Source organism: Streptomyces sp. NPDC039430, assembly GCF_055639435.1.
In genome coordinates this window covers 525378-640720 of sequence record NZ_JBVKAK010000002.1, presented here as the reverse complement: position 1 = coordinate 640720, position 115343 = coordinate 525378, and the positions used below count along the sequence as shown (strand labels likewise).

99 protein-coding genes and 1 pseudogene (2 of these 100 cut by a window edge) are annotated in these 115343 nt (G+C 71.0%); 36 read left to right on the top strand and 64 right to left on the bottom strand.

The window, feature by feature from the left end:
- Positions 1-2615: the 5' portion of a UPF0182 family membrane protein gene (locus tag ACZ7LS_RS07905; RefSeq protein ID WP_385135588.1), read on the bottom strand. The gene continues 316 nt to the left of window position 1, outside the view; only the first 2615 of its 2931 coding nucleotides appear in the window; it begins with the start codon at positions 2613-2615; its stop codon lies beyond the left edge, outside the window.
- A gap of 142 nt (positions 2616-2757) precedes the next feature.
- Between ACZ7LS_RS07905 and ACZ7LS_RS07900 the strand changes: the two genes are divergently transcribed.
- Positions 2758-3324 (top strand): PPA1309 family protein, encoded by a 567-nt coding sequence (locus tag ACZ7LS_RS07900; protein ID WP_382524989.1) that lies wholly within the window; start codon positions 2758-2760, stop codon positions 3322-3324.
- 52 nt (positions 3325-3376) lie between these two features.
- On the opposite strand, the gene ACZ7LS_RS07895 is transcribed toward ACZ7LS_RS07900, so the two are convergent.
- From ACZ7LS_RS07895 to ACZ7LS_RS07880, 4 genes are all read right to left on the bottom strand, one after another.
- A complete protein-coding gene (locus tag ACZ7LS_RS07895; protein ID WP_385135583.1) occupies positions 3377-4465 on the bottom strand; it encodes a YlbL family protein in 1089 nt (362 codons plus the stop codon).
- Positions 4466-4617: 152 nt separating this feature from the next.
- A complete protein-coding gene (locus tag ACZ7LS_RS07890; protein WP_382524993.1) occupies positions 4618-4803 on the bottom strand; it encodes a hypothetical protein in 186 nt (61 codons plus the stop codon).
- 166 nt (positions 4804-4969) lie between these two features.
- Positions 4970-5428 carry a molybdenum cofactor biosynthesis protein MoaE gene (locus tag ACZ7LS_RS07885; RefSeq protein WP_382524995.1) on the bottom strand — a complete coding sequence of 153 codons (459 nt, stop codon included), beginning with the start codon at positions 5426-5428 and terminating at the stop codon, positions 4970-4972.
- A gap of 79 nt (positions 5429-5507) precedes the next feature.
- Positions 5508-6620, bottom strand: a complete 1113-nt coding sequence (locus ACZ7LS_RS07880) for an SDR family oxidoreductase (RefSeq protein WP_326810701.1) — start codon at positions 6618-6620, stop codon at positions 5508-5510.
- Between the two features lie 308 nt (positions 6621-6928).
- Between ACZ7LS_RS07880 and ACZ7LS_RS07875 the strand changes: the two genes are divergently transcribed.
- Both ACZ7LS_RS07875 and ACZ7LS_RS07870 read left to right on the top strand, forming a co-directional pair.
- Complete coding sequence (locus tag ACZ7LS_RS07875; RefSeq protein WP_382674443.1) at positions 6929-8389, top strand: zinc-dependent metalloprotease; 1461 nt, start codon at positions 6929-6931, stop codon at positions 8387-8389.
- Positions 8386-8931, top strand: coding sequence for an NUDIX hydrolase (locus ACZ7LS_RS07870; RefSeq protein ID WP_385135580.1), 546 nt, complete (start codon positions 8386-8388; stop codon positions 8929-8931). The genes ACZ7LS_RS07875 and ACZ7LS_RS07870 overlap by 4 nt, the downstream gene beginning before the upstream one ends.
- Positions 8932-9030: 99 nt before the next feature.
- Here ACZ7LS_RS07870 and ACZ7LS_RS07865 read toward each other — a convergent pair whose 3' ends face one another.
- From ACZ7LS_RS07865 to ACZ7LS_RS07850, 4 genes are all read right to left on the bottom strand, one after another.
- Positions 9031-9789, bottom strand: coding sequence for an AIM24 family protein (locus tag ACZ7LS_RS07865; RefSeq protein WP_382525001.1), 759 nt, complete (start codon positions 9787-9789; stop codon positions 9031-9033).
- Between the two features lie 15 nt (positions 9790-9804).
- On the bottom strand, positions 9805-10485 hold the full coding sequence (locus ACZ7LS_RS07860; protein ID WP_382525003.1) for an AIM24 family protein: 681 nt from the start codon (positions 10483-10485) through the stop codon (positions 9805-9807).
- 13 nt (positions 10486-10498) lie between these two features.
- The gene (locus tag ACZ7LS_RS07855; protein WP_385135576.1) at positions 10499-12136 is read right to left on the bottom strand and encodes a TerD family protein; all 1638 of its coding nucleotides are present in this window, start codon (positions 12134-12136) and stop codon (positions 10499-10501) included.
- 135 nt (positions 12137-12271) lie between these two features.
- Positions 12272-12895, bottom strand: a complete 624-nt coding sequence (locus ACZ7LS_RS07850) for a M48 metallopeptidase family protein (protein WP_382674455.1) — start codon at positions 12893-12895, stop codon at positions 12272-12274.
- Between the two features lie 295 nt (positions 12896-13190).
- On the opposite strand from ACZ7LS_RS07850, the gene ACZ7LS_RS07845 reads away from it, so the two are divergent.
- Positions 13191-14339 (top strand): TOMM precursor leader peptide-binding protein, encoded by a 1149-nt coding sequence (locus ACZ7LS_RS07845; RefSeq protein ID WP_382525008.1) that lies wholly within the window; start codon positions 13191-13193, stop codon positions 14337-14339.
- Between the two features lie 42 nt (positions 14340-14381).
- On the top strand, positions 14382-15809 hold the full coding sequence (locus tag ACZ7LS_RS07840; RefSeq protein WP_385135572.1) for an ABC1 kinase family protein: 1428 nt from the start codon (positions 14382-14384) through the stop codon (positions 15807-15809).
- Between the two features lie 144 nt (positions 15810-15953).
- On the opposite strand, the gene ACZ7LS_RS07835 is transcribed toward ACZ7LS_RS07840, so the two are convergent.
- From ACZ7LS_RS07835 to ACZ7LS_RS07820, 4 genes are all read right to left on the bottom strand, one after another.
- Positions 15954-16277 (bottom strand): hypothetical protein, encoded by a 324-nt coding sequence (locus ACZ7LS_RS07835; RefSeq protein WP_382525012.1) that lies wholly within the window; start codon positions 16275-16277, stop codon positions 15954-15956.
- Entirely contained in the window at positions 16274-16651 is a 378-nt protein-coding gene (locus ACZ7LS_RS07830) for a WhiB family transcriptional regulator (protein ID WP_385135569.1), read from the bottom strand. Before ACZ7LS_RS07830 ends, ACZ7LS_RS07835 begins: the two co-directional genes overlap by 4 nt.
- A gap of 171 nt (positions 16652-16822) precedes the next feature.
- Complete coding sequence (locus ACZ7LS_RS07825) at positions 16823-17167, bottom strand: hypothetical protein (RefSeq protein WP_382674462.1); 345 nt, start codon at positions 17165-17167, stop codon at positions 16823-16825.
- A gap of 168 nt (positions 17168-17335) precedes the next feature.
- Positions 17336-19543: an ATP-dependent DNA helicase UvrD2 gene (locus ACZ7LS_RS07820; protein WP_382970366.1), complete on the bottom strand. Its 2208-nt coding sequence runs from the start codon at positions 19541-19543 to the stop codon at positions 17336-17338.
- Positions 19544-19793: 250 nt separating this feature from the next.
- Here ACZ7LS_RS07820 and ACZ7LS_RS07815 point away from each other — a divergent pair, with 250 nt between their 5' ends.
- Positions 19794-20036: a mycoredoxin gene (locus ACZ7LS_RS07815; RefSeq protein WP_249954276.1), complete on the top strand. Its 243-nt coding sequence runs from the start codon at positions 19794-19796 to the stop codon at positions 20034-20036.
- A gap of 96 nt (positions 20037-20132) precedes the next feature.
- Here ACZ7LS_RS07815 and nudC read toward each other — a convergent pair whose 3' ends face one another.
- The 5 genes from nudC to ACZ7LS_RS07790 form a co-directional block, all read right to left on the bottom strand.
- Complete coding sequence (nudC, locus tag ACZ7LS_RS07810) at positions 20133-21074, bottom strand: NAD(+) diphosphatase (protein ID WP_382525083.1); 942 nt, start codon at positions 21072-21074, stop codon at positions 20133-20135.
- Between the two features lie 90 nt (positions 21075-21164).
- On the bottom strand, positions 21165-22598 hold the full coding sequence (locus ACZ7LS_RS07805; protein WP_385135564.1) for a dipeptidase: 1434 nt from the start codon (positions 22596-22598) through the stop codon (positions 21165-21167).
- Between the two features lie 19 nt (positions 22599-22617).
- On the bottom strand, positions 22618-26400 hold the full coding sequence (locus ACZ7LS_RS07800) for an ATP-dependent DNA helicase (RefSeq protein ID WP_385135561.1): 3783 nt from the start codon (positions 26398-26400) through the stop codon (positions 22618-22620).
- 49 nt (positions 26401-26449) lie between these two features.
- A complete protein-coding gene (locus tag ACZ7LS_RS07795) occupies positions 26450-29986 on the bottom strand; it encodes an ATP-dependent helicase (protein WP_385135558.1) in 3537 nt (1178 codons plus the stop codon).
- 242 nt (positions 29987-30228) lie between these two features.
- Complete coding sequence (locus ACZ7LS_RS07790) at positions 30229-30627, bottom strand: MGMT family protein (protein WP_385135555.1); 399 nt, start codon at positions 30625-30627, stop codon at positions 30229-30231.
- 248 nt (positions 30628-30875) lie between these two features.
- Between ACZ7LS_RS07790 and ACZ7LS_RS07785 the strand changes: the two genes are divergently transcribed.
- The 3 genes from ACZ7LS_RS07785 to ACZ7LS_RS07775 all read left to right on the top strand — a co-directional run bounded on the left by ACZ7LS_RS07785 (position 30876) and on the right by ACZ7LS_RS07775 (position 37164).
- A complete protein-coding gene (locus ACZ7LS_RS07785) occupies positions 30876-33584 on the top strand; it encodes a lysylphosphatidylglycerol synthase domain-containing protein (RefSeq protein WP_382525028.1) in 2709 nt (902 codons plus the stop codon).
- A gap of 204 nt (positions 33585-33788) precedes the next feature.
- Positions 33789-35426: an alpha/beta hydrolase gene (locus ACZ7LS_RS07780; protein WP_385135552.1), complete on the top strand. Its 1638-nt coding sequence runs from the start codon at positions 33789-33791 to the stop codon at positions 35424-35426.
- A 142-nt stretch (positions 35427-35568) separates the two neighbouring features.
- Positions 35569-37164 carry an alpha/beta hydrolase gene (locus ACZ7LS_RS07775; protein WP_385135549.1) on the top strand — a complete coding sequence of 532 codons (1596 nt, stop codon included), beginning with the start codon at positions 35569-35571 and terminating at the stop codon, positions 37162-37164.
- 137 nt (positions 37165-37301) lie between these two features.
- Here the strand turns inward: ACZ7LS_RS07775 and moeZ are convergent, their stop codons facing one another.
- The 10 genes from moeZ to ACZ7LS_RS07725 form a co-directional block, all read right to left on the bottom strand.
- Positions 37302-38480 (bottom strand): adenylyltransferase/sulfurtransferase MoeZ, encoded by a 1179-nt coding sequence (gene moeZ / locus ACZ7LS_RS07770; protein WP_382525032.1) that lies wholly within the window; start codon positions 38478-38480, stop codon positions 37302-37304.
- Between the two features lie 72 nt (positions 38481-38552).
- The gene (locus ACZ7LS_RS07765) at positions 38553-39419 is read right to left on the bottom strand and encodes a spherulation-specific family 4 protein (RefSeq protein ID WP_385135546.1); all 867 of its coding nucleotides are present in this window, start codon (positions 39417-39419) and stop codon (positions 38553-38555) included.
- Complete coding sequence (locus tag ACZ7LS_RS07760; protein WP_382525036.1) at positions 39407-40381, bottom strand: NAD-dependent epimerase/dehydratase family protein; 975 nt, start codon at positions 40379-40381, stop codon at positions 39407-39409. Before ACZ7LS_RS07760 ends, ACZ7LS_RS07765 begins: the two co-directional genes overlap by 13 nt.
- 1183 nt (positions 40382-41564) lie before the next feature.
- Entirely contained in the window at positions 41565-43319 is a 1755-nt protein-coding gene (locus tag ACZ7LS_RS07755) for a dipeptide ABC transporter ATP-binding protein (protein ID WP_385135543.1), read from the bottom strand.
- The gene (locus tag ACZ7LS_RS07750; RefSeq protein ID WP_382674492.1) at positions 43316-44305 is read right to left on the bottom strand and encodes an ABC transporter permease; all 990 of its coding nucleotides are present in this window, start codon (positions 44303-44305) and stop codon (positions 43316-43318) included. The genes ACZ7LS_RS07755 and ACZ7LS_RS07750 overlap by 4 nt, the downstream gene beginning before the upstream one ends.
- Positions 44302-45297, bottom strand: a complete 996-nt coding sequence (locus tag ACZ7LS_RS07745) for an ABC transporter permease (protein WP_382674533.1) — start codon at positions 45295-45297, stop codon at positions 44302-44304. Before ACZ7LS_RS07745 ends, ACZ7LS_RS07750 begins: the two co-directional genes overlap by 4 nt.
- A gap of 44 nt (positions 45298-45341) precedes the next feature.
- The gene (locus ACZ7LS_RS07740; protein WP_385135540.1) at positions 45342-47066 is read right to left on the bottom strand and encodes an ABC transporter substrate-binding protein; all 1725 of its coding nucleotides are present in this window, start codon (positions 47064-47066) and stop codon (positions 45342-45344) included.
- Between the two features lie 211 nt (positions 47067-47277).
- Complete coding sequence (locus tag ACZ7LS_RS07735) at positions 47278-47376, bottom strand: Ms4533A family Cys-rich leader peptide (RefSeq protein ID WP_382525043.1); 99 nt, start codon at positions 47374-47376, stop codon at positions 47278-47280.
- A 67-nt stretch (positions 47377-47443) separates the two neighbouring features.
- Positions 47444-48856, bottom strand: a complete 1413-nt coding sequence (locus ACZ7LS_RS07730; RefSeq protein ID WP_385135537.1) for a DUF3152 domain-containing protein — start codon at positions 48854-48856, stop codon at positions 47444-47446.
- Positions 48857-48864: 8 nt separating this feature from the next.
- Positions 48865-49824, bottom strand: a complete 960-nt coding sequence (locus tag ACZ7LS_RS07725) for an alpha/beta fold hydrolase (RefSeq protein ID WP_382674499.1) — start codon at positions 49822-49824, stop codon at positions 48865-48867.
- Positions 49825-49945: 121 nt separating this feature from the next.
- Between ACZ7LS_RS07725 and ACZ7LS_RS07720 the strand changes: the two genes are divergently transcribed.
- The 4 genes from ACZ7LS_RS07720 to ACZ7LS_RS07705 all read left to right on the top strand — a co-directional run bounded on the left by ACZ7LS_RS07720 (position 49946) and on the right by ACZ7LS_RS07705 (position 51892).
- A complete protein-coding gene (locus tag ACZ7LS_RS07720; protein WP_382525049.1) occupies positions 49946-50176 on the top strand; it encodes a hypothetical protein in 231 nt (76 codons plus the stop codon).
- Positions 50177-50333: 157 nt separating this feature from the next.
- Positions 50334-50975, top strand: a complete 642-nt coding sequence (locus ACZ7LS_RS07715; protein WP_129770471.1) for a TetR/AcrR family transcriptional regulator — start codon at positions 50334-50336, stop codon at positions 50973-50975.
- Between the two features lie 120 nt (positions 50976-51095).
- Positions 51096-51323, top strand: a complete 228-nt coding sequence (locus tag ACZ7LS_RS07710; protein WP_030352887.1) for a DUF3107 domain-containing protein — start codon at positions 51096-51098, stop codon at positions 51321-51323.
- A 293-nt stretch (positions 51324-51616) separates the two neighbouring features.
- The gene (locus ACZ7LS_RS07705) at positions 51617-51892 is read left to right on the top strand and encodes a hypothetical protein (RefSeq protein WP_382525051.1); all 276 of its coding nucleotides are present in this window, start codon (positions 51617-51619) and stop codon (positions 51890-51892) included.
- 88 nt (positions 51893-51980) lie between these two features.
- On the opposite strand, the gene ACZ7LS_RS07700 is transcribed toward ACZ7LS_RS07705, so the two are convergent.
- Positions 51981-52727 (bottom strand): ferritin-like fold-containing protein, encoded by a 747-nt coding sequence (locus ACZ7LS_RS07700; protein ID WP_030352889.1) that lies wholly within the window; start codon positions 52725-52727, stop codon positions 51981-51983.
- Between the two features lie 516 nt (positions 52728-53243).
- Between ACZ7LS_RS07700 and ACZ7LS_RS07695 the strand changes: the two genes are divergently transcribed.
- Positions 53244-55232: a DEAD/DEAH box helicase gene (locus ACZ7LS_RS07695; RefSeq protein ID WP_385135533.1), complete on the top strand. Its 1989-nt coding sequence runs from the start codon at positions 53244-53246 to the stop codon at positions 55230-55232.
- Between the two features lie 89 nt (positions 55233-55321).
- Positions 55322-56164, top strand: coding sequence for an alpha/beta fold hydrolase (locus tag ACZ7LS_RS07690; protein WP_382525055.1), 843 nt, complete (start codon positions 55322-55324; stop codon positions 56162-56164).
- A 111-nt stretch (positions 56165-56275) separates the two neighbouring features.
- Here ACZ7LS_RS07690 and ACZ7LS_RS07685 read toward each other — a convergent pair whose 3' ends face one another.
- Positions 56276-57187 carry an NYN domain-containing protein gene (locus ACZ7LS_RS07685; RefSeq protein WP_129770475.1) on the bottom strand — a complete coding sequence of 304 codons (912 nt, stop codon included), beginning with the start codon at positions 57185-57187 and terminating at the stop codon, positions 56276-56278.
- Positions 57188-57271: 84 nt separating this feature from the next.
- Here ACZ7LS_RS07685 and ACZ7LS_RS07680 point away from each other — a divergent pair, with 84 nt between their 5' ends.
- Positions 57272-57517 (top strand): hypothetical protein, encoded by a 246-nt coding sequence (locus tag ACZ7LS_RS07680; RefSeq protein ID WP_129770476.1) that lies wholly within the window; start codon positions 57272-57274, stop codon positions 57515-57517.
- 93 nt (positions 57518-57610) lie between these two features.
- On the opposite strand, the gene ACZ7LS_RS07675 is transcribed toward ACZ7LS_RS07680, so the two are convergent.
- The 3 genes from ACZ7LS_RS07675 to ACZ7LS_RS07665 all read right to left on the bottom strand — a co-directional run bounded on the left by ACZ7LS_RS07675 (position 57611) and on the right by ACZ7LS_RS07665 (position 60026).
- Entirely contained in the window at positions 57611-58216 is a 606-nt protein-coding gene (locus ACZ7LS_RS07675) for a MarC family protein (protein WP_382525057.1), read from the bottom strand.
- 185 nt (positions 58217-58401) lie between these two features.
- Complete coding sequence (locus ACZ7LS_RS07670; protein WP_385135528.1) at positions 58402-59271, bottom strand: PHP domain-containing protein; 870 nt, start codon at positions 59269-59271, stop codon at positions 58402-58404.
- A gap of 116 nt (positions 59272-59387) precedes the next feature.
- Positions 59388-60026, bottom strand: a complete 639-nt coding sequence (locus ACZ7LS_RS07665) for a DUF6758 family protein (RefSeq protein WP_385135525.1) — start codon at positions 60024-60026, stop codon at positions 59388-59390.
- A gap of 161 nt (positions 60027-60187) precedes the next feature.
- Between ACZ7LS_RS07665 and ACZ7LS_RS07660 the strand changes: the two genes are divergently transcribed.
- The gene (locus tag ACZ7LS_RS07660) at positions 60188-61429 is read left to right on the top strand and encodes an MFS transporter (protein ID WP_382525062.1); all 1242 of its coding nucleotides are present in this window, start codon (positions 60188-60190) and stop codon (positions 61427-61429) included.
- Between the two features lie 145 nt (positions 61430-61574).
- Here the strand turns inward: ACZ7LS_RS07660 and ACZ7LS_RS07655 are convergent, their stop codons facing one another.
- The gene (locus ACZ7LS_RS07655; RefSeq protein ID WP_382525064.1) at positions 61575-62171 is read right to left on the bottom strand and encodes a suppressor of fused domain protein; all 597 of its coding nucleotides are present in this window, start codon (positions 62169-62171) and stop codon (positions 61575-61577) included.
- A gap of 442 nt (positions 62172-62613) precedes the next feature.
- Between ACZ7LS_RS07655 and ACZ7LS_RS07650 the strand changes: the two genes are divergently transcribed.
- Both ACZ7LS_RS07650 and ACZ7LS_RS07645 read left to right on the top strand, forming a co-directional pair.
- Entirely contained in the window at positions 62614-63738 is a 1125-nt protein-coding gene (locus ACZ7LS_RS07650; protein ID WP_382525066.1) for a magnesium and cobalt transport protein CorA, read from the top strand.
- 86 nt (positions 63739-63824) lie between these two features.
- Positions 63825-64382 carry a hypothetical protein gene (locus ACZ7LS_RS07645; protein WP_382874796.1) on the top strand — a complete coding sequence of 186 codons (558 nt, stop codon included), beginning with the start codon at positions 63825-63827 and terminating at the stop codon, positions 64380-64382.
- On the opposite strand, the gene ACZ7LS_RS07640 is transcribed toward ACZ7LS_RS07645, so the two are convergent.
- On the bottom strand, positions 64379-65170 hold the full coding sequence (locus ACZ7LS_RS07640) for a hypothetical protein (protein WP_382525069.1): 792 nt from the start codon (positions 65168-65170) through the stop codon (positions 64379-64381). The two genes, ACZ7LS_RS07645 and ACZ7LS_RS07640, sit on opposite strands and share 4 nt — an antisense overlap.
- Before the next feature lie 204 nt (positions 65171-65374).
- Here ACZ7LS_RS07640 and ACZ7LS_RS07635 point away from each other — a divergent pair, with 204 nt between their 5' ends.
- The 3 genes from ACZ7LS_RS07635 (at position 65375) to ACZ7LS_RS07625 (ending at position 68438) form a co-directional block, all read left to right on the top strand.
- Entirely contained in the window at positions 65375-66652 is a 1278-nt protein-coding gene (locus ACZ7LS_RS07635; RefSeq protein WP_382525071.1) for a magnesium transporter MgtE N-terminal domain-containing protein, read from the top strand.
- 67 nt (positions 66653-66719) lie between these two features.
- Positions 66720-67235, top strand: coding sequence for a DUF1003 domain-containing protein (locus tag ACZ7LS_RS07630; protein ID WP_382525087.1), 516 nt, complete (start codon positions 66720-66722; stop codon positions 67233-67235).
- 42 nt (positions 67236-67277) lie between these two features.
- Positions 67278-68438: an Mrp/NBP35 family ATP-binding protein gene (locus ACZ7LS_RS07625; RefSeq protein ID WP_382674529.1), complete on the top strand. Its 1161-nt coding sequence runs from the start codon at positions 67278-67280 to the stop codon at positions 68436-68438.
- A gap of 99 nt (positions 68439-68537) precedes the next feature.
- Here ACZ7LS_RS07625 and ACZ7LS_RS07620 read toward each other — a convergent pair whose 3' ends face one another.
- The 5 genes from ACZ7LS_RS07620 to sigE all read right to left on the bottom strand — a co-directional run bounded on the left by ACZ7LS_RS07620 (position 68538) and on the right by sigE (position 73520).
- Positions 68538-69203 (bottom strand): hypothetical protein, encoded by a 666-nt coding sequence (locus ACZ7LS_RS07620; RefSeq protein WP_193564039.1) that lies wholly within the window; start codon positions 69201-69203, stop codon positions 68538-68540.
- Between the two features lie 115 nt (positions 69204-69318).
- Positions 69319-69807 (bottom strand): sec-independent translocase, encoded by a 489-nt coding sequence (locus ACZ7LS_RS07615; protein ID WP_382530781.1) that lies wholly within the window; start codon positions 69805-69807, stop codon positions 69319-69321.
- Between the two features lie 93 nt (positions 69808-69900).
- A complete protein-coding gene (locus tag ACZ7LS_RS07610) occupies positions 69901-71742 on the bottom strand; it encodes a S1C family serine protease (RefSeq protein ID WP_385137299.1) in 1842 nt (613 codons plus the stop codon).
- Between the two features lie 138 nt (positions 71743-71880).
- Positions 71881-72762 (bottom strand): anti-sigma factor family protein, encoded by an 882-nt coding sequence (locus ACZ7LS_RS07605; RefSeq protein ID WP_382530785.1) that lies wholly within the window; start codon positions 72760-72762, stop codon positions 71881-71883.
- Positions 72759-73520, bottom strand: a complete 762-nt coding sequence (sigE, locus tag ACZ7LS_RS07600; protein WP_382676211.1) for an RNA polymerase sigma factor SigE — start codon at positions 73518-73520, stop codon at positions 72759-72761. Before sigE ends, ACZ7LS_RS07605 begins: the two co-directional genes overlap by 4 nt.
- A 141-nt stretch (positions 73521-73661) precedes the next feature.
- On the opposite strand from sigE, the pseudogene ACZ7LS_RS07595 reads away from it, so the two are divergent.
- A pseudogene (locus tag ACZ7LS_RS07595) lies at positions 73662-74328 on the top strand (O-methyltransferase).
- A gap of 124 nt (positions 74329-74452) precedes the next feature.
- On the opposite strand, the gene ACZ7LS_RS07590 reads toward ACZ7LS_RS07595, so the two are convergent.
- On the bottom strand, positions 74453-74620 hold the full coding sequence (locus ACZ7LS_RS07590; protein ID WP_003966491.1) for a DUF3117 domain-containing protein: 168 nt from the start codon (positions 74618-74620) through the stop codon (positions 74453-74455).
- A 313-nt stretch (positions 74621-74933) separates the two neighbouring features.
- Here ACZ7LS_RS07590 and chcB point away from each other — a divergent pair, with 313 nt between their 5' ends.
- Entirely contained in the window at positions 74934-75737 is an 804-nt protein-coding gene (gene chcB / locus ACZ7LS_RS07585) for a 2-cyclohexenylcarbonyl CoA isomerase (protein ID WP_385137297.1), read from the top strand.
- A 106-nt stretch (positions 75738-75843) separates the two neighbouring features.
- Here the strand turns inward: chcB and ACZ7LS_RS07580 are convergent, their stop codons facing one another.
- Positions 75844-76455: a DNA-3-methyladenine glycosylase I gene (locus tag ACZ7LS_RS07580; RefSeq protein ID WP_385137296.1), complete on the bottom strand. Its 612-nt coding sequence runs from the start codon at positions 76453-76455 to the stop codon at positions 75844-75846.
- The gene (locus tag ACZ7LS_RS07575; RefSeq protein WP_382530792.1) at positions 76452-76892 is read right to left on the bottom strand and encodes a DivIVA domain-containing protein; all 441 of its coding nucleotides are present in this window, start codon (positions 76890-76892) and stop codon (positions 76452-76454) included. Before ACZ7LS_RS07575 ends, ACZ7LS_RS07580 begins: the two co-directional genes overlap by 4 nt.
- 265 nt (positions 76893-77157) lie before the next feature.
- Here ACZ7LS_RS07575 and folP point away from each other — a divergent pair, with 265 nt between their 5' ends.
- Together folP and ACZ7LS_RS07565 are read left to right on the top strand one after the other, a co-directional pair.
- Entirely contained in the window at positions 77158-78030 is an 873-nt protein-coding gene (gene folP / locus ACZ7LS_RS07570; RefSeq protein WP_382530794.1) for a dihydropteroate synthase, read from the top strand.
- A gap of 169 nt (positions 78031-78199) precedes the next feature.
- Complete coding sequence (locus ACZ7LS_RS07565; RefSeq protein WP_385137294.1) at positions 78200-79243, top strand: tetratricopeptide repeat protein; 1044 nt, start codon at positions 78200-78202, stop codon at positions 79241-79243.
- Here the strand turns inward: ACZ7LS_RS07565 and ACZ7LS_RS07560 are convergent.
- Positions 79221-79970, bottom strand: coding sequence for an LOG family protein (locus ACZ7LS_RS07560; RefSeq protein ID WP_249947955.1), 750 nt, complete (start codon positions 79968-79970; stop codon positions 79221-79223). The two genes, ACZ7LS_RS07565 and ACZ7LS_RS07560, sit on opposite strands and share 23 nt — an antisense overlap.
- Positions 79971-80160: 190 nt before the next feature.
- Positions 80161-80727 carry a TetR/AcrR family transcriptional regulator gene (locus tag ACZ7LS_RS07555; protein WP_382676197.1) on the bottom strand — a complete coding sequence of 189 codons (567 nt, stop codon included), beginning with the start codon at positions 80725-80727 and terminating at the stop codon, positions 80161-80163.
- 83 nt (positions 80728-80810) lie between these two features.
- Between ACZ7LS_RS07555 and ACZ7LS_RS07550 the strand changes: the two genes are divergently transcribed.
- The 3 genes from ACZ7LS_RS07550 (at position 80811) to ACZ7LS_RS07540 (ending at position 83284) form a co-directional block, all read left to right on the top strand.
- A complete protein-coding gene (locus ACZ7LS_RS07550) occupies positions 80811-81731 on the top strand; it encodes an SDR family oxidoreductase (RefSeq protein WP_382530800.1) in 921 nt (306 codons plus the stop codon).
- A 62-nt stretch (positions 81732-81793) separates the two neighbouring features.
- Positions 81794-82027, top strand: a complete 234-nt coding sequence (locus ACZ7LS_RS07545; protein WP_385137292.1) for a hypothetical protein — start codon at positions 81794-81796, stop codon at positions 82025-82027.
- Between the two features lie 261 nt (positions 82028-82288).
- The gene (locus tag ACZ7LS_RS07540) at positions 82289-83284 is read left to right on the top strand and encodes an NADP-dependent oxidoreductase (protein ID WP_382530808.1); all 996 of its coding nucleotides are present in this window, start codon (positions 82289-82291) and stop codon (positions 83282-83284) included.
- Between the two features lie 154 nt (positions 83285-83438).
- Here the strand turns inward: ACZ7LS_RS07540 and dapE are convergent, their stop codons facing one another.
- The gene (gene dapE / locus ACZ7LS_RS07535) at positions 83439-84518 is read right to left on the bottom strand and encodes a succinyl-diaminopimelate desuccinylase (protein ID WP_385137290.1); all 1080 of its coding nucleotides are present in this window, start codon (positions 84516-84518) and stop codon (positions 83439-83441) included.
- 105 nt (positions 84519-84623) lie between these two features.
- Between dapE and ACZ7LS_RS07530 the strand changes: the two genes are divergently transcribed.
- Both ACZ7LS_RS07530 and ACZ7LS_RS07525 read left to right on the top strand, forming a co-directional pair.
- The gene (locus ACZ7LS_RS07530) at positions 84624-85592 is read left to right on the top strand and encodes a hypothetical protein (protein ID WP_385137288.1); all 969 of its coding nucleotides are present in this window, start codon (positions 84624-84626) and stop codon (positions 85590-85592) included.
- Between the two features lie 299 nt (positions 85593-85891).
- On the top strand, positions 85892-86347 hold the full coding sequence (locus tag ACZ7LS_RS07525) for an ATP-binding protein (RefSeq protein ID WP_382676187.1): 456 nt from the start codon (positions 85892-85894) through the stop codon (positions 86345-86347).
- A gap of 113 nt (positions 86348-86460) precedes the next feature.
- Here the strand turns inward: ACZ7LS_RS07525 and dapC are convergent, their stop codons facing one another.
- Positions 86461-87579, bottom strand: a complete 1119-nt coding sequence (gene dapC / locus ACZ7LS_RS07520; protein ID WP_382528492.1) for a succinyldiaminopimelate transaminase — start codon at positions 87577-87579, stop codon at positions 86461-86463.
- A gap of 134 nt (positions 87580-87713) precedes the next feature.
- Positions 87714-88034, bottom strand: a complete 321-nt coding sequence (gene fdxA, locus ACZ7LS_RS07515; RefSeq protein WP_003985062.1) for a ferredoxin — start codon at positions 88032-88034, stop codon at positions 87714-87716.
- 140 nt (positions 88035-88174) lie between these two features.
- Here fdxA and ACZ7LS_RS07510 point away from each other — a divergent pair, with 140 nt between their 5' ends.
- Positions 88175-89224, top strand: a complete 1050-nt coding sequence (locus tag ACZ7LS_RS07510; RefSeq protein WP_385135119.1) for a GNAT family N-acetyltransferase — start codon at positions 88175-88177, stop codon at positions 89222-89224.
- 17 nt (positions 89225-89241) lie between these two features.
- The gene (locus tag ACZ7LS_RS07505) at positions 89242-90096 is read left to right on the top strand and encodes a transglutaminase family protein (RefSeq protein WP_385135121.1); all 855 of its coding nucleotides are present in this window, start codon (positions 89242-89244) and stop codon (positions 90094-90096) included.
- 137 nt (positions 90097-90233) lie between these two features.
- Here the strand turns inward: ACZ7LS_RS07505 and ACZ7LS_RS07500 are convergent, their stop codons facing one another.
- The 4 genes from ACZ7LS_RS07500 to ACZ7LS_RS07485 form a co-directional block, all read right to left on the bottom strand.
- Positions 90234-92465: a peptidoglycan binding domain-containing protein gene (locus tag ACZ7LS_RS07500; protein ID WP_385135123.1), complete on the bottom strand. Its 2232-nt coding sequence runs from the start codon at positions 92463-92465 to the stop codon at positions 90234-90236.
- Positions 92466-92660: 195 nt separating this feature from the next.
- A complete protein-coding gene (locus ACZ7LS_RS07495) occupies positions 92661-93071 on the bottom strand; it encodes a DUF6113 family protein (RefSeq protein WP_382664462.1) in 411 nt (136 codons plus the stop codon).
- Positions 93068-94045, bottom strand: coding sequence for an N-acetyl-1-D-myo-inositol-2-amino-2-deoxy-alpha-D-glucopyranoside deacetylase (gene mshB / locus ACZ7LS_RS07490; RefSeq protein ID WP_385135125.1), 978 nt, complete (start codon positions 94043-94045; stop codon positions 93068-93070). Before mshB ends, ACZ7LS_RS07495 begins: the two co-directional genes overlap by 4 nt.
- A 141-nt stretch (positions 94046-94186) precedes the next feature.
- Positions 94187-94381 (bottom strand): hypothetical protein, encoded by a 195-nt coding sequence (locus ACZ7LS_RS07485; RefSeq protein ID WP_129770505.1) that lies wholly within the window; start codon positions 94379-94381, stop codon positions 94187-94189.
- 165 nt (positions 94382-94546) lie between these two features.
- Here ACZ7LS_RS07485 and ACZ7LS_RS07480 point away from each other — a divergent pair, with 165 nt between their 5' ends.
- Positions 94547-96790, top strand: a complete 2244-nt coding sequence (locus tag ACZ7LS_RS07480) for a prolyl oligopeptidase family serine peptidase (RefSeq protein ID WP_385135127.1) — start codon at positions 94547-94549, stop codon at positions 96788-96790.
- A gap of 142 nt (positions 96791-96932) precedes the next feature.
- Here the strand turns inward: ACZ7LS_RS07480 and ACZ7LS_RS07475 are convergent, their stop codons facing one another.
- From ACZ7LS_RS07475 to ACZ7LS_RS07420, 12 genes are all read right to left on the bottom strand, one after another.
- Positions 96933-98003: an ABC transporter ATP-binding protein gene (locus ACZ7LS_RS07475; RefSeq protein ID WP_385135128.1), complete on the bottom strand. Its 1071-nt coding sequence runs from the start codon at positions 98001-98003 to the stop codon at positions 96933-96935.
- The gene (locus ACZ7LS_RS07470) at positions 97996-98988 is read right to left on the bottom strand and encodes an ABC transporter ATP-binding protein (protein ID WP_382528469.1); all 993 of its coding nucleotides are present in this window, start codon (positions 98986-98988) and stop codon (positions 97996-97998) included. The genes ACZ7LS_RS07475 and ACZ7LS_RS07470 overlap by 8 nt, the downstream gene beginning before the upstream one ends.
- A gap of 11 nt (positions 98989-98999) precedes the next feature.
- The gene (locus ACZ7LS_RS07465; RefSeq protein WP_382873855.1) at positions 99000-100058 is read right to left on the bottom strand and encodes an ABC transporter permease; all 1059 of its coding nucleotides are present in this window, start codon (positions 100056-100058) and stop codon (positions 99000-99002) included.
- Entirely contained in the window at positions 100051-100974 is a 924-nt protein-coding gene (locus ACZ7LS_RS07460; protein ID WP_382528463.1) for an ABC transporter permease, read from the bottom strand. Before ACZ7LS_RS07460 ends, ACZ7LS_RS07465 begins: the two co-directional genes overlap by 8 nt.
- Positions 100975-101020: 46 nt before the next feature.
- Entirely contained in the window at positions 101021-102646 is a 1626-nt protein-coding gene (locus tag ACZ7LS_RS07455; RefSeq protein ID WP_382528461.1) for a peptide ABC transporter substrate-binding protein, read from the bottom strand.
- 268 nt (positions 102647-102914) lie between these two features.
- On the bottom strand, positions 102915-104063 hold the full coding sequence (locus ACZ7LS_RS07450) for an ABC transporter ATP-binding protein (protein ID WP_382528458.1): 1149 nt from the start codon (positions 104061-104063) through the stop codon (positions 102915-102917).
- Positions 104056-105117: an ABC transporter ATP-binding protein gene (locus tag ACZ7LS_RS07445; protein WP_382528455.1), complete on the bottom strand. Its 1062-nt coding sequence runs from the start codon at positions 105115-105117 to the stop codon at positions 104056-104058. The genes ACZ7LS_RS07450 and ACZ7LS_RS07445 overlap by 8 nt, the downstream gene beginning before the upstream one ends.
- An 11-nt stretch (positions 105118-105128) precedes the next feature.
- Positions 105129-106073, bottom strand: coding sequence for an ABC transporter permease (locus tag ACZ7LS_RS07440; protein WP_382528453.1), 945 nt, complete (start codon positions 106071-106073; stop codon positions 105129-105131).
- Entirely contained in the window at positions 106066-106995 is a 930-nt protein-coding gene (locus ACZ7LS_RS07435; RefSeq protein WP_382528450.1) for an ABC transporter permease, read from the bottom strand. Before ACZ7LS_RS07435 ends, ACZ7LS_RS07440 begins: the two co-directional genes overlap by 8 nt.
- Positions 106996-107121: 126 nt before the next feature.
- Entirely contained in the window at positions 107122-108744 is a 1623-nt protein-coding gene (locus ACZ7LS_RS07430; RefSeq protein ID WP_385135132.1) for a peptide ABC transporter substrate-binding protein, read from the bottom strand.
- Between the two features lie 434 nt (positions 108745-109178).
- Positions 109179-111053 carry a translational GTPase TypA gene (gene typA / locus ACZ7LS_RS07425; protein ID WP_382528444.1) on the bottom strand — a complete coding sequence of 625 codons (1875 nt, stop codon included), beginning with the start codon at positions 111051-111053 and terminating at the stop codon, positions 109179-109181.
- Between the two features lie 396 nt (positions 111054-111449).
- Positions 111450-113960, bottom strand: a complete 2511-nt coding sequence (locus ACZ7LS_RS07420) for an ABC transporter family substrate-binding protein (RefSeq protein ID WP_382664447.1) — start codon at positions 113958-113960, stop codon at positions 111450-111452.
- Positions 113961-114310: 350 nt separating this feature from the next.
- Here ACZ7LS_RS07420 and ACZ7LS_RS07415 point away from each other — a divergent pair, with 350 nt between their 5' ends.
- Both ACZ7LS_RS07415 and ACZ7LS_RS07410 read left to right on the top strand, forming a co-directional pair.
- Complete coding sequence (locus ACZ7LS_RS07415; protein ID WP_129770519.1) at positions 114311-114541, top strand: hypothetical protein; 231 nt, start codon at positions 114311-114313, stop codon at positions 114539-114541.
- 24 nt (positions 114542-114565) lie between these two features.
- A protein-coding gene (locus tag ACZ7LS_RS07410; protein WP_382528440.1) for a hypothetical protein crosses the window boundary here: on the top strand, positions 114566-115343 show its 5' portion. It continues 71 nt past the right edge of the window; 778 of the gene's 849 nt are visible here — the first part of the coding sequence; it begins with the start codon at positions 114566-114568; the stop codon falls past the right edge of the window.

Genomic DNA, 115343 nt, shown 5'->3' with positions numbered 1-115343 from the left:
AGGCTGTCCTTGAAGACGGGCTTGCCGCCGTAGGAGACCGCCACCTTCTTCAGCAGCGGATAGTTCGCGCTGCCACCGCGCGCGTACACCGGCTCGATGTACAGGAAGCCTCCGTCGAGCGGGACCGTCAGGAGGTTGCCGTACTCGATGTCCGAGTCGGTGCCTCTCAGGTTCCTGACGAACTCGGCGACTTCCGGCACACCGTTCAGCTCGCTCTGCACCTGCTGCGGGCCCTGCACGGTGGACGTCACTCTCAGGACTCTGATCTTGCCGAAGTCCGCACTGGTCGCATCGGCGTCCACCGCCATGAACGCCCCCAGGTTGGGACGTCCGTTGGGCGTGAAGGTGGTGGTCAGCGAGAACTTCTGCTGGTCCTCGCCGGGCATCTTCAGGCTCAGGTAGTACGGCGGGACGGAGTTGCTGTCCTTGTTGGTCGGGTCGTCCGGCACCTGCCACGCGTCACTGCCGCTGTAGAACTGCGCGGGGTCCGTGACGTGGTAGCGGGTGAGCAGCTCGCGCTGCACCTTGAACATGTCCTGCGGGTAGCGCAGATGGGACAGCAGGTCGGGCTTGATGTCGGCCTTCGGCTGCACCGTGCCGGGGAAGGCCTTCATCCAGGTCTTGAGCACCGGGTCCTTGGTGTCCCACTCGTACAGCTTGACCGTGCCGTCGTAGGCGTCGACGGTGGCCTTCACCGAGTTCCGGATGTAGTTGACCTGGTTCTGCTGCGCGACCACCGCGCGCTGGCTGTCGGTCAGCGAGTCGGCCGTGGTGTCGCCGAGCGTCGTACGGGACGCGTACGGATAGCCGTTCGTGGTGGTGTACGCGTCGACGATCCACTGGATGCGGCCGCCGACCACGGCGGGATAGGCGTCCCCGTCGATGGTCAGCCAGGGCGCGACGGCCTCGACGCGCTCCTTGGGCGTGCGGTTGTAGAGAATCCGCGAGCCGTCGCCGATGGCGCCGGAGTAGAGCATCTGGGGCTCGCTGAACGCCACGGCGTACGCCGCGCGGTTCAGCGGGTTGGAGAGATCGACTCCGCTCTTGCCCTTGTAGCTCGTCGTCCGCTCGCCGTTCTTCTCGTAGTCCAGCTCCTTCTGGGGGCCGCCCACGATCGAGTACTGCTCGGTCTTCTCGCCGTAGTAGACGCGCTGCTCGTACGTGCCGAGCTGGCCGGTCGTCGGCAGTCCGGACTCGGTGAAGTCCGGGGCGCCGATGGTGCCGTCGTTCTCGTCCGTCACGGTGTTCGTGCCCTTGGACGCGATCACGCCGTACCCATGGGTGTACGTGAAGTGGTCGTTGATCCAGTTGCGCTTGGGGATACCGGTGATGTTCAGCTCGCGCAGACCGACGACCGTGTCCTGCGGCTTTCCGTCGGGGCCGGTGTACCGGTCGACGTCCAGCGTGGCGGGGAACTGGTAGTACTTACGCTCCTGCTGGAGCTGCTGGAACGCGGGCGAGACCACATTGGGGTCGACCAGCCGGTAACTGGCGGCGGTGTCGGCCGCCTTGCGCTGCTCGGCCTTCTTGTCCGGGTCGCCCTTGCCGCCGTAGTCCTGCACATCGGCGCTGTCGATGCCGTACGCCTCACGCGTGGCGTCGATGTTCTTCTTGATGTACGGCGATTCCTTGGCCTGCTCGTTCGGCTGGACCTGGAACTTCTGCACGATCGCGGGGTAGAGGCCGCCGATGAGGATCGCCGACAGCACCATCAGACCGAAACCGATCACCGGCAGCTGCCACGTACGGCGCCAGAGCGTCGCGAAGAACAGCAGGGCGCAGATGACGGCGATGCAGAACAGGATCGTCTTCGCCGGAAGGTAGGCGTTGGCGTCGACGAACCGCAGACCCGTCCAGTTGCCCGCCGCCTTGAAGTCGCTGGACTTCACGGCGAGCCCGTACCGGTCGAGCCAGTACGCCACGGCCTTCAGCGAGACGAAGACACCGAGCAGCACCGACAGGTGTCCGGTGGCCGCGGCGGTGGCCCGCGCGCCGGGGCTGGTGATCCGCAGCCCGCCGTACAGGTAGTGGGTCAGCGCGGCGGCGATCAGCGACAGCACGGTGGCCGCGAAGCCGAAGGCCAGCATGAAGCGGTACCAGGGAAGATCGAACGCGTAGAACGACACGTCCATCTTGAACTGGGGATCCTTCTGGCCGAAGGCCACCCCGTTCACCCACATCAGCCACGTACGCCACTGTCCCGCGGCGGAGGCCCCGGAGATCAGCCCGACGAGCGCGGTGATCGCGAGGAGCACCCACTTCTTGTACGGGGCGATCCCCATCCGGTACCGGTCGAGGTTCTGCTGCTCCATCGACATCGCGCTGAGCGGCGGCCGCAGCCGGTGCGCCAGCCAGATGTTGAGGCCGACGGCGCCGGCCATCAGCAGCCCGAAGACCGCGAACAGGCCGATCTTGGTCCAGAGCGTGGTGGTGAACACCGAGGAGTACTTCACCGAGCGGTACCAGAGCCAGTCGGTCCAGAACCCGGCGAACATGACGAAGAGCATGGCCAGTACGGCCAGCACGCCCAGGGTCATGAGCAGGGTCCGGACCCGCCGAGAGGGCCGGCCCACTCTCATCCGTGGCCCGGCTGGGCCTCCGCCGCGGTCCGGCATCTGGAAAGCCAACGTGCGCACCTCTAAGTTCGCGGTCGTGTGATTCAGCGTGTGAAAAGCGGGGCCCCGCGATCGTAGAGCCCACTCATGCAACTTACTGAGGCTTTACCTAGTTCCCGTACCCGGGTCCCAAGGAGGCAGGATGTTGGTCATGTCCAACGTCTCTCCCTCAGGTACACCCATGGCCGCGAGCCCGCTGACCCGCGCGGTGCTCGAAATCGACGAGTACGCCTCCGGGCTCGGCTGGGACCAGCCGGCCAGGCTTTTCGCGCTCGTCGACACCGCGCGGCTGCGCACCGACGAACCGGAGCTCGCGGCACAGCTGGGTCTCGACGACGCCGGGTCCGTCGCGCCCCTCACCCCTGTCGAGCAGGACGAGATCCCGTCCGGCACCCCGCTCGACGAGTTCCTCGGCACCATCGCCTGGCCCGGGGCGGTGGCGGGCTGCGCGATGACGGTCGAACGGCTGATGCTGCCGCCGTCCGCGGAGGCGTCCGTACCGGAGGGTCTCGACGAGGCGGGGCTCGCCTCGTGGGTCTCCGCCCACCCGGAGCGCCAGGAGGTGCGGATGACCGTGGCCGTGCTGCGTGACGGCGCCAGGGAGTCGGCGCTGCGGCTGCGCGAGAAGGACTCCCCGAACGAGGTCCTCACCGGCTCGGGGCTGGTTCCGGGGCTGGCCGAGGCGCTCGCCGCCACGTTCGAGTCGTAACCGACTCCCGATCGTGACCTCGTGACCTAGCCCTTGACCGGGGCGCGGCCGGTCAGCTCGCCGAACAGCTCGGCAGGCCGGCCGTGTCCCCGGCGCGGATCTTGTCCAGGGACTTCGTGGCGTCCGCGATGGTCTTCACCCTGACCAGCGTCAGGCCGCTGGGGATGTCGGAGACCGCCGCCGCGCAGTTCTGGTCCGGTGTGAGGAAGTACACGGCGCCCGCGGCGCGCGCGCCGACGAGCTTCATCTCGATCCCGCCGATCGGGCCGACCGCGCCCTTGTCGTCGATCGTGCCCGTACCGGCGACGAACTTGCCGCCCGTCAGTGAGCCGGGGGTGAGCTTGTCGACGAGGCCGAGGGAGAACATCAGCCCGGCGCTCGGTCCGCCCACGTCGGCCAGCTTGATGTCCATCGTGAACGGGAACGTGTGGGCGGTCCCGGCCTGGATGCCGACGATCGCCCGGCCGCCGTCGGGAGACTTCGCCGTGGTGATCGTGACCTTCTCGCCGCCCTCGGGCTCCTTGCGCGCCTTCTCGGCCGCCTTCGCCTCGTCGGCGGGGACGATGGTGAAGGAGACGTCCTCGCCCGGCTGATGCTTGGTGACGAGCTTCGCGACGTCCTGCGGCTCGTTGACCGGCGTACCGTCCACGGCCTTGATCACATCACCGGCGTGCAGCGTGCCCTCGGAGGGGCTGCCCTTGATCACGGAGGAGACGATGATCCGCGACGACACCGGGATGTTCAGCCGACGCAGGGCGGCGACCTTGGCGCTCTCCTGGGACTGGCTGAACTCTTCGGCGTTCTCCTGTGTGGACTGCTCTTCCGTCTTGCCGTCCGGATACAGGGTGTCGTGCGGCACCACCACGTTGTCGTGGGCCAGCCAGCCGTAGACCGCTTCGACGATGTTCATGTTGTAATCCGCTCCGGTGACCCTGACCGTCGTCATATTGAGATGACCCGAGGTCGGATACGTCTTGCGGCCGGAGATCTGGAGTACGGGCTCACCGCCCGCGTCGCCGAGTGTGTTCACCGTCGGCCCGGGGCTCATCTCCGAATACGGGACTTTGATCAGCACGCCTGCGCAGAGCAGCGCGATGAGGACGAGGGTGGAGGCGAGCATCGTCGCGGTGCGGCGTGGCATGGAACGACAGTACGGTAAGGGTCTGTCAGTGCACCCCTGGGGCCGGTCCGTCCGGGGCCGGGACCTGGGGCCGGTCCGCGGTCCTGGGGCCGGTCCGTACGGGGCAGCGGGCGGCGGGGCCGCGCGACGACGACGTACGGACCGCGACGACGTCAGACAGCGTCGGACCCGGCGGAAGCCGAGCCGGAGGGTGCCTTCTCCATCGCGTCACGGAACCGGGCGTAGCCGTTCAGCTCGGCTATGTCCCCGATCGTGCGGTCCCTGGAGACCCAGCTTCCCCATATACCCGCGCCTATGGCGGCGAAGAGCGGAATCAAGAGCCAGGCAAGTGCGGCCATTTTCGTTCTCCCGACCTCAAGTGAGCGTCTGTGACTGACCGATCAGCAGATAAGCATCTGCTGAATCAACGCTGCTGGTCGGGGTGCGGTTACGCAAATCGGGCCCTAGGGATACTGACCGGGTTTCAGACGACGGCGGTCGGGCGAAGCGCGCGTGCGGCCTGCCTCAGGCGCCGACCCATTCCTCCGTGCCGTCCGAGAATTTCTGGTGCTTCCAGATCGGGACCTCGTGTTTCAGGTCGTCGATCAGCTTGCGGCAGGCCTCGAACGCCTCCCCCCGGTGCGGGCAGGAGACCGCCACGACGACCGCAAGATCTCCGACCCTCAGATCACCCACACGGTGGACAGCGGCCAGCGCGCGCACGGGATAGTCGGCGACGACCTTCTCCGCGACGCGTCGCAGCTCCGCCTCTGCCGTGGGATGGCTGGAATAGCCGAGGCTGTCCACGTCGGCGCCGCCGTCGTGGTCGCGCACCGTGCCGACGAAGAGCGCGGTGCCGCCGGCCGCGTCGTCGCCGACCGCTCGGAAGACCTCGTCGACGGTCAGCGGGGTGTCGCGTATCGCCAGCAGCCGGATCGGGTCCTGCGCCGCCTGCTCGCCCGGGTGGGAATGCGTGCTCGCCATGAACCCATCGTGCCGTACGGCACTGACAGGCGGAACAGCGCCGGAGCCGCGGACCGGTACTGAAGCCGCGGGACCGGTGCTAGAGCCTGCGCCGCGCCTTGCGCGCCCGTCGTACCAGCGCGGCCGTACCGAGCAGCGCCACCGTCGCGCCCGCCGCGCCCGCCGCGGTGGCGTCCTTGCGGCCGAGCCGGCGGCCCGCCACCGTATGGCGGCCCTCCACCTCCTCCAGGAGCGCGGCGAGGACCTCCTCGTTGGTCCAGCGCGGCCGCCACCCGGCGTCGTGCAGCCTGCTGACGCTCACCACCCAGGGATGCATGGTGTAGGCGAGATCCCCGGCGGGCGAGGGGGTCAGGCCGATCCTGTGCAGCCGGGCCGCGGCCCCCAGGGCGACCGCCGACGGCAGTTCCATCCGGCGGATACCGCTGAGTTCCTCGACCTCCTCCTGCTCCAGCCAGCCGTCACAGCCGACCGCGAACTCGCCGTCGGCCTTCTCCAGCGCGGCGTACTCCAGCGCGCTGACCAGATCGTCGACATGGCAGAACTGCCAGGTGGGGCGGGATCCCGCGACGACGAGCAGCCGAGGCGACTCGAAGTAGCGGGTGAGGGCCGTGTCCGTACCGCCGACCAGGACGGCGGGGCGTACGACCGTCACGTTCAGGCCGGGGTGCGCGCGGGGCGCGCGGCGGCCGAGACGCTCGATCTCCAGCAGATCGCCGACGCCGGTCGCCTCGGCCGTCGCGCGCAGCTCCGCGTCCTCGGAGAGCGGGATGTCGTTGTCGGGCAGCGCGCCGTAGACCATGGCCGACGTGCAGAGCACGACGCGGTGCACCCCCGCCGCGGCGGCCGCCGTGAGCACGGTCTGCGTACCGCGCACGTTGTACGCCGTACGCGCGGTCGCGTCGGTCTCCAGGTCGAGATCGAGCGCGAGATGTACCACCACGTCCGCCCCGCGCAACTTCTCCGCGATGGCCGGGTCACGGACGTCGAGGACGTGCCACTGCGCCTCGGAGACCTCGCCTCTGCGCTCGTCGATGGCGATGACCTGCTTGATCTCCTCGGACGCGGCCAGGCGGCGGGTGAGCAGGTCACCCACCCCGGAGGCGGCGCCCGTGACCGCGACCACGGGGCCTCGGGACGGGGGCGTGGTTGAGCGGTTTCGCGCTGCGCGAACCTGCGGATCTGGGGAACTCACCGGGCGTCTCCAGCGGTTGTCTTCAATACGTACGTGAATGACGCGTACGTACCAGGTGATGTCCATCCTGCCGCAGGCCATGGTCCGGCGGAGCACCGAGCCCGGAAGCCGCCCGGGTGTCGAAATGGTATGGGGCTCTCGGAGGCGGGAGACACAGCAGGTCGAAGGCAGGGTCCGGGGCAGTCGGCCGGGCACGGCCCGCGGCCCGTGAAGCCAGCCTCACCCGCCCGGTGCCGCTTAGGCTGGGTGGTGTAGCCGGGCAGCCGCCGCCGGCAGCAAGCCGGTGGCCCTACGAGCCGAGGAACCCCGTGAGTGACACTCCATTCGGATTCGGCCTTCCGCCGGAGGAGCCGGAGGACGGCGACGGCAAGAAGAAGGACCCCGCCGGAGGTGGTCAGGGTGCCGGTGGCGGTCCCGTGAACCCCTTCGCGGGGTTCGGGCTGCCGGGCGGCGCGGGCGGTGCGGACAATCCGTTCGCCGCGATGTTCGGCTCGCTCAACCCCAACGACCTGGGCGCGGCCTTCCAGCAGCTCGGCCAGATGCTGAGCTACGAGGGCGGTCCCGTGAACTGGGACATGGCCAAGCAGATCGCCCGCCAGACGGTCGCCCAGGGCACGCCGGACGGCACGAAGGACGCGAGTGTCGGGCCCTCCGAGCGCGCCGCGGTCGAGGAGGCCGTACGGCTCGCCGACATCTGGCTGGACGGCGTGACGTCCCTGCCCTCCGGCTCGAACACGGCGGTGGCGTGGAGCCGCGCCGAGTGGGTCGAGGCGACGCTGCCCGCGTGGCAGCAGCTCGTCGATCCGGTGGCGGAGCGGGTCGGTACGGCCATGGGTGAGGTGCTGCCCGAGGAGATGCAGTCCGTGGCCGGTCCGCTGATCGGCATGATGCGCTCCATGGGCGGCGCCATGTTCGGCCAGCAGATCGGGCAGGCCGTGGGCGTGCTGGCGGGCGAGGTGGTCGGCTCCACCGACATCGGGCTCCCGCTCGGCCCGGCGAACAGGGCCGCGCTGCTGCCGCTGAACATCGCGGCGTTCAGCAAGGACCTCGGGGTCCCCAAGGACGAGATCCGGCTGTATCTGGCGCTGCGCGAGGCCGCCCATCAGCGGCTCTTCGCCCACGTGCCGTGGCTGCGTTCGCACATGTTCGGCGCGGTCGAGGGCTACGCCCGCGGGATCAAGGTGGACACGACCAAGCTGGAGGACGTGGTCGGCCAGTTCGACCCGACCCATCCCGAGGAGCTTCAGGAAGCGCTCCAGCAGGGCATGTTCCAGCCCGAGGACACACCCGAGCAGAAGGCCGCGCTGGCCCGTCTCGAAACGGCGCTCGCGCTGGTCGAGGGCTGGGTGGACGCGGTGGTGCACGAGGCCGCGAAGTCCAGGCTCACGGGCGCCGACGCGCTGCGCGAGACGCTGCGCAGGCGGCGCGCCTCCGGTGGTCCCGCGGAGCAGACCTTCGCCACCCTCATCGGTCTCCAGCTGCGCCCGCGCCGGCTGCGGGACGCCTCACGGCTGTGGGCCTCGCTCACGGACGCGCGGGGCGTCGACGGCCGCGACCGTCTCTGGGAGCACCCGGACATGCTGCCGACGGCCTCCGACCTCGATGACCCGGACGGCTTCGTCCACCACGAGCAGCTGGACTTCTCCGAGCTGGACAAGATGCTCGGCGAGGCCGCGGACGGCAAGCCGAACCTCCGCAAGGACGACGGCGGCAAGGCCGGACCGGACGACGGCAGGGGCGACGACGGCAAGGGCGACGGCGACAAGTGAGCCTGCACGACGACGCGGTCCTCGTACTGAAGGGTTACGAGGACCAGCCGGAGCTGGGCGGGCTCTATCTGGATCATCTGGCCGCTCATCCCGACGCGATGTGGAAGTCCTGCGGGGCCGGTCATCTGACGGCCAGCGCGCTGGTGATCGATCCGGAGCGCGGCCGGGTGCTGCTGACCCTGCACAAGAAGCTCGGCATGTGGCTGCAGATGGGCGGCCACTGCGAACCGGGTGACACCTCGCTGGAGCGGGCGGCGCTGCGGGAGGCCGTGGAGGAGTCGGGGATCGAGGGGCTGACGCTGCTGGCGGGCGGCCCCGTACAGCTCGACAGACACGCGATCCCGGCCCCGTGCCACTGGCATCTCGACGTCCAGTACGCGGCGCTGGCGCCTTCCGGCGCGGTCGAGGCGATCAGCGAGGAGTCGCTGGACCTGCGGTGGTTCTCCTACGAGGAGGCCGCGGCGGTGGCCGACGGCTCGGTCGTACGGCTGGTGGAGCGCAGCCGTGCCGCGCTGCGCCGGCGAGAGCGGGACGGCGGCTGAGAAGGGGCGGCCACGCGCGGGCCGCCCCTGTTCCGCCGGTCCGGGGACCGGCGGCCTGGCCCCGTTGTCACCGGCGTCAACGCTTGGCACTTGACGAAGTCAACGGCTCCAGACGTTGTTCTGGTTCTGGCCGTGGGCGCCCTGCTGGCCGACCCCGAACTGAGCCCCGAGGCCCTGCCCGATCACCGCGTGCTGCGGCGGCATGACCTCGCTGGGCTGGACCAGCGCGTAGCCCTGGCCGAGGAAGCTCAGCTCCCAGCCCTCGCCGGTGTTGCCGCGCCGTCGCAGGACCCCCGAGGAGTGCGTCTGCGCCTGCATCTGCACCCGCAGCCCGGAGGACCAGGCGACGACCGCGTCGGCGTCCGCGTTGACGTACTTCTCGGGCGTGACCTGCATCATCAGCGGCTGGCCCGAGGTCATCAGCGCGACCTTGCCCCGGCCGGAGATGTTCAGCTGGTACTTGCCTGAGCCGGAGATCCCGTACTGGCTGTCCACCGCGATGACTTCGGTGTGCAGCGCGGAGTCGAGCGCCAGCACATAGGCGCTGTCCACCGTCATCCCCTCGTGGTCGACGTCCACCACATGGATGTACTGGGCGAGATTGGCCAGATAGACCGTGCCCTGCCCGGAGCAGCGCATCAGCTCCAGTCCCTCGCCGGTGCGCGCGCGGGACTGGCGCCGGCTCCCCGACTGGTACTCACCGTCGAAGTCGATCAGCCCCTGGTAGGCGACCATCGCGCCCTTGCGGGCGAGGACGTCGTCCTGGCCGGTGAGCGCGACCCGCAGCAGCTGCGGGTTCTGTACCGCGTAGCGGTCCTGGGACTGCTGCTCGGTGTGGGCGAAAAGCGGACTCTGCATGGTGTGTTCTCCCCCTCAGCCCTGGATCCGCAGGCGGTCGGTGCTGTCCTCGCTGGGCTGTACGACCACGATTCCCGAGCCGGAGAAGGCCATCTGGTATGCCTCCCCGCTGCCGCGCCCGATCAGCGCCGATGCCTTGAAGCTGCGCTTGCCCTTCACCTTCAGGGCAGGTGACCAGGCGACGAGGGCGTCCGGGTCCACATAGGTCTCGTCCTCGCCACGGCCGCAGTCGACGACGATCGGGGTGCCGCGCGAGGTCAGGGCGACCCAGCCGGTCCCGGAGATCTGTACGTTCCACAGCCCCTGGCCGGCGAACTTGGCGAGCCCCTTCACGCGCTCGACGCCCCAGGTGAGGTGGGCGTCGAAGGCGAGCAGATTGCTGCCGTTGACCGAGAGCGCGTCGTTGTCGAGGTTGATGACGACGATGTCCGCGCCGTAGTCGGCGAGATAGAGCAGACCGTCACCCGCGCACTTCATCAGGGGCGTGCCCTCGCCGGTCGCCCACTGGGAGGCGATCCGGCGGATGGCGGGCGAGTTCGGCTCGTACTGGATGAAGCCCTCGTAGGCGACCATCGAGCCGGTGCGTGCGAACAGGTCCTGGCCCGAGGCCATCGCGACCTTGAGCATGGCGCGGCCGTGGTTCTCCATCCGGGCCGCGACGGGGGTGGGGGCATAGCCCGCGAGCTGCTGGTTCATTGTCCGGGCTCCCTCAGACCTCGTACGGCTGGACGACGATGAAGTTGCCGGGCGCTCCCCGGAACTGGAGGTTCACGGTCTCCCCGCTGTGGCCGGGGTACGCGTTGCGGCGCAGTCTGACCTGGCTGGAGATGATCACCTGGGAGGCGGCCGACCAGGCGACGACGGCGTTGCAGTCGGCGAAGGTGGTGGGCGTGACAGGCAGGACCACCGGGGTGCCATGGGTCTTCACGACCACGGTGCCCGTGCCCTGGAAGAGCATGGTGAACAGCGCGCCGCCGGGAATGCCGTGGCCCTCGATACGGCGGACCTCGTACTGGAGGCTCTCGTCGAAGGCGAGGACGTTCTCGGCGGAGACACAGATGCCGTCGCCCTGGAGCTCCACGGGGTGCAGATGCGCGCCCTCTTCTGCGAGGAAGACCTGTCCCTTGCCGGTGCAGCGCATCAGCTGCATCTCCTGGCCGGTGGCGCTGCCGACGATACGGCCGGCGAAACCGGCGCCCTTGTAGCCGAAGTCGACCTTGCCCTGGTACATCACCATGCTGCCCTGGCGGGCGAGGACCGGACTGCCTCCCTCGCCGAGGTCGACGCGCATCAGCTGGCCGTTCTGCGGGGTCCAGCGCTGGCCCGTGGGCAGTTCCCGGTACGGCTGAAGGGCCGCCTGGAGACCGGCGCCGCCGGGCGGCACGCCCTGCGGGACACCTTGGCCGACGCCCTGGGGCGGCCCCGGCGGCTGCTGGCCGTAGGGCGCGGGAGCGGCCTGGCCATAGGGCGCGGGGGCCGGCTGTCCGTAGGGGGCGGGCGTGGGAGCCGGCTGTCCGTACGGGGCAGGTGCCTGAGCGGGCTGGCCGTACGGGGCGGGCGCGGGTGCGGGCTGTCCGTACGGAGCCGGGGCGGGCGCCGGCGGAGGGACCGTGCCGCCCGGCGGGTTCACCGGCGCCACGATGGTCGCCGCCGTGTGCACGGGCTGCGGCGCCGGGGCGGGCGCGGGCGCCGGAGCGGGCGGTTCCGCCGGAGCGCCGAAAGCGGGAGGCGGGGTGCTCTGGACGGGCGGGGCGAAGGCGGGCGGGGCGAAGGCGGGCGCCGCGCCACCGGCGACCGGCTCCGGCGCGGCCGGCTCCTCCTCGGCGACCTCTCCGCCGAAGTTCTTCAGCAGCGCGTCGAGGCCGCCGTCGAAGCCCTGGCCGACGGCGGCGAACCGCCATACGTCCTTGAGATAGAAGTCGCCGAGCATCACGGCGCGCTCGGTGGTGAACTCCGAGCCGGTGAAGGCGTATCGGACGACTTCCTCGCCGCCCGCGACGATCCGGATGTATCCCGGGCCGACCTGGGACATCTGTCCGGCGCCGTCGAGGGTGGCGGTGAACGAGAGCTTGTGGATATTCGCCGGAATACGGTCCAGGGTCACCCGGAACGACTCCGTGTCGCCCGCCTGCGCGCCCAGCAACTGAAGGGATTCTTCCGGGGACTTCGGCTGATTGAAGAAGATGAAGTAACGGTCGTCCGAGAGCCGCTCGTCGGCGTCGAGGCCGAAGCAGCTGATGTCGAAGCTCAGCCCGGGGCCGGCGATCTGCACGCCTACATACAGATCCGTCCCCGCCGTGAGGTCACTGATCTTGGCCTTGTGGCCGCGCTGGAATTCCCTGGCCATACGTAACGACCGTCCCCCATCCGGAAGGTGATTGCGTCGCGTCAGGCTAACGGCTGGGGGTGACAATCGGCCAAGCCGGTACACACTCGGTACAGGATCGCCGAATGGGACAGAAGTCCCGGCGGCCGATGGCCGTCACTCCCCGCGCGCGACGGGCAGATACGGCAGCCGCTCCGCCGCGACCACGCCTTCGAGATAGCCCCTGGCCCGCTCGGTGCGGGGGTAGGCCTCCAGCAGACGCCAGAAACGCGGGCCGTGTCCCGGCACGAGCAGATGCGCCAGCTCGTGGACGAGTACGTAGTCGACGACGTACTCCGGCATGCCCTGGAGCCGGTGCGACAGCCGGATACTGCCCTCGGCGGGGGTGCAGGAGCCCCACCGGGTGTTCTGGTTGGTGACCCATCGGACCGACGCGGGCCTGGCCCGTCCGCCGAGGTACTGGCCCGACAGCCGCTCGGCCCGCTCCGTCAGCTCGCTGTCGCCGAGGACGCGCTTGCTCTCCTGCGCGGCGAGTTTGTCGAGCATCACCGACACCCAGCGGCGCTCCTCCGCCTCCGACATCCGGGCGGGGATGAGCACGATGGTCCGGTCGCCCTCCCGGTAGGCCGAGACCGTTCTGCTGCGGCGGGTGCTTCTGCGGACCTCGACAGCGCTGGTCCCCGGGGCGCGGAGCGGGCGACCCGGCACGCGCCGCGCGTCACTTCCGGCGCTGTTCGATGGGGTCTCCCCCGCGAGGCGAGGAGAGGGATCGGCGGACACCCCATGACGTTACCCGCTGGGTGTGGAGGAAGTCCCGCCTCCGCGAGCGATCTCCCTTGATCCACTTCCGGCGCGGCGGGATTTGAACGACTAATGCCGGCCGCTGTGGATAACTTTCCGCACCGTCGAGCGGCGTCTTGCATTCTGAGAACACGAATCCGGGGGCCCGGGACATTCCGGAGTGATCACTTTCCGGAGTGATCACAGAGCGGAGCACGAGCAGAGCACGAGAGAAGACCGGGACAGGACCGAGAGAAGACGAACACACCGAGGGAAGACGAACGGGGAGGCCGATATGCATCCGACGGTGAAGCCCGCGCTGCGTCGCGCGTGGCGGGAGCGGCAGACCGTGCAGTTCGGGATCACCCCCGCGCACGCGGTGCTGCTGGGGCCGGTCGACACGGCCACGGGCAGCTTTCTGGAGCTGCTGGACGGGACACGCGGGCTGCCGCTGCTGCGGGAGGAGGCCCGCGCGATGGGGCTGCCCGACGGCCTGGCCGATTCGCTGGTGAAGCGGCTGACCAGGGCGGGGCTGATCGACGATCCGGACGCGGGCGGCGGCGCGGCCGACGCGTTACGGAAGCGGACAGCGGTGCTCGACCGGATGCGGCCCGATCTGGCATCGCTCTCCGTCATCCATCCGGAGCCGGGAGCGGGTGCGCGACGGCTGGCGGCGCGGCGCACGATGCGGGTCCAGGTCCGCGGCGCCGGGCGGGTGGGGGCGGCCGTCGCGGCGGTGCTCTCGGCCTCCGGGATCGGGCGGGTCGATGTGCTGGACGGCGGGTGCGCCCAGGAGTGGGATGTGTCACCCGGCGGGCTGCCCCCGGGGTCGGTGGGTGAGCGCAGGGACACGGCGGCCCGGCAGTTGGTGCGGAAATCCGCGCCCGGACGCGCGCCGCGCGCGGCGGAGTTCGCGGAGTCGGGCGGCGAGGGCGAGCCGGGGCTCTCGCTGGTGATCGTCGCTCCGCGGGACGGGCTCGCGGCCTACGCCCCCGATCCGGTGCCGGCCGAGCCCTGGATCTCCACCGGAACTCCCCATCTCTATACGGGAGTGATCGAGGCCACGGGTGTGGTCGGACCGCTGGTGCTGCCGGGTGGCACGGCCTGCGCGGGCTGTATCGCCGGGCAGCGCGCGGACCGCGATCCGGGATGGCCGAGGATGCTGGCCCAGTGGCGCTCCGGGCGCGGCACCGGCGCCGTCCCGGCCTGTGATCTGGGGCTGGCCACCGCGGTGGCGGGCCTGGCGGCGGCCCATGCCCTGTCGTTCCTGGACGGGGAGCTGCCGGCCAGTACGGGTGCGCGGTGGGAGGCGTCACTGCCGCTGCTCGACTGGCGGTCGGAGCGGATCGCGCCTCATCCGGAGTGCCCCTGCGGCGCGGCGGGCCGAAGAGAGGAAGAGCACATGGCCGGGACGGGGGCGTCGCACGACACAATGGCGGGGTAACCGCCGTACGCGGCATGGCTGTCTGGGATTAGGAGGGGCTCAATGTCTGATCTTCCCCGGAAGGCGGTCACCCGTACCGCGAAGCTGGCCACACTGCCGCTGGGCTTCGCGGGCCGGGCCACATGGGGGCTCGGCAAACGGATCGGCGGGAAGTCCGCGGAGATCGTCGCGCGGGAGCTGCAGCAGCGCACCGCCGACCAGCTCTTCAAGGTGCTCGGGGAGCTGAAGGGCGGGGCGATGAAGTTCGGGCAGGCGCTGTCCGTCTTCGAGTCCGCGCTGCCGGAGGAGATCGCGGGGCCCTACCGGGCGGCGCTCACCAAGCTCCAGGAAGCGGCGCCGCCCATGCCCACCCGTACGGTGCACGCGGTGCTGGCGGAGCGGCTGGGCGAGGAGTGGCGTGAGCTGTTCCTGGAGTTCGAGGACAAGCCGTCGGCCGCCGCCTCGATCGGACAGGTGCACCGTGCGGTGTGGCACGACGGACGCGAGGTCGCGGTCAAGGTGCAGTATCCGGGGGCGGGTGAGGCGCTGCTGTCGGATCTGACGCAGCTGAGCCGGTTCGCCAGGCTGCTGGGACCGCTCGTCCCGGGGATGGACATCAAGCCGCTGATCACCGAGTTGCGCGACCGGGTGTCCGAGGAGCTGGACTACGCCCTGGAGGCCGAGGCACAGCGTGAGCACGCCGCGGAGTTCGCGGACGACCCGGATGTGGTGGTGCCCGATGTGGTGCACCAGGGCGATCAGGTGCTGGTCACGGAGTGGATCGACGGGACACCGCTGGCGCAGGTGATCTCCGACGGCACGCCCGAGGAGCGCGACCGGGCGGGGCAGTTGCTGGCGCGGTTCCTCTTCTCGGGCCCCGCGCGTACGGGCCTGCTGCACGCGGATCCGCACCCGGGGAACTTCCGGCTGCTGCCCGCGGCGGACGCCGGAGAGGGCGACGACGGCTCGGGCGGTGAACCACGCCTCGGGGTGCTGGACTTCGGCACGGTGGACCGGCTGCCCGGCGGACTGCCCGACACGATCGGTGAGGCGCTGCGGATGACGCTGGAGGACGACGCCCAGGGGGTGTACGACCTGCTGCGGGACGAGGGGTTCGTCAAGGAGTCCATCGATCTCGACCCGGACGGGGTGCTGGAGTATCTGCTGCCGATCATCGAGCCCGCGGTCGTGGAGGAGTTCACCTTCACCCGCGCCTGGATGCGCACCCAGGCGGCGCGGATCGCCGACCCGCGCTCGCCCGCCAACCAGTTGGGCAAGCAGCTGAATCTGCCGCCGTCGTATCTGCTGATCCACCGCGTGACGCTGAGCACCATCGGAGTGCTCTGTCAGCTGAGCGCGACGGTACGGCTCCGGGACGAGCTGGAGGCGTGGCTGCCCGGGTTCCTGCTGGAGCCGGATGACGGGGAAGAGGTGCCCTCTCCACCGGTCGGAGCCGAGCCTGTCCTCGATCGCTCCGATGTGGGCGCGTGAGGTCGCCTCGGAAGGAGTGACGGCTGTTGTGCCGGGACGGTGGGCCCGCCCGGTTCCGGGTGGCGGACAACGCACCGCGAGGGCCGGTCCGTCGGGACCGGCCCCCGCTCAGTGCTGGCTACTGGCGCTGGCTGAAGGTATTGCCTACTGCATGACGGCCATGGCGAGCGCGCGGCGCGCGCGCATCGATACGCGCTCGGCGCGGCGCTGCATCCGCCGAGCGGCGACCAGGCGCACGGCCCGGCGTTCCGCGTCGGCTTCCCGCATGCGCTCGTTCATATGCGCGCGTGCCAGGGCTTCTGGAATGAGTTGCATCTCGCGGGTCCTGTTCTGACGCGAGTCGTTCGCGCCCATGGTGGTGACGACTGGGGTGGCGGAGCCACGTGGCTCGCTCGGGGAAGAGGTCATCGGAGCCTGCTTCTGGGGATCGTGCGTGAGGGGGCGGTCGATGGTTCCGGAGACGTTCATGCCGAGACCGGGTTCTTGCGCGGACGGCCACGAGGCCGCTTGCGGGCAACCACGACGCCCTGGACGAAGAGCTCCCCACCCCAGACACCCCACGGCTCGCGCCGCTCCTTGGCGCCGGCGAGGCAGGCCTCGACCAGCGGGCAGGTGCGGCAGAGCGCCTTGGCGTACTCGACATCGGCCGGGGACTCGGCGAAGAAGACCTCCGGGTCGTAGGCACGGCAGGGAACGGGTACGCCGAGGTTCTCGATGGCGTCGTCGAGCGCGGTGAGCGCGGTGAGCGCGGTGAGCGGGGTCAAGGTGGAGTCCTCCGTGGGGCCGGGCGGGGTGATCGATTCGGAAGGCGGTACGGACGGGGCGTGCGCTTCGAGTTGCACGGGAGTCGTTCCTCGTCTGGTCGGTCCGGCCTGTTGGCCGGGTGTCGGCTGGTACCGGGTGTTGCGTGTCCCGAGGCCCCTTCGCTCTGTCTCTCCCGTTCGGGACAAACAGAAGGGCCGCGGATCCCGGGTGGGGTTCCGCGGCCCTGAAGGCGCCGGCCTGATGGTGGATCAGGCTGGATCACTCCAGGGTTCGAGCCCACGGAAGGCCCACATCGTGTGGTGCTGCGTCTGCTGCTTCGTTTCGGCACCGGTCGCCGCAAAGGCATAGGCCTTGGCCTCTGCCGCTGCTACTCCTGCTTCCAGTGCCTCGATCGGTCGCTCATTGCGCTCCAGGACACTGCCGGCGCGATTCCTGACAGGAAGGACCGACAGAGCTGCGGGACGAACGGCGGAGGCGCCGGACAGACCACTGGCGATGAGTTCCGAACGGGAGAAGCCGAGCGAGCAGGCGGAGACGACCGAGAGATCGGTCATTTTGGCGGTGTCGATGAAGCTTGCGTTGATGCTGATCACTGGAATCGCCTCCTCTCGGCGTCTCAAGGGACCGGCCCGAAGGCCCGTCACACGTATGCGGACAAGTAGAGCACGGTAACAGGGCTTCGGAGAAGCCGTTGTTTCCGTGGTTAAGAACCTATGGGGATTCCTGGGGCGTGCGCAAACTATTTTTGGGTCGAGTTTGCCTCAGCTGTCCCGATCGGCTTCCGCGCACTCTTCACCTGCGCAGATGGCCAGTACATCGGCTCCGAACCGGTCCAGCTTGCGACTGCCGACACCCGCGATCCCGGCCAGCTCACCCGCGCTCCCGGGCACGGCCTCGGCGATCGCCATCAGCGTCTTGTCGGTGAACACGCAGTAGGCGGGCTGGCTCAGCCGCTGTGCCTGGCCGGCGCGCCAGTCACGGAGCCGCTCGTAGAGCGCCTCGTCCATGTCCGAGGGGCAGTCCTCGCAGCGCATCAGCTTCATCTCGCCGGCGTCCGTCAGCGTCTTGCCGCACACGCGGCACAGCACCGGGCCGCGCCGCTTGCGCCGGGCCGCGCCCGCGCGCTCCACGGGACCACCCGCCTCCGCCCCCGCGCCCCGGGCACCCGGGGCCACGGAGCCCGGACGAAGCCCGTTGAGGAAGCGGGTGGCCCGGCGGGAGGCCCGGCCGCCGGGAGAGCGGGAGAGCGCCCAGGAGAGGGAGAGATACGACCGCGCGCGGGTGACGCCGACATAGAGCAGCCTGCGCTCCTCCTCGATCTGCTCGTCGGTCTTGGCGTAGGTGATCGGCATCATGCCCTCGGTCAGACCGACCAGGAAGACGGCGTCCCATTCCAGGCCCTTCGCCGCGTGCAGCGAGGCGAGCGTGACGCCCTGCACGGTCGGCGCGTGCTGCGCGGCGGCGCGCTCGTCCAGCTCGGCCACCAGATCGGCGAGCGTCGCGGACGGCCTGGCCCGTACGAAGTCCTCGGCGAGCCGGACGAGGGCGGCCAGCGACTCCCAGCGGTCACGGACGGCGCCCGAGCCCGCCGGGGGTTCGGTGGTCCAGCCCTTCGTGGAGAGCACCGCCCGCACCTGCGACGGCAGCTCGACCACATCGTCGAGCAGGGAGTCATTGCCCCCGAAGCGGGCCGCGCCACGCAGCGCCGCGCCAGCCTCCCGCACCTCCTGGCGCTCGAAGAACCGCTCGGCGCCGCGGAGTTGGTAGGGCACGCCCGCGTCGGCGAGGGCCTGCTCGTAGACCTCCGACTGGGCGTTGATCCGGTACAGCACGGCGATCTCGCCGGCCGGCACGCCCGCGGCGATCAGATCGCGGATACGGCGGGCGGTGCCCTCGGCCTCGGCGGGCTCGTCCGCGTACTCCGTGCGGACCGGCTCGGGGCCCGGCTCGCGCTGCGAGATCAGTTCGAGACGGTGCTCGGCGGCCCGGCCGCGGGCCTGGTTGAGCAGACCGTTGGCGAGATGGACCACCTGCGGGGTGGAGCGGTAGTCACGGACCAGCTTCACGACGGTGGCGCCCGGGTGCCGGGTGCGGAAGTTCAGCAGATGGTCGGGGGTGGCGCCGGTGAAGGAGTAGATGGTCTGGCTTGCGTCACCGACCACGCAGAGGCTCTCCCGGTCCCCCAGCCACAGATCGAGCAAGCGCTGCTGGAGCGGGCTGACGTCCTGGTACTCGTCCACCACGAAGTGCTGGTACTGACGGCGGATCTGGTCGGCGATGTCATGGCGGTCCTGGAGGATGCCGACCGTGAGCAGCAGGACGTCCTCGAAGTCGATCACCGAGCGGTCACGCTTCAGCTGCTCGTACATCCCGTAGATCTGGCCGATCTCCGCCGCGTCGCGCGGGGCTTCGCGGGAGGACTTGGCCACGGCGGCCGGGTAGTCGGCCGGCACGGTCTGGGTGACCTTCGCCCACTCGATCTCGGCGGTGACATCGCGCAGTTCATTGCGGTCGAGCCGGATCCGGCAGCGGGCCGATGCCTCGGCGACCACCTGCACCTTGCGGTCGAGCAGCCGGGGCAGCTCGCCGCCGACCGCTTTGGGCCAGAAGAACTGGAGCTGGCGCAGCGCGGCTGAGTGGAACGTACGCGCCTGCACACCGCCGGCGCCGAGCTGGCGCAGCCGGCCCCGCATCTCACCCGCGGCGCGGTTGGTGAACGTGACGGCCAGCACGCTGCCGGGCTGGAGGATGCCCGCGCGCACGCCGTACGCGATCCGGTGGGTGATCGCGCGCGTCTTGCCCGTGCCGGCCCCGGCCAGCACGCACACCGGACCGTGCAGGGCCGTCGCCACCTCGCGCTGCTCGGGGTCGAGCCCGTCGAGCACCGCGTCGGCGTCGCGCGGCGGGGTCACGATCTGGCCGGCGTCGGATTCCCGCGGGAACAGTGGGGAGTGCGTTGCTGCTGTCACCCCGCCATGCTGCCAGGTCTCCCGGGACGGGTGCGGCGGTTGTCCACAGGGGTGCCGCACCGGTCGTACCGATCCGTTCGTACGACCGGTCCTGTGGACGCCCCCTGCGCCATGCGGAACGGTCGGGGCGTCGGGGCGTCGGAACGGTCGGGGCGTCGGGGAATGGTGGCCGGGTTACGCGCGTTCGAGAGAATGCGGGCGACGCATTCAGCGAGATGTCCGAGATTTCGAGACAGAGGAGCCGAGAGACATGCCGGGCACTGTGACGATGTACAGCACCACGTGGTGCGGATACTGCCGTCGGCTCAAGGGCCAGATGGACCGCGAAGGCATCGCGTACACCGAGATCAACATCGAGCAGGACCCGGAGTCGGCGGCCTTCGTCGAGAAGGCGAACGGCGGCAACCAGACGGTGCCGACCGTGCTGTTCCCCGACGGCTCCACGCTGACGAACCCCTCGCTCGCACAGGTCAAGCAGAAGGTCGGCGTCTGACGACGCGGCCCCGCACGACGCGAGAAGAGCCCCCGCAGGACCGCTGTCCGCGGGGGCTCTGACGTGCGCGCACGCGCCTGTAAGGACAGGCCGCGCTCAGGGCTGGGTCAGCGGCTTCGGCAGGGGCTTGCCGTACCAGAGCTCCACCAGGCGCGCGGCGATCGAGATGCCAGCCGGGGGAAGGATCTCACCCGTCTCGATCGCCGTCCGCAGGTCCTCCCGGGAGAACCAGCGCGCCTCCTCGATCTCCTCGCCGTCCACCGTGATGTCGGAGGACGTGGCACGGGCCATGAAGCCCAGCATCAGGCTCGACGGGAACGGCCACGGCTGGCTGGCGATGTACTCGACCTCGCCGACGGTGACGCCCGCCTCCTCGAAGACCTCGCGGGCCACGGACGTCTCGATCGACTCACCGGGCTCCACGAAACCGGCCAGCGTGGAGAAGCGGCCCTCGGGCCAGTGGACCTGGCGGCCCAGCAGCGCGCGGTCCTCCTCGTCGGTGACGAGCATGATCACCGCGGGGTCGGTACGCGGGTAGTGCTCGGCGCCGCAGGCCTGGCAGCGGCGGATATGGCCGGCCGCGGCGATGACGGTGCGCTCGCCGCAGCGGGAGCAGAAGCGGTGCAGCCGCTGCCAGTTCTCCAGCGCCACGGCGTGCACCATCAGGCCCGCGTCGCGCGCGGAGAGCAGCATCCCGGCCTCGCGCAGCCCCGCGGGCCGCGCCGACTGGTCCATGCGTCCCGGGAGCGAGTCCTTCTGGAGCGCGAAATAGCGGACACCGTCCTCATCCGTACCGAGGAAGTAGCGGTGGGTTTCGGTGAGGGGCGCCTCGAAGGCCGGGGTCATGACCAGTTCGGTACGCCCGTCAGGGGTGTCGTCGATCAGCACCTGGCCGCCCGACACCACGAAGACGCGGGTCGTCGGATGGCTCCAGGCGGCCGCCAGCCATGCCTCGTCGAGACGGTGGTGCGCCGCGCGGTCGATACCGCTGGGGGCGGTGAGGCCGATGGGTCGGTGTGCGGTGGCGTCACCGTTGATGGTGCTCACAGGTACTTCCAACTCCCCCGGATGGATTGGGTTTCTGGTCAGCGGAGTATGTGGCGGGACCGACGGGACCGAGCGGGACGTTCAACACGCGGTCCCTGCCCGAGGCCCAGGGGCAGCGAACTCCGGCCCGGAGGCGGCGAGCTCGCTCCAGAGGTGGGCGGTCGTCTCCACACCTTTGAGGAGCAGGTCGAGTTCGACCTTCTCGTTCGGCGCGTGCCAGCCGTCGGACGGGACGGAGATGCCCAGGAACAGCACCGGGGCGCCGAGCACGTCCTGGAGGTCGGCGGCCGGTCCTGAACCGCCCTCCCTGGTGAAGCGGATCTTCTGCCCGAAGGCCCGGCCCATGGCCCGTACGACGGACTGGAGCGCGGGGTGGTCCAGCGGGGTCAGACAGGGGCGCGTGGCCGCGCCGAAGCTGATCGTGTGCCGGATGCCGGCCGGGATCCTGGCCTCGGTCCAGTCGCGTACGGACCGCTCGATACGGTCCGGGTCCTGGCCCGCGACCAGCCGGAACGAGAGCTTCAGGTGGGCCGAGGACGGGATGATCGTCTTGCCGCCCGGTCCCTGGTAGCCCCCGCCGATGCCGTTGACCTCGGCGGTCGGGCGGGCCCAGACCCGCTCCAGGGTGGAGTGGCCCGCCTCTCCGAGGGTGCCGTGCGACTTCGCCGTACGCAGCCACGCCTCCTCGTCGAAGGGCAGCTCCGCGATCAGGGCGCGCTCGGCCTCGGTGAGTTCGGCCACACCGTCGTAGAAGCCCGGGATCGTGACGCGCTCGTGCTCGTCGTGCAACGCCGCGACGAGCCGGGCGGCGACGGTGGCCGGATTCGGGACCGCGCCGCCGAAGGAACCGGAGTGGATGTCCTGGTCGGGGCCGTACAGCTCGATCTCGCAGTCGGCGAGCCCGCGCATGCCGGTGCAGACGGTCGGGGTGTCCGCCGACCACATGCCCGTGTCGGAGACGATCACGACATCGGCGGCGAGGCGGCCGGCCCGCTCCTCGGCCAGCGCGCGGAAGTGCGGGGAGCCCGATTCCTCCTCGCCCTCGACGAGGAGCTTGAGGTGGACGGCGGGTGTGGTGCGGCCGGTGGCGGCGAGATGCGCCCGTACGCCGAGTGTGTGGAAGAACACCTGGCCCTTGTCGTCGGCGGCGCCGCGCGCGTACATACGGCCGTCCCGTACGACCGGCTCGAAGGGGTCGGTGTGCCAGCCGTCCTCGGGGGCGGCCGGCTGGACGTCGTGGTGCCCGTAGACCAGCACGGTCGGGGCGTCCGGGTCCTCCGAGGGCCACTCCGCGAAGACGGCGGGGGCGCCCGGGGTGTCCCAGATCTCGGTGACCGGAAACCCGGTCTCCTTGAGCTTCGCGGCGAGCCAGTCGGCACTGCGCCGCACGTCAGCGTCGTGGTCGGGGTCGGCGGACACGGAGGGGATGCGCAGCCAGTCGGCGAGGTCGGCGAGGAAGGCGGCGCGGTGGGTCTGGATGTACGTACGGACGACGCTGTCCGGGGTGTCGCTCATGATGTCGAGCCTAACGGGCTCAGAGTGCGGTCCCGTCTGCCGGTTGTGAGGATCGCCCGTCCGTGGGTGTGTCCCGGGTCTCGTGCGTGCTTTCCGTGCTATCCGGGCCGGACCCGCCCGGGGCGCTCGGGGCGCTCGGGGAGGTCTCCTCCACGGCCTCCGGGCCGCCCGGACCGCCCGGACCGCCCGGACCGTCGGGGTCGCCCGGTGCTTCGGCTTCGGCTGCGGCTGCGGCTTCGGTTTCGGTTTCGGTGAGGAGCCGCTCCAGCTCCGGGCGGCCGGGGAGACGGCCGGGACGGACGACCTCCCCGGTCCTCACATACAGGAACGTGGCCGTGACCGCGGTCGGCGGGAGGCCGTGCTGCTCGGCCCAGGCCAGCCGGTAGACGGCGAGCTGGAGGGGGTCCGCCGTCCCGGCACGGCCGGTCTTCCAGTCGACGATCTCGTAGGTGAAGGTCTCCGCGCCGGTCGCGGGGTCGGTGTGGGCCTCGCGGTAGACGGCGTCGATACGGCCCCTGATCACCCGGCCCGCGAGGGTGAACTGGAACGGTGCCTCCACGCGGTACGGCGTGCGCCGGGCGTACGGCGTCAGCTCGAACGCTTCCTTGAGCGCGGCCAGGTCACGTTCGTCCACGATCTCCGGCTCGTCGTCGTCGCCGCCGGGCAGCTCGTCGGGGCCGAGCATCGGGAGAGGCAGTTCCTCGAACCGCGACTCCACCCAGGCGTGGAACCGCGTGCCCCTGCGGGCGGCGGCCCGTGGCGGGCGCGGCATGGGCCGGGCCAGCTCCTGGGCGAAGCCGTCGGGGTCGGCGGCGAGCCGCAGCAGCTGGGAAGCGGAGAGCGACGGCGGTACGGGGACGTCGCGGACGGTGGCGCGGGAGCGGCGCAGCTCACCGGCGAGGGCGTCGAGATCGCGGTCCCAGGAGGCGAGGGTACGGGTCTCTTCGGGGGTCAGTCGGGGGCGGCCCGAGGGAGCCGGCTCGGCCTGCCGGGGACCGGGTACGGCCGCCGTCGCCGACCGAGCAGCGGGGGCAGGGGCGGGCGCGGTCGTCCAGGCGTCCCAGTCGGACAGGTCGGCGTCTGCCAGGTCGGTGTCCCCCGGCAGGTCGGTGTCCCCCGGCAGGTCGGCGTCGAAGGGGGCCTCGTCCTCCTCCGGCGACTCGCTGTCGAACGGCCCGGCAAGATCCGGAACGTACACCTCCGGGGCGTCCGGTTCCGGTTCGTACAGCTCCGCGTCCTCGGGCTCGGCCAGGTCGGCCGCCGCATCGCGCTCCGCCGACTCCGCCGGCCGGCCTCCGTCGCTCCCCAGCTCCTCCAGATACGACAGCACCGTGTCCGCCGCCGCGCGCCTGCGGGTCAGCGACGGCCCGTCCAGAGGCAGCGGCCAGGCGTGGGAGACGCCCTCCGTCCGCAGGGCCGGGTTGTCCTCCGCCTCCTCCGGTTCGTCCGCCCATGCCTCGATCTCGCCGAAGCCCGCCGCGCAGTGGTCGTACAGGGCGTGCAGGAAATCGGACGGGCCCCTCGGCCGCTTCTGGGTGGGCCCCCACCAGTGGCCCGAGCCGAGCAGCAGCGAGCGCGGGCGGGTGAAGGTGACATAGCCGAGGCGCAGTTCCTCGGTGTGCTGGTGCGCCTTCATGGCTTCTTTGAAGGACTTGAGGCCCTTCGCGTCCCAGGACGTGATCTCCGGCAGGGTCGGCGCGTCCCCGCGCAGCGCGTGCGGGAGGACCTTCGGCTGGGACGTCCAGGACTCGCGCGCCTTGCCGTTGGGGAACTGTCCGGCGACCAGCCCCGGCACGGCGACGACATCCCACTCCAGCCCCTTGGACTTGTGGGCGGTGAGCACCTTCACCGTGTTCTCGCCGCCGGGCAGCGCGTTGTCCAGGCCCTTCTCGTACTGCGCGGCCGTACGCAGGAACGCCAGGAAGGCCAGCAGCCCGGCCTCGCCGTCGAGCGCCGCGAACGACGCGGCGATGTCGAGGAAGTTGCCCAGCGTCTCGCGGCGGCGGGCGGCCAGCGCGTGCGGGGAGGCGGACAGCTCGACCTCCAGTCCGGTCGTGGCCAGGACACGGTGCAGGACGTCCATCAGGGGGTCCGCGAGCGACCTGCGCAGCTCGCGCAGTTCGGTGGCGAGCCGGGCGAACCGGATCCGGGCGGCGGCGGAGAAGGGCAGTCCGTCCTCCGGCGCGCCGGCCTGCTCCAGGAAGGTGTCCAGGGCGTCGGCGAGCGAGATCACCTCGGCGGGGTCGGTGCCCTCGACCGCCGCGGCCAGCCGCGCGTCGGGGTCGTCGTCCCCGTCGGCGCCCGTGCCCCGGTGGACCAGCAGCCGGGCCCGGCGGCCGAGCAGCGCCAGATCGCGCGGGCCGATGCGCCAGCGCGGTCCGGTGAGCAGCCGTACGAGGGAGGCGTTGGCGCCGGGATCCTGGAGGACCTCGCACATCGCCACGAGGTCGGCCACCTCGGGGAGATGGAGCAGCCCCGAGAGGCCGACGACCTCGACGGGCACATCGCGGGCCACCAGGGCGCCCTGGATCTCCGGGAAGTCCCCGGCCGTACGGCACAGCACGGCGATCTCGGCGGGCTCCTTGCCCGTGCGCACCAGGTGGGCGATCGAGTCCGCGAGCCAGTCGATCTCCTCCGCGTGCGTACGCAGCAGCGCGCAGCGCACCCCGCCGTCGCGCTCGGCGCCGGGCGCGGGGCGCAGCGCCTCCACGCCCTCGTGCATCGCGCGCAGCGGCCGCGCGAGGCCGTTGGCGAGGTCCAGCAGCCGGCCGCCGCTGCGGCGGTTCTCACTGAGGGAGAAGCGGGCGGCCGGGCGGCCGTCGGCGTACGGGAAGTGGGCGGGGAAGTCGTCCAGATTGGCGACGGAGGCGCCGCGCCAGCCGTAGATCGCCTGGCAGGGGTCACCGACCGCGGTGACCGCGTGGCCCGTGCCGCCGCCGAAGAGCCCGGAGAGCAGCAGCCGCTGCGCGACCGACGTGTCCTGGTACTCGTCGAGCAGGACGACCCGGAACTCGTCCCGGAGCAGCGCCCCGACCTCGGGTCTGGTGGTGGCGAGCTGGGCGGAGAGGGCGATCTGGTCGCCGAAGTCGAGGAGATCGCGGGCGCTCTTGGCGGCGCGGTAGCGTCCGACCAGTTCGAGCAGTTCACCGCGGGCGACGGTGGTCTCCGGGACCTTGCGCAGCTCGGCGTTGCTGAGCCGCGCGGTCGCCAGGGTGTTCAGCAGGTCGGTGTCGTACGCGCCGAGCCGCGCGGGCCCGACCAGATGCTCGGCCAGCTCGGCGTCGAGCGCGAGCAGATCGCTGACCAGCGCGGGAAGTGTCTTGGTCAGCGCCGGATACGGTCCCGGCGCGTCCCGCAGCACCCGCGCGGCGAGCTGGAAACGGGTGGCGTCCGCGAGCAGCCGGGCGGTCGGCTCCAGACCGATCCGCAGGCCGTGGTCGGTGAGCAGCCGGCCCGCGAAGGCGTGGTACGTGGAGATGCTGGGCTCACCGGGAGGGTGCTCGGGGTCGATGGCGTCGGGATCGGTGACTCCGGCCCGTACGAGCGCTTTGCGCACCCGCTCGGCCAGCTCGCCCGCCGCCTTGTTGGTGAACGTCAGCCCGAGGACCTGCTCGGGGGCGACCTGTCCGCTGCCCACCAGCCACACCACCCGGGCGGCCATCACCGTCGTCTTGCCGGAACCGGCTCCGGCCACGATGACCTGCGGGGCGGGCGGCGCGGTGATGCAGGCCGTCTGCTCCGGGGTGAAGGGGATCCCGAGAAGCTCCTTGAGCTGCTCGGGATCGGTGAGATGTACGGACACCTCAGGAGGCTATCCGGCACCACTGACAGCGGGGGCGGTCACCTTGTCCTTATTCCACGACCTGCTGCCCCTCCGGCTGCGCGCTGCACGACGCGCGGAACGCGCAGTGGCCGCAGTGCTGGCCGGTCGTCGGGGTGAAGCGTTCGTCGAGTACGCGGCCCGCCGCCGTGGTCAGCAGCTCACCGACCCACTCCCCTCCCAGCGGCTCCTGGGCCTGGACCTTGGGGAGTTCCTCGCCGCCCTCCTTCTTGGGCGCGGCCTGGCGCAGTTGCACGAGTTCCGCGCCGCCGGGCTCCGGGCGGCGGCCGTCGAAGACCTCGTCCAGCGCGCCTTCGCGTACCGCCAGCTGGTAGACGGCGAGCTGCGGGTGGTGGGCGACCTCGTCCTTGGTCGGGGCCTGTTTGCCGGTCTTGAAGTCGACGACGTAGGCGCGGCCTTCCGCGTCCTTCTCGACGCGGTCCATGGAGCCCCGGATACGTACCTCGTACGCGCCCGCTTCGAGGGTGACGTCGAATCCGTGTTCCGTGGCGGCGGGCGTACGGCCGCGGTCCATGACGTGCCAGCGCAGGAAGCGTTCGAGCGCGACCCTCGCCTGTGCCTTCTCCTGCTGGGACTTCCAGGGGGCGTCGAAGGCGAGCGCGTCCCATACGGAGTCCAGCCGCTCCATCAGGACGTCGAGATCGGCGGGGGTACGGCCGGAGGCCACCTCGTCGGCGAGGACATGGACGACGTTCCCGAACCCCTGGGCGGCCGTGGCGGGCGCGTCGGCCTTCACCTCGCGTCCCAGGAACCACTGGAGTGCGCAGGTGTTCGCCAGTTGGTCGAGGGCGCTGCCGGAGAGCGCGACGGGCTGGTCGCGGTCGCGCAGCGGCACCGTGCTGTGGGTCGGCTCGTACAGCCCCCACCAGCGGTGCGGATGCGCGGCCGGGACGAGCGCCTGGCCGTCCTCGTCGCTGAGCGCGGCGAGCCTGGCGAGCCGGCGGGCGGCGGCGTCACGGAGCACCGGTGACGCCGCCGGGTCGACGGTGGTGGCGCGCAGTTCGGCGACGAGCGCGGCGACGGCGAGCGGGCGGCGGGGTCGCCCGGTGATGTCCCTGGGCTCCACACCGAGTTCGGTGAGGAAACGCGAGGGCTGGTCGCCGTCATCGGCGGGGGCCTTGACGGCGGTCACGACCAGCCGGTCACGGGCGCGGGTCGCGGCCACGTAGAACAGCCTGCGCTCCTCCGTGAGAAGCGCGCCGGGGGACAGCGGCTCGGCCAGTCCGTCGCGGCCGATCCTGTCGGCCTCCAGGAGGGAGCCGCGCCGCCGCAGGTCGGGCCAGAGTCCCTCCTGCACACCGGCGACGACGACAAGGCGCCATTCGAGCCCCTTCGAGCGGTGCGCCGTCATCAGCCGTACGGCGTCGGGGCGTACGGCCCGGCGGCTGAGCGTGTCGGCGGCGATGTCCTGGGCGTCGAGCTCCTCCAGGAAGTTCAGCGCGCCCCTGCCGCCGGTGCGCTCCTCCGCGCGCGCGGCGGCGTCGAAGAGGGCGCATACGGCGTCGAGATCGCGGTCGGCGTTACGGCCGCCCGCGCCGCCGCGCAGCGCGGAGCGTTCGAGCCTGCCCGGCCAGGGGGTGCCGTCCCACAGCTCCCAGAGGGCTTCCTCGGCGGTGCCGCCGCCTTCGAGCAGCTCACGCGCCTTGCGCAGCAGCGCGCCCAGCCGCTGTGCGCCTCGGGCGTACGCCGGGTCGTGTGCCACGAGGCGCTCGGGCTCGGCGAGCGCCCGCGCGAGCAGCGCGTCCGACGCGGCGGGGATCCGGTTCCCGCCTGCCCGCTCCTCGTCGCGCAGCGCCCGTCCGAGCCGGCGCAGATCGGCGGCGTCCATACCGCCGAGGGGCGAGGCGAGGAGAGCGAGAGCGGTCTCGATATCGAGCCAGGAGGTGACGGGAGCGGCGGAATCGGCGGAGACCGGCTCGGCGGATACGGGCGCGGCGGAGACCGGCTCGGCCTCGGTGGGCGCGGCAGAGGCGTACTCGGGCGCGGTGGGCTCGGCACCGGGCGGCTCGGCCCAGGCGTCGCCCCTCGGACCGGGCGCGCCCTCCTCCGCCACGCCCTCCTCCACCCGGCGGCGTGGGGCGGGTGTTGCCGACTCACCCCGTACGTCCTCCCCCCGTACCGCCTCGCCCTCCGCGTCCCCCGACGGCCGGCGGACCGCCGCCTCCGCCACCGCCCGCAGCGCCGTCAGCAGCGGGGCCACCGCCGGTTCATGGCGCAGGGGAAGATCGTCGCCGTCGATCTCCAGAGGGACACCCGCCGAGGTCAGGGCGCGCCTGATCGACGGGATCGTCCGGCCGCCCGCGCGCACCAGCACCGCCATGTCACGCCACGGAACGCCGTCCTCCAGATGCGCGCGGCGCAGGATGTCCGCGATGTTGTCCAGCTCCGTCGACGGCGTCGGGAACGTGTACGCCTCGACGGAGCCGCCCGTACGCACCGCCGCCGGCTCGCGGTGCGTCCGTACCTTCTCCGCGGGCAGCCGGGGAAGCGGCATACGGCGGGTCAGCAGCCGGGTCGCCGCCAGCAGCCGGTCACCGGAGCGCCGCGAGGTGGTGAGGACCTCCACCGGCGCCGGCCGGCCGTCCCGCCGGCGGAAGGCGTACGGGAAGTCGAGGATGCCGTTCACATCGGCGCCACGGAAGGCGTAGATCGACTGGTCCGGATCGCCGAAGGCGACCAGCGTGCGCCCGTGGCCCGCCAGCGCGCGCAACAGCCGGACCTGCGCCGGGTCGGTGTCCTGGTACTCGTCGACGAACACCGCGTCGTACCGCTCCGTCAGCCGTGCCCCGACCTCCGGGCGGCCGGCGAGCAGCACCGCCCGGTGGACCAGCTCCGCGTAGTCGAGCACCCCCTGCATGTCCAGGTTGTCCAGATACTCGGCGAGGAAGGCCGCGGCGGCCGACCAGTCGGGGCGGCCCGTGCGCCGCGCGAACGCGGCCAGCGCGCCGGGGCCGAGGCCCAGTTCCCGGCTGCGGGCGAGCACGGCCCGTACCTCGTCGGCGAAGCCGCGCGTGGTCAGGCATGCCCGCAGCTCGTCGGGCCACCGGACGCGCCCGCGCCCCGACCGCTCCAGATCGAGCTGGCCCGCGAGGAGATCGCGTACGGCGACGTCCTGCTCGGGACCGGAGAGCAGCCGTAGAGGTTCGGTGAAGAGTTCGGCCTCCTGATGGGCGCGGATCAGGGCGTAACAGAAGGAGTGGAAGGTGGTCGCCTGCGGGCCGCGCCCGCCGCCGAGCCTGACCGCCATCCGGTCGCGCAGTTCCACGGCGGCTTTGCGGCTGAAGGTGAGCACCAGGATCCGTTCGGGATCGGCACCCCGGCCGACCCGCGCGGCGACCGACTCCACGAGCGTGGTGGTCTTGCCCGTGCCGGGACCGGCCAGCACAAGCAACGGTCCGGTCTCATGGTCAACCACCCCGCGCTGCGCTGCGTCCAGCCAAGGAGGGTCCACCGGGACCGGCGGGGTACGCACCAGTCGGTACGGGCCCGGGGTCCGCTGCCGTACCCGACGGTGCGGGGTACGTCCGGTGGAAGGGGAGGAGCTCACGTGGTTCGCCGGTCCTGGGGAAGGTGCTGGTGGTGACGGTGCCGGGGGCGCTGACGGTGAGCTGTGCCCCGGCCGGGGCGCGGGTGGCGCGTGCCGGTGACGCTACGCCGTCGGGCGGCCGGGACGCATGCGCTCCGGTCCGCCCGCGGCCACCGGCCCGGCGGCGCGCTCCGCTCCGTCATCCTCATGGGCTGCCGCGGGGGCGGCGCACCACCCGTCGCCCGCCCGAATGGCGGAAGCTGTCATATGTGAGCCCCCTCGCCCTCGTCCGCGCTGCCCGCGCCGTCCCATCGCGCCCGTTTCATATCCAGGCGCCGCATATGCCCTTCCGCGCTCCGCGCGGCCTCGCGCAGGGGCGTGCCTTCCTCGCGGTAGTGGTCCAGCGCCCTCAGCTCGTGTCCCGGCAGCAGCACTCCGTCGGACCTGACCACGCGCCACCACGGCACGGCGCTGCCGTAGAGCGCCATCGCCCGGCCGACCTGGCGCGGTCCGCCCTCGCCGAGCCACTCCGCGACATCGCCGTAGGTCATGACCCGGCCGGGCGGGATCAGCTCGGCCACATCCAGCACGCGCTCCGCGTAATCGGGCAGTCGCGCCGTCTCGTCGGCCGCCCCGCCCACCGCCTCGCCTTCACTCCTCATCCCATCCATCCTGCCGCACCCCACCGACAGCCCCACCCGTCCCGGTGGCCCGGCCGCGGCCTGGCCACGGAGCGTGTACGCACCGTCACCGCGTGTACGTACGCACACAAAAAGACGCATCTCGTGCGCCCGAGGTCCCCGCAATGCACCCTGATGCCCCCGTCTGTCGGCGGCTCGTGCCACCATCATCCGGGCGGTGACTGGTGATACGAGATCAAGAAGAGACGGATTCGACAGAGGAGCGGGACGTGCGGCCTCCGGCGGCGACGCCCACCTCTGGCGCTGAGTCGCGCCCGGACGCGGACGACACCGGCACCACCCCGGGCACCGGCCCCGCCGACGAGCCCTGCGACGGCGGCACCGGCGCCGTGCGCGCCGACCGCGTCTCCGGCGACGAGCCGCTGCTCTCGGCCCGGGTCCACCGCCCCTCCGATCTGCTGCGTCTGCTCATCGGCGTCCTCGCCATCGCGCTCGTCCTCGGGCTCTCCGCCTTCGCCCACGGCACGACCTCCGGTCTGGAACAGGACATCAGCAAGGGCACGGGCCAGGCCCCCGACCTGATGGTCAAGGTGGCCGGTCTGGTGTCGAGCATCGCCGTGCTGCTCGTCCCGGTCGCCTTCGCGATCGAACGGCTGATCAAACGCGACGGACTGCGGATCGCCGACGGGGTGCTCGCCGCCGTCCTGGCCCACGGCGTCACCCTCGCCATCGACCTGTGGGTCGCCAGAGCCGCCCCGGAGTCGATCCAGGACGCGCTGACGCGTCCCCAGGCGGGCACCGGCCTCACCGATCCCGTCCATGGCTATCTGGCGCCCGTCATCGCGTATATGACGGCCGTCGGGATGGCACGCAGACCCCGGTGGCGGGTCGTGCTGTGGGTGGTGCTGCTGCTCGACGCCTTCGCGATGCTGGTCGCGGGCTACACCACACCGTTCTCGATCATCCTGACCGTACTGATCGGCTGGAGCGTGGCGTACGGCACGCTCTACACGGTCGGCTCGCCCAACGTTCGCCCCACCGGGCAGACCCTGATGGCGGGTCTGCGCCATGTCGGTTTCCGTCCGGTCAGCGCGATGCGCGCCGAGGACGCCGCGGACTCCACCGAGCAGGGCGACCGGGGCCGTCGCTATCTGGTCTCCCTGGAGGACGGTCCGCCGCTCGATGTCACCGTCGTCGACCGCGAACAGCAGGCCCAGGGCTTCTTCTACCGGGTCTGGCGCCAGCTGACGCTGCGCTCCATCACCACCCGCAGATCCATCCCCTCCCTGCGCCAGGCGCTCGAACAGGAAGCGCTGCTCGCGTACGCGGCCATCGCCGCCGGGGCCAACGCCCCCAAGCTGATCGCCACCTCCGAGCTGGGTCCCGACGCCGTCATGCTCGTGTACGAGCACCTGGGCGGCCGGTCCCTGGACTCGCTGCCGGACGAGGAGATCACCGACGAGCTGGTACGGGGCGCCTGGCGGCAGGTGAAGGCGCTCCAGTCGCGCCGGATCGCGCACCGCAGGCTCACCGGCGACGCGCTGCTGGTGGACCGCTCGGGCAAGGTGATCCTCACCGAGCTGCGCGGCGGCGAGATCGCCGCGGGCGATCTGGTGCTGCGGATGGACACCGCCCAGCTGCTCACCACGATGGGGCTGCGGGTGGGCGCGGAGCGCTCGGTGGCGGCGGCGGTCGAGGTCCTCGGCCCCGACGCCATCGCCGACTGTCTGCCGCTGCTCCAGCCGATCGCGCTCAGCCGCTCCACGCGCGCGACGCTGCGCCGGCTCGCCCGCGAGCGCTCGCAGCGCGAGCGCGAGGCGGTGCTCCAGGCGTCCGAGGCGAACAAGCGCGCCAAGGTGGCGGAGGCCGCCGCCGTGGACGGTGACCGCAAGGCCGTACGAAGATCCCTGCGCGCGGAGAAGCAGGCGGAGAAACGGGCCATAGACGAGGCTCTCGACGAGGCGCGCGAAGAGGATCTGCTCTCCCAGATGCGCAAGCAGGTGCTGCGGATCAGACCGCAGGCGCCGGTCGAGCCGGTCCGGCTGGAGCGGATCAAGCCCCGTACGCTGCTCAGTTTCATCGCCGGGGCCGTCGCCGCGTACTTCCTGCTCACCACCATCACACAGGTGGACTTCGGCTCGGTGATCAGCCAGGCGCACTGGGGCTGGGTGGCCGCGGCCGTGGCGTTCTCGGCGCTCAGTTATGTCGCGGCGGCGATGAGCCTGCTGGGCTTCGTACCGGAACGGGTGCCCTTCCGGCGTACGGTCGTCGCGCAGGTCGCCGGTTCCTTCGTCAAGATCGTCACGCCCGCCGCGGTCGGTGGTGTGGCGCTGAACACGCGCTTCCTCCAGCGCGCGGGGGTGCGCCCGGGGCTCGCCGTCGCCAGTGTCGGCGCGTCGCAGCTCTTCGGGCTCGGGGCGCACATCCTGCTGCTGCTGTCCTTCGGCTACCTCACCGGTACGGAGAAGTCGGCGTCGCTCACCCCGTCCAGGACGGTGATCGCGGGGCTGCTGACGGTCGCCGTGCTGGTGCTGGTCGTGACCGCGATCCCGTTCCTGCGGAAGTTCCTCGTCACACGGCTGCGCTCGCTGTTCGCCGGGGTGGTGCCCCGCATGCTCGACGTACTCCAGCGGCCGATGAAGCTGCTCACCGGCATCGGCGGGATGCTGCTGCTGACGGGTGTGTTCGTGATGTGCCTGGACGCCTCGATCCGGGCGTTCGACAACGGCAACCAGCAGCTCAGCTACGCGAGCATCGCCGTGGTCTTCCTGGCGGGCAACGCGCTGGGGTCGGCCGCGCCGACACCGGGCGGTGTGGGCGCGGTCGAGGGCGCGCTGACGCTGGGTCTGCTGGCGGTCGGGCTGCCGAAGGAGGTCGCCGCGCCCGCCGTGCTGCTCTACCGGCTGCTGACGCTGTGGCTGCCGGTGCTGCCCGGCTGGCTGAGCTTCAGTCACCTCACGCGCAAGGGAGCGCTCTAGACGCGTAGGCCCGGACGTCCGGCCGAACGGAACGGGCGGCCCGTCACCGCGAAGGGGCGGCCCGTCACCGCGGGAGGCACGGCCGGCCGCCCGGCCGGCCCGGCGCCGCGGGGGGACACCATCGGCCGCCCGGCCCGCCCGCCGCGCCACCCGCATGGACCGCGGCCCCGAGCGGCCCATGCCGCCGGGGCGCACGATGGGTCCATGTCACACTCCCCCGCCCCCGCCGCCTCCCTCCCGTCCGCCGTGTCCGCTTTCTCCGCGCGGCGCGCCCCGGCCCTGGCCGCCGTCACCGCCGCCGCCCTGCTGGCCGCCACGGGATGCTCCGGCTCCGGCGGGACCTCCGCGCCGGGCAGCTCGCACGGCGGGAACACCCGGAGTACGGACAGGCCCAAGGACCTGGCGACCCAGCGGCTGGCGTGGAAGGCGTGCAAGGCCCCATCGGTCGCGGAGGGTGGCGGTCCGGCCCCCTCCCCGCTGCCCGGCGGCGCCCGGTGGGAGTGCTCCTTCATGAAGGCGCCGCTCGACTACGCCAAGCCGGACGGCGACACGATCGAGCTGGCGCTGATCCGGGCCAAGGCCCGCGACACGAAGCGGCGCATCGGCTCGCTGATCTTCAACTTCGGCGGCCCCGGCGGCTCGGGCATCACCGGACTGCCGTCCTTCGCGCAGGACTACGAGAAGCTCCGCGCCCGCTACGACCTGGTCAGCTTCGACCCGCGCGGGGTCGGTGACAGCGACGGCGTGAAGTGCGAGAACGACAGACAGCTCGACGCGTACTTCGCCCAGGACTCCACCCCCGACACCCCGGCCGAGCTGAAGACCTTCACCAACGGGCTCGCCACCTTCGCCGCCGCCTGCGAGAGGAACTCCGGCAGCGCGCTCCCGTATGTCGGTACGACCAACGCCGCCCGCGACATGGAGCTGATGCGCAAGGTCCTCGGCGACAGCAAGCTCCACTACTTCGGCATCTCCTACGGCACCGAACTGGGCGGCGTCTACGCCCATCTCTATCCGAAGTCCGTCGGCCGGGCCGTCTTCGACGCCGTCGTCGACCCGACCCAGAACTCCGAACAGGGCTCCCTCGGCCAGGCGAAGGGCTTCCAGCTCGCCCTGGACAACTTCGCGAAGGACTGCATCGCGCGCGGCGACGCCTGCGTACTGCCCGGCTCCACGCCGAAGGAGATCGAGGGGTTCATCACCAAGCTGCTCGCGCGGCTGGACAAGCGGCCGATCGCCGGGATCGGCGACCGCAAGCTGACCCAGACCCAGGCCACCAACGGCATCGCCCAGGCGCTCTACTCCAAGGACTTCTGGCCGTATCTGGAACAGGGGCTGGACGAGGCCGACGGCGGCAACGGCGCCCTGCTGCTCGCGCTCTCGGACTCGATGAACGGCCGCGACCAGTACGGCAGATACAGCAACCTCCAGGCCGCCAACGTGGCCATCAACTGCGCCGACTCCAAGGAGCGCTACACGGTGGCGCAGACCGAGGCGGCACTGCCGGAATTCCGCAAGGCGTCGCCGGTCTTCGGGGAGTTCCTGGGCTGGGGGATGATGAGCTGCACCAAGTGGCCGGTGCCGGGCCAGTGGTCCACCCCCGACGTCAGCGCGAAGGGCTCGGCGCCGATCCTGATCGTCGGCAACACCGGTGACCCGGCGACCCCGTACGCGGGCGCGAGGGCGATGGCCGACGCGCTGGGCAAGGGCGTCGGCACGGAGATCACGTACCACGGGCAGGGACACGGCTCGTACGACAGCGGCAACCCCTGCGTCCAGGGGGCGGTGAACGGCTATCTGCTGGACGGAAAGGTGCCGGCCGCGGGGACGGTCTGCCGCTGACCCGCCGGCCATCCCCCTTCTCAGCCACCATCCCCCCTCCCCGGCGTCATCCCCCTTCCCAGCCGTCATTCCGCAACCGGGCGCGAGCCGCCCTCTGTTGTCCTCGGTTGTCCTCTCCCCCCGGACCGGATTGAATTGCGCCATGTCTCGCCGTACTCGGATATCCGCCCTGCTCACGGTGTCATTCCTGCTGACCGTCACCGGGTGCGGGAGCGGTACGGAGGACCCACCGCCCGACTCCAAGGCGGCCGCCCGTTCCTCGGCCCCGGTGTCCACCCCCGCCGCCGGATTCGCGCCGGATTCCGCCTCCGTGCCCGCGCTGCCCGCCTCACTCACCGGACAGCGGCTCGACTGGAAGCGCTGCGAGGCACCGCGCGCCGCGCGCGGCAGCGCGGCGAAGGCTCCCGGCTCCCGGTGGAAGTGCGCCACGATGCGGGCGCCGCTCGACTACACCGCGCCCACCGGCGAGACCATCGGGATCGCCCTGATCCGCTCCGAGGCGCAGGACAAGGCCAGCCGGATCGGCTCGCTCCTCTTCAACTTCGGCGGCCCCGGCGGCTCGGGCGTGGCCTCGCTCCCCGCCGCCGCCGACTCGTTCACCACGCTCGGGACCCGGTACGACCTGGTCGGCTTCGACCCGCGCGGAGTGGCGCAGAGCGCCGGTGTGGTGTGCCGGAACGACCGCCAGACGGAGAGGTCGCTCCGTATCGACGCGACCCCCGACACCCCGGCCGAGCAGAGGACCTTCCTCGCGGACTCCGCGTCCTTCGGCGCGGACTGCGCGCGCCGCTCGGGACCGCTGCTGCCCCATGTCGGCACGACCAGCGCGGCCCGTGACATGGATCTGATGCGCCAGGTGCTCGGCGACGACACGCTCAACTATCTGGGCTTCTCGTACGGCACCGAACTGGGCGCTGTCTACGCCCACCTGTTCCCGGCGAAGGTCGGACGGTTCACCCTGGACGCGGTCGTCGATCCGACGGCCGACTATGTGGGGCACTCGCGCAATCAGGCGCTCGGCTTCCAGCGCGCCCTGGAGAACTACTACAAGAGCCGGGGCGTCAGCGCGCAGGTGGGCACCTCGCGGGTGGTGCGGCTGCTCGACCGGCTCGACCGCGAGCCCCTGCCGACCGGTACGGGGCGCAGGCTCACCGAGAGCCTCGCGCTCACCGGCATCATCAGCCCGCTCTACAGCGAGCGCGGCTGGCCGGCTCTGACCGACGCGCTGGACGCGGCCGAGGGCGGGGACGGAAGCGGGCTGCTGCGGCTGGCCGACTCGTACAACGACCGTGACGCACAGGGCCGCTATGGCACGGCGCAGCACGCGCAGCGCGCCATCTCCTGCGCGGACACGAAGGGACGGGTCACCGCCGCGGAGGTCACGTCCCGGCTGCTGTCGGACTTCCGGAGGGTGTCGCCGGTGTTCGGGCCGTATCTGGCCTGGGATCTGGCCGGCTGGTGTGCCGACTGGCCGGTGCCCGGCGAGCACGAGACACCGGAGGTGTCGGCGCCGGGCGCGGCACCGATCCTGGTGGTCGGCGGCAAGGGCGATCCGGCGACGCCGTACGAGGGTGCGCGGCGGATGGTGGAGGAGCTGGGCGAGGGGGTCGGGGTCCTGCTCACCTTCGAGGGCGAGGGCCATGGCGCGTACATCACGGGCAACCGCTGTATCACGGGCGCGGTGGACGAGTACTTCCTGCGCGGCACGGTCCCGGACGCCGGGACCAGCTGCTCGTAGCGGGACCAGCTGCTCGTAGCGGGACCGGCCGCTCGTGGCGCGACCACACCGCGTACGACGAAGGGGCCGACGTGTACACGTCGGCCCCCTCACTCGTACTGCCGCTCGCCTCGCTGTTCCGGTCGGCGCGCCGGGTCTCAGTAGACCGGCTTCTCCGGCTCGATCTGGTTGACCCAGCCGATGACTCCGCCGCCGACGTGCACCGCGTCCGAGAAGCCCGCGGACTTCAGCACCGCGAGGACTTCCGCACTGCGGACACCCGTCTTGCAGTGCAGGACGATCTTCTTGTCCTGCGGCAGGGTCTCCAGGGCGCTGCCCATCAGGAACTCGTTCTTCGGGATCAGCTTGGCGCCGGGGATCGAGACGATCTCGTACTCGTTCGGCTCGCGCACGTCGATGATCTCGATGTTCTCCTTCTCGTCGATCCACTCCTTGAGCTGCTTGGGAGTGATCGTCGAGCCGGCCGCCGCCTCCTGGGCCTCCTCGGACACGACGCCGCAGAAGGCCTCGTAGTCGATCAGCTCGGTGACGGTGGGGTTCTCGCCGCAGACCGCGCAGTCGGGGTCCTTGCGGACCTTGACCTGGCGGTACTGCATCTCCAGGGCGTCGTAGATCATCAGCCGGCCGACCAGCGGCTCGCCGATGCCCGTGAGCACCTTGATCGCTTCGGTGACCTGGATGGAGCCGATGGACGCGCAGAGCACGCCCAGCACGCCGCCCTCGGCGCAGGAGGGAACCATGCCGGGGGGCGGCGGCTCCGGGTAGAGGCAGCGGTAGCAGGGGCCGTGCTCGGACCAGAACACGCTGGCCTGACCGTCGAAACGGTAGATCGAACCCCAGACGTACGGCTTGTTCAGCAGCACGCAGGCGTCATTGACCAGATAGCGGGTGGCGAAGTTGTCCGTGCCGTCCACGATCAGGTCGTACTGCGAGAAGATGTCCATCACGTTCTCGGCCTCAAGCCGCTCTTCGTGAAGGATCACCTCCACATAGGGGTTGATTCCGAGGACGGAGTCACGCGCGGACGCGGCCTTGGACCGGCCGATGTCGGCCTGACTGTGGATGATCTGACGCTGCAGGTTCGACTCGTCGACCTCGTCGAACTCCACGATGCCGAGCGTGCCGACACCGGCCGCGGCCAGGTACATCAGAGCCGGGGAGCCGAGGCCACCGGCCCCCACACACAGCACCTTCGCGTTCTTCAGCCGCTTCTGCCCGTCCATCCCGACGTCCGGGATGATCAGGTGACGGGAGTACCTGCGGACCTCGTCGACGGTGAGCTCGGCAGCGGGCTCGACCAGGGGTGGCAGCGACACAGGGACCTCAACAAGGGGGTTGGTCGGTCAATCAGTACGGTTGTTCTGCCTGTAACACTGCCACGGCCCTTCTCATTCCGAGACACCTGGTCCGACTCGCGAGACGATTTCGTCCCAGAAGCCGGGCAGTGCCTCGAATGACCCGTTACGTGATCGGCTGAGTGACCCGCCGCGGCTGCTCGGGGCGACGCCGTCACCCGTGTCCACGCGACCGGTGCCGCCCGTGCCGCCCGTGCTGCCGGTGGCGTCTGTGCGGTCGGTGCCGTCCGCCCGGTCCGTCCGGTCGGTGAAGAAGATCGTGCCGGCGCCCTGCCAGCGCGCGATCCGCATCGCCTCCTCCAGATGACCGCGCGGCACCCCGTGGACGAGATGGGCGAAGCGCTCCGGCGGGTGGTCTGCCGTCCACGCCGCCGCCTGCGACCAGCGGTAATCCGCCCAGCGGCCGCGGAAGGTCACCAACTGGTCGGCGATCTCCGCGTATCCGGGGTACGGATGGACCCCCTGGCCCAGGACGACGAACCCGCCGTCGAGCACCGCCCGGAGGTCCGCCGTCGTCCGGCGGATCGCCGGCAGGTCGGCGCGGCCCGCCGGGCACCGGTCGAGGAAGAAGCCGTCGACGCGGTACCAGTCGAGGAAGCGCCGGGCATCGGAGACCAGTTCCGCGGCGGGGCGGGTGCCGTGGGCCAGGTCGAGATGGCCGAGCACCCTGGACCCCGCGTTGGTGAGCCGGCCCGCCGCCGCCAGACAGTGCGGGTCGGGCCGGTCGCCGGGGCCGTCCGCGACATTGAGGACGGCCCAGTGCAGCGGGGTTCCCGGGCGGGTCAGTTCGGCCCACTCGACCGGCGCGAGCAGCGGGTGCGCGTATCCGGGAACGCCGATGCCGAGCCGGCCCTCCTCGGTGGCGGAGAGCCGGGCGCCGGGTCTGGTCAGATACGGCACGCCGCCTCCATCCAGATATCGGCGAGTGACTCCTCCAGATTGATCCGGGGGCGCCAGCCGAGCCGGTCACGTGCGGTCCGTACGTCGGCCTGCTGCCAGCTGCCGCAGCCGTCGGGGTACGGGAACGGGCCCGCGCCCAGGTGTTCCGGCGCGGTCTCGCCCCGGGGGGCTCCGACGGTGGCGTGGCCGGCCCGCATCGGCCCGGGGGGCAGGTCCAGTTCGTGCAGGGCGCCCGCGTACCCCGCGACCCTCGCCAGTACGGCGGCGGCGTCCCGCAGCCTGACCGCGCGTCCGGTGCCGATGTTGACGACGCCCTGGGCGGCGGAGAGCGAGGCGGCGTGCACGGCGCGCGCCACGTCGCGTACGTCGACGAAGTCGCGCTGCACCCCCAGGCCGCCGAGCTTCAGCTCACCGTCGCCCGACTGCATGGCGCGGCGCATCGCCTCGGCGAGCCGGCCGAGCGGGGAGCCCGCGGGGGTGCCGGGGCCCACGGGCGAGAACACCCGGAGCACGATCGCGTCGAGCCCGGACCCCAGCACCAGCTCGGACGCGGCGAGCTTGCTCACGCCGTACGGGCCGCCTGGGCGCGGTACGGCGTCCTCGGCGGTGGACGAGCCGTGCTGGGACGGGCCGTACTCGGAGGCGCAGCCCAGCTGGACGAGCCGGGCGCCGCAGCGGCTGCGGCGCAGGGCCTCGCAGACCGTGGCGACGGCGACCGTGTTGTGCCGGGTCAGCTCGCGCGCGCCGCCCCGGGTGGCTCCGGCGCAGTTGATGATGACCCCGGGATGGACGGCGTCCAGGAAGCGGGTGAGCGCTCCCGGGCTGCCGCCCGCGAGATCGAACCGTACGTCGGCGTCGTCACCCCGGCCGAGCGCGGTGAGGTGGACGGCGGGGTCGGCGAGCAGCCGGTCGGCCACGAAGCGGCCGAGAAAACCGTTGGCACCGAGCAGCAGGACCCTCATCGCGCGGCTCCTCTGTGCCGGCGGGCCGGTGCGGGGGCCGCCGCTGCGGCCCGTGGTGCGGATTGCGGAATCATCTCTGGCTTCTCCTTCACGAAGTAGTGCTGAGGGCTCAAGGGGTGCGCCGACGCCCGCGAGGGGGCGCCGGCGGCATGGGCGAGAAGTCCGGACGCGGCGGCGGCTCCGGGGAAACCGTGGGCCGTGAGCGGCAGGGCGCGCGCGACGGCGGGGAAGTCGGGGAGTGCGCGCCGGGCCTGTTGTACGGGGAAGAGGTGCGCGCACCGAGCGGGAAACACAGCGACGACCGGTACGGCGAGCGGCGCGCGCAGCGGTCCCCGGCGCGGACACGCGGAGAACGCGCCGACGAATGCGCCGGCGAGTGCTCCGGCGAGTGCGGGGGCCCCGGCCAGGCCTATCCGCCGTGGGGCGCCTCGCCCGGACGCCGCGCTCCCCCGCTCCGGCGTACGCCCCCAAGGGGACGGGGTGGCCGCCGAGGGCGTACGCGTCGGCCGAGCCGTCCGGGAAGTACCGGGCCCCCGACCACCGCCGGAAGGCACTGGGCAGGGCGCGCACCGGCGCATCGCCCGCGCCCCCCGGTCCGTACACCCGCGGCGCGCCGACGGCCCCGTGGCAGGGCGCGCACTGCCGTGCGCCGTACGTCGTGACCAGCGGCGATACGCCGAAGAAGCGTTTGGCCAACAGCTTGCGCGGCGCGGCCGGGCCGCCGGGCGCGGCACAGCGGGAAGCGGGCACGGCCCCGGTGCGCACACTCCGGCGTGCGCCGGGGGTACGGCAAGCGGCTCACGGGTGCGGGAGAGCCGGCTGCCCGCAGCGGTCGGCTCAGTGCGGCGCGCCGTGGACCGGCGCCGGTCGGACCTACGCCCCGACTCACTCATCGCATACGCGTAAACACCGTACGCAAGCGGTCCGATCCGCACGAGCACACCCCCGATCTCCCCTGTGGGCGGCCGCCGTTGATCCGGCGACTCGCAGCGGGACGACCGTAAGCGGATAAGCCGGTGGTGGGGTGGGGGGGGGGGGGGGGGGGAGGGGGAGGGGGGGGGGGGGGGGGGGGGGGGGGGGGGGGGGGTGTTTCCCCCCCCCACCACCGGAAGGGGTGAATGCACGTAACTTTCCCGTACCGGTAGCGTTCTGTCGCGCTACGGAACGGACCGGCTACCCGGGGTCAGGCCACGGCCACACCCTCGGCGGGTGCGGGGAGGGCCCGGCGGGCCGAGCGGCGAGCCGCGGCGAGCCCCGGATCGAGCGCGGGAACGGCGGCCAGCAGCTGTTCGGTGTACGCCTCCGAGGGCGTCCCGTACACCTCGTCGACCGTGCCCTGTTCCACGATCCTGCCGTCGCGCATCACGGCGACCCGGTCGCTGACCTGCCGGACGACGGCGAGGTCGTGGGCGATGAAGACCAGCGCCAGGCCCAGCTCGCGCTGGAGTTCCGCCAGCAACGCGGTGACCTGCGCCTGGGTGGTCACGTCCAGCGCGGAGACGGGCTCGTCGCAGACGATGAGCCGCGGCTCGGCGGCGAGCGCCCGCGCGATACCGACCCGCTGGCGCTGTCCGCCGCTGAACTCGTGCGGATACCGGTCGTACCGGCCGGGATCGAGCCCGACCCGGTCGAGCAGTTCCCGCACGCGCGCGACGATCCGGCCCTCGTCGAGCACTCCCGCGGCCCGCAGCGGATCGGCGACGGTCTCACCGACCGAACGGCGCGGATTGAGCGAGGAGACCGGATCCTGGAAGATCATCTGCAACTCGCGCCGGAAGGGGCGCAGTTCCTTCTCGGACGCCGTCGCGATCTCCGTACCCCGGTAGCGCAGCTCCCCTTGCGAGGGGTCGAGGAGCCGCACCAGCATCCGTCCCAGGGTGGTCTTGCCACTGCCGCTCTCCCCCACGATGCCGAGGGTCTCGCCGGGGTGGACGGTGAGCGAGACCCCGTCCACGGCGGTGACGGTCCGCCGCCCGCGCCGGAACTCCCGTCGCAGGCCGACGGCTTCGAGCAGCGCCTCGCCCGCGGGCTTCGACGGCGAAGCGGCCGTGGACGCGGACTTCGACGGCGAAGCGGCGGCCGTGGACACACCGAGCGGCGCCCCGAACGACGCACCGAACGGCGCGCCGAGCGGTGCGTCCACGCGTGGCACCGCCGCCAGCAGCGTGCGCGTGTAGGTGTCCCCGGGCGCTCCCAGCACGTCGGCCACCGGCCCGCGCTCCACCTCCCTGCCGTGCCGCATGACCAGCACCTCGTCCACGCTCTCCGCCGCCACCCCCACGTCATGGGTGACCAGGAGCAGCCCCATGCCCGTCTCGCGGCGCAGGTCATGGAGGAGATCGAGGATCTGGGCCTGGACGGTGACATCGAGGGCGGTGGTCGGCTCGTCGGCGATCAGCAGCCGCGGCTCGCAGGCCAGCGCCATCGCGATCAGCGCGCGCTGGCGCATGCCGCCGCTGAACTCGTGCGGCCTGGCCCCGGCCCGGCGCGCCGCGTCCGGGATGCCCACCCGGTCGAGGACCTCGACGGCCCGCGCGCGGGCGGCCCGCCGTGTGGCGTCCGAGTGGACCCGGTAGACCTCGGCGATCTGGTCGCCGACCGCGTAGTACGGGTCCAGGGACGACAGCGGATCCTGGAAGACCATCGCGGCCACCGCGCCGCGCAGCGCGCGCAGTTCACGGTCGGAGGCGGCTGCCACGTCCGTACCGCCGACCCGTACCGTTCCGCCGACGCGCGCGCCGGTCCCCCGGTGCAGACCGAGCAGCGCGCCCGCGACGGTGCTCTTGCCGCTGCCCGACTCGCCGACCAGGCCGATCGCCCGCCCGGCGGAGAGCTCGAACGAGAGCCCGTCCACGGCCCGTACGTTCCCGGCCGCGCCCGGCTCCCCGGCCGGGAAGTCGACGGTGAGGTCCTCCACGAGGACCAGTCGCTCCGTCACAGGAGAACCACCCTTCGGTCGGCCGCGGCGTAGAGCAGATCGGCCATGACATTCGCCAGGACGACGGCGGTCCCGGTCACCAGCACCACCCCCACCACCACGGGCACATCGACCACCCGTACCGCGTCGACCAGCGTCTTGCCGATGCCGGGGATACCGAAGAGGGTCTCGGTGAGTACGGCGCCGCCCACGACCGAGCCGAGGTCGTTCGCGTTGAGCGCGATGACGGGCGGTACGGCGCCGCGCAGCGCGTGCCGCCCGACGACCGCCCGCTCCCCCACGCCGTACGCGCGAAACGTACGGATATGGTCCTCCGCCAGCGTCTCCAGCGTCGAGCTCCGCGTCAGCCGCGCGTATTTGGCGCTTTCGAAGAGGCCGAGGGTGAGCCAGGGCAGCAGCAGGTTCCACGCCCACTGCTCGGGGTCGTCCGTGAACGGTACGTACGAGGGGAACGGCAGCCACCGCAGATACGCGCAGACCGCCATCAGAAGCAGCAGCCCCAGGATGAAGACGGGCATGCCGGTTCCGGCGAGGGTGAGCACGGTCAGCGCGCGCTCGGTGACACCGCCGCGCCGCAGCGCGGAGAGCAGGCCGGTGCCCACCCCGATGACCAGCCAGATCACCATCGCGCCGAGCGCGAGGGAGAGGGTCGCGGGTGCCCGCTCCAGGACCAGCTGGGTGACCTGCTGGTCGGTCTTGTACGAGAAGCCGAGGCAGGGCGCGTCGCAGTGCAGCACGGCCGTACCGGTCGAGTAGTCCCGCCCGGCGACGATTCCCTGGAGGAAGTGCCCGTACTGCGTGAACACCGAGGCGTCCAGGCCGAGCCGCTCCCGTACCTGCGTGACCTGCTGGGTGGAGCACCGGTCACCGCAGGCGAGCCGGGCGGGGTCGCCCGGCACGAGATAGAAGAGCGCGTAGACGGCGACGGACAGCACGAGCAGGACGAGAAGCGCGCCTCCGAGCCGTTTGAGCAGATAGCGCGTCATGAGGCCGTTTCCTTGAGCGGGGTGGCGGCGGTGCCGTCCGTGCGGGCGCGGCGCCCCGCGCGCGTCCCGACGCGCAGCCGGCCGGCCTCGCGCGGATCGAGCGCCGTGCGCACCGCGTCCCCCAGCACGGTGAAGGCGAGCACCGTCACAAACAGCAGTCCGGCGGGGAGCAGTACGTACATCGGGTCCGCGCGGAACCAGGTCTGCGCGGTCGACAGCATCTGTCCCCAGGACGGGGTCGGCGGTTTGACGCCGACCCCGAGGAACGACAGCGACGCCTCGATCACGATGTTCGAGGGCAGCAGGATCGCCCCGTAGGTGATGACGGGCGCGGCGAGCGAGGGCAGCAGTTCGCGCCGCGCCACCCGCACCCGCCCGGAGCCGCCGAGCCGGGCGGCGGCCACGAAGTCGAGCTGTTTCAGGGTCAGCGTCTGCGCCCGTACGATCCGGGCCGTACCGGCCCAGTTGAGCAGCCCGATGACCATGATCAGCAGCAGGGGGCGCGGGAAGTCCGCCGGTACGACGGCCGTCAGGGCGATGGCGAGCACCAGCATCGGCAGCGCGACCATCACGTCCGTGAGCCGGCTGAGGAGGGTGTCGAGCAGCCGGTTGCCGAGTCCGGCGGCGAGGCCGATGGCGACCCCGATCAGTACCTGGACGGCCGTGGCGCCGACGGCGACCAGCAGCGAGACCTGGGCCCCGTACAGCAGCCGTACGAACAGGTCCCGTCCGGTGCCGGGTTCCACGCCGAGCCAGTGGTCCCCGCTGACCCCGCCGAAGGAGCCGGTCGGCACACCGCCGCGCGCCGAGTCCACCAGCGCGTCGTGGTACGTGTTCGCGTCCTGTCCCTCGATCGCGGCGAGGAGGGGCGCGGCGAGCGCCAGCGCCACGAGCAGGACGAGGACGCCCCCGGCCACCACGGCCGAGGGGCGTCCACGCAGCCGCCGCCACACCTGCCGGGCGCCCGAGACGGGCGGCGGCGTCGCCGCCACCGCCCCGGACGACGGCGGCGCGGGCGGCAGATCAGGGGCGGTGCTCACTTGACCGCGACCTGCGAGATGTCGAGAACGCCGGTCCAGTCGCTGATCACGATGTTCTTGACGTCCTTGCCGTACAGCCGCTTGTAGACCGGGTGGAAGAGCGGGACGTCGAGCGCCTGCTCACCGATCTTCTTGTCGAGGGCGCCCCAGCGCTTGGCCGCCGCGCTCAGATCGGTCAGCTTGTTGATCTCGTCGATCTCCTTGTTGACCGACGGGTCGTCGAGCTGCGCGTGGTTGAAGTTGGAGCCGTCCTTGACGATCTGGCGGCCGTCGAAGATCGGCGCCAGGAACGGGCCGCCCGACGGCCAGTCCGCGCCCCAGCGGGAGAGGAAGAAGCCGGGCGAGTCCTTGACGCTCCAGCGCGCCTCGTTGAACGCGTTGGGTTCGAGGCCCTGGAGCTTGACGGTGATCCCGGCCTGCTTCAGCGACTCCTGGACGGCGGTCGCGACCTCGGGGCTGGTCTCCCTGTTCTGCGCGGTGGAGTGGGTGAGCGAGATGGTCAGACCGTCCGCGTACCCGGCCTCCTTCAGCAGTTCCCTGGCCTTGGCGGGGTCGCCGGTCTTCCCGGCGGGGAAGTGGTCGTAGGGCGTGTAGCCGAAGGCGGGCTGGTCGGGGAGGAAGGTGGTCGCGGGCTCGGCGAGCGCGGAGCCGCCGGCCGCGTTGATGACGCTGGTGCGGTTGATGGCGTACGAGATCGCCTGGCGCACCTTGACGTTGTCGAACGGCTTCACCTTCGGGTTGAAGGCGAGGTAGTTGGTGTAGCCGAAGTGTCCGGTTCCGACGCGCGCGGCGAGCTCCTTGTCGCTGCCGATCTGCGCCAGCTCGGCGGGCCCGAGGTTGGTGTCGGTGGTGACGGCGGCGGCGTCCGCGCCGGAGCTGGTGGAGAGCCGCTGGTTGATGACGGCGGAGTCGAGCCCGGCCCTCACGTCGATGGTGTCGGGGTAGGCGTGGCGCTCCTCGTCGGTCTTCTCCGACCAGTGCGGGTTGCGCTCCAGGACCAGGTGCTGGCCGTCGCCCTCGTTCTTGACGACCTTGTACGGACCCGAGGAGACGGGGTGCTCCTCGTACCGGGCCCCGGTGTCCTTCGCCTTCGGCACGGGTGCGAACTGGGTCTGGGTGGCGACGAACGGGAAGTCGCCCTCGGGCTTGTCGAGCTTGAAGACGATGGTCCTCGCGTCGGGCGTCTCGATCGAGGCGAGGCCCTTCTTGTCCTTGTACGGCCCCTCGTAGTCGGCGCCGCCGATCAGCCAGTCGCGCAGATAGGGGGCGCCGCCGGAGAGTTCCGCCGCGAAGGAGCGCTCGATGCCGTACTTGACGTCGGCGGTGGTGATGGGGGTGCCGTCCTCGAACTTCAGCCCTTCCTTGAGGGTGTACGTCCACTCGGTGGCGTCCGCGTTCGGGCGCCCGGTGTCGGTGGCGAGGTCGGGGACGACCTTGGTGCCGGCCGCGCCGTTCTCACGGTCGCGGGTGGTGAGCGTGCGGAAGACCAGCGAGGGGACGTTGCCGCCGCCGGAGGTGTAGAGCCTGGCCGGGTCGAAGTCGCTCTGCGGCTCGGTGTTGAGCACCGAGAGCGCGCCGCCCTTCCGGGGCTTGCCCTCGCCCGCGCCGTCGGGCTTGGCATCGTTGTCCTGAGGACCCGCGCAGGCGGCGGCGCCCGCTGCCACGACCAGGCTGACGGCTGCCGCGGCCACGCGGCGGGATATGACGGACGGTTGACGCATCGGAGGGTGCCTCTCGGTGAGCTGCGCGGGCAGGGCGCAGACAGAACAGGACAAAGGGCGCTGAGAGCCCAGGAGTCCGCGCAGGCGAGAGCGACCGAGTGGAGCGGTGGAGGACGGGAGACCGGCACGGCACGCCTGCGTACGGAACACATACGCCCGGACGCGGAGATGCTCGGCGGGGAGAAAGGGCCGGCGCGCGTTCGGGCAGGCGTCAGCGACAGTGAATGTCGGCCACGCACAGCGCGGTCACGCCGATGAGCGTCAGCTCAATGGCGGTACGACCGGAGACGGCGGCGCGGCGGGGCGACATGCCGAGAAATATGAACGACCCCGCGTGCGATGTCAACGCGGTGCGGGGCGGTCATGAGACGGGCATCTCAATTACTGGGAAAGACCCAGGCATTCGGCTTGCACTTGATCCCCTCGATGTCCAGCGACTTCGTCTGCTGCTGCATCACCGGGGCGAGCGCCCCGGGCGTGCGGCAGCTCACATGGTTGTGTCCGAGCCGGTGTCCCACCTCGTGGTTGATCAGCATCTGCCGGTAGCTGAACATCGCCTTGTCGCCGAAGGTCTTCGCGCCCTGCGCCCAGCGGAAGGCGTTGATCATGACGCGGTCGGTCGAGGCCGAGTCGCAGGACACATTGTCGATGGTCGTGTCCAGACCGGACTTGGCGCACCAGACGCCGGTGGTCCCGGGGCTCGCGAGCGTGATCACGAAGTCGGCCTCGCCGCTGGAGACGCGTTCGAAGGTCATGGCGCCGTTGTGGGCCCAGCTCCGGTCGTCGTTCAGGGTCTTCTGGACGGCTTCGGCGAAGACCCCGCCGTCCAGCCCGAGCCCCTTCTCGATGTCCACGCGGTAGCGGAACTTCTGCCCTTTGCCGGGCGCCTTGGCGAGACCGGGTACGGCGGTGAAGTCGCCCGAGGCCGTCAGTTCCGGATCGAGCGGGAACTGGCGGGTCATCAGCTGCGCGTAGGTGGGCGCCGGGGTCGCCGCCGCGGAGGACCGCGTCGGGGTGGGCCGGCCCTTGTAGCGCGAGGTGTCCTCATTGTCGGCACGGTCGGCGCCGTCGGCTGACCGCGCGCCGACCGTTTTCGTCCCGCCCTCGGTGACCTGCCCGGCCACGACGACCGCGAGGACGGTGGTCACCGCCGCGGCGGCGATGCCGGTGAGCGCCCGCCCTTTGCCGCCTCTGGCGGGCTCCGCCGGATCCTGCTCGGTGTCCCCGGCGCCGGGGCCGTCGGCGCCGCCGTCCCGGTCACCGGCGGGGTGCGGGCCGGGCGCGCCGTCCTCCGAGACGGCGGTGCGGGAGGACGGGGCACGGAAGGCGTCGAACGCGTCGTCGTCGAACGCCTCGATGAACTCGCGTCGCGGTCCCGGAATACGCGCGGGCGCCGGAGCGGTGTCCGGAGCGGTGGGGGGTACCGAAGGCGTGGGCGCCGAAGTCCCGGGCGTACGCGACTTCTTGGGCGGGGCCGCGGCGCGCGGCGCGGTGTCGGCGGACTCGGCGGGGCGACGCGTATCGCCGCGGCGCCGCTCACCGCCCCAGCCGCCGCCTGCCTCACGCTGCTCGGGGTGACCGCCGCGCACCTGAGGCACGCCGTGCGCGGGGGTGGCGTGCGCGGGGGTGGCGTGCGGTTGCTCCGGGTCCGCGTCGCGGCCGTCCGCGGCGCGTCTGCGCCACCCTCTGCCGGATCCGCCGGCCCGTGCCGGGTCGGGTTCCTCCGCCGCGACCGCGGCCGTGGACCGCGCGCCCTGGGGTACAGGGCCCTTGCGGCTGTGTCGTCCCACGCCCCGGATCAGCTCCTGTCGTAGTCATCGATGAGTTCCCGGCACGCCTGCGCGACCTGCCTGGGGTACTCCATCATGGCAACATGTCCGGCCTCGGGGAGGGTAAGCAGCCGGGAACCGCGGAAAGCGGCCGACGCCCTGCGGGCCATACGGTACGAAACGAGCAGATCCCGCCCACCGTAGACGAGCAGCGTCGGTGCCAGCACCCGTTCGGCCTGCCGCCACAACCCGTGTTGACCACCCAAGGTGTACGCGTTGACGATACCGCGCGCCGAGTTGGCCATCGCGTCCCAGAAATACGGCAGTTGCAGCCGGCGCTCCATCTCCCGCACGGCGTGACGCAGATCCTCCTCCCGAACTGACGAGGGGTCGCCGTAGGTCAGCCCCATCGCGCCGCGCGTGCGCTGCTCCGGCGTCCAGTCCCGGGTGAGCCGGCCGAACAGCGAGGCGACACCGGGCAGCGCGAGGAGCGCGGTCGGCAACGCGGTGCGCTGCACCCGGATCTCCGGCAGCGCGGGCGAGATCAGCGTCAGGGTCCGCACCAGATCGGGCCGGGCCGCGGCGACGCGCGTGACGACGGCGCCGCCGAGGGAGTTGCCGAGGAGATGCACGGGACCGCGCTTCTCCGCGTCCAGCAGCCGGATCACCGCGCGGGCATGGCCGGTGATGGAGTAATTGCCGTCGTCCGGCGGCGGCGAGTCCCCGAACCCGGGCAGATCGACGGCCTCGCCGTCGACGATGTCCTCCAGGAACGGCATCAGCGCCGACCAGTTCTGCGAGGAGCCGCCGAGCCCGTGCACATACAGCGCGGGCGGCGCGCCGGCCCGGGACGCGGGACGCGCCCGTACACACAGCGTCAGCCCCGGCAGCGCGACGGAACGGAGCCGCTCCCCGTCCGCGACCCGTACGGGACTGACCTTCGGCGCCACGGCGGCGGCGATGGTTTCCGGCAGCTCGGTCGACGACATGCCGCAATGTTACGAGACGATCACGCCCCGGTCCGTGTGTCCGCCGTCACAAGCCGCATGGCGCCGCGCATCCCCTGCTCCTAGGCTCTTAGGGAGAGCTCTGGGAGAGAGAGGGCACGCCATGGCGGTTGACCCCACGGATCCCGAAACCTTCGAGACGGACGGCGAGGAAGAGACGGCCGAGCGGGACGAGGAGGTCCCCGAGGCCGACGCCGCGGAACAGCACACGGACGTACGGCCCGGGGGCGACGAACCCCTGACGCGCATCGACCCGGACAGGGCGGACGAAGCGGACGCGGCCGATCAGGCGCGGGCGGTCGGGACCGACGAGGACGACGACTACCGTCCGTGACCGGCCGGCCGGGCTTGTGGCGCGAAGGGCCTGGTACGCGCGCCGGAGGTGACCGGACGCCAAAAAAACAGGTCCTCACCACGCACAGCCGGGTTACCCAAAAGTACGATGGCCAGGCGGCGCACAGCGCGCACGGAACGAATTTTTGGGAGGCGGCGTGACAGCCATAGAGCAGACAGAGGCGGCGCGCCCGCGAGGCACGCGCCTGCCGCGTCGCGCCCGACGCAATCAGCTGCTGGGCGCGGCTCAGGAAGTGTTCGTCGCACAGGGCTATCACGCGGCCGCGATGGACGACATCGCCGAGCGGGCCGGCGTCAGCAAGCCCGTCCTCTACCAGCACTTCCCCGGAAAGCTGGAGCTCTATCTCGCCCTGCTCGACCAGCACTGCGAGAGCCTGCTCCAGGCGGTCCGTACCGCGCTCGCGTCCACGACGGACAACAAGCTGCGCGTCGAGGCCACGATGGACGCGTACTTCGCCTATGTCGAGGACGAGGGCGGCGCGTTCCGCCTGGTCTTCGAGTCGGATCTGACGAACGAGCCCGCGGTGCGCGAGCGCGTCGACCGGGTCGCGCTCCAGTGCGCGGAGGCCATCTCCGACGTGATCGCCGAGGACACCGGGCTCTCCAAGGACGAGTCCATGCTGCTGGCCGTGGGGCTCGGCGGCGTCTCGCAGGTGGTGGCGCGCTACTGGCTCTCCAGCGAGTCCGCGATCCCCCGCGATCAGGCGGTCCAGCTCCTCACCTCGCTGGCCTGGCGCGGGATCGCCGGCTTCCCGCTGCACGGCAGCGAGCAGCACTGAACGGCGGGTGTTCGCTGCGGGCGTTCCCCGCGGCGTCTTCCGGGTGGTCGCTCCGGGCTAATGTGTGCTGCGTACCGCGCGGCTGGCCGCGCAACGCAGACCGTTCGGAGGGACATAGCCGTGGAGGTCAAGATCGGCGTGCAGCACACGCCCCGCGAGATCGTTCTGGAGAGCGGGCAGACCGCCCAGGAGGTCGAGCGCGCCGTCGCCGACGCGCTGGCGGGCAAGGCGCAGCTGCTCAGCCTCACGGACGACAAGGGCCGCAAGGTGCTCGTACCGGCCGAGCGGATCGCGTACGTGGAGATCGGTGAGCCGGCCACACGACGCGTCGGATTCGGCGCTCTGTAGTCACGCGCACGCGTCACTGTCGTCGCTTCGCCGTCGTCACTGACATCCGGGAATGGCCCGGCGGGACACCCCCGCCGGGCCATTCCGCTGTCCGTCCGCCGTCCGTTCCCCGGTCCCCCGCGCGGTCCGTCGCCCTGCCCGTTCCGCGGTCTGTTACCCGTGAGTTCCGCTATGCGCGTAGCCGCCTCTCCCGGGGGTCTGTCGAGGGTTGCGTTCCGTGCACTCCGGGTAGTGACGTGCTGGGCCCAAGGCCCTGACCACATGTCACTCCCGGCGTCGTGAGGTGATCAGCAGTGATCTGGGAAGTTCTCGGATCGGTCCTGCTCGGACTCGGTCTTTCGTGGGCGGCCGCCAGCCGGCTCTCCCACCGGCTCCCGGCTCACCGGACGGTGTTCACGGCCGGCCCGGTCGGCGCGCTCGTCGGCGCCTATGTGACGCATATGGCGCTGGGCTCCGGCCATGTTCTCGCGACGCTCGTCGGTGCCCTGCTGGTGGGAGCGGTGCTGCTGTCGCTGCTGCTCCGCCCCACTCGCCGCGGACTGCGCCGGCCGCAGACCTCCACCTCCTGAGCCGATCCCCGAGGGGCTGCCCGCCGGTCGGGGATCAGGATCAGGGGTCGGGGGTCAGGGGTCGGGATCAGGGGTCGGGATCAGGGGATCAGGCGGCCAGCCCGAGGGCGGCCATCCGCTTGGTGTGCGCCTCGGTGATCCGGGAGAACATCCGGCCGACCTCCGCGAGATCGAACCCGTCCGCCACCCCGCCCACGAGCATCGTGGAGAGCGCGTCGCGCTCGGCCACGACCCGCTGTGCCTGCGAGAGCGCCTCGCCCATCAGCCGTCGCGCCCAGAGCGCCAGCCGCCCGCCGACCCGGGGCTCCGCCTCGATCGCGGCGCGGACCTTCTCCACGGCGAAGTTGCCGTGTCCCGTGTCGTCCAGTACGGCGAGCACCAGCGCGCGGGTGTCGGTGTCCAGCCGCGCGGCCACCTCGCGGTAGAAGTCGCTGGCGATCGAGTCGCCCACGTACGCCTTGACGAGACCTTCCAGCCAGTCCGACGGCGCGGTCAGACGGTGGAAGTCGTCGAGCGCCTTCGCGAACGGCTCCATCGCACCGGTCGGCTCCGCGTCGATCGCCCGCAGCCGGTCGTTCAACCGCTCGAAGTGGTGGAATTCCGCGGCGGCCATCTTCGCCAGGGCCGCCTTGTCGGCGAGGGTCGGCGCGAGCTTGGCGTCCTCGGCGAGCCGCTCGAAGGCCGCCAGCTCCCCGTAGGCGAGCGCTCCCAGCAGATCCACGACCGCTGCGCGGTACTGCGGCTCGGCGGAGGCCGTGTCCCAGTCCTGGGCGGCGATCCCGGTGGGTTCCTCGGCTGCGGATGCGGGCGTGGTGGCGTTGTCGGGCGTCTCCATGGACCGCACAATAGCCCGCTCTTCGCGCCGCGTAAGGGCCTGGTCAGACACTGTGGTCACACCGTTCCGACGAATTCGCCCAACACACATGCGCGATTCCGGGGTACAGTGGTAATGCGCCTGCCGAATATTCGGCGGGCGATCGCAGTGTTAGACAGTGTTTGAACGAGGGTAGTCCCTCGTGCAGGCCCCATGAGGATGCCCGGTCGGTGGCCCGATCGGCTCCGACCCCGACCGCCCTCCGCGCGGATCGTACGCACAGCAGCGTACGGCCGCAGATGAGGGGCCCCCTCAGCGGTTCGAGCGCTCGAGCGACGGCAGTGGTCCCGCGCCATCCGGCCAATCCACGGCCGGCCGAGTACCCAGGTGCGGTACGACCCCCAGCGTTCGCCTCGTGCCGCGTCTCACAGAAGAGGCAGCACCCTGACTACGACTTTCCGAGACCTCGGAATCCTCCCCGAGACAGCCGAAGCGCTAGAAGCCGTCGGCATCCTGTCTCCGTTCCCCATCCAAGAGATGACGCTCCCCGTCGCGCTTTCCGGCAAGGACGTCATCGGACAGGCCAAGACCGGCACGGGCAAGACGCTCGGCTTCGGGCTGCCGCTCCTGGAGCGCGTCACGGTCCCCGCGGACGTCGAGTCCGGCCGGGCCGTGCCCGAGAAGCTCACCAACGCCCCGCAGGCGCTCGTCGTCGTCCCCACCCGCGAGCTGTGCACGCAGGTCACCAACGACCTGCTGACGGCCGGCAAGGTGCGTAACGTCCGGGTCCTGGCGATCTACGGCGGCCGGGCCTACGAGCCGCAGGTCGAGGCCCTCAAGAAGGGCGTCGATGTGATTGTCGGCACCCCGGGCCGGCTGCTCGACCTGGCGGGCCAGAAGAAGCTCGATCTCTCCCATGTGCGCGCGCTCGTGCTGGACGAGGCCGACGAGATGCTCGACCTGGGCTTCCTGCCCGACGTCGAGAAGATCATCCAGCTGCTGCCGCCCAAGCGGCAGACGATGCTGTTCTCCGCGACGATGCCGGGCGCGGTCATCGGCCTCGCCCGCCGTTACATGTCGCAGCCCACGCACATCAGCGCGACCTCCCCGGACGACGCGGGCGCGACCGTCGCCAACACGACGCAGCGCGTCTACCGTGCCCACTCCATGGACAAGCCGGAGATGGTCGCCCGCATCCTCCAGTCCGAGGGCCGCGGACTGGCGATGATCTTCTGCCGTACGAAGCGCACGGCCGCCGACATCGCGGACCAGCTCGCCCAGCGCGGCTTCGCCTCCGGCGCGGTCCACGGCGACCTGGGCCAGGGCGCCCGCGAACAGGCGCTGCGCGCGTTCCGCAACGGCAAGGTCGACGTCCTCGTCTGCACCGATGTCGCCGCGCGCGGTATCGACGTCGAGGGCGTGACGCACGTCATCAACTACCAGTCGCCCGAGGAGGAGAAGACCTACCTCCACCGCATCGGCCGCACGGGCCGGGCGGGCGCGTCCGGTACCGCCGTCACGCTCGTCGACTGGGACGACATCCCGCGCTGGCAGCTGATCAACAAGGCGCTCGACCTCGGCTTCCCGGACCCGCCGGAGACGTACTCCACGTCCCCGCACCTGTTCGAGGAGCTGAACATCCCCGCCGGGACCAAGGGCGTCCTGCCGCGCGCGGAGCGTACGCGCGCCGGTCTTTCGGCCGAGCAGGTCGAGGACCTCGGCGAGACGGGCGGCCGCGGCCGTAAGTCCGCCGCCCCCGCGGCGGCGGCGGTACGGGAAGAGCGCCCGGCCCGCACGCGCACGCCGCGCCAGCGCCGCCGTACGCGCGGCGGGACCCCGCTGGAGGCCGGCGCCACGGTGGCGGCGCCGCAGTCACCGAGCGCCGAGCCGCAGTTCCAGACGGCGGAGCCGCAGTTCCAGACCGCCGTGCCGATGGACGTGCCCGCGAGCGTGGAGCGGCCCGCCGAGCCGCGTACCCCGCGCCGTCGCCGCCGTACCCGCACCGGAGCCGGGTCCGGGGCCGTGTCCGGGACACCGGCCGTGGAGACCACGACGGAGCCGGTCGTTCCGGAGCCGGTCGTCGCCGAGCCGGTCGTTCCGGAGACCGTCGCCGCGGAAACCGTCCTTCCGGAGCCGGAGGCGGAGCCCGTGGCCAAGCCGCGCCGCCGCCGTACCCGGGCCGCGAAGCCCGCGGCCGACGCGGCCGCGACGGTCGGGGCCGCCGCGGTGACGGAGCCGGTCGACGCCCCCGAGGCGCCGGTCGCCGAGACCAAGCCGCGCCGTCGTACGCGCGTCGCCAAGCCCGTGGCCGAGGCCGCGGAGCCGGTGGCGGTGGAGCCGGCGGACGGCACGGCCGAGGCCCCCGTCGCGGAGACCAAGCCCCGTCGCCGTACCCGCGTCGCCAAGCCGGCCGCCGAGGCCGTCGAGGCCGCCGCGACCACGGACGCGCCCGAAGCGGAGGCGGAAGCACTGCCCAAGCCGCGCCGCCGCCGTACGCGCACGACAGCGGCGAAGACCGAGAGCTGACGCACGCGCGCACGAGAGCCGGATGGCCCGACGCCCCCAGAGTGGGGTGCCGGGCCATCGGCTTTCCCGGGCGCCGCTAGCCTCTTCGCATGAGTCGGCCGCCCACGTTCGTCCCGCCCTCCTGTGCCCGCGCCCGTACGCTCGCGACCCGCCGCGGGTCCTTCGCCACGCTCGACGCGCGGCCGGCCCGGGAGCCGCGCGGCACCGCGCTGATGCTCCCGGGGTTCACCGGCAGCAAGGAGGACTTCATCGCGCTGCTGGAGCCCCTCACGGAGGCCGGCTACCGGGTCGTCTGCGTGGACGGCCGCGGCCAGTACGAGACCGCGGGCCCGGAGACCGAGGACGGCTACGCGCAGAGCGAGCTGGCCGCCGACGTACTGGCGCAGACGGAGGCGCTCGGCTCCCCCGTACATCTGGTCGGGCACTCACTCGGTGGTCTGATCGCCCGTGCCGCCGTGCTGCTCGACCCCGGCCCGTTCGTCACGCTGACGCTGCTGTCCTCCGGACCCGCGCGGGTCACCCCGGTCCAGCGGGAGCGGGCCGAGCTGCTCAGCGGGGCGCTCAGGGCCATGACCATGGGGCAGGTGTGGGAGATCATGCGCTCGATGGATCCCCCCGAGGAGACCGCCGTCGACGGGGAGGATCTGCGCAGGCGCTGGCTTCTCACCCAGCCGGCCCAGCTGATCGCCACCGGCCGGCAGCTGAGCGTGGAGCCGGACCGGGTGGACGAGCTGGCCGCCGTACAGCCGCTCCCCAAGCATGTGATGTCCGGCGAACGGGACGACACCTGGCCGGTGCCGCTGCTGGACGAGATGGCCGTGCGCCTCGGTGCCCGCCGTACGGTCATCGCGGGCGCCCAGCACTCGCCCAACACCGACCGGCCGCCGGAGACCGCCGCCGCGCTCAAGGACTTCTGGGACGCCCACGGCTGACATGGCAGGACACGGCCTGGCACCGCTCACCGCGACACCCACGGCCGGCCGCCAGAGGGCTTCGAGGCGCTTCGAGGCCGGACCGGGCCGTCAGTCGTCAGCCGCCAGTCGTCAGTACTGCGACTGCAAGTGGTGCCAGAACCCGTCCCGCAGCGACCGCCGCAGTATCGCGTGGCCCCGTAGCGACCGCTGGAGCAGCTTCTCCGCCTCGATCAGCAGATCCTGGTCCACCGGGCCCGGCAGATACGGATGGCCCGGCAGCAGCTCGGCCATGGCTTCCCGGCCGCGCTCCGCCAGCCAGGTCGCGGCGATCTGCGCGCCGATGAACCGCACCTGGTCGCGGGAGGGCGGCGGCTCGCCCTCGTGCTCGTAGGTGGTGACCGGCCGGCGGGTGACATACGGCTTGCAGAAGTCCAGGTCGAAGGTGCGCTGGCTGTCGACCTCCCACAGCAGCGGCTCGGCCTGATTGCGGCCCTCGCCCGCCTCGATGCCCCAGAGGTGCACGCGCGCGCCGTACCCCTGGGCCGCCTCGACGGCCGACACCAGGTCCTCGTCGCCGCCGACCAGCGCCGCGTCACTGATGGCGCGGTGCCGGGCGAGCGATTCGAGATCGGTGCGGATCAGGGAGTCGACGCCCTTCTGCTGGTTGTTGGCGTTCAGGTTGCCGAGTCTGACCTTGACGTCGGGCAGTTCGGCGATGGACTGCTGCTCCGAGGTGTGGATCCGGCGTCTGGCGCCGTCGTACCAGTACACGCGCAGCAGCCGGCTGTCCGCGAAGATGATCCGGGCCTTGTCGATGAAGGCCTCGATGAGCCCCTCGGCGTCCAGATCGAAGGCGCGCCGGTCCTCGGTGCCCGCCACCAGCAATCCGGCCGCAGCATAGACGTAACCGGCGTCGACGAAGATGGCATGTGTGGACGGGGTCTTGGCGACTTCGGCGAGCATGCGCTGGAGCAGCTCGTTGGTGCGCTCCAGACGGGCGCCGATGTCGGCGATCTCCGGGTTGATCTCTGCCTCGCTCATACACCGTTCATTCTCTGCGGACGCGACTGTACCCGCCAGAAGTTAGTCATCCGAAAATTTTCCTTAGCGTAGGGAATGTTTGCAGTGGGCAAGCCGTTGCATCTGGATGTAACTGCCGACGGCTCAGTCCGTCACCCCATAGTTCTCCAGCAGGAGGATCAGACGAAGGGAGAAGCCTTGCGCTTCGAAATCATGCGACTCGACGATGTTGACGGCTCCGCTGTCGACAGCACCGTTGTGGACGCCGCCTCCGTCAACCGGATCGTGCAGCAGGCCGCCGCGATGGGCCAGCGCATCTATATCCGCCCGGCCGAAACCTCGGCCTCGTAACCCCGTATCCCTTCGCGCCGCGCACGACAGCGGCCGGCCGCGAACCGATGAAGCGCCCCTGTACGGATCACTCGTACGGGGGCGCTGCCCCTGTCAGGCGCTCTGGATCACCTGGGTGACGCCGTTGATGATCTGCTGAACGGCGATGGCCGAAAGCATCATCCCGGCCAGCCGGGTCACCAGCACCACTCCCCCGTCCTTGATCAGCCGGATGATCAGCAGCGAGTAGCGCATCGTCAGCCAGAGCACGACATGCATCGCGACGATCGCCGCCCAGACCGAGATCCGCGCCGAGGCGCCGTCGGCGTGCTGCACGGCGAGGATGACGGACACGATCGCGCCGGGTCCGGCGAGCAGCGGCATCCCCAGCGGTACGAGCGCGACATTGACGTCCTTCGTCTGCTGGGGCTCATCGGTCTTCCCGGTCAGCAGATCCAGCGCGATGAGCAGCAGGAGCAGCCCGCCGGCGATCATCAGCGCCGGTACGGAGACATGCAGATAGTCCAGGATCTGCTGGCCGAGCAGACCGAAGACGGTGATCACTCCGAAGGCGACGGCCACCGCCTGCCAGGCCATGGCGCGCTGGACCTTGGCGGGCCTGCCTGAGGTGAGGGCGAGGAAGATCGGGGTGATCCCGGGAGGGTCCATGATCACGAAGAGCGTGAGGAAGAGAGAGCCGAAGACAGCGAAGTCGAACACAGTGAGGGCCTTGCGGGACGTAGAGACGGGAGACTCGGGAACGGACGCGGGAACGGACGCGCGCGGAGGCGCGGCAAGACGAGGGCACGACCGCGCCACGAGGGAGCGGCACGAAGACGCGGGGTGTGGACGCGGTACGGAAAGGAAAGGGGAAGCGGTACGGATACGGCGCGGTACGGCGGGAGTTACGCGCGTCCGCCCGCACCGGGCACCGGGAAGGCACCGGAGGCCCGCCGGGTGATCTCGCCGTAGATCTCCGGGTCGGTGGTACAGCCGCCGAGTTCCACGGACTTGCGGCTGCCGTGGTAGTCGCTGGATCCGGTGGGCAGCAGGCCGAGTTCGGCGGCCAGTCCGCGCAGCCGGGCCCGGGTCGGTTCGTCGTGGTCCATGTGATCGACCTCGATGCCGTCGAGACCGGCCTCGGCGAAGCGGACGATGGCGGACTCGGGCACGACGCGGCCGCGCTTGGCGGCCAGCGGATGCGCGAACACGGTGACCCCGCCGGCTGCCTTGACCATGCGGATCGCCTCGAAGGGGTCGAGTTCGTGCTTCTCGGCGTACGCGCGTCCGCCGTCCGCGAGCCACTCCCGGGTGAAGGCGTCGGAGACGGTCTCGACGACGCCGAGTTCGACGAGGGCGGTGGCGATGTGCGGACGGCCGAGCGAGGCGTCGCCCGCGACGCGCGCCACCTGCTCCCAGGTGATCGGGACGCCCAGCTCCTGGAGCTTGCGGACCATCGTCCGCGCGCGCGGGACGCGGTCGTCCCGTACCAGCTCCCGCTCGGCCAGCAGCTCCGGCGCGTCCGGGTCGAAGAGATACGCCAGCATGTGCAGGCTGATGCCGTCGAGCCGGCAGGAGAGTTCCGCGCCGGTGACGAGGGTGAGGTCCCGGTCGACGGCGGGGAGCGCGGCGATCGCCTCGGCGTGGCCGCGGGTGGTGTCGTGGTCGGTCAGCGCGACGACGTCGAGCCCGGCGGCGGCGGCGTTGCGCACCAGCTCGGCGGGGGTGTCCGTACCGTCCGAGGCCGTGGAGTGGGTGTGCAGGTCGATGCGCACGACGCGTCACTCCGGAGGTTCGGGGCGGACAGGGGGACGGTCAAGGATAACGGCACGCGCGGACGGCCCAGGACGCGCCGGGCACGTACGCGAACCGGCACACGCGGACGGCACTCTCAGGACAGCAGCCGGGGCGACAGGGCTCCGCAGGGCAGCAGTTCCATCTCCGCGCCCACGTCCCGCAGATCGGTGAGCACCACCTCGTCGTAGAGCAGCAGTCCCGACCGTTCGGGCCAGACGATCGCCCACAGCCACAGCCCGAGCGCCTCGCCCGCGAAGACCGCGCGGTCCTCCGGGGCGTCCGCGACATGCCAGAGCGGGGTGGGCCGGCCGGCCGCGAGCACCTTGGTCTGCGGTGGCTTGTCGACGCATATGGCGGGTCCCGGGTCCGGGCCCTCGATCCCCGCGTAGCGCGCGCCGAGCCCGACGCCCAGCTCCTCGGCGACGAGCAGCAGCTCCCCCATGCCGCCGAGCGACCCCGGTCCCGAGCAGGCGACGGCGGTGGCACGTCCCCCGCTGCGGTCGTCGCCCGCGTACGCCACGCCCGTGAAGAGCCAGCCGACGGGCAGCGGCCAGGGCATCCACACCGGCACCCGCGCGCGGTGCACCACGACACCGAGGGCCTCGACGCTGGGCGGTATCACGGGCTGCAGCGGATGCACGGTGCCATGTACATCGCACTGCCAGGAGTCGGCGAAGAGACCGGGCGCCCTGACTCGGCCACCGCACTTCGGGCAACTGGGTTCGCCCCTCATAGCGCCCCACGGTCCTCCCCGGCCGACGCCGCGTCAAGGACGATCACCCGTCCGGTCAGAGTCCGGACGCCGCGATATAGATGTAACTTGCACTTATTAGTGTGCCTAACTTATTGTGTGCATATTGCATCGATCCAGCGGGAGAGTGGAGGGCACGCCCTATGCGCGGAGAGGATCCGTTCGACGAGAAAGACGGGGGAACGGGCGGTCTGCCGCGTCAGCCGAAGGCCGTCTGGGCCACGGCGGGCGCGTCCGTCGTGGCCTTCATGGGGATCGGTCTGGTGGACCCGATCCTGCCGTCCATCGCCAAGGGCCTGGAGGCGACCCCGAGCCAGGTCTCACTGCTCTTCACCTCGTACTTCCTGATCACCGCCGTCGCCATGCTCCTCACGGGGTGGGTCTCCAGCCGGATAGGCGGCCGGAAGACCCTGCTCGCGGGGCTGGCGCTCGTCGTGGTCTTCGCGGCCCTGTCGGGTACGTCGTCGTCGGTGACCGAGCTGGTCGGCTTCCGGGCCGGCTGGGGGCTCGGCAACGCGCTCTTCGTCTCGACCGCGCTCGCCGTGATCGTCGGCGCGGCGGCCGGGGGCAGCTCGGCGGCGATCCTGCTGTACGAGTCGGCGCTCGGTCTCGGCATGGCCTGCGGACCACTGCTCGGCGCGCTGCTCGGCGACGCCAGCTGGCGCTATCCGTTCTTCGGCACCGCGGCCCTGATGGCCATCGGCTTCGTCTGCATCACGGCGTTCCTCAAGGAGCAGCCGAGGCCCGCGCGCAGGACGTCGCCGCTCGATCCGGTCAGGGCCCTGGGGCACGGCGGGCTCGCGTCCGCGGCGGCCTCGGCGTTCTTCTACAACTACGCCTTCTTCACGGTCCTGGCCTTCACGCCGTTCGTACTCGACATGACCCCGTACGCGTCGGGGGCCGTCTTCTTCGCCTGGGGGCTGCTGCTCGCGGTCTTCTCGGTGCTCGTGGCGCCCCGGCTCCAGCGGCGCTTCGGCTCGCTCCGGGTCCTGGGCGGCTCACTCGTACTGCTCGCCGTCGACCTGCTGGTGCTCGGATACGGGAACCACACCGCGGCCGTCGTCGGCACGATCGTCTCCGGCGCCTTCATCGGCCTGAACAACACCGTCTTCACGGAACTGGCGCTGGGGGTCTCCGACGCGCCCCGGCCGGTGGCGAGCGCGGGCTACAACTTCGTCCGCTGGTTCGCCGCGGCGGCGGCGCCCTTCCTCGCGCCGAAGATCGAGGAGTGGAGCAACGTCCACATCCCGTTCGTGATCGCCGCGCTCGCGGCCGTCGTGGGAGCGGTCATCGTGGGCGTACGGCGCGGTGCGCTGAGCCAGGAGGCCGAGCAGTCGCGGCCCGCGCACGCCACGGAGGACGGCGTCGCGGTCTTCGCCGACTGAATCCGCCGGGCTGGCCGCCGGGCTGGCCGCCGGGCTGACAGGCCAACAGACAGACGGGCCGACGGACTGACGGGCCACCGGGCTGACAGACCAACAGGCCGACAGGCCGGCGCGACCGGGGAGCCGGGGAACGCCGAGTGCGTCCTCAGTCCAGGGGCACGGAAGCGCGCAGCGGGTCGCGCAGATCCGTGCCCCGCGCGAGCCAGCGCTCCTCAAGCTCCCGCGCGCCCCTGACCCGCTTCCACGCCGCCTCATTGGGCGTCATCGGCAGCAGCGGCAGAAACCGCACCGGCTCCAGCGGCGCGTCCAGCTCCAGATCCGCCACCAGCCCGCCCGGCTCGCCGACCAGTACGGAGCTGAAGGGCGCCCCCGGCCACAGCGGCTCGCCGAGGTCGAGCGAGCTGCCCGGGGCCACGACCACGCCCTCGACCTGCGGAGACGCGGCCAGCACGGCCAGCGGGCGGAGGACCTGATCGGTAGCGGCGAGCCCGGCGCGCACCGACAGGACCAGCTCGGCACGCGGCCCCTTCACGGGATCGGCGAGCAGCGCCGACGGGTCCGCCATCGGCTGCGCCGACATCCCGAGCGTGGCGTAGCGCACCACACCGGAGCCGCCCTGGGAGTCCACGAAGCGCAGCACCTCGAAGCGGTCCGTCCCGAGAAACGTCACCGCGGCGCGCGCGTCCGGTTCGCCCAGCGCCGTACGGAGCCGGGCCTCGACCAGATCAAGAATTTCTCCCATCCGGCGAGCATAGATCCCGTAAGGATTGGGCAGGGGTCGGAGTTGGCCCTCGGTGTGCTGATAGTCTTGGCCGCTGGTAGGGACAGCACGCAGAAGCGTTGCTCTCTTGTCCCGACGACGTCATCCCCTACGGGGGACCGGCCGGAGGAGGTGGGGCTGCGGTGGATCGAAGTCACCCGGCCAGTACCAACCGCTCTTCCGTACGGACCCCGTGTCCGGTGATCTGACGCCCCTTTCCCCGGGCCCACGGCATATCGCACGACGGAAGAGCACGTCTCTCAGTATCTGAGCAGTGCCTGAGCGGTATCTGACTCTCTGCCTGTCTGTAGCGAACGCCGTCACCGCGACCCTTCGGTGCCGCCCGCTTTGCGGACGTACGCATCACGTCCCCATTCCGGGCTGTGCCACGCCTCGCCGACGGCCTCTCCGTGAGGAGCCCGCCATGTCGATGATCCGTGACCTGCGCGCAGCGGTCCGTCCGTCCCTGCGCAAGACCAAGCCCGTGTACGGCAAGTACGACACGTACGACGCCACCCGCGACCCCTCCGCGTCGAGCGCGGTCGTCGACTGCGCGGTCTACCGCGACGGCCGGCGGGTCACCGAGAACCCCTGTGTCACCCCGCACGAGGCGATGCTGCGGGTGCGCGAGGGCGGCGGCTTCGCCTGGATCGGCCTGCACGAGCCGACGGAGGAGGAATTCGCCGGTATCGCCGCCGAGTTCGGGCTGCACCCGCTGGCGGTGGAGGACGCCGTGCACGCGCACCAGCGGCCCAAGCTGGAGCGGTACGACGACACCCTGTTCACCGTCTTCAAGACCATCCACTACGTGGAGCACACCCAGCTGACCGCGACCAGCGAGGTGGTCGACACCGGCGAGGTCATGTGCTTCACCGGCCGGGACTTCGTGATCACCGTCCGGCACGGCGGCAAGGGCTCGCTGCGCGCGCTGCGCCACCGTCTTGAGAGCGACGCCGAGCTGCTCACCAAAGGGCCCTCCGCCGTACTGCACTCCATCGCGGACCATGTCGTCGACGGATACGTCGCGGTGGCGGCGGCCGTGCAGGACGACATCGACGAGGTCGAGATCGATGTGTTCTCGGCCCCGGAGAAAGGCAGCTCGCGCGGCGCTGACGCCGGGCGGATCTACCAGCTCAAGCGCGAGGTGCTGGAGTTCAAGCGGGCCGTCTCCCCGCTGCTGCGGCCGATGCAGCTGCTGAGCGAGCGGCCGATGCGGCTGGTCGACCCGGACATCCAGAAGTACTTCCGCGATGTCGCCGACCATCTGGCCCGGGTGCACGAGCAGGTCATCGGCTTCGACGAGCTGCTGAACTCGATCCTCCAGGCGAATCTCGCGCAGGCGACGGTCGCGCAGAACGAGGACATGCGCAAGATCACGTCCTGGGCGGCGATCATCGCCGTACCGACGGCCGTGTGCGGGATCTACGGCATGAACTTCGAGCACATGCCGGAGCTGGGGTGGAAGTACGGCTATCCCATGGTGCTCGGAGCGATCGCCACCATCTGTCTGACGATCCACCGCACCCTCAAGCGGAACGGCTGGCTCTAGAGCTGGGCAGCTGGGCGTAGGGCGCCGTCCGGCCGTCGGATACGTCCTGCCCGGCCCTCGTCCCGGCGGCTGGATAGGCTGCGGGCATGACAGAAGCAGACCTCGGGCCCGACCTCGGACAGGTCCTCGTCGAAGAGGCCACCAAGAAGTCCGGCCTCATCTGGGTGCGCGGCCCGGGTCCCGACCGCGCGCTGTGGCACGTATGGCACGAGGGCGCGGCGCTGCTGGTCGGGGACGGCCCCGGGGAGCAGCCGCTGCCGGGGCTCGCGGACGGCTCGGTGGCCGAGGTGACCGTACGGAGCAAGGACAAGGGCGGCCGGCTCGTCGCCTGGACGGCGGCCGTCGCGGAGCTGGCGCCGCACTCGGAGGGCTGGGAGACGGCCGTCGCCGAGCTCAAGGGCAAGCGGCTGAACGCGCCCGACGCCGAGGTCATGCCGGAGCGCTGGGCGCGTGAGTGCCGGGTGCTGCGGCTGACGCCCCAGGACGCGATCACCGACCTGCCGGACTCCTCGCTGGCGGCGGCGCCGCTGCCGACCGGGGCGACGACCCGTCAGCCGCTGCCGGCCTCGCTCGGACGGCTCCTGCTCAAGCGCGACAAGCGGAAGGACAAGGACCAGGGCAAGGCCCGGGGCAAGCGGAGTTAGTCGCTGGTGGCCGGGAGCCGGCTGCCGTAGTCGACGGTCTCGCCCTTGGCCGGCGCCGCCAGTTCGAAGTCACGGCCCCAGTCCGCGAGCGAGAGCGTCCCCGCGCCGCCCGCGCGCACCAGCTGCAGCGGATACGGCGCGCCCTCCAGCGAGACGTCCAGCGTCCCGCCGTCGCCCTCACCGCCGTTGATCTTGATGGTCCGCACGCCGCCGATCCGGTCGCGGGCGCCCTTGTTCAGCTTGCCGTGCAGCGTCAGTATCCCGGCGAGCAGCACCTTCATGTCCGTGAAGCCGCTCAGCTGCTCGTACGAGGGGTCGTCCTCCGGGACCTTCACGTACTTGTCCTGGAGCTTGTCCGCGGCCGCGGCGTCCGAGGCGCTGGGCTTGGCGCTCTCCTCGCCGCCGGCGCCGCCCTCACCGTCCTCGCCGTCCGCGTGGTTCCAGAAACCGGCGTCGGCCTTCAGGAAGAGCGCGTCCTCGATGCGCAGCAGCTGGAAGGTGCTGTTCTTCGACGTGACGGTGCCGGTCCCGCCGTTCGTCTTGAGCCGCATGTTGAGCTTGTAGGTCTCTCCCTGCGTGACCAGCGTGCCGGCGAGCCTGACCGCGCCCGCGGCGTTCGCCGCGGTCTGTGCCTTTCTCTCGATCTCGGTGGCGGAGAGCTTGCCGACCCCGTTCGTACCCTCGTCCGGATCCTCACCGCATGCCGTGAGAACCGCGGCCAGCCCCACGCAGAACGCGACGGGGAGAGCGACCCTGCGGGCACGGCCGGACGACAGGAGAACGGTCACAGACGCACTGCCTCTCAAACGCAGCTGGGGATGGCAGACCGCAGCGTACCCGGGCCGGAGGTACCTCTCGACAGAGACCGCACAGACATCGTAGGAAGGCTGTACGGACGGATACGTCAGGGCGTACCGCAGCGGTACGGGCTAGCCTGAACCCGTTATCCCGCCGGATAGAAGGACAACCGCGGACGAAGGAGGCGCTGGGAAATGGCGGCAGGCGCCCCCCGGATCTTTGTCTCGCATCTCGCCGGTGTGGCGGTCTTCGATCCCGTCGGCGACCAGGTGGGCCGGGTCCGCGATCTCGTGGTGATGCTGCGGGTCGGCGGGCGTCCGCCGCGGCTGCTCGGGCTGGTCGTCGAGGTGCTCAGCAGGCGCCGGATCTTTCTGCCCATGACCCGCGTGACCGGTGTGGAGTCCGGCCAGGTGATCACCACGGGCGTGCTCAACGTACGCCGCTTCGAGCAGCGGCCCACCGAGCGCCTCGTCCTCGGCGAGCTGCTCGACCGCCGGGTGCGGCTCGTGGAGAGCGGCGAGGAGGTGACGGTCCTCGATGTCGCCGTCCGTCAGCTGCCGGCCCGCCGCGACTGGGAGATCGACAAGGTCTTCGTACGGCGTGGCAGGAAGGGCGGCGCCCTGCGGCGGCGCGGGGAGACCCTGACCGTCGACTGGTCCGCGATCACCGGCTTCTCGCTGGAGGAGGAGGGGCAGGGCGCGGAGAGCCTCGTCGCCACCTTCGAGACCCTGCGCCCGGTCGATCTCGCCAATGTGCTGCACCATCTGACGCCGAAGCGGCGGGGCGAGGTGGCCGTCGCCCTCGATGACGACCGGCTCGCGGATGTCATGGAGGAGCTGCCGGAGGACGACCAGGTGGAGATCCTCGGCAAGCTCAAGGAGGAGCGCGCGGCGGATGTCCTGGAGGCCATGGACCCGGACGACGCGGCCGACCTCCTCTCCGAGCTGCCCGAGAACGACAAGGAGCGGCTGCTCACGCTGATGCGGCCGGACGACGCCGCCGATGTGCGGCGGCTGATGGCGTACGAGGAGCGCACGGCGGGCGGTCTGATGACGACCGACCCGATCGTGCTGCGGCCCGACGCGACGGTGGCGGAGGCGCTGGCCCGGGTACGGCTCCCGGACCTCTCCCCCGCGCTCGCCGCGCAGGTCTATGTCTGCCGGCCGCCGGACGAGACGCCGACGGGCAAGTACCTGGGCACGGTGCACTTCCAGCGGCTGTTGCGGGATCCGCCGTACACGCTGGTCAGCTCGATCGTCGACAGCGATCTGCCGCCGCTCGCGCCCGACACCCCGCTGCCCGCGATCACCAGCCATCTCGCGGCCTACAACATGGTGTCGGCGCCGGTGGTGGACGAGGGCGGATCGCTGCTCGGCGCCGTGACCGTCGACGACGTGCTCGACCACCTGCTGCCCGACGACTGGCGGGAGACCGGCTACCACGGCATGGAAGAGGCGGCCCGTGGTGAGTGAGCGCCCCGACAGGGAGCCCGGCCGGGAGCGCGCGAGGACCAGCTCCGGGGCCGGATCGACCGCGCTGATGCGGGGCGGCCGGGTCAGGCTCGATCAGCCCGCCCCGCCGCGGCGCCGGCTGCTGCCCGAGTACGATCCCGAGGCTTTCGGGGTGCTCTCGGAGCGCATCGCCCGCTTTCTGGGGACGGGCCGCTTCATCGTCTGGATGACGCTGATCATCATCGTCTGGCTCGTCTGGAACGTCACCGCCCCGCGCGAACTGCGTTTCGACCCGTACCCGTTCATCTTCCTGACGCTGATGCTCTCCCTCCAGGCGTCGTACGCCGCGCCGCTCATCCTGCTGGCGCAGAACCGCCAGGACGACCGCGACCGGGTCACACAGGAGCAGGAGCGCAAACAGAACGAGCGCTCGATCGCCGACACCGAATACCTGACGCGCGAGATCGCGGCGCTGCGGATCGGCCTCGGCGAGGTCGCCACACGCGACTGGATCCGGTCGGAGCTCCAGGATCTGATGCGGGACATGACGGAGCAGCACGCTCCGCCGCGCGCGGAGTCCGGGCGTGAGGAACCCGGCCGCTGACGGGCTTTCCCGAGCCGGCACGGACCGCCGTACCATCTCGGTATGGCTACCGACACGTACGGAACCGCCGTCCCCGCGGAAGAAGCGGTGCGCGAAGCGCTGGCGACGGTGAACGACCCCGAGATCCACCGGCCGATCACCGACCTCGGCATGGTCAAATCGGTGGATATCGATGCGGACGGAGTGGTGGCCGTCACGGTCTATCTGACGGTTTCCGGCTGCCCGATGCGCGACACGATCACCCGCAACGTGACCGACGCGGTCGCCCGGGTCGCGGGAGTCACGCGGGTCGACGTCACGCTGGACGTGATGGGCGACGAGCAGCGGCGCGAGCTGGCCGCCTCGCTGCGCGGCGGCACCGCCGAGCGCGAGGTTCCCTTCGCCCAGCCGGGCTCCCTGACCCGGGTGTACGCGGTGGCGTCGGGCAAGGGCGGTGTCGGCAAGTCCTCGGTGACGGTCAACCTCGCCGCCGCGATGGCCGCCGACGGGCTGAAGGTCGGTGTGGTCGACGCGGACATCTACGGGCACAGCGTGCCGCGGATGCTCGGCGCGGACGGCAGGCCCACCCAGGTCGAGAACATGATCATGCCGCCGTCGGCGAACGGCGTGAAGGTCATCTCCATCGGGATGTTCACCCCGGGCAACACGCCGGTCGTCTGGCGCGGTCCGATGCTGCACCGCGCGCTCCAGCAGTTCCTCGCGGACGTCTACTGGGGCGACCTGGACGTGCTGCTGCTCGACCTGCCGCCGGGGACGGGCGATATCGCGATCTCGGTGGCGCAGCTCGTGCCGAACGCCGAGATCCTGGTGGTCACCACCCCGCAGCAGGCCGCGGCCGAGGTCGCCGAGCGGGCCGGCTCCATCGCCGTACAGACCCATCAGAAGATCGTCGGCGTGGTCGAGAACATGTCGGGCCTGCCCTGTCCGCACTGCGACGAGATGATCGACGTCTTCGGCACCGGCGGCGGCAAGCTGGTCGCCGAGGGCCTGACGAAGACGACGGGCGCCGAGGTGCCGGTGCTGGGCGCGATCCCGATCGACGTACGGCTGCGGGAGGGCGGCGACGAGGGCAAGCCCATCGTGCTCTCCGACCCCGACTCGCCCGCCTCGACCGCGCTGCGCGGGATCGCGAGCAAGCTGGGCGGGCGGCAGCGCGGTCTGTCGGGCATGTCGCTGGGGATCACCCCGCGCAACAAGTTCTGAGCGGTCCCGCGACGACAGCGCGACAGCTTCAACGGGTGAGGGGCGGCCGCTCGTCGCGGCCGCCCCTCACCCGTTGTCCTCAGGACACTTACGTCGCCCTCAGGACGCGTACGTCCTGATGTCCTCGATCACCGAGAAGCCGAGGCCGTAGGCGCTCATCCCGCGCCCGTACGCCCCGAGGTGCACCCCGCGGCGCGTCGAGCCGGCCAGCACCCAGCCGAACTCGGACTCTCGGTAGTGGAACGGCGTCGGCTCCGCGTCGACGGGCAGCGAGAGCGTCGTCCAGTCGGGCCCGTCGAGATCGTCGGCCAGCTCGAACGCGGCCTCCGTCTGCTGCTCCAGCCAGTTGTCACGCAGCGAGTGGTCCAGCTGCGGGGGCCAGGTGAACGCCAGCAGCGCCGAACCGGCCAGCCAGGCCGCCGAGGAGGCCGTGGTGGCGTCCAGGTGACCGGTACCGTCACCGGTGCGCCGTTCGGGGCTCGTGGCCACCGTCACGACCACCGCGAAGCGTTCCCTGTCGGCGGCCGGAGCCTCCGGTCTTATCGACGGCTCTTCACCATGGCCCGTGGCTCCGTGCCGTACCGTTCCGTCGGCCGTCGCGCCGACCTGCATGAGCCAGCGCGGCCCGGTGAAGGCGTCATCCAGTCCGTACCAGGGGAAAGGGGCCCGCAGATAGCCTTCGACCGAACGCAGGGCGGCTGCCCCGCCTCCGGCCCTGGCTGAGCTGGCCGCGTCCCGCGTACCCGCCCGACTCGTCGTCTCCATCTGCCAGCGCCTCCTCGATCGTGAGCGTACGGAGCGGCCCGCCCCCGACGGGCGCCCCACTACCGAACACTTGGAGGATAACCACCAGGTCCCGACCCGATGGGATTGATCGTACTCAGGTGGCGTCTGCGTCGAAGGGCGGACGTTCGGGCTGAATGGGCTTTTCCGGCTTCTTGAGCAGGTCGGGAATGGTGGAAGCGCCGTTCGCGGACGACCCGATCGCAGCGGAGCCATTCGTGGAGACGGGCGTCGCGGAGGCGCCCGCCTCGGACACGCTCTCGCGACCGTGCACCGCGTCCGCGACCTCGTTCATCTCCTTGCGGAGGTCGAAGCTGCTGCGGATCTCCTTCAGCCCCAGATCGTCGTTGTCCATCAGCTGCTTGCGGACGAACGTCTTGGGGTTGAGGTCCTCGAACTCGAAGTCCTTGAACTCGGGGCCCAGCTCGGAGCGGATGTCCTCCTTGGCGCTCTCGGAGAACGCGCGGACCTTTCTTATGAAGCCGGAGACATCCTGGATGACCTTGGGCAGCTTCTCGGGACCGAAGACCATCACCGCGAGAACCACGATCGCGATCACCTCAAGGGCGCCAATGTCATTGAACACGTGCTGCTCCTCGGGTGGATCGGAGGTCGGGCGAGGTCCGGGCCGCTCCACGGTACCTGCCCGAACTGTCCGGGCGGTACCTTCCGGTGGCCGTCAGGTGCCGTCCGCGGAGCCGAGCGTCAACTTCATGGTCCGCTCTTTACCTCCGCGGTCCAGAGTCAGCTCCAGCTGGTCGCCGGGACGGTGGGCGCGGATCTTGACGATCAGCTCCTCACCGCTGTGCACCCGCTGGCCGTTCACCTCCGTGATGACGTCCCCCGGCTTGATACCGGCCTTGGCGCCGGGGCCGCCCGCGGTCACCCCGGGACCGCCGTCGGCGCCCTTGTCGCCGACCTTGGCGCCGTCGCCCGCGTACTCCATGTCGAGGCTGACGCCGATCACCGGGTGCGTGGCCTTCCCGGTGTTGATCAGCTCCTCGGCGACGCGCTTGCCCTGGTTGATCGGTATCGCGAAGCCGAGGCCGATCGAGCCCGACTGGCCGCCGGTGAGGCCGGTACCGCTGTCCGCGGCGCGGATCGCGCTGTTGATGCCGATGACCCGGGCGCGGGTGTCCACCAGCGGGCCGCCGGAGTTGCCGGGGTTGATCGGGGCGTCCGTCTGAAGCGCGTCGACGTAGCTGACATCGCTGCCGTCGCCCTTCTCACCGCCCGCGGTGATGGGGCGCTGCTTGGCGCTGATGATCCCGGAGGTCACCGTGTTGGAGAGATCGAAGGGGGCGCCGATGGCCACCACCGGATCGCCGACCTGGACGCTGTCGGAGTTGCCCAGCGGCAGCGGCTTGAGCCCGGAGACGCCGGTGACCTTGACGACGGCCAGGTCGTAGCCGCTGTCCTTGCCGACGAGCTTCGCCCTGGCCGTCTGGCCGCCGCTGAACGTGACCGATATCTCGCCGGAGGAGGAGGCCGGCTGGACGACATGGTTGTTCGTCAGGATGTGGCCCTGCCGGTCGAGGACGAAGCCCGTGCCGGTGCCCTGCTCGTCGCTGCCGCTGACATGCAGGGTGACGACGCTGGGCAGCGCCCTGGCGGCGATGCCCGCGACGCTGTCGGGCGCGCGCCCGCCCGCTTCCGCGTCGGCCTGCGGGAGTTCGACGCTGGTGAAGCCGCCATTGCGTTCGATGTACGCGCCGACCGCGCCGCCGAGAACACAGGCGGCGAGGGCCAGCGCCCCGGCGGCGACGAGCCCGGCCCGCCGGCCGCGCCGCTTGCGCGGCTCGCCGTACTGGGTCAGGGGGTGCTGCCCCGGCGCGTTCCAGGGGTCGTAACGGTGCCACTGCGAGGACTCGGGACCGCCGGGCGCCTGGGCGTGTGCCTGGGGGGCCGGCGGGGGCAGCGGCTGGGACAGGTGCTGCGGCCCCGGGATCGGCTGGTGGTGGGGCGCGTGCGGCTGCGGGTGCGGCTGCCGCGGGATCTGGACCCGCGGCGCGGCGGGCGCGGGCGGCGGCAGCGGCGTGCCGTGCGCGGGGGTGGGGCGCTGTACGGGCGGAGCGAGCGCCCAGGGGCCGGGCTCGCCGTAGGGCGGCGTGCTGTAGGCGTCGGGCTCGTGCAGCGGCCGTGGACGCTCCGGAGCCGCGTCGACGGGTACGGGAGCCACGGGAGCCGGGGCGGCGTCGGGAGGCACGGGAACGGCGTCAGCGGGCGCCGGGGCCGCGTCGGCGGGCCCAGGAGCCGGGGTGGCGGGCGCCGGACCCGGTTCGGCGGGTACGGGGCCGGGGTCGGCGGGTACGGGGCCGGGGTCGGCGGGTACGGGGCCGGGGTCGGCGGGTACGGGGGCCGGGCCGGCCACCACCGACGGCCCGTCAGCGATGGGCGGCGACTGCGCCGGCATCTCGTCGCTCCGGGCCGGCGGCACCCCGGACCCCTGCGGTACCGCGCCCTCGTCCGGGGGACGGCTCCACCACTTCGCCGTGGGTCCGGTCGGCTTCCCGTCGTCCATGCTCTCCCCGCAACTGCCGTTCCGCGCCCCGATGGGCACCCTGCCAAGGATTCAACCAGGTTTACGTTTTTCCGCGCAGGGGGCCGCCGGGCGGACAGGACTTTGCGACTTTCAGGACCGGGCCTGGCGAGAAAGGCCCTAGCGCCGGGCGGAGAGCGGCGCGCCGGGCAGCGTCGGGGCGGCCAGCTGGGTCGGGTTGGGCGTGGCCGTGGGGCTGACCCCCGACGCCTCGTCGATCTGGAGGGCCGAGCCCGTGGGCCGGATCAGCAGCGCCGGCGACGGACTCACCAGGGCACCCGGCGAGAACGGGCGTTCCGAGAGCGTCTGCGTCTGGAACATGCCGGGAGGGACCGGGCGGTCGCCGGACCGCGACAGCGCCGCGCTGCCGCCGCCCTGGCGCCGGGAGGACTCGCCGCCGACGGCGGACGGACCCGCGGTGCCGGGGGCCCGCATGGGAGTCACGTTGTTGCCCGCGCCGCCCCGGGGCAGCGCGTCCGCGGCCGTACCGAGCGGCATCGTCCCGCCGAGGGCCATCGCGGCGAACGACACCGCGCTGGCGGCGGCGAAGGCGAACCGCTTGCCGCGCCACGGCGACCGTTCGGCCTCCTGGCGTCCGACCTCATGGATCCGGAAGCCGGAGCCGCTGGGCAGTACCGCGGCATGGGCGGCCGCCGGGACATAACCGAAGCCGTCGGTGCGGACGCCGAAAACGCCCTCACCAAAGCGCCCCCCGTCGAAGAGCCCTTTTCCGTTGTCGTCATCACCGCCCCCGGATCCGGGAAGGCCGCCCGGCAGCCCCTGAAGTCGGGCGAGCAGACCGGCGGAGGGCGGCGGCGGAGCCGACTGGGCGAACACACTCTTCAGCCGGCGCTGGGCGTCGGCCTCCGCCTTGCACTTGGCACAGGTGGCGAGATGGGCCAGCACGCGCTCGCGCGCGTCATGGTCCAGCTCCCCGTCCACCAAGGCGGCGAGTCTGTCCCCCAGATGCTGCTCGGCGGGGGTGGGGCTCGTGCCACTCACGCCGCTCCGCCCTCCCCGGCCACGCTCACGAAGGCGCGCTGCTCGGCCCTTGCCTCGGGGGAACGGTGCTGGAGGGCCTTGCGCAGATGCGAGCGGCCCCGGTGGATCCGGCTGCGTACGGTGCCGAGCTTCACGCCGAGCGTGGCCGCGATCTCCTCGTACGAGAGCCCCTCGATGTCGCAGAGCACGACGGCTGCGCGGAATTCGGGCGCGAGGGTGTCCAGCGCCTGCTGGACGTCCGCGTCGAAGTGCGTGTCGTGGAAGACCTGCTGCGGCGACGGCTCACGGCTGGGCAGCCGCTCCGCCGCGTCGTCACCGAGCGCGTCGAACCGGATCCGCTGCTTGCGGCGGACCATGTCGAGGAAGAGGTTGGTGGTGATGCGGTGCAGCCAGCCCTCGAACGTGCCGGGGGTGTAGGTCGACAGCGAGCGGAAGACTCTGACGAAGACTTCCTGGGTCAGGTCCTCGGCGTCGTGCTGGTTGCCCGTGAGGCGGTAGGCGAGGCGGTAGACACGTCCGCTGTGCGTGCTGACGATCTCCTCCCAGCTGGGAGGCGTCCACGCCTGCGATTCCGCATCCGATGCGAAGGTCGCGGTAACTGCGGAGTCGGTGGAGCGAGAACGGTCAGCAGCGGTGTTGGTCACGGATTTCGGCTTGCCGGCCGACCTGAGAAAGCGCGTCAGCACTCCTCCCCGATCCACAGGCTCAGCCGCACCTCCCCTATCGGCTCTGGTGGTGTCCAGTGGAGCCCCTACCATAGCCACTCCGCCCGTTAGCTCCGGATAAGAATCTTTACGTGAAATTAGGCCCGGTCGCAGGTCTTGATCCGGGTGTTCCCCGCTTCTTCTTAACGCCCGGTCCCATCTGCGGGTTCCCGGGCGCAGCGGATACAGTCACCGTTGCGCCGCCAACGGGGACAAGGAGAGGGTCATTACCGCCAACCGGCAGACGAGCTGGGCGTTCGCCGACGCCTTTGTCGCCGAGGACGAAGCACTGCGCTGGGCCCGGGACCGGGCCCGGGAGACAGGGCTCCGCTCGGTGTCACCAGGCACCGGCGCCGCGCTGCGTCTGCTCGCTGCCACCCTGGACGCGAAGGCGGTCGCCGAGATCGGCACCGGCACCGGCGTCTCGGGTACGTATCTGCTCCAGGGCATGCGGCCGGACGGCGTCCTGACCACGGTCGACACCGAGCCCGAGCGCCAGCAGTTCGCCCGGCAGGCCTTCCGGGCCGCGGGTTTCGCGGGGAACCGCGCGCGGTTCATCCCCGGCGGCGCCCTGGACGTTCTGCCCCGGCTCGCGGACGGCGGCTACGACCTCGTCTTCTGTGACGGCGACCGGCTGGAGTGTCTCGACTATCTCGCTGAATCGTTGCGGCTGCTGCGCCCCGGTGGCCTGGTCTGTTTCGAAGGCGTCTTCGCGGGCGGCCGGACGGTGGACTCGGCGGCCCAGCCCGCGGAGGTGCTGAGGCTGCGGGAGCTGCTGCGGACCGTACGGGAGAGCCAGGAGCTCCAGTCGACGCTGCTGCCGGTGGGCGACGGGCTGCTCTGCGCGATGCGCCGCGGCTGAGGGCCCGGAGCGCGGCCGGAGTCCTGTGAACAGAGCTCTGCCCCGGCACGGACCTGTCCGTACCGGGGCAGAGTTCTGTCTGTCCAGAGGTGTCCGAACACCCCGGAGACTGTGAGCGCTCCGCTCAGCCGACGACCTTCTTCAGAGCGTCGCCGAGCGCATCCGCCTCGTCCGGAGTCAGCTCGACGACAAGCCGACCGCCGCCTTCGAGCGGAACGCGCATGACGATGCCCCGCCCCTCCTTGGTCACCTCGAGCGGGCCGTCGCCCGTTCGCGGCTTCATGGCCGCCATGCTCGTTCCCCTTCCTGAAACCAGCTCATCGCAGCCGGCGGCCCCATGACAGGCGCTGTGTCACCGGCATCGAACACATTGCTTCCAGCCCATTATCCCGCATGGCGGGACCCGATGACCAACATCGGACGGCATCGCTTGCGCAACGCGCTCTCGCAAAACCCCTCAATTCGGCGATCCGCCTGCGATACTTCGCCGCCCCACCCTCCACCGGGGCCCGACTTTCTTAGACGCAGGTCACATGCCCGGCGCCGACGATCTCCGCCATGCTGGGGCCGGACAGGACCCGCCCGAGCCGCGAAGGGGACCGATCATGGCCGACACCGTGCTGTACGAGGTGCACGACGGACTCGCAACGATCACGATCAACCGGCCGGAGGCCATGAACGCGATGAACATCGCGGCCAAGGTCGCGCTCCGGGACGCGCTGCTGGCGTCCGCCGCCGATCCGGCCGTACGGGGAGTGCTGCTGACCGCCTCGGGCGACCGGGCGTTCTGCGTCGGGCAGGACCTCAAGGAGCACACCGCGCTGCTCGAAGCGGACCGGGCGGCGGGCACCGGCGACACGATGAGTACCGTGCGCGAGCACTACAACCCGATCCTGCGGGCGATCACCGAGATGCCCAAGCCGGTGGTGGCCGGTGTCAACGGGGTCGCGGCGGGCGCGGGCCTCGGGTTCGCCCTCGCGGCGGACTACCGGGTGGTGGCGGACACGGCCGCGTTCAACACGTCCTTCGCGGGGGTCGCGCTGACCGCGGACTCCGGGGTCTCCTGGACGCTGCCGCGGCTGGTGGGCCGGAGCCGGGCGACGGATCTGCTGCTGTTCCCGCGGTCGGTGCCGGCCCGTGAGGCGCAGGAGTGGGGTCTGGTGAACCGGCTGGTGCCCGCCGTCGACCTGGCCGCCGAGTCCGCCGCCGTGGCCCGCGCCCTGGCCTCGGGGCCGACGCTCGCGTACGCGGCGATCAAGGAGTCCCTGGCGTACGGAGCGGGGCACTCGCTGGCCGAGACGCTGGAGCGGGAGGACGGACTCCAGTCCCGGGCGGGCGCGTCGGAGGACCACGCCATCGCGGTGCGCGCGTTCCTGGCGAAGGAGAAACCGCGGTACGTCGGACGGTAGGCGGCCGGGCGGCAGTGGCGGGACGTCAGCGGCCGGGCGCCTGTAGTCCTGCCCGGCCGGTGAACGTGCCCTGCCTCCTCAGCCCGGCCTCCTCGGCCCGGCCTCCTCAGCCCCGCGCCGCGCCCACGCTCGCGACGCTGTCCCGTACGAAGCAGTCCGCCAGATGATCGTTCACCAGACCGCACGCCTGCATCAGGGCATAGGCGGTGGTGGGGCCGACGAAGCGGATGCCCGCCTTCTTGAGGGCCTTGGCGAGCGCCGTGGACTCGTCGGTGACCGCCGGTACGTCGGCGTTCGTACGGGGGGCCGGGCGCTTCGCCGCGTCCGGTGCGTACGACCAGATCAGCGTGTCCAGCTCGCCCGCGGACCAGCCGGCGAGGACACGGGCGTTGGCCAGCGTGGCATCGACCTTGGCGCGGTTGCGGATGATGCCGGGGTCGGCGAGGAGCCGCTCCCTGTCCGCGTCGGTGAACTCCGCCACCGACGCGATCTTGAACGAGCCGAAGGCGTCGCGGAAGGTCTCGCGCCTGCGCAGGATCGTGATCCAGGACAGCCCGGACTGGAACGCCTCCAGGCTCAGCCGCTCGAAGAGGGCGTCGTCGCCATGGACCGGGCGGCCCCACTCGGAATCGTGGTACGCGACGTAGTCCTCGGCCGACAGGCCCCAGGGGCAGCGCGGCTTCCCGTCAAGACCCGTCACCACCGAGCCGTCACTCACCGGCCGGTCTCCTCTCCGGGCTCGTCGAAGAGGTCTCCGGGGCCGCCGAAACGGTCTCCGGGCTTCTTGAAGAGGTCGGGCGAGGAGACGGCGGTGGCCTGGACCCCGGCGAGCGCCGACTCCAGCTCCGCGATCCGCGCGTCCCGCTCCGCCAGCTCCGCGCCGAGCCGGCCGAGCACCTCGTCCACCTCCGCCATCCGGTAGCCGCGCATCCCGACCGGCAGCCGCAGCGCCTCGACGTCGGCACGGCCGACCGGGCGGGTCAGCGGCAGGGGATCCACCAGCCGCTCCGGAGCGGCCTCCGGCAGGAGCTCGCGGTCGCCGCCGCCGACGACCGCGAGCGTGACCGCGGCGACGACCACGACCATCGCGATGAGCAAGAACAAGAACACGAGCTTCTCCCGGGGCAGGAAAACGTCCGGTGCCGATCGTGCCATGCCCTACTGACAGCCGGGGCCGTCCGCTCCGGGCGGCGAGAGGCCCTGAGGGCGTGTCTTCAACGTCCCGCCTGCCCGGCGACGCCCGGCACGCACGCTCGCGGCGCTGTCGGGATCACCCCAGTACGTCCAGTACTGGGGCGACCCCCCGCCTTGCGATCGCACACACCGGACGCCGCCGGGCCCGCCCTTCGGACGGACGGCGCTACTTTTTGAGGACACGCCCTAAGGTCGCAGGCGGACGAACACGAGGAGGAATCAGGGGATGCACAGCGGGACTCTGCGGCTGGGACGCCGGGAATTCGACGCGCGCGAGCCGGTGATCATGGCGATCGTCAACCGGACCCCGGACTCCTTCTACGACCAGGGCGCGACCTTCCGCGACGAGCCCGCCCTCGACCGGGTGGAGCGTGCCGTGTCCGAAGGGGCCGCCATCATCGACATCGGCGGGGTGAAGGCGGGGCCCGGCGAGGAGGTCACGGCCGAGGAGGAGGCCCGCCGTACGGTCGGCTTCGTCGCCGAGGTGCGCCGCCGTCATCCGGAAGTGGTCATCAGCGTCGACACCTGGCGGCACGACGTCGGCGAGGCGGTCTGCGAGGCGGGCGCGGATGTGCTCAATGACGCGTGGGGCGGGGTGGACCCCCGGCTGGCCGAGGTCGCCGCGCGGTACGACGTGGGTCTGGTCTGTACGCACGCGGGCGGGGCGGAGCCCAGGACCCGGCCGCACCGGATCGCGTACGACGACGTGATGGCGGACATCCTGCGGGTGACGCTCGGGCTGGCCGAGCGCGCCCTGGAACTGGGCGTCCACCGGGACCGGATCATGATCGACCCCGGCCATGACTTCGGCAAGAACACCCGGCACTCCCTCGAAGCGACCCGCAGGCTGGGCGAGATGGCGGAGACGGGCTGGCCGGTGCTGGTCTCCCTCTCCAACAAGGACTTCGTCGGCGAGACGCTCGACAAGCCGGTCAAGGAGCGGCTGACCGGCACCCTGGCGACGACCGCCGTCTCGGCGTGGCTCGGGGCCCGGGTCTACCGCGTCCACGAGGTCGCGGAGACGAAGCAGGTCCTGGACATGGTGGCGGCCATCGCGGGCCACCGTCCCCCCGCGGTGGCGCGCCGGGGTCTGGCCTGACCCGTCCGTCCGGAGGGCCGGCCCGGACCGTCCGTCCCGGTGATGACCGGAGGTTCCCGCGTAGCTCTCCCGACGGACTCCAGAACCCATACGCCGCCGGATTCGCCGTGCCCGTCCCCCGCCGTAGCTTCGTGATCAAGGCAGCAGATGATCAGGAGGCCACGGGAGCATGTACGGCAAGGCGTTCGCACCCGAATACCAGGGCGAGTTGAGGTCGGCGCTGGGGGTGAATTCCTCGTACGAGGAGGTACTGGCCACGGCGGGCGCGCTGCGGCGTACGGCCGCCACCCCGCTGGAGGAGGCGCGCGCCTCGCTCGCCGTGGCCGAGGCCAGCCGGCGGCTCGGCAGGGTGGCGGAGGCGGGCGGGGCCTGGCGTGAGAGCTATCGCAGCGCGCGGCGGGCGGGTGAGCCGGGCGCCATGGCGTGGGCCCTGTGGAGCGGCGGCACCCTGGCCAGGCAGTGCGGCGCGCTCCCGCTGGCGCGCCGGCTGCTGGCCCACGCGTCGGATCTCGCGGCCGGCGGCGGCGACCGGATCGCGCGCGGCTACTGTCTGGCGGGCCTCGCCGAGACCGGCCGTATCCAGGGCGACTACGAGGCCGTGGCCGGTCTGCACGAGGAGCTTCTCGCGGAGGCCAGGGCCCACGGCGAGGCCCGGCACATCGTCTGGGCGCTGTCCGGTATCGCGCAGATGCGCCGCAACACCGGTGAGCTGAACGCGGCCCTGGAGATGTTCGAGGAGTCGGTACGGATAGCCGCCGACGCGGACGACGCCCGGGGCCGTGCCTGGTCCCTGCGCGGTGTCGCGGACATCCTCTCCGCCCAGGGCCACACCGGACGGGCCCTGACGCTGCTGTCCGAGGCGGAGGCGATCTGCCGCCGCATGGATCTGGCGAGCGCCCTGGCCTACAACCACAAGATGCGCGGCAATGTCCTCTACCGGGCGGCGCGGTACGCGAGCGCGCGGCGGACGTACGCGCGTGCGCTGGCGGAGTTCCGGGCGATCGACGAACGGCGGGGCGCCGTGCTGTCCCGGCTGGGTCTGGTCAAGTCCCGGCATTCCCTGGGCCGTCCGCGGGCGCTGACGCTGCGCGACCTCGACGGTCTGGAGCGCGAGGTGGCGCGGATCGGGCTGCTGCACGCCGGAAAGATGGTCAGTGCTTTCCGGTCGCAGCTGTCGGCGGTCCCCCAGGTCAGTTGCGCGTCTCCTTCGTGACGAGCGCGACCGCCTCGTCCACGTCGTCCGTGACGTGGAAGAGCAGCAGATCCTTCTCGGACGCCTTGCCCTGGGCCACGACGGTGTCCCGCAGCCAGTCGACGAGACCGCCCCAGTACGCCGTGCCGAACAGGACGATCGGGAAGCGGGTGACCTTGCGCGTCTGGACCAGCGTGAGCGCCTCGAACAGTTCGTCCAGCGTGCCGAGCCCGCCCGGCAGGACCACGAAGCCCTGCGCGTACTTGACGAACATCGTCTTGCGGACGAAGAAGTAGCGGAAGTTCACGCCGATGTCGACATGGGGGTTGAGCCCCTGCTCGAAGGGCAGCTCGATGCCGAGTCCGACGGAGACGCCCTGGGCCTCGCGCGCGCCCCGGTTCGCCGCCTCCATGGCGCCGGGCCCGCCGCCGGTGATCACCGCGAATCCGGCGTCGACCAGCGCGCCGCCGATCCGGATGCCCGCCTCGTACTCGGCGGAGCCCGCCGGGGTGCGCGCGGAGCCGAAGACGCTGATGGCGCTGGGCAGTTCGGCGAGGGCGCCGAAGCCCTCCACGAACTCCGACTGGATACGCATCACCCGCCAGGGGTCGGTGTGCACCCACTCCGAGTCGCCCTCGGTGTCCAGCAGCCGCTGATCGGTCGTGCCCGCCTGCACCTGTCCCCGGCGGCGGATCACCGGTCCGAGCCGCTGTTCCTCCGGCTTCCGCTCTCCGTCAGGCATGCCCATGAGCTGCTCCCTCCGCTGCTGTGCGTTTGTTCTGGGCAAGGGTAGGTCCACGCACGTGACAAACGACAAAATTCCGGCAGTCGATCAGGCCCTCACTCGGTGAGGGCTCCGCAGGGACCGGGTGGTCCGCCGCGGCGGCGGCTGATGGCACCGCGGCGTCGCGGGCCCGCGAAGGTCGGCCGGACAGCCCTCAGCTGCCCGCGGTCACGGCCTTGAGCGCGTCCACTGCCTCCCGCAACAGCACGGACAGCTCGCGCTCCTCGTCCGCCGCGATCCAACGATGGAAGCCGACTTTGAAGAGGGCGATCCCCGCCTCGGCGGCGAGGCTCGCCTCCGGTTCCGCGACGCCGTGCCGGCGGAGGGTGTCGGCGAGCGCGGTCGAGGTCGAGGCGAGCTTGATCAGGTCGCGTTCCTGGAGCTCGGGGTTCGACATGATCACAGCCTGGCGCGCGCGTGCGAAGTCGCGTTGGCCGGCGAGCATCTCGGCGATCGCGTCGAGACCCGCGGCCAGAGCGTCGATCGGCGCGCCGGACGTGAGGGCCCCGGAGACCGTCCCCACGAACCGGTCCTGGAACTCGGCGGCGGTGACGAACAGCACCTCGCGCTTGTCGGCGTAGTGATTGAAGAAGGTCCGCTCCGTGAGCCCGGCGCGTTTGGCGATCTCCGCCACGGTTGTCTGCTCGTATCCGCGCTCGCCGTAGAGGTCCAGCGCCGCTGTCGCCAGGCGCCCGCGTGCGTTCGGCTCCCATCTGCCCATGAGCGGATCCTACGTGATTACAGCTACTGCAATCAGATGTTACGGTCGATTGCAGTCGCTGCAATCAAGTGTTGGGGTTCCTCATGCGCATCTTCGTGACCGGCGCGTCCGGCTTCATCGGCTCCGCCGTCGTACCCGAACTCATCGGCGCGGGGCACCAGGTCGTCGGGCTCGCCCGCTCCGACGCCTCCGCCGGCGCGCTCACCGCCGCCGGAGTCGAGATCGTCCGCGGCACCCTCGACGACCTGGAGGTCCTGCGGGACACGGCCGCCGCGTCGGACGGGGTGATCCACCTCGCCTTCAACGGCGAGCGCGCGTTCACCGGCGATTACCGGGGCGCCGCGGATGCCGATCGCCGCGTCGTCGACACCTTCGGCGACGCGCTCGCCACCACCGATCGCCCCCTCGTCCTCGCGAGCGGCTTCATCGGCTTCCCCCCGGGGCGCGCGGTGACCGAGCGGGACGCGCCCACCCTCGACGGCTCGCCGTATGTGATCCGGTCGGCCACCGCCCAGGCCGCGCTCGCGTTCGCCTCGCGCGGCGTCCGCTCGTCGGTCGTGCGGGTCTCTCCGACCGTCCACGGCGAGGGGGACTACGGCTGGGTGCCGCACCTGGTCGCCACCGCCCGCGCCAGGAACGTTTCCGCCTACGTCGGCGACGGCGCCAACCGCTGGCCGGCGGTCCACCGCCTCGACATCGCACGGCTGTTCCGCCTGGCCGTCGAGAAGGCGCCCGCCGGATCGGCGCTGCACGGCGTCGCGGAGGAGGGCGTCGCGCTCCGCGAGATCGCCGAGGTGATCGGCCGCCATCTCGACGTACCGGTGACCTCCGTGTCCCCCGAGGCCGCGGAGGAGCACTTCGCCTGGCTGAGCCCCTTCATGAGCCTCGACGTCCCGGTGTCGAACGCCCTGACCCGCGAACTCCTCGACTGGCGGCCCACCCGCCCCGATCTGCTCGAAGACCTCGCCAGGGGCCACTACTTCCACGCCCCCGCGACCGCCTGACCAGCCCCGAGGACACCACCCGCCCGGCACGCGCCGCCTACCCGATTCAGGAGATGCCAGAGATGAGGACCGTCATGGTGACCGCCCCCGGAAGGGTCGAGGTCGTCGAGACCGAGGAGCCGCGGACCATGGGATATCCCACGGAGATTTTCGAGGTCACCGACGCGATTATCGAGTTCCAGGACAAATACGCCGCCACTATCAGCGATGTGATTCCCGTCGCCGAGGTGAAACGTGGCCTGGAACTCGCGGGTACTCCGGCAGCGACCGACAAGGTCGTCATCACCTTCGACTGAGTCGCCGACACCGCAACGCCAGGAAGGGCCCGGCGGCCGGCCGCGTTTTCAGTTATCACACCGCGGAATTCGCGGAAGTGACAGTCGCGGGCCTGCTCACCGCTCACATCGGGCACGGCACCGATCAGATCGAGGTCGGCTGACCTCCTCCCCCGCCGCACCACCGCTGCAGCCGGCCGAAGACCCGGCTTTCCGCCGACTCGGCGGAGACCGCGCCTCAGCGGCGCGCCACACACACAAAGATCATCAGGAGGAACAGCGATGAACAGGCAGTGGATCTACACAGCGGCGCCGGAAGGCACGCTGACGACGGACATCTTCGAGCTGCGGAAGACCGACGTCCCCGAGCCGGGCCCCGGCGAGGTCCTGCTTCACAACCGGTACTTCAACATCATGCCGGGCAACCGGGCCTATATGCATGCCAACCCCATATTCGGGGCGAGCGGGCTCCAGGCGGGAAGGCCGATGATGAGCACCGCCGTGGGCGAGGTCGTCCGTTCCGACGATCCGGCCTTCGCACCCGGAGATGTGGTGCAGGCGATGTCGGCGTGGCAGGACTACGTGGCCATGCCTGCCCGGAACCTCTTCAAGCGTGACGGCGCCCATTCCGTGGAGCACTACATCGGCCTGCTGGGCCAGTCGGGCCACACGGCCTACTTCGGACTCCTCCACGCCGGCCGGCCGCGCGCCGGCGAGACGCTGCTGGTCTCCGCGGCGGCGGGCGGCGTCGGATCCACGGTCGTGCAGCTCGGCAAGATCTCGGGCTGCCGCGTGGTCGGCATCGCGGGGGGACCTGAGAAGTGCGCGTGGCTGGAGCAGGAGGTCGGGGCGGACGCGACCGTCGACTACAAGGCCGGCGACCTGGCCGAGCAGTTGCGGCGGACCTGCCCCGAGGGCGTCGACCTGTTCTTCGACAACACGGGCGGACCCGTGCTGGAAGCCGCGCTGGACGCCATGAAGCAGGGGGGCCGCATCGTGCTCTGCGGCAACACGGCTCAGTACGACAGCGACAAGCCGATGACCGGCCCCAAGGGAGTGCCGCTCACTCTGATCCTGAAGGACCTCACCATGAAGGGGTTCGCCGTCGGCACCTACGGGGACCGGTTCGGCGAAGCCGATCGCGATTACTCGTCCTGGCTCGAAGACGGCCGGATCAAGCCTCTCTACCACGTCATCGAGGGGCTGGAGCAGGCACCGGACGCGCTCGTCGGTGTCCTGGGCGGCGCGAACCGCGGGATGGCCATGGTCCGCGTCTGAGGTCCATGGCCCGACCCGCCGGGTGTCCCGTGTCCCGTGTCCCGTGTCCCGTCTCATCGGCCTCGCGCTTGCGGACGCCCGCCGGGACGTGCGGGCAGACCGACCGCCGCGGGCTCCGGCCCGGTGCCCGTCAGCCGGTCAGCCCGTCAGCCGGTCAGCCGGTCAGCCAGTCGCGGAGACGGTTCTCGCAGTGGGTGATCCGCTCGACGGCCACACGCTCGTCGCGCTTGTGGGCGAGCAGCGGGTTCCCGGGGCCGTAGTTGACCGCGGGCACCCCGAGCGCGCCGAAGCGCGACACATCCGTCCAGCCGAACTTGGGCCGTGCGGTACCGCCGACGGCGGCCATGAACGCGGCGGCGGCGGGGTGCGAGAGCCCCGGCAGGGCCGCCCCCGAGTGGTCGTCCACGGTGAACTCCGTCACCCCGCAGTCCGCGAAGACCTCGTGGACATGGGCGAGTGCCTCCTTCTCGCCGCGGTCGGGTGCGTAGCGGTAGTTCACGACGACCGTGCACGCGTCCGGGATGACGTTGTTGGCGACGCCCGCCTCGATCCGTACGGCGTTGAGGCCCTCGCGGTACTCCAGCCCGTCGATGACCGGCCGGCGCGGCTCGTACGCGGCGAGCCGCGCCAGGATCGGCGCGGCGGCGTGAATGGCGTTGGACCCCATCCAGCCGCGCGCGGAGTGTGCCCGCTCGCCCGTCGTATGGAGGAAGACCCGGAGCGTGCCCTGACAGCCGCCCTCCACCTCGCCGTCGGAGGGCTCCAGCAGGACCGCGAAGTCACCCTCCAGCCAGTCCGGATGGGCCTCGGCCACATGCCCGAGACCGTTGAGATCCGCGGCGACCTCCTCGTTGTCGTAGAAGACGAAGGTGAGGTCGCGGTTGGGATCGGGGACGGTCGCCGCGATCCGCAGCTGTACGGCGACGCCCGACTTCATGTCGCTCGTACCGCATCCCCAGAGCACTCCGTCGTCGTCCAGCCGGGAGGGCACGTTGTCGGCGACCGGGACGGTGTCGATATGTCCCGCGAGCACGATCCGCTCGCCGCGCCCCAGCCGTGTCCTGGCCACCACGTTGTTGCCGTAGCGGTCGACGGTGAGATGCGGCAGTGTCCGCAGCGCCTCCTCGATCGCGTCGGCGAGCGGCTTCTCCTCCCCGCTGACCGACGGGAAGTCGACCAGGCGAGCGGTGAGCGCCGGGCCGTCGAGAGTGAGGTCGAGCACGTTCTCAGACATGGTTTTGACCTTACCCGGCAGCGTCGCGAGGCCCGGCCCCGCGCCGACGGCCGGGACCCCGGCGTCGGCGCCGTCCGCCCTCGGCCTCTCCAGTACGGTGGCCTCGTGCCCGAGACCGCCTCTCCCCTCCGTCGCGGCCGCCGCCCCCGTATCGGGGCCGCCCTCGTCGTGCTGCTGGCCCTGGCCGCGTACGTGGTGGTCCAGTACGTGAGCGGGGGCGGTGGCCCCCCGCGCTGTCTCGTGCGTGCCACGGACGCGTCGGGCGGTGACAGCCCCACGTACGAGATGACCCCGGAGCAGGCCGAGAACGCCGCGACGATCTCGGCGGTGGGCACCACGCGGGGACTGCCCGAGCGCGCCGTCACGATCGCGCTCGCCACCGCCCTCCAGGAGTCGGCGCTGCGCAATCTGGACCACGGCGACCGCGACTCGCTCGGTCTGTTCCAGCAGCGCCCTTCCACGGGCTGGGGCACCGAGGCGCAGATCCAGGATCCGGTCTACGCGGCGGGCGAGTTCTACGACCATCTCGTCAAGGTCCCGGGCTACTCGCGGCTGCCGCTGACCGAGGCGGCCCAGCGCGTCCAGCGCAGCGGTTTCCCGCAGGCGTACGCGAAGCACGAGCCGGACGCCACGCTGCTGGCCGCGGCCCTCACCGGCCGCTCCGCCGCCACGCTGACCTGTACGGCGCCGACCGGCACCGAGCCAGGGGACCCGGCGAAGGTACGGGCCGCGCTGGTGCGGGACTTCGGGGCCGAGGTGCTGCCGGGCGCCGACGCGGGCACCGCGGGCCGGGCGGGAGCCTCGGGCACGGCCGCGGAGGTGTCCGTACCGGTACCGGCCACGACCGGGGGCTCGGAGAGCGGCGGCTCCTCGTCGCTGCGCGGCTGGGAGCTGGCGCACTGGGCCGTGGCGCGGTCCACCGCCCTGCGGATCGACGAGGTGCGCTACGCGGGCCGGGTGTGGAGCGCGAAGAACACGCGCACGGCCAACCAGGGCTGGCAGCGGATCCGCGCCTCGGAACAGAAAAGCGCGGATTCACGTCTGGCGGAAGTTCGAATTCGCACTGCGCAGTAGTACGGCGGCGTCACCCGAACGGGCGAGTCCGCGTCGGCACTCATCGCATTTCTTCCGATGATTATGCCGCGCGCCCATGATCCCTCACTTCCCTGGGAGAACCCTTGGGAACAAAGGGAAGGAACGGTTCAGCAGGCTCGCACCCACGGGGCCGTTTGCCCGTTTTTATCCGTGCCCGATAATGCGACGGATTACCAACTCTTTACCCTCGCCCGCCGCAACCTCCGCCGCCCTTTGAGGGGTTGTCACTACGTCCGATCGACGGACAAGCACTGTTTCTCTCCCTTCAAAGGAGCATCATGTCCCTCCCCCTGACCCGTCGGATCGCCCGTGCCGCCCTGCTCGTCGCCGCGGGCGCGGCCCCGGTGATCGGTGCGGCCGGAGCGGCGAACGCGGCCGCCCTCCCGCAGACCACCGACCTGGGTGCGGTGAGCGCGCTGGACGGCGCCGCCCTGGGTGACACCGTCGACGGCGGCGCCCGGACGGCGACCGGCGTGGTGGGCGACGCGGGCAGCAAGGCCGTCAAGAAGGGCGTCCCCGCCGCGGGCGCGGCCGTCGGCACGGTCGGCAAGACCGCGGCGCCCGCCGCGCAGAAGACGGCCGGGACCGCCGCGGGCAGCGCCGGGCAGCTCCTGGGCGACACCGCGACGTCCGCCGCCTCCGCCGCCTCCGCCACCGAGGGCGCCGCGCCGGCCGGCGCGCTCGGTGGCGGCCTGCCGACCGGCAAGCTCCCGGTGTCGCTGCCGCTCGGCTGACACCCGGCGACGCGTGCGTGCCGCGGGCGCGCACGCGTCGCGGCACACACGAGGGGGCCGGGAAGCAGTCGCTTCCCGGCCCCCTCGTGCGTCACGCGCGTGCGGTGCGGACCTCAGCCCAGCCGCTTGACCGCCGCCTCGACGCGCTCGTCGGTGGCCGTCAGCGCCACCCGTACGTGCCGCTCCCCGGCGGGACCGTAGAAGTCGCCGGGCGCGACCAGAATGCCCAGCTCCGCGAGGTGCGCCACGGTGTCCCAGCACGGCTCGTCCCGGGTCGACCACAGGTAGAGGCTCGCCTCGCTGTGGTCGATACGGAAGCCGTGCGCCTCCAGGGCGGCGCGCAGCGCGGCGCGGCGGGCCGCGTACCGCTCCCGCTGTTCCCGTACGTGCGTGTCGTCGCCGAGCGCCGCGACCGTCGCCGCCTGCACCGGCGCAGGGGTCATCATCCCGCCGTGCTTGCGGATCTTCAGCAGCTCACCCAGGACGGCCTCGTCGCCCGCCAGGAAGGCCGCGCGGTAGCCGGCCAGGTTGGAGCGCTTGGAGAGCGAGTGGACGGCGACGATCCCTTCGTACGAACCACCGCAGACGTCCGGGTGCAGCACCGATACGGGCTCGGCCTCCCAGCCCAGCTCCAGGTAGCACTCGTCGCTGAACAGCAGCACGCCGTGCTCGCGCGCCCAGGCGACGATCCGGGTCAGCTCGTCCGGCGCCAGGACGGCTCCGGTCGGGTTCGACGGCGAGTTGAGCCAGAGGAGCTTCAGACCGGCGGGGTCGAGGTCGGTCCCCGCGGCGTCAGCCGCGAATGTCCGCGTGTCGTACGGAACGGGCTCGGCGCCGCAGAGCCGTGCGCCCACCTCGTACGTCGGGTACGCGAGCCGCGGGAAGGCGACGCGGTCGCCCGCGCCGAGGCCGAGCTGCGTCGGCAGCCAGGCCACCAGTTCCTTGGAGCCGACCACCGGCAGCACGTGCGCGTGCGTCACGCCGCGCGCCCCGAGCCGCCGCTCCACCCATCCGGTCAGCGCGTCCCGCAGCGCGGCCGTCCCCCACACCGTCGGATAGCCGGGCGAGTCGGCGGCCTCGACCAGGGCCCGCTGGATCAGCGCGGGGACGGGGTCGACGGGCGTCCCGACGGACAGGTCCACGATCCCGTCCGGATGGGCCGCGGCCGTGGCCTTGTAGGGCTCCAGCTTGTCCCAGGGAAAGACGGGAAGACGCGAAGAGACTGCGGACACGTGCTCACTCTTTCTCGTACGAATGCGCTCGTACGGATGCTCTCGTACGGTGCTCGTTCCCCCGGTGAGGACTCGCGGGCGAAACACCGCGGTCCCGTACGGCGGCGGGCCGTACGGGACCGGGGGGCGCGCTGTCAGCCGTTCTGGGGCGGCAGCGCGGCGATGAAGGGATGGTCCCGCTCGATCAGACCGAGCTTGGAAGCGCCACCGGGCGAACCGAGCTCGTCGAAGAACTCGACGTTCGCCTTGTAGTAGTCCTTCCACTCCTCCGGGGTGTCGTCCTCGTAGAAGATGGCCTCGACCGGGCAGACCGGCTCACAGGCTCCACAGTCGACGCATTCGTCCGGGTGGATGTACAAGGACCGGGAGCCCTCGTAGATGCAGTCGACCGGGCACTCCTCGATGCACGCCTTGTCCTTGACGTCGACACAAGGCTGCGCGATGACGTAGGTCACGCTGTCGTTCCTCCTCGATAGGGCGCGGCGGGCCGATCTGCGGCTCCGTCCACAGGCGCGCGGGAGCGCGGCGTCGTCGATGCCCGCATCTAGTATCTCCGTTCTCGGGCGCGATCCGAACAGGAGGGGCGTACAGAGCTGTGGAATTCACTGCGGGCGGACGGCTTGAGGTTCGTCTGACACGGGCTGACGTGGGCAAACGTGTATCAGTCAGACAGTTGACCGGCAGCGGGGCCGGCGGCGAGAAGTTCACGGACACGGTGGGCGTTCTCACATCCTGGGACGGAGATGTGCTGCTGATCACACGCAGGACCGGCGAGAGCGTCCGTGTGCCCGAGGCCGCCCTGGTCGCGGGCAAGGTGGTGCCGGCGGCCCCGGCCAGACGACGGGGGCCCTCGGCGTCCTTCGAGGAGCTGGCCGGGGTCTGCGCCCGGTCCTGGCAGCCGGTGGAGAGCGAACCACTCGGAGAGTGGCGGCTCAGAGCGGCCTCCGGCTTCACGCGGCGGGCCAATTCCGTGCTGCCCCTCGGGGACCCCGGCGTGGAGCTGGACGAGGCGCTGACGCGCGTACGACGGTGGTACGAGGAGCGGGGACTGCCCCCGTACGTACAGGCCGCGACCGGCGCGGAGGGCACCCAGGAACGGTTGTGCGCGGAGCTGGAGCGGCGCGGCTGGCGGTCGGAGGGGACGGCGGAGGTACGGATCGCCGCGCTCGCGCCGCTCGGGGACCGGGACGCCGACGTTTCCCGGGTCGTGCTCACTCGTGGCGTCGACGAGATGTGGCTCCGGCGCTACCAGCGGTCTGGTGTGCCCGGACCACATGTGCTCCACGTACTGAACAGCGGGCCTTCGGTGTGGTTCGCCACCGTGCCCGGAGAGCCCGGAGAGCCCGGAGAGCCCAGCGAAAACGGAGACCCCAGCGGCGACGGGGAGCCCGGCGTGCCTGCGGCGATCGGCCGGTGCGTGGTGGACGGGCGCTGGGCGGGGTTCATGGCGGTGGAGGTCGACCCCGCCCGCCGCCGCCAGGGCCTGGCCACCGCCGTGATGACCGCGCTCGCCCGGCGCGCCCTGGAGGAGGGCGCGTCCGCCGCCTGGCTCCAGGTCGAGTCGGACAATGAGGGCGCGCGGGCGCTGTACGACGCGATGGGCTTCGCCGTCCACCACCGCTACCACCACTTCCGATCGCCCTGAGCGGGTACGAGGCCGATATGCGACCGGAACCCCCGGAACCGGAACTCCCGGAAACCGACGACATCCGCCGGCGATTCGCCGAGGAGGCCCGCGCGGACCGTCCCGACCTGGCCACGCTCTGCCTGCTGGTGGGCGCGGAGGCCGATCCCGCCCTGGGCGAGGCCGGTATCGACGCGGCCCAGGCCGAGCTGGACCGGCTGGCGGGGCTGCTGCCCTTCGGTGTCCTCGGCGCACGCGCCTGGGCGGTCGCGCTGGCGGAGCTGCTGGGCGAGCGGTGCGGTTTCGAGGGCTCCCCGGCGGAGTACCAGCGGCTGGACTCCTCGCTGCTGCCCGTGGTGCTGCGGCGCAGGCGTGGGCTTCCCATCCTGCTGTCCGTGGTCTGGATCGAGGTCGCGCGACGGGCGGGGGCGCCGGTGTACGGCGTGGCTCTGCCCGGCCATTTCGTGGTCGGCTTCGGCGATCCGGAGGAGCGCGTCCTCGCCGATCCCTTCGACGGCGGCCGGCTGCTGACGGGCGCCGACGCGGAGTCGCTGGTGACCGGCGCGACGGGCGAGGCGCTGGAACCGGCCATGCTCGCCCCCGCGGACCCGCTCGACATCGTCCTGCGCGTACTGAACAACATCCGCGCGTGGGCCGCGACCCGCCCGGAGCGTACCGATGTGTCGCTCTGGGCGGTCGAGTTGTCCCTGCTGCTGCCCTCGCACCCGGCCAGACTGCGCTACGACCGCGCCCAACTGCTCGTACAGCGCGGGGAGTTCCGGCGGGGCGCGGCCGAGATGGACGAGTACGCCGAGGTGGTGGACGCGGTGGAGCCGTCGACGGCTGAGGCGATCCGGCGCAAGGCGCGGGCGGCACGGGCGATGCTGAACTGACGGCCCGCGGCGGTCCCGTACGTCCTGCCTGTCCTGCCTGTCCTGCCTGTCCTGTCCGTCCTGCCGGTCCCGTACGTCCTGCCTGTCCTGTCCGTGCTGGGGGATGCGATCCGGCATCCCCCAGGACGGCGGAGGCGCTAACTGGGGTTCAGATTGATCGTCTGGGTGCGCTCGGCGGGGGTCTTGCCGCGCAGTGCCGTCTGCATGGCCTGCGCCACGTCTGCGGAGGAGACGGGGTACTGCTTGCCGTCGCCCTTCGTGATCGTGATGCCGTCGAAGACGCCTTCCAGCAGCTGGTCGATGGCGGCCCTGTCGTAGACCTCGATCAGCTTTCCGTCGACGGCCTTCATGGAGAGGATCTTGGGCAGCGACTTGGCGGGGCCGAACTGGATCTGCTTGCCGCCCGCCTTGATGGTGATCAGGTCGGACATCGCGGGCTTGGCGAACTCGTTCATCGCCCGGTCGAGCTCCGCCTGCCCGACCGTCGGCTCGCGGGTGACGACGGGCAGTTCCACGTTGTTGATCTTGCCCGTCTGGACCTGGGCGCGATAGGCGTCCCGGGTCGAGATGATCGAGTGGTTGACGTCCAGCGCCTTGCCGGACTTGCCCGGTACGGCGACGGCCTTGCCCGGCTCGAACTTGATCGTTCCCTCGCTCGCCGAACCCGATGTGCCCGCCAGATCGGTGAGCGCGGCGGTCAGCTTCTCGTCGTCGACGGGGATCACCGGCTGGGCGACCCGGGCGCCGCCGAAGAGCGAGCCGATCACCGACACCGGGTTGTAGTCGCTGCCGGCCGCGGCACGGACGGTGGCCTGGGTGTCCAGGCTGAGTCCGGCCTTGTCCGGGGCGAGTTCCTCGGTCTTGCCGCCGATGCTGAGCCGCAGCGGCGCGGAGGCACGCTCGCCGAGGGCGGCCTCAAGCTTGTTGACCGCCTCGTCGCGGGTGCCGCCGCCGATGTCGACGCCGAGGACCGTGGTGCCCTTCGGCACATCGGAGTAGTTCATCAGAAGGCCGGCGCCGTAGACGCCGGCCGCGGCCACGACGACCAGGACAGCGAGGGAGGTGAGCTTGGAGCGGCCCTTTTTCTTCTTGGCGGGCGGCGCCGGGGTGGCCGCACGCTCCGGGGCCGTGCCCGCCGGCGGGGCACCCTGTGAGGAGCCGACAGGACCGGGGAAGTCAGGGGCCGAGAAGTCCTGGTCCTGGCCGAGCGGGCCGGAACCGAGCGGGCCGGGACCATGCGCGCCGGGGCCGTCGGGCCCGGGGCCGGAGTGCGGACCGCCCTGCGGACCCGGGCCGGGGAAGGGCGAGCGGTGCTCCGGCGGCACCACGGGGATTCCGCTGGTGAGCGTGTCCCCGGAGACATGACCGCCGGACGCGGGCTCGGGGGCGTGCTGCTGCGGTGTCAGTACGGCGGTGTCGTCGGACATCCGCGGCGGACCGACGTGGCCGGCCCCCGACGGGGTGCCGGGCGACGACGGCGGCGTGCCCAGGGACGACGGCGGCGTACCGAGCGACGCGCCGCCGGTGACGGGACCGCTGGTCGGACCGCTGGGCCCGCCGCCGGGAGGCCGGATGCCGAGCGCCGGGGTGGTGGGACCGCTGGACGCGAAGTCCGTACCGGATCGGCCCGACGCGAAGTCCCTGGCACCGCCCGACGTGAAGTCCGTACCGGAACCGTCGGACGCGAAGCCGTTGGAGCCGGAGCCCTGGAAGCCCGAGCCCTGCGGACCGGCACCCTGGGGCCCGGCGCCGGACGCGAGGTCGCTGAGCGCGCTGCGCGGACCGCCGCCGTTCTGCGACTGCCCGCTGCCCGGGTGGTACGGCGACTGCGGGGAGCCGCCCTCGGCCGGCCGCTGGGCGGTGGTGCCCGAGGCCGCGGCGGCGCCCGCGCCGAGACCGGCGCTCATCCCCGCGGCCGTACCGGTGCCCGATGTCGCCGACTTGCGTGGCGCGAACCAGTCGCTCGTGGATCTGTCCTCGGCCCGCGGCTCCTCCGCCGCCTCGGCCTGTCCGGCCGGTGCCGCGTCGGCGGCGTCCTGGGACGCGTCGGGCCTGGGGATGCCGCCCGTGCGCTCGCCGACCGGGACACCCCGGCCGTCGGTGCTGTCCTCGCCCATGGGCGTACGCATCACGACGGGCGGAATCGGCCGCGAGCCCGGGATGTTGATCCTGATGCGCGTGGTCAGCGTGGTCTCGGTTCTGGGCTCGTCCGGCTGTGGGACGGGTGCGGTTTCCGTCTCCTCCGGAGCGTCCTGCTGGGGGTGCGGCGACGGATACTGGCGGGATCCGTACGGCGGTGTCCCCGAGGGGTACGCGGCTCCGCCGCGCCCCTGGGGCCCGGAGGACGAACTGTCAGTTTCACGACTCAAAGCAGGTTCTCCCGGTTGGCTCCGCCGCCCGTTCTTACTGGTACGAAACTGTTCAGGTTCCCCATGCCGGAGGCGGGGGGAAGGCCCGGAGCGCGCACCACCATACTGGCCTCGGCCGACAGACTCCCGACGACCATGCGAAGCGATGCTCCGCCGACCGTACGGACGTGGTCAATTCAGCAGCAGCCGGGCGCGTCACTTCTCAAGTCGGCCGGACTTCGGGCCCGGTTGCGGCAACCGCGACATCGTGGCACACATCACAGCCACCAACATGCCGCCCAGAAGATAGACGAGCGGGCCGATGCCCGCGGCGAAGACCGCGTCGCCCTCCGGGCGGCCCAGACTCAGGAAGATGGCCGCGAGCAGCCAGCCCGCCGCGGGTGCCCCCACGCCCAGTTGGGTGCCGGTGAGATACAGCCCGCCGAAGAAGAGACCGGCCGTGGCGAGCAGGGCGAGCAGCAGTCCGCCGGGGACCCAGCCGCCCTGGACGAGCGAGCCCGCCGTACCGACGAGCACGCCGAGGACGAAGAGTGCGAGATACGCGGCGATACGTCCGGGTCTGGGGCGACTCGTAAACATCCCGCCGGACGGCCCCTGCCCGCTCATGCGTTCGCCCCGTTCACGCGGTTCGCCTCGTTCACGCCGTGCACACCGTTCACGCCGTGCACACCGTTGGCGCCGTCACCCTGGGCCGCTGCGGCGACTCCCGCGAAGAGATCGTTCTCACGTTCCCCGGCCGCCGCCCCGGACGTGCCGTGCGCCAACTGGTAGTACTCGGTCGCGAAGATGGGCTGCCCCAGATCGTTGGAGAGTGCGAAGAAGGGCCCGTCCACGGCGATTTGGGTGGCATGGGCGCGCATCGCCGCCGCCTTGTGCTCCTTGTACGGCGCGCCGTCGATCGCGGCGGTGATCTCCGCGTCGTCGATCACGCCCGGAACGTCCTCGATCGCGGCGACACCGGGGAAGTCCGCCCCGGACGCGCGCAGCCGGGCGAAACCCTCTTCGGCGACCGAGCGCGGTACGCGGTTCCAGTAGATCTTGTCGATGGCGTGCGGGGCGCCGAGGCCGGGCCGGAAGCCGGGCTCGGCGGCCAGGGCCGCGCCGCGCGTGGCGACGCGGTGGGCCTGGATGTGGTCGGGGTGGCCGTAGCCGCCGTACGGGTCGTACGTCACCAGCACCTGCGGGCGCACCTCCCGGATCACCTCGACGAGGCAGGCGGCGGCGTCGTCGACGGGCGTGTGCCAGAAGGCGCCCTCGCGGTCGTTCTGCTCCAGGCCCATCATCCCGGAGTCCCGGAATCTGCCGGGGCCGCCGAGGAAGCGGTGGTCGGTGACGCCCAGCTCCCTCATCGCCGCGGCGAGTTCGCCGACGCGATGGGCGCCGAGGCGGTCCTCGCGGTCGGCCGCCAGATGGGCGAGCTCGGGCGGGATGACCTCCCCCTCCTCGCCGAGGGTGCAGGTCACCAGCGTGACCAGGGCGCCCTCGGCCGCGTACCTGGCCATGGTGGCGCCGTTGTTGATCGACTCGTCGTCCGGGTGCGCGTGCACCAGCAGCAGACGGCGGGCGGGTAGATCGGTCATGGGGACAGCCTACGAGCCGCCACCCGAAACCCCTCGGCCAGTGGGCGACGACGGTGGCCGAGGGGCGGCGGGCAGCGGAAAGTGCCGGATATGCCCGACTTCAGGGCATGGTGAAGTTGACCGGATGAGAGCGGAAGTTGGCTAGAACTTGATCCCGCCGATCATCCCTGCCACGTTCGTGGTCAGCTCGCTGATGGTGGGAGCGATGGATGAACTGGCGATGTAGAACCCGAGCAACATGCAGACCACCGCGTGTCCGGCCTTCAGTCCGGATTTCCGGATCAGCAGGAAGACGACGATCGCCAGCAGCACCACCGCCGAAATCGAGAGTGCCACGGCGGTTCACCTCCATAAATATTCAGTCGGAAAATCGCAGCATGCATGTGCCCGGCGGATTCATACCCACCTAACGCTACGGATCATAACTATCCGTGCGGACGCATTGATCGGTGCACGGCAGCACACTGGGGGCGCACGGCCGTCGCCCAGTAGGTTCGTTCCATGACCTTGAGGCAACAGCTCTCGTTCCCGCGCCGGCACGCCAGGACCCAGCGCTTCACCCTCGGCGCCCCGAGGGCGTTCACGCTCTCCCCCGACGGCGCGCGGGTGGCCTTCCTGCGCTCCGCCTCGGGCACGGACCGGGTGAACAGCCTGTGGGTACTGGATCTTGAGGACTCCGCCGCCGGTTCCGGCGAGGGGCGCGAGCGGATCGCCGCGGACCCGGCCGTGCTCCTGGGCGGCGCCGCCGAGCGGCTCTCGCCGGAGGAGCGGGCCAGGCGCGAGCGGAGCCGTGAGGGCTCGGGGGGCATCGTCGGCTACGCGGTGGACGGCGCGGGGCAGCTGGCGGCGTTCGCGCTCTCCGGACGGCTGTTCACCGCCGAGCTGCTCGCCGGGACGACCCGCGAACTGCCCGTACGGGGACCGGTGATCGATCCGCGGCCGTCACCGGACGGACGCCATGTCGCGTACGCGGCCGGCGGCGCCCTCCGCGTGATCGGCGCGGACGGGGAGCGGGACCGCGTGCTGGCGGGCCGCTCGGCGGACGAGGGCGAGGACATCACCTACGGCCTGGCGGAGTTCATCGCCGCCGAGGAGATGAGCCGCACACGCGGCTACTGGTGGTCCCCCGAGTCCGACCGGCTGCTGGTCGCCCGGGTCGATACGGCGCGGGTGCGGCGCTGGTGGATCTCCGACCCGGCGCACCCGGAGCGGGAGCCCGTCAAGGTCGCCTACCCGGCGGCCGGCACCCCCAACGCGGACGTACGGCTCTGTCTCGTCGACGTGGAGGGCGCGGCGGACTCCGGCGGGGCCGAGGGCGCGGACGGCGCCGAGGGGGCCGGTGGGGCGCGTACAGAGGTCGTCTGGGACCGCGCCCGCTACCCGTATCTGGCGCGGGTGCACTGGTCGGCCGCGGGCGCGCCGCTGCTGCTCGTACAGAGCCGTGACCAGCGCGGCCAGCTGTACCTGGCGGTGGACCCGGCGACCGGCGCGACGAGGACCGTGCACCGGGACGAGGATCCGGCCTGGCTGGAGCTCTTCGCCGAGCTGCCCGCCTGGGCGCCGGACGGACGGCTCGTACGGATCGCGGACGAGGGCGGCGCGCGGGTCCTGATGGTCGGCGACCGGCCGCTGACCGGGCCGCAGCTGCATGTCCGGGCGGTGCTGGACATCGGTGAGCACGATGTCCTCGTCTCGGCGTCGGCGGGCGAGGCGGCGGCGGATCCCGAGATCGGCGAGATCCATGTGTACCGGGTCAACGAGCTGGGTGTGGAGCGGCTCTCGGAGGGTGCGGGTGTGCACTCGGCCGTACGCGGCGGCGGGGTGACCGTGCTGGTGTCGGCCCGGCCCGACACCCCAGGAACGTCCGCGCGGGTCCTCAGGGACGGCAAGGTGCTCGCCACGGTCGCGTCGTACGCCGAGCAGCCGGCGCTCACCGCCCGGCCGCGGCTCACCGAGGCGGGCGCGCACCGGATTCCGAGCGCCGTGCTGCTGCCGACCGGCTACCAGGACTCGGACGGTCCGCTTCCGGTGCTGCTGGACCCTTACGGCGGCCCGCACGGGCAGCGCGTGGTGGCCGCGCAGAACGCGTATCTCACCTCGCAGTGGTTCGCCGACCAGGGGTTCGCGGTGATCGTCGCGGACGGCCGGGGCACTCCGGGCCGTTCACCGGCCTGGGAGAAGGCGGTCAAGCAGAATCTGCTGCTCAGCCTGGACGACCAGATCGAGGCGCTGCACGCCCTCGCCGAGCGGTTCCCGCTCGATCTGGGGCGGGTGGCGATGCGCGGCTGGTCCTTCGGCGGCTATCTCGCCGGGCTCGCGGTCCTGCGCCGCCCGGATGTCTTCCACGCGGCGGTCTCCGGCGCCCCGGTCACCGATCTGCGGCTCTACGACACCCACTACCAGGAGCGGTACTTCGGCGGCGGCCCGCAGGACGTCCCCGAGGTCTACGCCAGGCACTCACTGGTCACGGACGACGGACTCTCGGCGCCGCGGACTCCGGTACGTCCACTGATGATCATCCATGGGCTCGCGGACGACAATGTGGTCGTGGCACACACCCTCAGGCTCTCCGGTGCCCTGCTCGCGGCGGGAAGGCCCCATGAGGTCCTGCCGCTCACGGGTGTGACCCATATGACACCGCAGGAGGAAGTCGCCGAGAATCTGCTGCTGCTCCAGGTCGACTTCCTCAAGAGGTCGCTGGGCATGAGCCGGGCAGCGGCCGAGGACGGGCCGGGCCCTCAGTGAGCACGGGCGACCGGCCGGGACCCTGGGAGTCCCGGCCGGTCTACGGCACCCGCACGGCCGTACGCTGTCCAGCCTGACGCGTTCGTATATCGGTGTCGGGTCGGCGAAGTTGCCTGCGTGTTAACGAAATTGATGCGCTTTATTACGCTTCGCCCCCCGAATGCCGACCCTCCGTGATACCTCCGCCTCCGGCCGGCACGATCCGCCGTTCCTCCGCGAAGTGGCAGGCGGAGAGGTGCGCGGCGGGCCCCTGCCGCCCCCGCAGGACCTCCGGGACGGCCAGCGCGGGCACCTCCACCGCGCACCGCTCCCGCGCCTTCCAGCAGCGCGTACGGAACCGGCAGCCGGACGGCGGGTTCGCCGGGGACGGCACATCGCCGGTCAGAATGATCCGGTCGCGGTGCTCGCGCGCCGTGGGGTCGGGCAGCGGCACGGCCGAGAGCAGCGCCTGGGTGTACGGATGCGTCGGGTGCTCGTAGATCTCCGCGTCCGAGCCGATCTCGGCGAGCCGCCCCAGATACATCACGCCGACCCGGTCGGAGATGTGCCGGACGATCGACAGATCGTGGGCGATGAAGACGTACGAGAGGCCGAACTCGTCCTGGAGCCGCTCCATCAGATTGATGACCTGCGCCTGTACGGAGACGTCGAGGGCCGACACCGGCTCGTCGGCGACGATGATCTCGGGCCGGAGCGCCAGCCCCCTGGCGATGCCGATGCGCTGGCGCTGACCGCCGGAGAACTGGTGCGGATAGCGGTTGATGTACTCCGGGTTGAGACCCACGACATCCAGCAGCTCACGGACCCGGCGCCGCCGGTCGCCCTTCGGCGCCACCTCGGGATGGATCTCGTACGGCTCCCCGATGATGTCGCCGACGGTCATCCGGGGGTTGAGCGAGGTGTACGGGTCCTGGAACACCATCTGGATGTTGCGGCGCACCGCCTTCAGCGCGCGGCCCGACAGCCGGGTGATGTCCTCGCCCCTGTACCGGATCGCGCCGGACGTCGGCCGCTCCAGGTTCACCATCATCTTCGCGACGGTCGACTTGCCACAGCCCGACTCCCCCACGATGCCGAGGGTCTCGCCGGGGGCCAGCGCGAACGAGACCCCGTCGACCGCCCGTACCGCCCCGATCTGCTTCCTGAACAGGATGCCGCGGGTCAGCGGGTAGTGCTTGACCAGGTCCAGGACCTCCAGAATGGGGTCAGCCATGGAGCGTCTCCTCCCAGAAGTAGCAGGCGCTCCGGCGCCCCTCGGCCGCGCCCGGCACGTCCCCCGCTTCGAAGAGCGGCGGCACCTCCCGGCGGCAGACGTCCTGGGCCGAAGGGCAGCGGGGGTTGAAGGCGCAGCCGGGCGGGACGCGCAGCAGATTCGGCGGCAGGCCCTTGATCGCGTAGAGCTCCCGGCCCTTCCGGTCCAGTCGCGGGATCGACCGGAGCAGACCGCGCGTGTACGGGTGGGCGGGCGCCCGGTAGATCTCGTACACCGGGGCGCTCTCCACGATCCGGCCCGCGTACATCACGGCGATCCGGTCGGCGACATCGGCGACCACCCCGAGGTCGTGCGTGATCAGGATCAGCCCCATGTTCAGCTCGCGCCGCAGCTCGGCGAGGAGATCCATCACCTGGGCCTGGACGGTCACGTCGAGCGCGGTGGTCGGCTCGTCGGCGATGATCAGCGAGGGTTCCAGCGCGAGCGCCATCGCGATCATGATCCGCTGGCGCATCCCGCCGGAGAACTGGTGCGGATAGTCGTCGACCCGTTCCCTGGCCGCCGGGATCCTGACCCGGTCCATCAGCTCGACGGCCTTCGCCCGCGCCCGCTTGCGGGACATCCCCCGGTGCACGATGAACATCTCGCCGAGCTGGGCGCCCACGGTGAGCACGGGGTTGAGCGAGGAGAGCGCGTCCTGGAAGATCATCGCCATCTCGGCGCCCCGGACCCGGCGGCGCTGCTCCTCCTTGAGCTTCAGCAGATCACGCCCCCGGAACAGCACTTCGCCGCCGGTGATCCGGCCGGGCGGCATGTCGAGGATCCCCATGACCGCCTGCGCGGTGACGGACTTGCCGGAGCCCGATTCGCCCAGTACGGCCAGTGTCTCGCCGGCGTCGACGGAGTAGCTGACGCCGTTGACGGCCCTGGCGACCCCGTCCCGGGTGCGGAACTCCACCTGCAGATCGCGTACTTCGAGCAACACGGGCGGGCTCCTCAGCGCAGCTTGGGGTCGAGGGCGTCGCGTACCGCGTCGCCGAGCATGATGAACGCGAGCACGGTGACCGCCAGCGCTCCGGCCGGCCAGAGCAGCATGTGCGGGGAGTTGCGGATGTACGGCGAGGCGTCGGAGATGTCGATCCCCCAGGAGACGGTCGGTGGTTTGAGGCCCACGCCGAGGTACGAGAGGGTCGCCTCCAGCGCGATGAACGTACCGAGCGCGATGGTCGCCACGACGATCACCGGCGCGACGGCGTTGGGCAGGATGTGGCGCAGCATCAGCCGGGGGCTGGACGCGCCGAGCGCCCGCGCCGCCTGGACGAAGTCGTTCTGTTTGACGGTGATGACGGAGCCGCGCGCGATCCGCGAGATCTGCGGCCAGCCGAGCAGCACCATGAAGCCGATCACCGGCCAGACGGTGGAGCTGGTCACCACGGACAGCAGCACCAGACCGCCGAGGACCACCGGGATGCCGAAGAAGATGTCGGTGACCCGGGAGAGGACCGCGTCCCAGAATCCGCCGTAGAAACCGGCCAGTCCGCCGAGGACCGAGCCGGCGACCGCGACCCCGAGGCTGGCGAGGACGCCGACGACGACCGAGGTCCTGGCGCCGTGGACGGTACGGGTGTAGACGTCGCAGCCCTGCCCGTTGAAGCCGAAGGGGTGGCCGGGCCGGGAGCCGTCCTGGGCCCTGGCGAGATCGCAGGAGAGCGGGTTGCCACCGGCGATCAGCGAGGGCCGGATCGAGATGATGACCAGGAAGACGATGACCAGCCCCGAGAGGACGAAGACGGGGTTGCGGCGCAGATCGCGCCAGGCGTCGGACCAGAGGCTGTGCGGGCGCCCCGTGGACTCGCCGCCGGGCCGGGCGTCGGGTCCGGGCTCGGGTCCGGCGCCGCGTCCGCCGTCGGGGCCGCCCTCAGGCCCTCCCCGCTGCTGCTGCTGCTGCTCCAGGGTGCCTCCCTCGCTGGTGGCGAGGTCCATCGCACCGCCCGCCCCGGTCGCCGCGATGGCGCCGCCGTTGTCGTCGGGGCGCGGGGACTGCGGCTCAGGCATAGCGGATCCTCGGGTCGAGTACGGCGTAGAGGAGGTCGACCAGCAGATTCGCCACCAGGAAGACGATGACCAGCACGGTCACGAAGCCGACGACGGTCTGGGTGTTCTGGCGCAGGATGCCCTGGTAGAGCTGGAATCCGACGCCATGGATATTGAAGATCCGCTCGGTGACGATCGCGCCGCCCATCAGGGCGCCGATGTCCGTACCGATGAACGTGACCACGGGGATCAGCGAGTTGCGCAGCAGATGCCGGGTGATCACCCGGTGTCGTGGCAGGCCCTTGGCGACGGCGGTACGTACATAGTCGGAGCGGGCGTTCTCGGCGATCGAGGTCCTGGTCAGCCGGGTGACATAGGCCAGGGAGACGGACGCGAGCACCAGCCCCGGCAGGATCAGCTCGTCGAGCGGCGCCGCCGGGGACACCGACGGCCGGATGAGCTGCCAGTTCACACCGAACACGAGCTGTGCCAGCAGACCGGTGACGAATGTCGGTACGGCGATGACCACCAGCGTCAGCAGCAGTACGGAGGTGTCGACGGGGCGGCCCCGGCGCAGCCCGGTGATCACGCCGAAGGCGATCCCGATGATGATCTCGAAGACGATGGCCACGATGGTCAGCCGGATGGTGACCGGGAAGGCCGAGGCCATCAGGTCGATGACCTTCTGGCCGTTGAAGGCGGTGCCGAAGTCGCCGGAGAAGACATGTCCCATATAGGTGAGGTACTGCTGCCACACCGGCTGATCGAGGCCGAACTCCTTGCGCAGCCGGGCCTCGGTGGCCGGATCGCACTGCCGCTCGCCGCAGAGGCCCGCGACGGGGTCGCCCATCACATTGACCATCAGGAAGATCAGCAGGGTGGCGCCGATGAAGACGGGGATCATCTGCAGCAGGCGCCGGATCACATAACGTCCCATGGAGGGCTCCGGGGTTCGGGGGAGGGCGCGGGCGGGGCCCCGGGCGTCAGCTGACCGTGATCTCCTCGTAGACCGGGACGCTGAAGGGGTTCAGTTCGACGTGGGAGACACGGTCCGAGTAGCCGGCGCTGCCGTTCTGGTACCAGAGCGGGATGGCCGCCATCCGGTCCCGTACGACGCCCTCCGCCCGCTGGAACGTGCGGATCGCCGACTTCGAGTCCGTGTCCGCGTTGGCCTCGTTGACGAGCCGGTCGAACCGGGGGTCGCTCCATTTGCCGTCGTTGGACGAGGCGTTGGTGTAGTAGAGCGGCTGGAGGAAGTTCTGGATCAGCGGGTAGTCCATCTGCCAGCCCGCCCGGAACGGCCCTCTGAGCTTCCGCTGGCCGATCCGGTCGCGGAAGTCCGCGAAGGTGCCGACCGGGCTGCCGGCACACGTCTTGTCGTTGCCCAGCGCGTTGTTGATGCTGTTGCAGACCGCGTCGACCCACTCCTTGTGGGAGCCGGTGTCGGCGTTGTACGTGATCGTCAGCCGGCCGCGCGGGATGCCGCCGCCCTGCCGGATCAGCCGCTTCGCCGCGGCCGGGTCGTAGTCGCAGGCCCTGCCGCAGAGTCCGGCCAGATAGCCGCCCTCGGCGCCGAGGACCGGGGAGGTCCAGTCGGTCGCCGGGGTGCGGGTCCTGCGGAAGATCATGTCGGTGATCTGCCGGCGGTTGATCGCCATGGAGAGCCCGGTCCGTACCTTGGCGGCCCCCGGGGTGTTCCATTCCTTGTCGTAGTACGGGAAGGCGAGGGTCTGGATGATGCCGGCCGGGCTGTTGATGTACCGCCCGTCGAGGTCGGACCGTACGTTCTTGAGCTGTGAGGCGGGGACGTCGTCGACCAGATCGAGGTTTCCCGCGACGAGATCGGTGTACGCGGTGTTGTTGTCCGTGTAGACCACGAGGTCCACGCCGCCGTTGCGCGGCTTGTCGGCGCCCGGGTACCCCTTCCAGGTGCGCAGGGACATCTGGGAGCCCTTGGTGTAGTTGTGCACCGTGTACGGGCCGTTGCCGACGGGTCTGGCGAGCCAGGCGGCGTGCTGGTCGTAGAACGCCCTGGGCAGCGGCGCGAACGCCGGGTACCCGAGGGTGTCGGGCCAGGTGGAGAAGCGCTGCGACAGCGTGACGGTGAACGTCCTGGGGCCGGTGACCTTCAGCCCCGACAGGGTCCGGGCGGTGGGCTGTCCCTTGGCCGGGTGGACCGTGTCGTATCCGTCGATGTACTGGAAGAAGTAGGCGTTCTTCTGGTTGTTGTCGAGGTACGCGCCGTAGTTCCAGGCGTCCACGAAGGACTTCGCGGTCACCTTCTCGCCGTCGCTGAAGGTCCAGCCGTCCTTGACGGTGACGGCGAAGTGCGTCGAGTCCGTCGTGTCGATCTTCTCGGCGAGGGCGTTCTCGGCCTTGCCGGTCTTCGGGTTGTACCGCTTGAGCCCCCGGAAGATCATGTCGAGGACCTTGCCGCCCTGGACCTCATTGGTGTTCGCGGGCTCCAGCGGATTCTGCGGATCACCCCAGGAGGAACGCACCACGCCGTTGGGACCGCCGATGACGTCGGCCGCCCCGCCGCAGCCGGACGCGGCGAGGACGACGGCCGCCGCGCAGGCGGCCCGTCCGGCGTGTACGGCTCCTCGCATGGATGCGCCTCCTCGGAGTATCTGGTCTCGCTCAGACCAAAGATCGGACCATCAGGGACGGTCCGCACACCCGGCCCACCCAGATGGGCGAAGGAGAACGGAAAAATCATCAGCACCGGTGAGGGGAGGTCACCCGGCCACCACCCGGCAGCCGTCGGCCACTGGCCGGCCGCCGGCACGCGAAGCGGCGCCCGGAACCTCTCGGTTCCGGGCGCCGCTCACTTGCTCGTACGCGTACGTGCCCTTACGGCCGCCGTACGGCTACGGGTCACGCCGCGTGGACGACGTCCCTCTCCTCCGCGAAGTGGCACGCCGACTCGTGGGCGGTGTGCTCGTCCGTGCCCTTGAAGCGCTCGGGAATGGCCAGCAGCGGGACCTCCGTGGCGCACTTGTCCTGCGCCTTCCAGCAGCGGGTCCTGAACCGGCAGCCGGAGGGCGGGTTCGCCGGCGACGGCACGTCACCGGTGAGGATGATGCGGTCACGGCCCTCACGGGCCTCCGGGTCGGGCACCGGGACCGCCGACAGCAGCGCCTGGGTGTAGGGGTGCGTCGGGTGGTCGTAGATCTGGGTGTCCGTCCCGATCTCGGCCATCTTGCCGAGGTACATCACGCCGACCCGGTCGGAGATGTGCCGGACGATCGACAGGTCGTGCGCGATGAAGATGTAGGAGAGGTTGAACTCGTCCTGCAGCTTCTCCATCAGGTTGATGACCTGGGCCTGGACCGAGACGTCCAGCGCCGAGACCGGCTCGTCGCAGATGATGATCTCGGGGTTGAGAGCGAGACCGCGGGCAATGCCGATGCGCTGGCGCTGGCCGCCGGAGAACTGGTGCGGATAGCGGTTGATGTACTCCGGGTTGAGGCCCACGACATCGAGCAGTTCCTGGACCTTGCGGCGCCGGTCGCCCTTCGGTGCCACCTCCGGGTGGATGTCGAAGGGCTCGCCGATGATGTCACCGACGGTCATCCGGGGGTTGAGCGAGGTGTACGGGTCCTGGAACACCATCTGGATGTTGCGGCGCACCGCCTTCAGCGCGCGCCCGGACAGCCTGGTGATGTCCTGGCCCTTGAAGAAGACCTCGCCGGCGGTCGCCTGCTCCAGCGTCATCAGCAGCTTGGCCACGGTGGACTTGCCGCAGCCGGACTCGCCGACGATGCCCAGCGTCTCGCCCTGGTAGAGGTCGAACGAGATACCGTCCACGGCCTTGACGGCGCCGACCTGCTTCTTGAACAGGATGCCCTGGGTCAGCGGGAAGTGCTTGACCAGGTTGCGCACCTGAAGGATCGGCTCGCCCCGCTGCGCCGGCGCCTCGATGGCGGCGACGGAGTCCTCGACCGTGACGGCGTCGGCCGTCTCGACCGTGGTGACGTTCGGGGTGGCGTCCATGGAGTCGTCACTCTTCTTCGGCTCAGCCATGGATCGTCTCCTTCCAGAAGTGGCACGCGCTGCCGCGGCCCGGCAGCGCCGCGCCGTCCCGCTCGGTGACGGAATGCAGGACCGGCACGTCCGTACGGCAGATGTCCTGCGCCGAGGGGCAGCGGGGGTTGAAGGCGCAACCGGACGGGATCCGCGTGAGGTTGGGCGGAAGCCCCTTGATCGCGTACAGCTCCTGGCCCTTCTGGTCCAGGCGCGGGATCGAGTCGAGCAGACCGCGGGTGTACGGGTGCGCGGGACGCTTGTAGAGCTCGTGCACGGGGGCGGTCTCGACGATCCGGCCCGCGTACATGACCGCGATCTTGTCCGCGACGTCGGCGACGACGCCGAGGTCGTGCGTGATCAGGATCAGGCCCATGTTGAACTCGCGCTGCAACTCCGCGAGCAGGTCCATGACCTGGGCCTGGACGGTCACGTCGAGCGCGGTGGTCGGCTCGTCCGCGATGATCAGGTCGGGTTCCAGGGCCAGCGCCATGGCGATCATGATGCGCTGGCGCATGCCGCCGGAGAACTGGTGCGGGTAGTCGTCGACCCGGTCCTTGGCCGCGGGGATCCGGACGCGGTCCATCAGCTCGATGGCCTTGGCCTTGGCGTCCTTCTTGGACAGGCCTTGGTGGACGCGGAACATCTCGCCGAGCTGGTAGCCGACGGAGAGCACCGGGTTGAGCGAGGACAGCGCGTCCTGGAAGATCATCGCGATCTTCTGGCCGCGGATGAGCCGGCGCTCCTCGTTGCCCATCGTGAGCATGTCCCGGCCGCGGAAGAGGATCTCTCCCTGCGGAATGCGCCCGGGGGGCATGTCGAGGATGCCCATGATCGCCTGCGCGGTCACGGACTTGCCGGAACCCGACTCGCCCAGCACGGCGAGCGTCTCGCCCGCGCTGACGCTGTAGTTGACTCCGTTGACCGCTTTGGCCACACCGTCGCGGGTGTGGAACTCCACGTGCAGGTCACGGACTTCGAGGAGCGGGCCGCCGTCCTCCGGCGAGCCGTGCGGAGAAGGAACGTCCGCCGTCGTGTCGTCGATGATGGTCATGTACGCCTCCCTCAGCGCAGCTTGGGGTCGAGGGCGTTGCGTACCGCATCGCCGAGCATGATGAAGGCCAGAACAGTGATCGACACCATGACCGACGGGATGATCAGGACGTACGCCGCGTTACGCAGCTGCTCCTGGCCCGAGGAGATGTCGACACCCCAGGAGACGGCCGGCTCGGCGAGACCGATGCCCAGGAACGACAGCGTGGCCTCGGCGGAGATGTAGCCGCCGAGCGCGATGGTCGCGACCACGATCACCGGGGCGATCGCGTTGGGCATGATGTGCCGGAGCAGGATGCGGCTGGTCGAGGCGCCGAGCGCCTTGGCCGCCATCACATAGTCCGCCTGCTTGATGGTGAGGACCGAGCCGCGCGCGACACGGGCGATCTGTGTCCAGCCCAGGAAGGCGAGGGACAGGATCACGACCCAGATCGAACGCTCGGTGAAGGAGGTCAGCACCACCATCGCGCCGAGCATGAAGGGCACGGCGAAGAAGATGTCCGTGAGCCGGGACAGGATCGTGTCGATCCAGCCGCCGAAGTAGCCGGCGAGCATGCCGACCACGGTGCCCAGGACGGTGACGAGCGCGGTGACGACGACGGCGACGAGGATCGAGGCTCGGGCGCCGTAGACGACACGGGCGTAGATCGACCGGCCCTGGATGTCGTACCCGAACCAGTCCTCGTCGAAGACGTGGCTCCAGTTGGGCTTCTGCAGGTAGTGCTTGGCCAGATCCGCGTAGCGCGGATCGGCGCTGGTGAACAGCTGCGGGAAGGCCGCCATCGTCAGCAGGAACAGGATCAGGACGGCGGAGACGACGAACAGCGGGTTGCGCCGCAGGTCGTGCCAGGCGTCCGACCAGAGGCTGCGGGGCTTGCCCACCTTGCCGTCGGCCCGCGGGGCGACCGGAGCCTCGGCGGGCTGGTCCTTGACGGTGTCCTTGAGTGCCTCAGGCATAACGGATCCTCGGGTCCAGGACCGCGTAGAGCAGGTCGACGAGCAGGCTGGCGACGAGATAGACGACGACGATCAGGGTCACGATCCCCACGACCGTGGCGCCCTCGCGGTGCCTGAGCGCGTCGAAGATGTTGTAGCCGACACCCTTGACGTTGAAGATACCTTCCGTGACGACCGCGCCGCCCAGCAGGGCGCCGAGGTCGGTACCGAGGAAGGTCACCACCGGGATCATGGAGTTGCGCATCAGGTGTACGCCGATGATGCGGCGGCGCGGCAGCCCCTTGGCCACGGCGGTGCGCATGTAGTCGGAGCGCAGGTTCTCCGCGATGGAGGTACGCGTAAGACGTGCCACATAGGCCAGTGATAGGGAGCCGAGTACGACCGCTGGTAGGAACAACTCGTTCCAGTTGGCTTCCGCGCTCACGTTCGGGTCCACCCAGCCGAGCTGGAAGGCGAAGAAGTACTGGCCGAGGAAGCCGAGTACGAACGAGGGAACGGAGATCAGCAGAAGCGTGAGGATCAGCAGGCCGCGGTCGCGGAGCGTGTCGGCCTTCAGTCCGGCGAAGACGCCGATGGAGATGCCGACCAGCGCGGTGAAGGTGAAGGCGAACAGGGTCAGCCTGACCGTGATCGGGAATGCCTCCGAGATGATGTCGGCGACAGGTCTTCCGCTGGCGATCTGGGTGCCGAAGTCGCCCTGGAACAGGCCGATCAGATAGTTCCAGTACTGGTGCCAGAGCGGAAGATCGAGACCGAGGTCCTTCTTCATCGACGCGATCTGCGCCGGGTCGACGGTCTGCTCTCCGGCGAGCGCGCGCACGGGGTCGCCGGGCAGGGCGTACATCATGGAGAAGACCAGCAAGGTTGACCCGATGAAGACCGGGATCATCTGGAGCAGTCGCCGCGCGACATAACGCCCCATGTTTGCCTCCGAATGGATAACTGCAGCCCCGGGGGCCGCTCCCGTTGACGCGGGGAGCGGCCCCGGGGGCCTACCGCCGTTGTGCCGGCGGCTGATGGCCGAGTGGGGGGATGACCCTCGGGCTGGTTACTTCACGACCGTGACGTCGGTGAGGGTGTAGTCACCGCGGTAGTCGACGTTCACGTTCTCCACCGACTTGCCGTAGCCGCCGTTGGTCTTGTACTCCCACAGCGGGATCGCCGGCATCTTGTCGAGAAGGAGCTTCTCGGCGTCCTGGTAAGCCTTGATCGACTCGTCCAGGGACTTGGCGTTGTCGCCCTTCTTGAAGGCCGCGTCGATCCCCTTGTCGGAGAACCGTCCGTTGTTGGCCTCGGCGGTGGTGCCGTACAGCTCCCGCATGAAGTTGACGTTCAGCGGGTAGTCGGCGACCCAGCCACCGCGGTACATCCCCTTGACCTGGTCGTTGTCACGGGCCTCCAGGTCGGTCTGGAAGTCCGGCTTGGCGTCCGGGACACAGTCCACACCGGTGGCGTTGCGGATCGACTCGCAGACCGCGGTCACCCACTCCTTGTGGCCGCCGTCCGCGTTGTACTGGATCGAGATCTTGTTGCCGGGGACGCCGCCGCCCTCGGTGACAAGCTGCTTCGCCTTCGCCGCGTTGAACGTGAACACGTCGGTGTTCAGGTTCTGGTTACCCGCGACACCCGGCGGGGTGAAGCTGGTGGCGGGCTTGCGGGTGCCGTTGAGGACGGTCTTGGTGATCGTGTCGCGGTCGATCGCCATGGACAGACCCTGGAGGACCTTCGGGTCGATGCCCTTGAAGGTCTTCGAGTAGAACGCCGGCACGATGCTCTGGACGGCCGCGTACGGCTGGTCGATCGCGCGGTCGCCGAGGTCCTGCTTGTACTTCGGCAGGTCCTTCGGGCCGACCTGGCGGATCATGTCCAGGTTGCCGGAGAGGAGGTCCTGGTACGCGGCCTCGACGGTCGCGTAGTTCTTGAAGAGGACACCCTTGTTCTTGGCCTTGTTCGGGCCCTGGTAGTCAGGGTTGGCCTTGACCTGGATGAGCTTCTTGTGGTCCCACTTCTCGAAGATGTAGGGACCGTTGCCGACCGGCTTCTGGCCGAACGCCTTGGTGTCCTTGTAGAAGACCTCCGGCAGCGGCGCGAAGGTCGTGTACCCGAGCTTGTACTCGTAGTACGGCACCGGCGCGGAGAGCCCGATGGTGAAGGTGGTGTCGTCGACGACCTTCAGACCCGACATGGCGTCGGCCTTCGGGTCACCCTTCTCCGGGTGGACGTCGGCGTAGCCGGCGATGTCCTCGAACCAGAAGGCGTTCTGCTGGTTGTTCTTGATGTTGGCGTACCAGTTCCACGCCTTGACGTAGGACTCGGCCGTGACGGGGGTGCCGTCGTGGAACTTCCAGCCCGGCTTGAGCTTGACCGTCCAGGTCTTGTTGTCGGTCGACGTCACCGACTCGGCGTTCGTGTAAACGATCTTGCCCTGGGCGTCGAAGTCCAGCAGCTGGGTGAAGAGCGACTGGATCACGTTGATGCCGAGCGACTCGTTCGTGTCGGACGGGATCAGCGGCTTCTGCGGCTCGCCGACATCGATGGAGACATAACCCGCGGGCTTCCCCTTCTCCTTCGACGCCGATTCGCTGCTGTCGTCTCCGCCGCCACAGGCCGTCGCCGCCAGAGCCACGACTATCGCGCCGACGACCCACTTGGCGCTCTTGGCACCACGCATGGGTTCCTCCTCATGAGTCCACTAGTACAAACGAGAAGGGCATTATCTACGCGCGCTGACACCCCTGACAGCGGGCTCCTCAAATGCCCTGAGTGTGCTCGTGAGTCGGCGCCCCCCATGGCGCATGACCCATTGACCCGAGCTCAATGGAAGCAACTATTAAGTACGGCAGACCTGTAAACCACACTTAAAGGGTCTCGTTTTGACAACATCGAAGCGCCCTGCCCGCCCGAAATCCGGACAAATTTAGCGCAGACAGACACACGCGAAACGGACTGTTAACACATGTTCCGGAGAGCGATGTCCGATATTCGGACAGACCGCCAGAGAAAGCGGTTGACGAACGTCGGCCCGGCCACCACGTGTCCGCGGTGACCGGGCCGTCCCTCGTACCGTCCGGGCCGCAGGCGCTGTACGCCGCGAGCCCGGTCGTGTCAAGCGTGCTTGGCGCGCGAGGCGGTACGGCCGCGCTGCTTCTGGTCCAGGACGACCTTGCGGATCCGGACCGTCTCCGGCGTGACCTCGATGCACTCGTCGTCGCGGCAGAACTCCAGGGACTGCTCCAGCGAGAGCTTCCGCGCCGGCACCACGTTCTCCGTGGTGTCCGCGGAGGCGGCCCGCATGTTGGTGAGCTTCTTCTCCTTGGTGATGTTCACGTCCATGTCGTCGGCGCGCGAGTTCTCGCCGATGATCATGCCTTCGTAGACCTCGGTGCCGGCCTCGGTGAAGATGACACCGCGCTCCTGGAGGTTGACCATCGCGAAGGGGGTCACCGTACCCGCGCGGTCCGCCACCAGCGAGCCGTTGTGACGGGTGCGCAGCTCGCCGAACCACGGCTCGTGGCCCTCGAAGATGGAGTGGGCGATGCCCGTACCGCGCGTCTGGGTCAGGAACTCCGTACGGAAGCCGATGAGTCCGCGTGACGGAACGATCCACTCCATGCGGATCCACCCCGAGCCGTGGTTGGTCATCGTCTCCATACGGCCCTTGCGGGTCGCCATCAGCTGGGTGATCGGGCCGAGGTGCTCCTCGGGGGAGTCGATCGTCATGCGCTCGATCGGCTCGTACGTCTTGCCGTCGACCTGCTTCGTGACCACCTCGGGCTTGCCGACGGTCAGTTCGAAGCCTTCCCGGCGCATGGTCTCGACGAGGATGGCCAGCGCCAGCTCGCCGCGGCCCTGCACCTCCCAGGCGTCGGGGCGCTCGGTGTCCAGGACGCGCAGCGAGACGTTACCGATCAGCTCACGGTCGAGACGGTCCTTGACCTGGCGGGCGGTGACCTTGTGGCCCTTGCCGCCCTTGCCGACCAGCGGCGAGGTGTTGGCGCCGATGGTCATCGAGATCGCGGGCTCGTCGACCGTGATCAGCGGCAGCGCGACCGGGTTCTCCGGGTCGGCCAGGGTCTCGCCGATCATGATGTCCGGGATACCGGCGATGGCGCAGATGTCGCCGGGGCCCGCCTTCTCGGCCGGCTTGCGGGTGAGCGCCTCGGTCATCAGCAGCTCGGTGATACGGACGTTGGACATCGTGCCGTCACGCTTGATCCAGGTGACGGTCTGGCCCTTCTTCAGCTCGCCCTGCTCGACGCGGCACAGCGCGATACGGCCGAGGAAGTTGTCGGCGTCCAGGTTGGTGACATGGGCCTGGAGCGGAGCGGACTCGTCGAACTCGGGCGCCGGGACATGCGCCAGGATCGTGTTGAAGAACGGCTCCAGGCTGTCGCTGTCGGCCGGGACCGTACCGTCCTCCGGCTTGGTCAGCGAGGCGACGCCGTCCCGCGCGCATGCGTAGACGATCGGGAACTCGATCTGCTCCTCGGTCGCGTCCAGGTCCAGGAAGAGGTCGTACGTCTCGTCGACGACCTCGGCGATCCGGGAGTCGGGGCGGTCCGTCTTGTTGATGCAGAGGATGACCGGCATCTTCGCCTGGAGCGCCTTGCGGAGCACGAAGCGGGTCTGCGGAAGCGGGCCCTCCGACGCGTCGACGAGGAGCACGACGGCGTCGACCATCGACAGACCGCGCTCGACCTCGCCGCCGAAGTCGGCGTGGCCGGGGGTGTCGATGATGTTGATCGTGATGGGGTCGCCACCCGTCTTCGGGTGGTACTTCACGGCCGTGTTCTTGGCCAGGATCGTGATGCCCTTCTCACGCTCCAGGTCGTTCGAGTCCATCATCCGGTCGTCGAGTTGCTCGGCGGCGTGCGCGGCGAACGCGCCGGCCTGCTTCAGCATGGCGTCGACCAGAGTGGTCTTGCCATGGTCGACGTGGGCGACGATGGCGACGTTACGGATGTCGTGGCGCGTGGGCATGCTGGCTGGCGCTTCTCTCGATCGTGGGATGCGGCGTTGTTTCCTCGTACGCCCGCCGGGCGGACACGCCACGGCTAGTGCCATGGTACGGGGCCGGGGCGTCGGGGGCTTCCCAGCCCGATTGGAGAGGCCGAAATCACGGTGTGCGGGGCCCGCGGGGTAGCGGCCGGGGCCGCGCGGGAGGCTGCGCCGGGGAGGCGCGGGAGGGGTGGAGCTGCCCGGGTCAGGGACAGGAACGAGCTTGCCCGCCGGGGAGGCCGGCGGGCAAGCCAATTGATGGGGTTCTGAGCTTCCGAATCCGCCTTGACCTGCGGTTTCGTAAACCAGCCCGTTTTTTCTTCTCGCGATCTTCGCCGAACGTACGCTTCCGTCGCCGGTTAGGTCGCCGATTCTTCACTACTTCTTCTTCGTGTCCGGGCCCGCGGCCCCGCCCTCCTTGAACCCGATGTCCTGGTAGCGAGGGGTCTGGAAGCCGAAGGCCCCCGCGTTCACCACCGTCGGCTTCACCGCGACCAGCTGCGGACGCTGGTAGAGGGGGATGGATCCGGCCGCCGCCCAGATACGGGCATCGGCCTGCCGGACCAGATCGCGGGACTTCTTCTCGTTGAGCTCGGCGGCGGCGCTGGCGAAGAGCTGGTCGATGTGGTCCGTACCGACGCGGGTGTAGTTCTGCTCCACCAGCAGCGAACCGTCGCTGGCGGGCACGGGCTTCGCGTAGATCGGCCGTCCGTCGGTCGCCGGGAAGGCGCTGGCCGGCCAGGAGTAGAGGGCCAGGTCGTAGTGGCCCGAGGCGATGTGGTCCTTGAAGTACTCGTCGTCCGAGACCTTGGTGATCTCCGTACCGACACCGATGCGGTCGAGCATCCGCGAGATCCGCTCACCGACGGCGCGCAGCGACTCCGCGCCCTCACCCGCGGGCAGGACGAAGCGGAGGCTGAGCGGCTTCCCGTCCTTGCCGAGCGGGCCGCTCGGCAGGGTCGCGGCGGAGGCGGAGGGCGACGCGGAGGACGAGGGGGCGGCCGTGCCGCGCGGGGCGTAGGCGCCCGCCACACCGCCCGGCTTCTTGTCGGAGTCGTCCACGGCGGCGGCCTGCCGGAGCAGCGCGTCCCCCTGGAGGCGGGCGACGGAGGCGGGAGACAGGACATGCGCGGACTCGGGGCGGGGGGCCGTCCTGCCCGGCTTGTTGTCACCGACGATGTACAGGCCCTCGTCCGAGGGGACGTCGTCGCCCGCGTCCTGGTCAGCGGCCTTGTCGGCCTTCTTCTTCTCCCCGGCCGCGTCCTTGTCGTCGCCCTTGTCCCCCTTCTTCTTCTCCTCGGCCGCGACCTTCTCCTCGTACTTCCGCTTCTGCTCCTCGGCCTTCTTCTTCTGGGCCTCTTCCGTCTTGGCGTCGGGGCGCTTGGCCTGGGCGGCGGCCTCCGCCTCCTCCTCGCTCAGCTCCTCGTCGCCCTCCTCGGCCTCCGCGCGCTTCTTCTGGGCCTTGCTGCCCGCCTTGGCGGTCACCTTCTTCTTGGCCCCGTCCGGCGTCCAGCCCGCGTCGGCCAGCAGGGCCTGCGCCTCAAGCGTGTCCTGCTTGCCGAGCGCCTCGCTGCTGTCCGCGTACGCCTTCTGTCCCATCAGCGCCAGATGGCTGCCGGGCGGCTTCGCCTGCAGCCCGAGCGGCTGGAGCACCGTGTCGGCCAGTTCCTGGCGGTTGATCGCGCGGGCCACCGCCCGCCGTACCCGCTCGTCGGCGAGCGGCCCGGACTCGCCGTTCAGCGCGAGCTGGGTGAACGCGGGCTCCAGCGACTTGCGGATCTCGTAGCCGCGCAGGCCCTTCTGCTCCCGCGCGTACCGCGCGATGGACTCGGCGGCCCGCTTGCGCGCCTCCGCCGCCTCCTCGGCCTGCTCCTCGTCGGAACCGTTGGCCAGCGCCCAGGACCGGAGCGCGGAGCCCGGGGTGATCGCGGCGCCGGGACCGTGGGTGAGCGGCTGCCCGCCACCGGATTCGGCTTCCTTCTCCGCCAGGGCCATGCGTCTGACCACGGTGCTGTCGATCTCGACGATGTCGGCCTTGCGGGCCGCGATCGCCCCCGCGGTCTCCTTCCTGGGGACCGTGCGCATGATCAGCTGGTCGAGCTTGGCGGGCTCTCCCCACCAGTGGGGGTTGCGCGCGAGCGTGGTCTCCTTGGCCTTTCCGTCCACCTTCTTGACGGTGAAGGGCCCCGCCGTCACCTTCAGGTTCTTCCTGGCACCGTCGTTGAACGCGTTGGGCGTCCCCGTCACGTCCTTGGGGTAGAGCGGGCTGAACAGCGACTCCCAGTCGGTGTACGGCTTGTTGAAGGTGACCCTGACCTCAAGGTTGTTGGCACCGCGCTCGATCTTCTCGATCCGCTCGTATCCGGCGTTGCGTGCCGTCCAGTACGCGGAGTCCTTGCCGCGCAGCGCACGCCACTGCGCGACGAAGTCCGGCGCCCCGATCTCCCGGCCGTTGCTCCACACCGCCTGCTGGTTGAGCTTGTAGAGCACCACCTGCTTGGGCTCGCGCTCGACGATCTTGGCGGACTCCAGGTAGTCGGGGTTCCGCTGAGGCCGGCCGCTCTTGTCGAGCGTGAACAGGGCCGGGAGTACGGCACCGGCGATCCGGCTCGTGGCCGCGTCCGCGTCGGCCTGGTAGGTGTTCAGTGTCGCGGGCATGGTGTCGACCGCCCAGCGCATGGTGCCGCCCTGGGCGACGCCTTCACGTTTCACGGCCGCGATGTCCGGGGCGGCGGCGGCCGAGGGCTCGCTTCCGTCCTCCTCCGAGGTGCACGCGGACAGGGCCCCCAGTGCCAGCACACCGGTGGTGAGAAGCGCGACGGAGCGGAGCGTTCGGGAGCGGAGCGTTCGGGAGCATGTCCTCCCGCGTGGGGCGCCGACGTGGGACATGGCTTGTACCTCTTCGTCCTGTTTGTGGAATTTAGAGATGATCACACCTATTTGCCCACTCACTGAAGGGGACCGCGACTCAGCGGTGCCGCAGACACGGCGTGACGTGCGGCCAAACCCACCCGAGCGGCCCAATGCGCCCGGTCGCGACGCTTGGCTCAAACCGCTCCAGGGACGGCCCCGCTCGCCGGAAAACTCGTGACCTACGGGTTCACAACAGGGATGTGACGCGGAACACTCTCAGGCGCACACAGAGCGCCGAGAGAACCGAGAGAGCCGAGAGAGAGCCGTCTGAGGGGACGCCCGCGGTCCCCGCATGCCACCCGAGCCCCTGGAAGTGAGGGCAACTCATGTCCCTGCAGGACGATGTGACAGCGATCAGGCGATGCCTCGACGACCTGGTCCGTACGGTCGACCGGCTGGAGCGGAATCTCGCCCTCCTGCGTGAGAACGAGTCCCGGCCCCAGCCGGCCGGCCGCGTCGAAGACCTGGTGACCATCCCCGACACCCCGTACAACAGCGCGCTGTGGACGGACTCGGACGACGAGGGCCTGGGCGTACGCGACCGGCGGGCTCCCTAGTACCCCTTCCGTCAGGAGTCCTCGTTGGCCACCGGTACCGAACCCCCAGCTGTCAGTACGGGCGCACCGGGCGCATCCGGCGGTACGGGCGTGCACGGCGCCTCGCGCGCCGCCATCGCGCCCCGCCACCTGCGGACGGACCGCTGGTGGCTGGCGCCCGCCGTGACCGCCGCCGGACTGCTCGCCTTCATCGTGTACTCGACCTGGCGGGCGTTCGCGAACAGCGACTACTACGCGGCGCCGTATGTCTCGCCGTTCTACTCGCCCTGTCTGGCGGAGAGCTGCGCGCCGATGCGGCACGGCCCGAACTGGGAGATCTTCGGCAGCTGGTGGGGCCTGTCCCCCGCGCTGCTGATCCTCATCTTCCCGCTGGGCTTCCGGCTCACCTGCTACTACTACCGCAAGGCGTATTACCGGGGCTTCTGGGCCTCGCCGCCCGCCTGCGCCGTCGCCGAGCCCCACGCGAAGTACACCGGTGAGACCCGCTTCCCGCTGATCCTCCAGAACATCCACCGGTACTTCTTCTACGCGGCCGTGCCGGTCGCGGGCATCCTCACGTACGACACCGTGCTGACCTTCCGGGACGAGGAATACGCCTGGGGCCATATGGGGCTCGGCTCGCTGATCTTCCTCGCCAACACCGTGCTGATCTGGGCGTACACCCTCTCCTGCCACTCCTGCCGGCACATCATCGGCGGCCGGCTGCGGCACTTCTCGAAGCATCCGGTGCGCTACCGGCTGTGGGGCTGGGCCGGAAAGCTCAACAACCGCCATATGCAGCTCGCGTGGGCCTCGTTGATCA

Excerpts from the sequence above, each read along its gene's own strand:
- ACZ7LS_RS07900 (WP_382524989.1), top strand. The coding sequence starts at position 2,758 with ATGTTGGTCATGTCCAACGTCTCTCCCTCAGGTACACCCATGGCCGCG.
- ACZ7LS_RS07895 (WP_385135583.1), bottom strand. The coding sequence starts at position 4,465 with ATGCCACGCCGCACCGCGACGATGCTCGCCTCCACCCTCGTCCTCATC.
- ACZ7LS_RS07890 (WP_382524993.1), bottom strand. The coding sequence starts at position 4,803 with ATGGCCGCACTTGCCTGGCTCTTGATTCCGCTCTTCGCCGCCATAGGC.
- ACZ7LS_RS07885 (WP_382524995.1), bottom strand. The coding sequence starts at position 5,428 with ATGGCGAGCACGCATTCCCACCCGGGCGAGCAGGCGGCGCAGGACCCG.
- ACZ7LS_RS07865 (WP_382525001.1), bottom strand. The coding sequence starts at position 9,789 with ATGCAGAGTCCGCTTTTCGCCCACACCGAGCAGCAGTCCCAGGACCGC.
- ACZ7LS_RS07860 (WP_382525003.1), bottom strand. The coding sequence starts at position 10,485 with ATGAACCAGCAGCTCGCGGGCTATGCCCCCACCCCCGTCGCGGCCCGG.
- ACZ7LS_RS07855 (WP_385135576.1), bottom strand. The coding sequence starts at position 12,136 with ATGGCCAGGGAATTCCAGCGCGGCCACAAGGCCAAGATCAGTGACCTC.
- ACZ7LS_RS07845 (WP_382525008.1), top strand. The coding sequence starts at position 13,191 with ATGCATCCGACGGTGAAGCCCGCGCTGCGTCGCGCGTGGCGGGAGCGG.
- ACZ7LS_RS07840 (WP_385135572.1), top strand. The coding sequence starts at position 14,382 with ATGTCTGATCTTCCCCGGAAGGCGGTCACCCGTACCGCGAAGCTGGCC.
- ACZ7LS_RS07835 (WP_382525012.1), bottom strand. The coding sequence starts at position 16,277 with ATGAACGTCTCCGGAACCATCGACCGCCCCCTCACGCACGATCCCCAG.
- ACZ7LS_RS07815 (WP_249954276.1), top strand. The coding sequence starts at position 19,794 with ATGCCGGGCACTGTGACGATGTACAGCACCACGTGGTGCGGATACTGC.
- ACZ7LS_RS07805 (WP_385135564.1), bottom strand. The coding sequence starts at position 22,598 with ATGAGCGACACCCCGGACAGCGTCGTCCGTACGTACATCCAGACCCAC.
- ACZ7LS_RS07790 (WP_385135555.1), bottom strand. The coding sequence starts at position 30,627 with ATGAGGAGTGAAGGCGAGGCGGTGGGCGGGGCGGCCGACGAGACGGCG.
- ACZ7LS_RS07780 (WP_385135552.1), top strand. The coding sequence starts at position 33,789 with ATGTCACACTCCCCCGCCCCCGCCGCCTCCCTCCCGTCCGCCGTGTCC.
- ACZ7LS_RS07775 (WP_385135549.1), top strand. The coding sequence starts at position 35,569 with ATGTCTCGCCGTACTCGGATATCCGCCCTGCTCACGGTGTCATTCCTG.
- ACZ7LS_RS07760 (WP_382525036.1), bottom strand. The coding sequence starts at position 40,381 with ATGAGGGTCCTGCTGCTCGGTGCCAACGGTTTTCTCGGCCGCTTCGTG.
- ACZ7LS_RS07750 (WP_382674492.1), bottom strand. The coding sequence starts at position 44,305 with ATGACGCGCTATCTGCTCAAACGGCTCGGAGGCGCGCTTCTCGTCCTG.
- ACZ7LS_RS07740 (WP_385135540.1), bottom strand. The coding sequence starts at position 47,066 with ATGCGTCAACCGTCCGTCATATCCCGCCGCGTGGCCGCGGCAGCCGTC.
- ACZ7LS_RS07735 (WP_382525043.1), bottom strand. The coding sequence starts at position 47,376 with ATGTCGCCCCGCCGCGCCGCCGTCTCCGGTCGTACCGCCATTGAGCTG.
- ACZ7LS_RS07725 (WP_382674499.1), bottom strand. The coding sequence starts at position 49,824 with ATGTCGTCGACCGAGCTGCCGGAAACCATCGCCGCCGCCGTGGCGCCG.
- ACZ7LS_RS07720 (WP_382525049.1), top strand. The coding sequence starts at position 49,946 with ATGGCGGTTGACCCCACGGATCCCGAAACCTTCGAGACGGACGGCGAG.
- ACZ7LS_RS07700 (WP_030352889.1), bottom strand. The coding sequence starts at position 52,727 with ATGGAGACGCCCGACAACGCCACCACGCCCGCATCCGCAGCCGAGGAA.
- ACZ7LS_RS07695 (WP_385135533.1), top strand. The coding sequence starts at position 53,244 with ATGACGCTCCCCGTCGCGCTTTCCGGCAAGGACGTCATCGGACAGGCC.
- ACZ7LS_RS07690 (WP_382525055.1), top strand. The coding sequence starts at position 55,322 with ATGAGTCGGCCGCCCACGTTCGTCCCGCCCTCCTGTGCCCGCGCCCGT.
- ACZ7LS_RS07685 (WP_129770475.1), bottom strand. The coding sequence starts at position 57,187 with ATGAGCGAGGCAGAGATCAACCCGGAGATCGCCGACATCGGCGCCCGT.
- ACZ7LS_RS07665 (WP_385135525.1), bottom strand. The coding sequence starts at position 60,026 with ATGAGGGGCGAACCCAGTTGCCCGAAGTGCGGTGGCCGAGTCAGGGCG.
- ACZ7LS_RS07660 (WP_382525062.1), top strand. The coding sequence starts at position 60,188 with ATGCGCGGAGAGGATCCGTTCGACGAGAAAGACGGGGGAACGGGCGGT.
- ACZ7LS_RS07655 (WP_382525064.1), bottom strand. The coding sequence starts at position 62,171 with ATGGGAGAAATTCTTGATCTGGTCGAGGCCCGGCTCCGTACGGCGCTG.
- ACZ7LS_RS07650 (WP_382525066.1), top strand. The coding sequence starts at position 62,614 with ATGTCGATGATCCGTGACCTGCGCGCAGCGGTCCGTCCGTCCCTGCGC.
- ACZ7LS_RS07645 (WP_382874796.1), top strand. The coding sequence starts at position 63,825 with ATGACAGAAGCAGACCTCGGGCCCGACCTCGGACAGGTCCTCGTCGAA.
- ACZ7LS_RS07635 (WP_382525071.1), top strand. The coding sequence starts at position 65,375 with ATGGCGGCAGGCGCCCCCCGGATCTTTGTCTCGCATCTCGCCGGTGTG.
- ACZ7LS_RS07630 (WP_382525087.1), top strand. The coding sequence starts at position 66,720 with ATGCGGGGCGGCCGGGTCAGGCTCGATCAGCCCGCCCCGCCGCGGCGC.
- ACZ7LS_RS07625 (WP_382674529.1), top strand. The coding sequence starts at position 67,278 with ATGGCTACCGACACGTACGGAACCGCCGTCCCCGCGGAAGAAGCGGTG.
- ACZ7LS_RS07620 (WP_193564039.1), bottom strand. The coding sequence starts at position 69,203 with ATGGAGACGACGAGTCGGGCGGGTACGCGGGACGCGGCCAGCTCAGCC.
- ACZ7LS_RS07610 (WP_385137299.1), bottom strand. The coding sequence starts at position 71,742 with ATGGACGACGGGAAGCCGACCGGACCCACGGCGAAGTGGTGGAGCCGT.
- sigE (WP_382676211.1), bottom strand. The coding sequence starts at position 73,520 with ATGGTAGGGGCTCCACTGGACACCACCAGAGCCGATAGGGGAGGTGCG.
- ACZ7LS_RS07590 (WP_003966491.1), bottom strand. The coding sequence starts at position 74,620 with ATGGCGGCCATGAAGCCGCGAACGGGCGACGGCCCGCTCGAGGTGACC.
- chcB (WP_385137297.1), top strand. The coding sequence starts at position 74,934 with ATGGCCGACACCGTGCTGTACGAGGTGCACGACGGACTCGCAACGATC.
- ACZ7LS_RS07575 (WP_382530792.1), bottom strand. The coding sequence starts at position 76,892 with ATGGCACGATCGGCACCGGACGTTTTCCTGCCCCGGGAGAAGCTCGTG.
- folP (WP_382530794.1), top strand. The coding sequence starts at position 77,158 with ATGCACAGCGGGACTCTGCGGCTGGGACGCCGGGAATTCGACGCGCGC.
- ACZ7LS_RS07565 (WP_385137294.1), top strand. The coding sequence starts at position 78,200 with ATGTACGGCAAGGCGTTCGCACCCGAATACCAGGGCGAGTTGAGGTCG.
- ACZ7LS_RS07560 (WP_249947955.1), bottom strand. The coding sequence starts at position 79,970 with ATGGGCATGCCTGACGGAGAGCGGAAGCCGGAGGAACAGCGGCTCGGA.
- ACZ7LS_RS07555 (WP_382676197.1), bottom strand. The coding sequence starts at position 80,727 with ATGGGCAGATGGGAGCCGAACGCACGCGGGCGCCTGGCGACAGCGGCG.
- ACZ7LS_RS07550 (WP_382530800.1), top strand. The coding sequence starts at position 80,811 with ATGCGCATCTTCGTGACCGGCGCGTCCGGCTTCATCGGCTCCGCCGTC.
- ACZ7LS_RS07545 (WP_385137292.1), top strand. The coding sequence starts at position 81,794 with ATGAGGACCGTCATGGTGACCGCCCCCGGAAGGGTCGAGGTCGTCGAG.
- ACZ7LS_RS07540 (WP_382530808.1), top strand. The coding sequence starts at position 82,289 with ATGAACAGGCAGTGGATCTACACAGCGGCGCCGGAAGGCACGCTGACG.
- dapE (WP_385137290.1), bottom strand. The coding sequence starts at position 84,518 with ATGTCTGAGAACGTGCTCGACCTCACTCTCGACGGCCCGGCGCTCACC.
- ACZ7LS_RS07525 (WP_382676187.1), top strand. The coding sequence starts at position 85,892 with ATGTCCCTCCCCCTGACCCGTCGGATCGCCCGTGCCGCCCTGCTCGTC.
- ACZ7LS_RS07505 (WP_385135121.1), top strand. The coding sequence starts at position 89,242 with ATGCGACCGGAACCCCCGGAACCGGAACTCCCGGAAACCGACGACATC.
- ACZ7LS_RS07495 (WP_382664462.1), bottom strand. The coding sequence starts at position 93,071 with ATGAGCGGGCAGGGGCCGTCCGGCGGGATGTTTACGAGTCGCCCCAGA.
- mshB (WP_385135125.1), bottom strand. The coding sequence starts at position 94,045 with ATGACCGATCTACCCGCCCGCCGTCTGCTGCTGGTGCACGCGCACCCG.
- ACZ7LS_RS07480 (WP_385135127.1), top strand. The coding sequence starts at position 94,547 with ATGACCTTGAGGCAACAGCTCTCGTTCCCGCGCCGGCACGCCAGGACC.
- ACZ7LS_RS07475 (WP_385135128.1), bottom strand. The coding sequence starts at position 98,003 with ATGGCTGACCCCATTCTGGAGGTCCTGGACCTGGTCAAGCACTACCCG.
- ACZ7LS_RS07465 (WP_382873855.1), bottom strand. The coding sequence starts at position 100,058 with ATGCCTGAGCCGCAGTCCCCGCGCCCCGACGACAACGGCGGCGCCATC.
- ACZ7LS_RS07460 (WP_382528463.1), bottom strand. The coding sequence starts at position 100,974 with ATGGGACGTTATGTGATCCGGCGCCTGCTGCAGATGATCCCCGTCTTC.
- ACZ7LS_RS07455 (WP_382528461.1), bottom strand. The coding sequence starts at position 102,646 with ATGCGAGGAGCCGTACACGCCGGACGGGCCGCCTGCGCGGCGGCCGTC.
- ACZ7LS_RS07450 (WP_382528458.1), bottom strand. The coding sequence starts at position 104,063 with ATGGCTGAGCCGAAGAAGAGTGACGACTCCATGGACGCCACCCCGAAC.
- ACZ7LS_RS07445 (WP_382528455.1), bottom strand. The coding sequence starts at position 105,117 with ATGACCATCATCGACGACACGACGGCGGACGTTCCTTCTCCGCACGGC.
- ACZ7LS_RS07440 (WP_382528453.1), bottom strand. The coding sequence starts at position 106,073 with ATGCCTGAGGCACTCAAGGACACCGTCAAGGACCAGCCCGCCGAGGCT.
- ACZ7LS_RS07435 (WP_382528450.1), bottom strand. The coding sequence starts at position 106,995 with ATGGGGCGTTATGTCGCGCGGCGACTGCTCCAGATGATCCCGGTCTTC.
- ACZ7LS_RS07430 (WP_385135132.1), bottom strand. The coding sequence starts at position 108,744 with ATGCGTGGTGCCAAGAGCGCCAAGTGGGTCGTCGGCGCGATAGTCGTG.
- typA (WP_382528444.1), bottom strand. The coding sequence starts at position 111,053 with ATGCCCACGCGCCACGACATCCGTAACGTCGCCATCGTCGCCCACGTC.
- ACZ7LS_RS07420 (WP_382664447.1), bottom strand. The coding sequence starts at position 113,960 with ATGTCCCACGTCGGCGCCCCACGCGGGAGGACATGCTCCCGAACGCTC.
- ACZ7LS_RS07415 (WP_129770519.1), top strand. The coding sequence starts at position 114,311 with ATGTCCCTGCAGGACGATGTGACAGCGATCAGGCGATGCCTCGACGAC.